Origin of the sequence: Grimontia celer, assembly GCF_900055185.1 — a bacterium.
GTDB classification, from domain to species: domain Bacteria; phylum Pseudomonadota; class Gammaproteobacteria; order Enterobacterales; family Vibrionaceae; genus Enterovibrio; species Enterovibrio celer.
Genome location: NZ_FIZX01000004.1, coordinates 172738 through 254441, shown reverse-complemented (window position 1 = coordinate 254441; position 81704 = coordinate 172738). Strand labels below are relative to the sequence as shown.

Annotated in this window: 76 protein-coding genes, 5 tRNA genes and 2 rRNA genes (1 of these 83 running past the window's edge); 57 read left to right on the top strand and 26 right to left on the bottom strand. The window is 50.5% G+C overall.

Going from position 1 to position 81704, the window contains the following annotated elements; genetic code table 11:
* The 3 genes from GCE9029_RS21305 to GCE9029_RS21295 all read left to right on the top strand — a co-directional run.
* Positions 1–92: ribosomal RNA gene (locus GCE9029_RS21305) — 23S ribosomal RNA — on the top strand; the annotation flags it as partial.
* A 95-nt stretch (positions 93–187) separates the two neighbouring features.
* Positions 188–303, top strand: a 5S ribosomal RNA gene (gene rrf / locus GCE9029_RS21300).
* Between the two features lie 156 nt (positions 304–459).
* Positions 460–798, top strand: a complete 339-nt coding sequence (locus GCE9029_RS21295) for a 50S ribosome-binding protein YggL (RefSeq protein ID WP_062666712.1) — start codon at positions 460–462, stop codon at positions 796–798.
* A gap of 42 nt (positions 799–840) precedes the next feature.
* Here GCE9029_RS21295 and GCE9029_RS21290 read toward each other — a convergent pair whose 3' ends face one another.
* Both GCE9029_RS21290 and epmB read right to left on the bottom strand, forming a co-directional pair.
* Positions 841–1335, bottom strand: a complete 495-nt coding sequence (locus tag GCE9029_RS21290; RefSeq protein WP_062666710.1) for a GNAT family N-acetyltransferase — start codon at positions 1333–1335, stop codon at positions 841–843.
* A gap of 95 nt (positions 1336–1430) precedes the next feature.
* The gene (gene epmB, locus GCE9029_RS21285; RefSeq protein ID WP_062666708.1) at positions 1431–2453 is read right to left on the bottom strand and encodes an EF-P beta-lysylation protein EpmB; all 1023 of its coding nucleotides are present in this window, start codon (positions 2451–2453) and stop codon (positions 1431–1433) included.
* A gap of 34 nt (positions 2454–2487) precedes the next feature.
* Between epmB and efp the strand changes: the two genes are divergently transcribed.
* Both efp and GCE9029_RS21275 read left to right on the top strand, forming a co-directional pair.
* Positions 2488–3054, top strand: a complete 567-nt coding sequence (efp, locus tag GCE9029_RS21280) for an elongation factor P (RefSeq protein WP_002535616.1) — start codon at positions 2488–2490, stop codon at positions 3052–3054.
* Positions 3055–3321: 267 nt separating this feature from the next.
* On the top strand, positions 3322–4731 hold the full coding sequence (locus tag GCE9029_RS21275; protein WP_002535615.1) for an SPFH domain-containing protein: 1410 nt from the start codon (positions 3322–3324) through the stop codon (positions 4729–4731).
* A 71-nt stretch (positions 4732–4802) separates the two neighbouring features.
* On the opposite strand, the gene frdD is transcribed toward GCE9029_RS21275, so the two are convergent.
* From frdD to frdA, 4 genes are read right to left on the bottom strand one after another with little or no spacing between them, the layout of a single operon-like run.
* Positions 4803–5165 (bottom strand): fumarate reductase subunit FrdD, encoded by a 363-nt coding sequence (gene frdD, locus GCE9029_RS21270; protein WP_062666706.1) that lies wholly within the window; start codon positions 5163–5165, stop codon positions 4803–4805.
* A gap of 24 nt (positions 5166–5189) precedes the next feature.
* Complete coding sequence (gene frdC / locus GCE9029_RS21265; protein ID WP_046303027.1) at positions 5190–5573, bottom strand: fumarate reductase subunit FrdC; 384 nt, start codon at positions 5571–5573, stop codon at positions 5190–5192.
* Between the two features lie 2 nt (positions 5574–5575).
* Positions 5576–6331: a succinate dehydrogenase/fumarate reductase iron-sulfur subunit gene (locus GCE9029_RS21260; protein ID WP_046303028.1), complete on the bottom strand. Its 756-nt coding sequence runs from the start codon at positions 6329–6331 to the stop codon at positions 5576–5578.
* Positions 6331–8142 (bottom strand): fumarate reductase (quinol) flavoprotein subunit, encoded by a 1812-nt coding sequence (frdA, locus tag GCE9029_RS21255; protein WP_062666704.1) that lies wholly within the window; start codon positions 8140–8142, stop codon positions 6331–6333. The genes GCE9029_RS21260 and frdA overlap by 1 nt, the downstream gene beginning before the upstream one ends.
* 461 nt (positions 8143–8603) lie before the next feature.
* Here frdA and epmA point away from each other — a divergent pair, with 461 nt between their 5' ends.
* A complete protein-coding gene (epmA, locus tag GCE9029_RS21250) occupies positions 8604–9575 on the top strand; it encodes an elongation factor P--(R)-beta-lysine ligase (protein WP_062666703.1) in 972 nt (323 codons plus the stop codon).
* Between the two features lie 55 nt (positions 9576–9630).
* On the opposite strand, the gene GCE9029_RS21245 is transcribed toward epmA, so the two are convergent.
* The 4 genes from GCE9029_RS21245 to rsgA all read right to left on the bottom strand — a co-directional run bounded on the left by GCE9029_RS21245 (position 9631) and on the right by rsgA (position 14314).
* Positions 9631–10521 (bottom strand): DMT family transporter, encoded by an 891-nt coding sequence (locus GCE9029_RS21245; protein WP_062666701.1) that lies wholly within the window; start codon positions 10519–10521, stop codon positions 9631–9633.
* 101 nt (positions 10522–10622) lie between these two features.
* On the bottom strand, positions 10623–12038 hold the full coding sequence (locus GCE9029_RS21240) for an SLC13 family permease (protein ID WP_062666699.1): 1416 nt from the start codon (positions 12036–12038) through the stop codon (positions 10623–10625).
* Positions 12039–12236: 198 nt separating this feature from the next.
* Entirely contained in the window at positions 12237–13148 is a 912-nt protein-coding gene (gene asd / locus GCE9029_RS21235) for an archaetidylserine decarboxylase (protein WP_062666697.1), read from the bottom strand.
* A gap of 113 nt (positions 13149–13261) precedes the next feature.
* Positions 13262–14314 (bottom strand): small ribosomal subunit biogenesis GTPase RsgA, encoded by a 1053-nt coding sequence (rsgA, locus tag GCE9029_RS21230; RefSeq protein WP_062666695.1) that lies wholly within the window; start codon positions 14312–14314, stop codon positions 13262–13264.
* 78 nt (positions 14315–14392) lie between these two features.
* Between rsgA and orn the strand changes: the two genes are divergently transcribed.
* The 6 genes from orn to GCE9029_RS21200 all read left to right on the top strand — a co-directional run bounded on the left by orn (position 14393) and on the right by GCE9029_RS21200 (position 15676).
* Positions 14393–14938, top strand: a complete 546-nt coding sequence (gene orn, locus GCE9029_RS21225; RefSeq protein WP_002535604.1) for an oligoribonuclease — start codon at positions 14393–14395, stop codon at positions 14936–14938.
* A 113-nt stretch (positions 14939–15051) separates the two neighbouring features.
* Positions 15052–15127: transfer RNA gene (locus GCE9029_RS21220), tRNA-Gly, on the top strand.
* 38 nt (positions 15128–15165) lie between these two features.
* Positions 15166–15241: transfer RNA gene (locus GCE9029_RS21215), tRNA-Gly, on the top strand.
* Positions 15242–15280: 39 nt separating this feature from the next.
* Positions 15281–15356, top strand: a tRNA-Gly gene (locus GCE9029_RS21210).
* Positions 15357–15440: 84 nt separating this feature from the next.
* Positions 15441–15516, top strand: a tRNA-Gly gene (locus GCE9029_RS21205).
* A gap of 84 nt (positions 15517–15600) precedes the next feature.
* Positions 15601–15676, top strand: a tRNA-Gly gene (locus GCE9029_RS21200).
* Positions 15677–16346: 670 nt separating this feature from the next.
* On the opposite strand, the gene queG is transcribed toward GCE9029_RS21200, so the two are convergent.
* Positions 16347–17474: a tRNA epoxyqueuosine(34) reductase QueG gene (gene queG / locus GCE9029_RS21195; RefSeq protein WP_157487848.1), complete on the bottom strand. Its 1128-nt coding sequence runs from the start codon at positions 17472–17474 to the stop codon at positions 16347–16349.
* Positions 17475–17524: 50 nt separating this feature from the next.
* Between queG and GCE9029_RS21190 the strand changes: the two genes are divergently transcribed.
* The 12 genes from GCE9029_RS21190 (at position 17525) to motX (ending at position 30494) form a co-directional block, all read left to right on the top strand.
* Positions 17525–19018 (top strand): bifunctional ADP-dependent NAD(P)H-hydrate dehydratase/NAD(P)H-hydrate epimerase, encoded by a 1494-nt coding sequence (locus tag GCE9029_RS21190; protein WP_062666693.1) that lies wholly within the window; start codon positions 17525–17527, stop codon positions 19016–19018.
* 35 nt (positions 19019–19053) lie between these two features.
* Positions 19054–19521 (top strand): tRNA (adenosine(37)-N6)-threonylcarbamoyltransferase complex ATPase subunit type 1 TsaE, encoded by a 468-nt coding sequence (gene tsaE / locus GCE9029_RS21185; RefSeq protein WP_062666691.1) that lies wholly within the window; start codon positions 19054–19056, stop codon positions 19519–19521.
* Between the two features lie 4 nt (positions 19522–19525).
* Positions 19526–21238 (top strand): N-acetylmuramoyl-L-alanine amidase, encoded by a 1713-nt coding sequence (locus tag GCE9029_RS21180; RefSeq protein ID WP_062666688.1) that lies wholly within the window; start codon positions 19526–19528, stop codon positions 21236–21238.
* A gap of 2 nt (positions 21239–21240) precedes the next feature.
* Positions 21241–23241: a DNA mismatch repair endonuclease MutL gene (gene mutL / locus GCE9029_RS21175; protein WP_062666687.1), complete on the top strand. Its 2001-nt coding sequence runs from the start codon at positions 21241–21243 to the stop codon at positions 23239–23241.
* Positions 23234–24160, top strand: a complete 927-nt coding sequence (gene miaA, locus GCE9029_RS21170; protein WP_062666685.1) for a tRNA (adenosine(37)-N6)-dimethylallyltransferase MiaA — start codon at positions 23234–23236, stop codon at positions 24158–24160. The genes mutL and miaA overlap by 8 nt, the downstream gene beginning before the upstream one ends.
* Before the next feature lie 95 nt (positions 24161–24255).
* Positions 24256–24525, top strand: a complete 270-nt coding sequence (gene hfq / locus GCE9029_RS21165) for an RNA chaperone Hfq (RefSeq protein WP_062666682.1) — start codon at positions 24256–24258, stop codon at positions 24523–24525.
* 26 nt (positions 24526–24551) lie between these two features.
* Positions 24552–25841 carry a ribosome rescue GTPase HflX gene (hflX, locus tag GCE9029_RS21160; RefSeq protein ID WP_062666679.1) on the top strand — a complete coding sequence of 430 codons (1290 nt, stop codon included), beginning with the start codon at positions 24552–24554 and terminating at the stop codon, positions 25839–25841.
* Between the two features lie 53 nt (positions 25842–25894).
* Positions 25895–27049 carry an FtsH protease activity modulator HflK gene (gene hflK, locus GCE9029_RS21155; protein WP_062666677.1) on the top strand — a complete coding sequence of 385 codons (1155 nt, stop codon included), beginning with the start codon at positions 25895–25897 and terminating at the stop codon, positions 27047–27049.
* A 2-nt stretch (positions 27050–27051) separates the two neighbouring features.
* Positions 27052–27939, top strand: a complete 888-nt coding sequence (gene hflC / locus GCE9029_RS21150; RefSeq protein WP_062666675.1) for a protease modulator HflC — start codon at positions 27052–27054, stop codon at positions 27937–27939.
* Positions 27940–28019: 80 nt separating this feature from the next.
* A complete protein-coding gene (locus tag GCE9029_RS21145; RefSeq protein ID WP_062666673.1) occupies positions 28020–28214 on the top strand; it encodes a DUF2065 domain-containing protein in 195 nt (64 codons plus the stop codon).
* Positions 28215–28336: 122 nt separating this feature from the next.
* Complete coding sequence (locus GCE9029_RS21140; protein WP_062666671.1) at positions 28337–29653, top strand: adenylosuccinate synthase; 1317 nt, start codon at positions 28337–28339, stop codon at positions 29651–29653.
* A gap of 220 nt (positions 29654–29873) precedes the next feature.
* Complete coding sequence (gene motX / locus GCE9029_RS21135) at positions 29874–30494, top strand: flagellar protein MotX (protein ID WP_062666668.1); 621 nt, start codon at positions 29874–29876, stop codon at positions 30492–30494.
* Between the two features lie 59 nt (positions 30495–30553).
* Here the strand turns inward: motX and hmpA are convergent, their stop codons facing one another.
* Complete coding sequence (gene hmpA, locus GCE9029_RS21130; protein WP_062666666.1) at positions 30554–31741, bottom strand: NO-inducible flavohemoprotein; 1188 nt, start codon at positions 31739–31741, stop codon at positions 30554–30556.
* A gap of 206 nt (positions 31742–31947) precedes the next feature.
* On the opposite strand from hmpA, the gene nsrR reads away from it, so the two are divergent.
* The 7 genes from nsrR to rplI all read left to right on the top strand — a co-directional run bounded on the left by nsrR (position 31948) and on the right by rplI (position 37376).
* Positions 31948–32382, top strand: a complete 435-nt coding sequence (nsrR, locus tag GCE9029_RS21125) for a nitric oxide-sensing transcriptional repressor NsrR (protein ID WP_062666664.1) — start codon at positions 31948–31950, stop codon at positions 32380–32382.
* Positions 32383–32495: 113 nt separating this feature from the next.
* Complete coding sequence (gene rnr, locus GCE9029_RS21120; RefSeq protein ID WP_062666661.1) at positions 32496–35012, top strand: ribonuclease R; 2517 nt, start codon at positions 32496–32498, stop codon at positions 35010–35012.
* A gap of 3 nt (positions 35013–35015) precedes the next feature.
* Positions 35016–35753: a 23S rRNA (guanosine(2251)-2'-O)-methyltransferase RlmB gene (rlmB, locus tag GCE9029_RS21115; protein ID WP_062666659.1), complete on the top strand. Its 738-nt coding sequence runs from the start codon at positions 35016–35018 to the stop codon at positions 35751–35753.
* Positions 35754–35950: 197 nt separating this feature from the next.
* Positions 35951–36337, top strand: coding sequence for a 30S ribosomal protein S6 (rpsF, locus tag GCE9029_RS21110; protein ID WP_062666658.1), 387 nt, complete (start codon positions 35951–35953; stop codon positions 36335–36337).
* Positions 36338–36343: 6 nt separating this feature from the next.
* Entirely contained in the window at positions 36344–36649 is a 306-nt protein-coding gene (gene priB / locus GCE9029_RS26125) for a primosomal replication protein N (RefSeq protein WP_082804409.1), read from the top strand.
* 16 nt (positions 36650–36665) lie between these two features.
* On the top strand, positions 36666–36893 hold the full coding sequence (rpsR, locus tag GCE9029_RS21105) for a 30S ribosomal protein S18 (protein ID WP_002539422.1): 228 nt from the start codon (positions 36666–36668) through the stop codon (positions 36891–36893).
* A gap of 33 nt (positions 36894–36926) precedes the next feature.
* Positions 36927–37376: a 50S ribosomal protein L9 gene (rplI, locus tag GCE9029_RS21100; RefSeq protein WP_062666656.1), complete on the top strand. Its 450-nt coding sequence runs from the start codon at positions 36927–36929 to the stop codon at positions 37374–37376.
* 179 nt (positions 37377–37555) lie between these two features.
* On the opposite strand, the gene GCE9029_RS21095 is transcribed toward rplI, so the two are convergent.
* A complete protein-coding gene (locus tag GCE9029_RS21095) occupies positions 37556–38299 on the bottom strand; it encodes a DUF481 domain-containing protein (RefSeq protein WP_062666653.1) in 744 nt (247 codons plus the stop codon).
* A gap of 176 nt (positions 38300–38475) precedes the next feature.
* Between GCE9029_RS21095 and GCE9029_RS21090 the strand changes: the two genes are divergently transcribed.
* The 3 genes from GCE9029_RS21090 (at position 38476) to GCE9029_RS21080 (ending at position 42296) form a co-directional block, all read left to right on the top strand.
* Complete coding sequence (locus GCE9029_RS21090) at positions 38476–39885, top strand: replicative DNA helicase (RefSeq protein WP_062666651.1); 1410 nt, start codon at positions 38476–38478, stop codon at positions 39883–39885.
* A gap of 31 nt (positions 39886–39916) precedes the next feature.
* A complete protein-coding gene (gene alr / locus GCE9029_RS21085; RefSeq protein ID WP_062666649.1) occupies positions 39917–40993 on the top strand; it encodes an alanine racemase in 1077 nt (358 codons plus the stop codon).
* Between the two features lie 85 nt (positions 40994–41078).
* On the top strand, positions 41079–42296 hold the full coding sequence (locus GCE9029_RS21080) for a BamA/TamA family outer membrane protein (protein ID WP_306455703.1): 1218 nt from the start codon (positions 41079–41081) through the stop codon (positions 42294–42296).
* Positions 42297–42340: 44 nt separating this feature from the next.
* On the opposite strand, the gene GCE9029_RS21075 is transcribed toward GCE9029_RS21080, so the two are convergent.
* The 3 genes from GCE9029_RS21075 to GCE9029_RS21065 form a co-directional block, all read right to left on the bottom strand.
* Complete coding sequence (locus GCE9029_RS21075; RefSeq protein ID WP_062666644.1) at positions 42341–44068, bottom strand: YncE family protein; 1728 nt, start codon at positions 44066–44068, stop codon at positions 42341–42343.
* A 492-nt stretch (positions 44069–44560) separates the two neighbouring features.
* Complete coding sequence (locus tag GCE9029_RS21070) at positions 44561–46324, bottom strand: GGDEF domain-containing protein (protein WP_062666642.1); 1764 nt, start codon at positions 46322–46324, stop codon at positions 44561–44563.
* A gap of 114 nt (positions 46325–46438) precedes the next feature.
* Positions 46439–46864, bottom strand: a complete 426-nt coding sequence (locus GCE9029_RS21065) for a secondary thiamine-phosphate synthase enzyme YjbQ (RefSeq protein ID WP_062666640.1) — start codon at positions 46862–46864, stop codon at positions 46439–46441.
* Between the two features lie 356 nt (positions 46865–47220).
* Here GCE9029_RS21065 and pgi point away from each other — a divergent pair, with 356 nt between their 5' ends.
* Entirely contained in the window at positions 47221–48873 is a 1653-nt protein-coding gene (gene pgi / locus GCE9029_RS21060; protein ID WP_062666638.1) for a glucose-6-phosphate isomerase, read from the top strand.
* A 74-nt stretch (positions 48874–48947) separates the two neighbouring features.
* On the opposite strand, the gene GCE9029_RS21055 is transcribed toward pgi, so the two are convergent.
* The 3 genes from GCE9029_RS21055 to GCE9029_RS21045 form a co-directional block, all read right to left on the bottom strand.
* Positions 48948–49409 carry a chemotaxis protein CheX gene (locus GCE9029_RS21055; protein WP_002539436.1) on the bottom strand — a complete coding sequence of 154 codons (462 nt, stop codon included), beginning with the start codon at positions 49407–49409 and terminating at the stop codon, positions 48948–48950.
* A 17-nt stretch (positions 49410–49426) separates the two neighbouring features.
* Positions 49427–49885 (bottom strand): zinc uptake transcriptional repressor Zur, encoded by a 459-nt coding sequence (gene zur / locus GCE9029_RS21050; protein ID WP_062666636.1) that lies wholly within the window; start codon positions 49883–49885, stop codon positions 49427–49429.
* 168 nt (positions 49886–50053) lie between these two features.
* The gene (locus GCE9029_RS21045; protein ID WP_062666634.1) at positions 50054–50617 is read right to left on the bottom strand and encodes a MarR family winged helix-turn-helix transcriptional regulator; all 564 of its coding nucleotides are present in this window, start codon (positions 50615–50617) and stop codon (positions 50054–50056) included.
* A gap of 116 nt (positions 50618–50733) precedes the next feature.
* Between GCE9029_RS21045 and GCE9029_RS21040 the strand changes: the two genes are divergently transcribed.
* The 5 genes from GCE9029_RS21040 (at position 50734) to GCE9029_RS21020 (ending at position 54214) form a co-directional block, all read left to right on the top strand.
* Entirely contained in the window at positions 50734–51468 is a 735-nt protein-coding gene (locus tag GCE9029_RS21040) for a hypothetical protein (RefSeq protein ID WP_062666632.1), read from the top strand.
* Positions 51469–51482: 14 nt separating this feature from the next.
* Complete coding sequence (locus GCE9029_RS21035; RefSeq protein ID WP_062666630.1) at positions 51483–51743, top strand: DUF2024 family protein; 261 nt, start codon at positions 51483–51485, stop codon at positions 51741–51743.
* A 198-nt stretch (positions 51744–51941) separates the two neighbouring features.
* Positions 51942–52982 (top strand): tRNA dihydrouridine(20/20a) synthase DusA, encoded by a 1041-nt coding sequence (dusA, locus tag GCE9029_RS21030; RefSeq protein WP_062666628.1) that lies wholly within the window; start codon positions 51942–51944, stop codon positions 52980–52982.
* Between the two features lie 181 nt (positions 52983–53163).
* On the top strand, positions 53164–53430 hold the full coding sequence (gene pspG, locus GCE9029_RS21025; RefSeq protein ID WP_002539445.1) for an envelope stress response protein PspG: 267 nt from the start codon (positions 53164–53166) through the stop codon (positions 53428–53430).
* A gap of 142 nt (positions 53431–53572) precedes the next feature.
* Positions 53573–54214, top strand: coding sequence for a TIGR04219 family outer membrane beta-barrel protein (locus GCE9029_RS21020; protein ID WP_062666626.1), 642 nt, complete (start codon positions 53573–53575; stop codon positions 54212–54214).
* A 79-nt stretch (positions 54215–54293) separates the two neighbouring features.
* On the opposite strand, the gene GCE9029_RS21015 is transcribed toward GCE9029_RS21020, so the two are convergent.
* Genes GCE9029_RS21015 through GCE9029_RS21000 form a run of 4 tightly spaced genes read right to left on the bottom strand, consistent with a single transcriptional unit; the run spans position 54294 to position 58022 of the window.
* Entirely contained in the window at positions 54294–55076 is a 783-nt protein-coding gene (locus tag GCE9029_RS21015; RefSeq protein WP_062666624.1) for an ABC transporter permease, read from the bottom strand.
* A complete protein-coding gene (locus tag GCE9029_RS21010; protein WP_062666622.1) occupies positions 55073–55795 on the bottom strand; it encodes an ATP-binding cassette domain-containing protein in 723 nt (240 codons plus the stop codon). Before GCE9029_RS21010 ends, GCE9029_RS21015 begins: the two co-directional genes overlap by 4 nt.
* 20 nt (positions 55796–55815) lie before the next feature.
* Positions 55816–56793: a YVTN family beta-propeller repeat protein gene (locus GCE9029_RS21005; protein WP_062666620.1), complete on the bottom strand. Its 978-nt coding sequence runs from the start codon at positions 56791–56793 to the stop codon at positions 55816–55818.
* Between the two features lie 41 nt (positions 56794–56834).
* Entirely contained in the window at positions 56835–58022 is a 1188-nt protein-coding gene (locus GCE9029_RS21000; RefSeq protein ID WP_082804408.1) for an ABC transporter substrate-binding protein, read from the bottom strand.
* Positions 58023–58214: 192 nt separating this feature from the next.
* Here GCE9029_RS21000 and pedF point away from each other — a divergent pair, with 192 nt between their 5' ends.
* The 11 genes from pedF (at position 58215) to GCE9029_RS20950 (ending at position 71128) form a co-directional block, all read left to right on the top strand.
* Positions 58215–58667: a cytochrome c-550 PedF gene (gene pedF / locus GCE9029_RS20995; protein ID WP_062666618.1), complete on the top strand. Its 453-nt coding sequence runs from the start codon at positions 58215–58217 to the stop codon at positions 58665–58667.
* Positions 58668–58683: 16 nt separating this feature from the next.
* Entirely contained in the window at positions 58684–59631 is a 948-nt protein-coding gene (locus GCE9029_RS20990) for a substrate-binding periplasmic protein (protein WP_062666617.1), read from the top strand.
* 125 nt (positions 59632–59756) lie between these two features.
* A complete protein-coding gene (locus GCE9029_RS20985) occupies positions 59757–61514 on the top strand; it encodes a PQQ-dependent methanol/ethanol family dehydrogenase (RefSeq protein ID WP_062666614.1) in 1758 nt (585 codons plus the stop codon).
* Positions 61515–61821: 307 nt separating this feature from the next.
* Complete coding sequence (gene exaC / locus GCE9029_RS20980; protein ID WP_062666612.1) at positions 61822–63330, top strand: acetaldehyde dehydrogenase ExaC; 1509 nt, start codon at positions 61822–61824, stop codon at positions 63328–63330.
* A gap of 215 nt (positions 63331–63545) precedes the next feature.
* Complete coding sequence (locus tag GCE9029_RS20975; protein WP_062666610.1) at positions 63546–65687, top strand: NosR/NirI family protein; 2142 nt, start codon at positions 63546–63548, stop codon at positions 65685–65687.
* 119 nt (positions 65688–65806) lie between these two features.
* Positions 65807–65878, top strand: coding sequence for a pyrroloquinoline quinone precursor peptide PqqA (gene pqqA, locus GCE9029_RS27030; protein WP_081796241.1), 72 nt, complete (start codon positions 65807–65809; stop codon positions 65876–65878).
* Between the two features lie 93 nt (positions 65879–65971).
* Positions 65972–66889, top strand: coding sequence for a pyrroloquinoline quinone biosynthesis protein PqqB (gene pqqB, locus GCE9029_RS20970; protein WP_062666607.1), 918 nt, complete (start codon positions 65972–65974; stop codon positions 66887–66889).
* A gap of 14 nt (positions 66890–66903) precedes the next feature.
* Positions 66904–67662 (top strand): pyrroloquinoline-quinone synthase PqqC, encoded by a 759-nt coding sequence (pqqC, locus tag GCE9029_RS20965; RefSeq protein WP_062666605.1) that lies wholly within the window; start codon positions 66904–66906, stop codon positions 67660–67662.
* 34 nt (positions 67663–67696) lie between these two features.
* Positions 67697–67963, top strand: coding sequence for a pyrroloquinoline quinone biosynthesis peptide chaperone PqqD (pqqD, locus tag GCE9029_RS20960; RefSeq protein WP_062666603.1), 267 nt, complete (start codon positions 67697–67699; stop codon positions 67961–67963).
* Complete coding sequence (gene pqqE, locus GCE9029_RS20955; protein WP_062666601.1) at positions 67935–69065, top strand: pyrroloquinoline quinone biosynthesis protein PqqE; 1131 nt, start codon at positions 67935–67937, stop codon at positions 69063–69065. Before pqqD ends, pqqE begins: the two co-directional genes overlap by 29 nt.
* A 32-nt stretch (positions 69066–69097) precedes the next feature.
* Positions 69098–71128: an insulinase family protein gene (locus tag GCE9029_RS20950; protein WP_062666599.1), complete on the top strand. Its 2031-nt coding sequence runs from the start codon at positions 69098–69100 to the stop codon at positions 71126–71128.
* 11 nt (positions 71129–71139) lie between these two features.
* Here the strand turns inward: GCE9029_RS20950 and GCE9029_RS20945 are convergent, their stop codons facing one another.
* Positions 71140–71808, bottom strand: a complete 669-nt coding sequence (locus GCE9029_RS20945; RefSeq protein WP_002539469.1) for a response regulator — start codon at positions 71806–71808, stop codon at positions 71140–71142.
* Between the two features lie 313 nt (positions 71809–72121).
* Here GCE9029_RS20945 and nosP point away from each other — a divergent pair, with 313 nt between their 5' ends.
* The 6 genes from nosP to GCE9029_RS20915 all read left to right on the top strand — a co-directional run bounded on the left by nosP (position 72122) and on the right by GCE9029_RS20915 (position 80847).
* The gene (gene nosP / locus GCE9029_RS20940) at positions 72122–73324 is read left to right on the top strand and encodes a nitric oxide-sensing protein NosP (RefSeq protein ID WP_062666597.1); all 1203 of its coding nucleotides are present in this window, start codon (positions 72122–72124) and stop codon (positions 73322–73324) included.
* Between the two features lie 3 nt (positions 73325–73327).
* Positions 73328–75958: a hybrid sensor histidine kinase/response regulator gene (locus GCE9029_RS20935; RefSeq protein WP_062666595.1), complete on the top strand. Its 2631-nt coding sequence runs from the start codon at positions 73328–73330 to the stop codon at positions 75956–75958.
* A gap of 117 nt (positions 75959–76075) precedes the next feature.
* On the top strand, positions 76076–76306 hold the full coding sequence (locus GCE9029_RS20930; RefSeq protein ID WP_062666592.1) for a hypothetical protein: 231 nt from the start codon (positions 76076–76078) through the stop codon (positions 76304–76306).
* 248 nt (positions 76307–76554) lie between these two features.
* Entirely contained in the window at positions 76555–78378 is a 1824-nt protein-coding gene (locus tag GCE9029_RS20925) for an assimilatory sulfite reductase (NADPH) flavoprotein subunit (protein WP_062666590.1), read from the top strand.
* On the top strand, positions 78378–80096 hold the full coding sequence (gene cysI / locus GCE9029_RS20920; protein ID WP_046305652.1) for an assimilatory sulfite reductase (NADPH) hemoprotein subunit: 1719 nt from the start codon (positions 78378–78380) through the stop codon (positions 80094–80096). Before GCE9029_RS20925 ends, cysI begins: the two co-directional genes overlap by 1 nt.
* Positions 80089–80847, top strand: a complete 759-nt coding sequence (locus GCE9029_RS20915) for a phosphoadenylyl-sulfate reductase (protein WP_062666588.1) — start codon at positions 80089–80091, stop codon at positions 80845–80847. Before cysI ends, GCE9029_RS20915 begins: the two co-directional genes overlap by 8 nt.
* A gap of 65 nt (positions 80848–80912) precedes the next feature.
* Here GCE9029_RS20915 and GCE9029_RS26590 read toward each other — a convergent pair whose 3' ends face one another.
* Positions 80913–81071, bottom strand: coding sequence for a hypothetical protein (locus tag GCE9029_RS26590; protein ID WP_197475411.1), 159 nt, complete (start codon positions 81069–81071; stop codon positions 80913–80915).
* Positions 81072–81098: 27 nt separating this feature from the next.
* Positions 81099–81704, bottom strand: partial view of a LysR family transcriptional regulator gene (locus GCE9029_RS20910; protein WP_062666737.1) — the 3' portion only. It continues 297 nt past the right edge of the window; the window shows 606 of its 903 coding nt (coding positions 298–903); its start codon lies beyond the right edge, outside the window; the stop codon is at positions 81099–81101.

Below are 81704 nucleotides of genomic sequence, written 5' to 3'. Positions count from 1 at the left end.
GTTGTTGGAGACTACGACGTAGATAGGTCAGGTGTGTAAGCGCTGCGAGGCGTTGAGCTAACTGATACTAATTGCCCGTGAGGCTTAACCATACAACACCCAAGGGGTTTTGACGGACTCGAATAGAGCCTTGAATGTGTAAGAACGAGAACAAACAAAGTCACTTTCCAAGATTTTAACGAATTTGCTTGGCGACCATAGCGTTATGGACCCACCTGATTCCATGCCGAACTCAGTAGTGAAACGTAACAGCGCCGATGGTAGTGTGGGGTCTCCCCATGTGAGAGTAGGACATCGCCAGGCTTCCAATTTAGAAAAGCCCTGACCTGACGGTCAGGGCTTTTTTGCATCTGCACTTTTTCATATTTACCACAGCTCTCGTTTTTAATCCCCGTTACCGCTAACTTCTCGACTTGCTTCTACACTGTCAGCACTTGTTATCTGACAGGAACCTAAGCCATGTCATCACAACGTTCTAAGCGATTGAGAAAGAAACTGTATCTGGATGAATTTGCGGTTTTTGGCTTTGTGATCGGTCTGAAACTAAATACGGAAAGTGATGAAGAGTTAGATGCTTTTATTGAGTCTTTGGCCGACTTTGCTGAATCCCGACACCTGCTAGTTGGCGGCGGAGGTATGAGTGATATCGAGCTGGTTATAGGTTCCGCTCTCAGGTATGGCTCTGCGACAGAGCAGGATAGGAAATCAATTCAGGAATGGATTGAAGAGCGGAATGAAGTTGAATTGCTGGATTTGGGACCGCTTGTCGATCTCCATCAATTGGAGTTTGTAGATTAATTAAAAAAAGATCCGGATGGCCGGATCTATTGTCTTCTTGAATTATTGAGTGTTCAGGCGTGCCATAAAAAGCGCATCGACGTATTTTCCATTTCGAAAGGCGTAATCAACTGCGACACCTTCCTGCCTAAAACCAAACTTTTGATACAAGGCAATTGCGGCTTCATTGTCACTATAAACGGTTAACTCGATTCGGCGCAGGTTCAGCCAGTTGTCCGCTAAGTCTATCATTGCAGTAAGCAATGCGCTGGCGACACCTTTTCCTATGTGGTCATCATGCACTGCCATGCCAAATTGTCCGACATGACGTCTTCGCCCTTTATGGTTGGCTTCAAAGCCTAATTGACCGACTATCTCACCATCCTCTTCTGCGACCAGGCAGTAAATGTCATCCGGTATATTATTGAGTCGCTTTTCCCACATCGTGAGCGATGGTAGTGGCATTTGCAGTGTGCCAGCTTGTGCTTTAGGGCAGGCATAGAGTTGCTGAATAGCAGGAATATCGCGAGGTTCTACAGGACGAACAGTTACAGGCATAGTCACTCCTTAGGTAATGCCAGAGGGACTTTTCATCATTGCTTGCAACTGATTGCTAGGCAAGCAGTTTTTTAGTTGGTAATTGCTTACTTCTATCACTCAAGGTGAAGGTCTAGTGGTGTTTTACTATCGCGTCCACCGATCTCACGGGTCAGGCGTGGGACCATAAAGCCAGAGACCTCTTTGATAAGACCAGACATCAGCTTTTTGGCTTCTTCATCGTCAATCAGAAAATGCGCAGCTCCTTTTACCTTATCCAGTACATGCAGGTAATACGGCAAGATGCCTGCATCAAATAAGCTGTTGCTCAGGTTTTTCAGTGCATCGACAGAATCATTCACACCGCGGAGAAGCACACCTTGGTTTAAGAGAGTAACACCTGCTTGTTTTAGTTTTTCCATCGATGCACGGAGCTCGTCGTCAATCTCGTTCGCATGGTTGATATGCGTAACCAGCACCACACTAAGCCTTGATGACTCAAGCATGTGAGTAAGTGCTAACGTCACTCGGGATGGAATAACGACAGGTAAACGTGTGTGGATACGGAGACGCTTGATATGCGGTACAGACTCTATGGCTTCAATCAGCCATTGCAGTTCGTGATCTTTTGCCATCAGTGGGTCGCCACCTGAAAGGATGACTTCATCCACTTCGGGATGCTGCTGTAAGTAAGTGATCGCTTCGCGCCAGACGTCTTTCCCGCCTTTGTTGTCTTCATACGGGAAATGGCGACGGAAACAATAGCGGCAATTAATCGCGCAGCCACCCTTTACAATCATCAGTACACGGTTTTTGTATTTGTGCAGCAGGCCTGGAACCGTATTGTCCTGCTCTTCAAGTGGATCTGTGGTGAAGCCACTGACTTCTTCGAACTCTTCAATCACTGGCAACACTTGACGCAGCAGAGGGTCGTGTGGGTTACCTTTTTCCATGCGATTGATGAAGCTCTGTGGCACGCGCTGGGAAAATAGTTCACGCGCGCTGAAGCCAGACGTCCATGCGGAAGGCTCTATATCAAGCTGTTGCAGAAGCTTTTGAGGATCTGAGACAGCATTTGCCATTTCTTTGAGCCAGTTTTGCTCAACAGAAGGCGCATTTCGGGTTATTATGTCCGGCATTTATGACAACTTCGAAGATGTTAAGAGGATAGACATGGCGTCTTTTAGCACCAATGAATTCCGCGGCGGAATGAAAATTATGCTCGATAACGAGCCTTGTGTCATTATCGAAAACGAGTTCGTTAAGCCAGGTAAAGGCCAAGCGTTCAACCGCGTGAAAATCCGCAAATTGCTTTCTGGCAAAGTGCTGGAGAAGACTTTCAAGTCTGGCGACTCTGTTGAAGCTGCTGACGTTATCGATATGGAACTGGACTACCTTTACACCGACGGTGAGTTCTGGCATTTCATGAACGCAGAATCATTTGAGCAAATCGCGGCTGATGAGAAAGCAGTAAGCGAAAACATCAAATGGCTGAAAGAGAACGATCGTTGTACTCTGACTCTGTGGAACGGCAACCCAATCGCAGTGACTCCACCAAACTTTGTTGAGCTGGAAGTGACTGAAACTGACCCAGGCCTGAAAGGCGATACTCAGGGTACCGGTGGTAAGCCAGCAACTCTGATCACTGGCGCAGTTGTGCGTGTACCTCTGTTCATCCAAATCGGCGAAGTGATCAAAGTTGACACTCGTTCAGGTGAATACGTAAGCCGTGTGAAGTAATTCATTACTTCTCTCGCTGAAAAGCGTCCTTCGGGGCGCTTTTTGCGTATCAGAGCTCCATAAATTCCAATTTATCTTCGCAAACACTCTTCTATCATTTTCTGTTTTTATATTTCGTTAAAACCGAATAAATAAAGTCAATGTTTCGAATATTCCTGTTATAAATTTTTTGTTACATTTATTCCCGCTGGTGATGAGTAGTTATTCACTTTGGCCTAAGAGCCATACCGCTTTATTCATCAAGCAGCAAATAAGAAGGAAAAGAAAATGGACACTAAGAATCTAGGACAGGGTTTAAAAATGGAAGAAAGACGTCAGTTGGCTAGAACAGGTCTCAAAGCAGCGATTATTGGTATACCGCTGCTCGGGTTGGGGCTGACAATTAACAGCTCAGTATTGATGACAGATGCTGGCTACACCTATGTTCATCAGAACAATATGACAGGTGAGTTGGATGTATTTACTGAGCCGGGTATTCACTTTCGGATGCCGTTTCTTTCGAAGATTACACAGTACGATCAAGTGATCACTGTGTCATTCGGTAACAATGCAGGTGAAGATTTCTACCAGCGCTTGGATCCGGTGCAGGTGCGATTTGCCGATACCTATATAGGTCAAATTCCGGTGACCTACCGCTTCAAGCTAAGTAATGATCCGGAAGCTGTGAAGAAAATGCACCGAGAATTTCGTAACAACAGCAACCTGATTGATGCTTTGTTAGTCAAAAACGCTCGAAACGTCACGGTGATCACAGCAACCCAGTACACGGGAGAGGAATTCTTCCAAGGCGGACTGAACCAATTCAAATCTAAGCTTGGCGATCAGCTTCGTGAGGGGATCTATTTGACCGAACGTCGTCAGGTTGAGGTGGAAGAGTTGGACTTAGCACCGGTAGGTTTGGATCAGTCTGATGCCAACAAGCTGCAACGCACCCAACAGTTGGTCTGGAAAACCGTGCCTGTGCGAGATGCAAGTGGCCAGCCAATCCGACAGGATAACCCGCTGCAGCAATATGGTATCCATGTCACTCAGGTCACCATTGGCGACCCACAACCGGAGAAGCAGTTAGACCAATTGTTAGCTGATAAGAAACGACTGGTCGCGGATCGTATCCGTGCGATTCAGGAGCAGGAAACCTCAAAGGCGCAAGCGGAAACCGAGCAGCTTCGTAAAGAAATCCAACGTACCCGTGAAGTACAGGATGCACAGCGTACGAAAGAGCTGGCGGTGATTGCCCAACAAAAAGAGGTAGCGGTTGCGCAGCAAATTGCCAAGCGTGAGATTGTTGAGGTAGAAAAAACCAAGCAATTGGCGGAAGTGGAGAAATCCAAAGAGCTGGCGATTGCCGAAGCCAACCTTGCGATTCAACAAGCTAACGCGAAGGCTGCGGAGTTCGAAGCTCTAGCGATTCTGGCTAAAGGTGAAGCGGAGGCGGCCATATTGAAAGCCAAGTATGATGCGTATGGTGCAAACCGCGACGTCTATCTGGCAGAACTTAACCGTGATATTTCTACGTCGCTTTATCACAACCTGAAAGACTTCAAAGTTGAAGTACCAAAGCACTACTTTGGTGGTGGTGATGGCGGCAAGATGACCACTAATCTTGATGTGATCACCGGGCTTGGTGCATTGGGAATGATGGAAAAAACCGAAGCCATGCAGAAAGTTCAGCAGTAAAGGCCTATCTCAACAGAGCCTGGGTAAACAAAAAGGGAGCAAGTGCTCCCTTTTTCTCGTTTTACTGGCTGTTAAATCATGAAAATGAAGATAACAGACAGGGCGCTGATCAGAAATGCCGTGGCGTAACAGGCGACTTTGCCTGCGGTGCCAGTGTGGAATTTCAGATCGTGCATACCATGGTGTAGGCGGTGCATTGCATGCCACATTGGCAGAGACAGAGTACCGACGGTGAACAGTGCACCGATGAAGCTTGTGACAAAACCTGTCACGCGCTCATAGCTCAATGCTTCTGCATCCAGCATGCCCATTGGTGCCATGATGCCCAGAACCAGAATGGTTACAGGGGTGATCATTGCAAACCATGAGCCACCTGCACCAAACAGACCCCACCATACCGGTTCGTCAGAACGTTTTGGATTCAAATCGACCACGTTAAATCTCCTCAGATGTCGGGGTTAAACCAGAAACAGAATGACAGCAGAAATCACCGCAACAGCAGCCCACTGTGTCAGGACGATCACTTTCTTATCCAGCAGTTTGCCACCGATGCGGATAGGCATCACTTGCGGCATCATGCTGAAGAAAGTCTGTGCGTGGAACAGGCTACCCGCGAGTGCCACGATGTTGATCGCGATAACCACAGGGTTTGCCATGAATGACAACCAACCATTCCATGCCGCTTCGCCAACGACCAGACTGCCTAAACCGAAAGTCAGGCACAGGGTGAAGAAAATCAGCGGAAGCACAGTGGCTTCACGCACCATGTACATGCGGTAGAAAGGATGGTCTTTCCACCAGGTACGCTTCATTTCACGAACGTAAGGTTTACGGTTAGACATCCTTAAGCCTCCACTTTCTTAGAGCCATCTGGCTTGAGCATTGCGATCACGAAGTCTTGTGACGATGCGATCTTGCCTTGGTTTACCGCGCCTGCCGGGTCAACGTTCTTCGGACATACCTCAGAACAGTAGCCCACGAAGGTACAACCCCAAGCGCCGTTTTCACCATTAATCAGCTTCATACGCTCAGCAGCACCGTTATCACGGCTGTCGAGGTTGTAGCGGTGTGCGAGCGTCAGCGCGGCTGGGCCAATGAACTCAGGGTTCAGACCAAACTGCGGACATGCCGCGTAACACAGACCACAGTTGATGCAGCCAGCGAACTGTTTGTAGCGCGCCATTTGCTCAGGCGTCTGGTTGTTCGGGCCATCTTCCGGTGTGCGGTCATTACCAATGATGTAAGGCTTGATGGCTTCAAGACGCTCGATGAACGGCGTCATGTCGACAATCAAATCTTTCTCGATAGGGAAATTCGCAAGTGGCTCGATGGTTACACCATCCGGGTAATCACGAAGGAAGGCTTTACATGCCAGTTTTGGTACTTTGTTGACCATGATGCCGCACGAACCACAGATCGCCATGCGGCAAGACCAGCGGTAAGACAGATCTTTGTCCAGGTGATCTTTGATGTAACCCAACGCGTCCAGTACAGACATGGTTTCATCAAATGGCACATCGAAGGTTTGCAGACGTGGTTCGTCATCTTTCGATGGGTCGTAGCGAAGAATGCTGACTTTCTGAATGCGGTTTGCTGACATTATGCCTGCTCCTTCTCTGCTTTTTCAGCCTTCTTCGCTGCTGCTTCAGCTTCTTCTGCAGCAGCGCCGTAAAGACGTGCTTTTGGCTGAGACTTGGTGATTTTCACGTCACTGTATTTAATGGTTGGTGCACCTTCTGGGTTATAGAACGCCAGCGAGTGCTTCAGGAATTTCTGGTCATCACGCTCGGTGCAGCCGTCATCTAAACGTTGGTGCGCACCGCGGGATTCACGGCGAAGCACGGCGGAGTGCGCCATGGCTTCAGCAACTTCCAGACCGTAGCCCACTTCAATCGCATACAGCAGGTCGGTGTTGAATACCTTGCCCTTGTCTTTGATGCTGATGCGCTTGTAGCGTTCTTTCAGCTCAGCCAGCTTGTTGATGGTCTCTTGCATCAGATCTTCGCGGCGGTAGATACCACAACCCGCTTCCATGGTATGACCCATTTCAGTACGGATTTCCGCCCAGTTCTCATCGCCTTCTTGAGACATCAGCACATCGATGCGAGCTTTCACTGCTTCCATCTGATTTGCGATTTCAGCTTCGTTCCAGCCTTTGAATTCAGCGGCACGGTCAGCGGCACCTTCACCGGCTACGCGGCCAAAGACCACCAATTCTGCCAGTGAGTTTGAGCCCAAACGGTTCGCGCCGTGCAGGCCGACAGAAGAACACTCACCCACCGCAAACAGACCTTTAATGCTGGTTTCAGTGCGGGAATCAGTTTCGATACCACCCATGGTGTAATGCACAGTAGGACGGATTGGGATTGGCTCTTTCGCTGGGTCAACGTTCACATACGCTTTTGCCAGCTCACAGATAAACGGCAGACGTTCCTTGAGGTACTCTTCACCCAAGTGGCGAAGGTCAAGGTGAACCACGTCACCCAGTGGGTGCTTGATGGTGTTGCCTTTTTGCTGCTCGTGCCAGAAAGCTTGCGACACTTTGTCACGCGGGCCCAGCTCCATGTATTTGTTCTTTGGCTGGCCAACCGGAGTTTCCGGACCCATGCCGTAATCTTGCAGGTAACGGTAGCCGTTCTTATTGACGATGATACCGCCTTCACCGCGGCAGCCTTCTGTCATCAGAATGCCGGTGCCTGGCAGACCGGTTGGGTGATATTGAACGAACTCCATGTCGCGCAGTGCCACACCGTGACGGAAAGCCATCGCCATGCCGTCGCCAGTCACGATACCGCCGTTGGTGTTGCAGTTGTAAACACGACCCGCACCACCTGTTGCCAGTACGACAGATTTCGCTTTAATGCAGACCAGTTCGCCTTCCGCCATGTGAATGGCGATAAGGCCTTGTACTTCATTGTCGACAACCAGCAGGTCAACGACGAAATACTCGTCGAGACGTTTGATTTGTGGGTATTTGATCGATGTCTGGAACAGGGTGTGCAGCATGTGGAAGCCGGTTTTATCAGCGGCAAACCAAGTGCGCTCAACCTTCATACCACCGAAGCGACGTACGTTTACGTCACCGTTTTCCTTGCGGCTCCATGGGCAACCCCATTGCTCCAACTGAACCATTTCGCGAGTCGCGTTTTCTACGAAATATTCAACAACGTCCTGTTCACATAGCCAGTCACCACCGCCAACGGTATCGTTGAAGTGGTTGTCGAGACTATCCTCATCCTTGATGACAGCGGCGGAGCCACCTTCTGCGGCCACCGTGTGGGAACGCATTGGGTAAACCTTGGAAACCAAAGCAATTTCCAGCTCTGGGTTTGCTTCTGCAGCAGCAATTGCAGTACGAAGACCTGCACCGCCCGCGCCAATAACAGCGATATCTGTGGTAATGGTTTTCACAGCTATCCTCCGGAGGATTGTTAAAAATGTAAAGATGCTAACCGTGCATCTAACTCAAAAACTTTCCCCATCTTATTAAAGTTAAATCCCGTAAATTTTGACCTGAAAGGGTATTTGTTCCGAGTTTCTGCCTTCTAAAAAGCCAGAGCAGTAGATTTGTGATCCAGGTCGTTAGACAGGAAGAAATCACCTTGTTAAACAGAGGTTGCGCGTCGTTTTCTCTTGTTTCTGACACGTAAAATCTGTCATCGATACATGCAATTTAACTCTCTCTTTTAAAAAGGAAAAACGGTGAAAATGAGAATGGTTATCGAAAGGAGTTGTGCGCTTTTATTGCGCTAATTCAGTCGCTTGAATGAAAGGGCAGAAAAGGCATTTATGATGCTGATAAAAACACGGGTTTCTATCATGCCTCGCGAAAGCTAAAATGCCGCCAGTCATAATGAGATTGAGTGATAGCAATGACCCTTGAATGGCGTCCCACCGCAGAAATTGAAACCCTGAAAGCCAGAGCCAAACTGGTGAACGATATTCGCGGCTTTTTTGTCGAGCGTGATGTGCTGGAAGTTGACACGCCAGCCATGAGTCAGGCGACGGTGACGGATATTCATCTGCATACCTTCAAGACGGAATTTGTCGGTCCCGGCTTTGCCGAGGGTATCCCGCTTTACATGATGACCAGCCCTGAGTTCCACATGAAACGCCTGCTGGCGGCGGGGAGTGGCGCTATCTACCAAATCAACAAAGCGTTTCGTAACGAAGAAGCGGGGCGAAATCACAACCCTGAATTCACCATGCTGGAATGGTACCGTCCAGGCTTTGACCATCATGCATTGATGGATGAAATGGATGCCTTGCTGCAACTGATTCTGGGCGTTGGCGGTGCAGAGCGAATGACTTATCAGGAAGCGTTCATCAAGGTGCTCGGTGTCTGCCCGCTAGAAGGCTCGATGGACGAGTTAAAGGCCGCAGCTGCACCACTCGGATTGTCTGATATCGCCGATCCGGAAGAAGACCGCGATACCTTACTGCAACTCTTATTCAGCGTTGGTGTTGAAGAGCGGATTGGCCAAACCGTTCCGGCTTTCGTTTACAACTTCCCGGCATCACAGGCGGCATTGGCGCGAGTGTGTGAAGAAGATAGCCGTGTGGCGGCGCGCTTTGAGGTCTACTTTAAAGGTATTGAGCTTGCGAACGGTTTCTATGAACTGGACAACGCCGACGAGCAATTGGCCCGTTTTGAAGAAGATAACCGCAAGCGCGAAAAGATGGGGCTGCAAGCCCAGCCGATTGATCACCATTTGATTGAAGCGATTCGTCATGGCTTGCCGGATTGCGCAGGTGTTGCGTTGGGTATCGATCGTCTGATCATGCTGGCTTTAGGCAAAACCCACATCGATGAGGTGATTGCTTTCCCGGTCGGGCGAGCTTAATCCCTCCCCAATAAAAAAACGCCGCATGATGCGGCGTTTTTTTATTGGGAAACCATCAGCCACTGGTAACAATAAGACCTGCGCCAATAACAGCGAGCGCCGCACCTAACCAAGCGCTTGGTGCGGGGCGTACGCGGGTAAACAGCCAAATCAACGGCAGGATCATTACCGGTGTCGTGGAAGATAGGAGCGCGACCATGCCTACTTCTCCCCATTTCAGCGCGTACATAATCAGGGTCATACCGACTGCCATTGCCAAAAAGCCGTTCACGACAACCATACCGAAGATACGCCAGTTGATCGGGTTAACAGGTTGCGCGACACGTATCTGGAGGAAAATCAGTGTGCCGTGGGCAAGGAAAGCCGCGATCATCCGGATAGCGGAAGCGGCAATCGGATCGACACCTTGGGTTAAAACAGGCTTGGCAATGACCCCACCCAGCGACTGGCAAAGTGCTGCAGTTAAACCTAATCCCACTGCCACCCAGATGTTGCCTTTGGTTTCTTCCCATTGGTGCGCATTACCGCTTTGGCGGAAAAAGACCGCAATCATCACTCCGGAGAACACCAGAATGGCACCGAGCAGGCGGATCCCTTCAAGCGTTTCTCCAAACAGCCAGATGCCAAGTAGGGCAGAAAAGACCGCATGACAGGAATACAAAAGGCCAGAGCGTCGGGGTCCTATTCGGTTCATACAGCCAAACAGGGCGGTATCGCCAATAAAGATCCCTATAAGGCCAGACAGCGCCATCGGCCAGAGAATATCGGATGAGACGGTTGCCCAGCCACCTGTAAACAAGGCCAGTGTTGTCAGCATCACTGACACACATGCCATCCGCCAGCGACTATAAGCAAAACTGCCTAAGTGACGCGCAGGCGTGACCGAAATCAGGCTGGAAATACCCCATAGGAAGGCAGCGCCGAGCGCGAGCCATTCGTAACCCAAGATGACACCTTTAACTTAAAGAACCGGAAAGGAGCGCGAGTTTATCCGCTGAAGCATGACGGGAAAAGTGCTCAGTGCACTTTCCCCGCAAATAGATGGAATCAGTTTAGGACAAGCAGTGTGGCGTAGACAATCGCAAGGCCAACCAGACCCACGATAATGCCGACTTTTGCCATATCTTTGCTTTCAATCAGACCTGTGGAGTAAGCCAGACTGTTTGGTGGTGTTGATACAGGAAGTATCATGCCAAGAGATGCTGAGAAGGCAACGACGACAAGAAGTCCCCGAATGCCGCCGACAGAAACAAGGCTGTCCATCGACATCGCAACCGCTGCGGCAATCGGCATCAGTAGGTTGGCAGTGGCTGTGTTGGACATGAAATTGGCCATCAACCAGCAAATCATAGAGAGCGTCAACACCACGGCGAGTGGCGATAAGGCATCGTAATCCACGGCATGAGCCAGCGCAGCGGCCAGCCCGGTTTTGTCGAGCGCCAAACCAATCGCAATACCACCGGCAACCAGCCAAAGCACATCCCAGTTGATAAGCTTCAGCTCTTCCTTGCCCATGATGCCGGTCAGGGTGAATACCGCGAGCGGAATGATCGACACTACATAGGTGTTCATGCCATGCAGGTTGGTGGTCATCCAAAGCAGGATAGTAGCGGCAAACGTGGCATACACCGTGTAAGCACGCCAGCTTTTTTGAAACGCACCGTTGAGCTTGAGCTTCATTTCTTCCTGTTCAGTCGGGAAGAGTTTTTGGAGCAGCCACCAGGAAAAAGCCAGTTGTACTGCCACAAAAGGCAGACCCATGGTCATCCATTCCAGAAAGCTGATGGCGTTTTCTCCGGTGAGGTATTGCAGCGCAATGGCATTCGGTGGCGTGCCAATCGGTGTGGCGATACCGCCTGTATTAGCAGCAATGGGAATGCACAGTACCAGCGCTTTTACGCCGTTATCACCGCGTGGCACGGACGCCACAATGGGGGCAAGCAGTGCCAGCATCATAACCGTGGTGGCGGTGTTGGACATAAACATGGAAAACACCGCAGTAATCAACATTAAGCCCAGCATGATAAAGCTCGGCTTGGTGCCGAAAGGCTTAAGCAGAACACGGGCGAGGTTGTTGTCGAGATCGTACTTGGAAGCGGCAATCGCCAGCGCAAAACCACCCATAAACAGAATGATAATGGGGGACGAGAAGGCGCTTAAGATGTCGGTATATTTGATGAGTTCACCCAGATCATGACCGGGCACCGCTTCACGGAATAAAGAGAGTCCTTTGTCAGAGATCATAATGAGCTCAAGGGCGATGATCAGGATCGAGGTGGCAAATACCGGCACGGGCTCAAGCACCCAAAGCAGGGCCGCTAGCAGGAAGATCGCCAGCAGGCGATGCTGTATCACAGTCAGGTCATCCAATGGGATCCAATCTATGGGCATCATCAACACACCCAAAGGGACACCAAACGCCACAACAAACTTCAAAATATCAGCGCGGGAAAGGCTTGGCATACGGCAGACTTCCATTCTCAGAAAACAGAAATAAGCGGCCAGTATTTGCTTGTTATTTCATTGTGTTGAGCCGCTCGGTACGAGCTACAGGATACGGAGTGGCAGAGAAAATACTCTGTGTTTGGATAAACTTTGGGCACAAAAAAAGGGCATTGCTGCCCTTTTCGTTACAGATCACAGTTTGTGTGATCAGTCTGCTTATTCGGCGGTTTGCGCTTCGTCGCTTTCTGTCTCGGCTGATGCTTCAACACCGTTCTGGCGCGCGTATACCTCACCCATGCGGGTTGGTTTACCAGGAATGATAGCGTCATCAAAGGTGATCGCGCCTTTCGGGAACAAGTTGATCACGGTTGAACCCAGCTTGAAGCGACCCATCTCTTCGCCTTTTTTCAGCGTGATAGCTTGCTCGCCTTCTGCTGGGTAATCCCAGCGGCGGATGCTTTGGCCAGTAGGTGGTGTGACCGTGCCTGACCAAACCGTTTCAATGCTGCCGACAATGGTCGCGCCAACCAGAATGTGCGCCATTGGACCGAAAGCAGTATCGAAAATACACACTACGCGCTCGTTACGTGCGAACAGATTAGGTACGTTTTCTGCGGTCAGCGGGTTGACGGAAAACAGGTCGCCCGGTACGTAAATCATCTGGCGCAGTGTGCCGTCACATGGCATGTGAACACGGTGGTAATCACGAGGTGACAGATATAGTGTGGCGAAGTCACCATCAGTAAACTCTTCCGCCAACTTAGCGTCGCCGCCCAGCAGTTCACAGGCATCAAAGGTGTGGCCTTTCGCCTGAATCAGACGGCCTTTTTCAATTGGGCCAGCTTGGCTCACACATGCATCGGCAGGGTGGGCAATCACGTTTGCTTCGTCATTCAGAGGGCGTGCGCCGTCTTTTAATTCACGGACGAAGAAGTCATTAAAGGTTGGGTAGCTTTTCGGATCTGGGTTCTTAGCTTCGTTCATTTCCACCTTGTACTGGCGGATAAACCACTTGATCACAGCCGTTGTCAGAAAGCCGGCTTTAGCTGCTGCCAGCTTGCCAACAAGGCGGGTCAGCAGGTGTTTTGGCATGCAGTACTGCAGGCCAATTTTTAAATCGTTAGACACGGTTATTTTCCTAACTCGTATGCGCCCGAGAACGGGCCTGGAATTTAAAAAGCGGCCTAGTTTACAAAATTAACAGGCCGCTAACCAGTTGATGTGTAGTTGAGCCAACTGGATCAGTTTTCTTTATTGCGTGAAAACTGACGATTTGCCTTCATCTCAGACATGCTGTCGATGATTTTGTGGTAGCTCTCGAAGCGCTCAACACTGATCTTGCCGTCTTCTACTGCTTCTCGCAGCAGACAGCCTGGATCGTCTTTGTGTTTGCAGTCTCGGAACTTACAGCCTCCGAGGAATTCGCGGAATTCTTTGAAGCCTTGAGTCACCTGCTCAGGCTCTAAGTGCCAAAGACCAAATTCACGCACTCCAGGGCTATCAATCAGATCGCCACCATCAGGGAAGTGATACAAACGCGCTGTCGTGGTGGTGTGTTGGCCAAGACCTGAGTTTTCAGAAACTTCACCGATATCGGCATTCACTTCAGGAAGCAGGGCATTCACCAAACTGGATTTACCTACGCCAGATTGACCCACGAAAATGCTTGTGCCATCGGCCAAACTCGCTTTCAGCTCGCCGACGCCTTCACCGCTTTTCTGGCTGACCATCAATACTTCGTAGCCAATTTCGGCGTACAAAGCGAGGATATTCTTAACCATTTCAAGGCCTTCAGCGTCCAACAAATCAATCTTGTTGATCACAATAAGGGGCTTGAAGCCAACCTGTTCGGTAGCGATCAGGTAACGGTCTATAATGTTCGTAGACAATTCGGGTAATATCGCGGAAACGATCACCACCTGATCAATATTGGCCGCGACCGGTTTGACGCCGTCATAGTAATCAGGACGGGTAAGCACTGAGTGGCGTTCATGAGCAGCTTCCACAACGCCGGCAATGCCTTGCAGTGTTTCCACGCCTGGACGCCAGACGACTTTGTCTCCGGTCACCAAGCTTTCGATAGAGCGGCGAAGGTTGCAACGGTGGATGATGCCAGTTTGAGTATCTTCGATGTCAGCGTGCTGACCGAAACGGGTGATCACCACCCCTTCACGGGCAGACTCAAGCAGAGATTCGTCCCACTGGACCTCTTCTTGTTGGCGATCGATGCGTTTTTTTTGATTTGTCCGTACTCGGCGTAACTGGCCTTTTGTGAGCTTTTTCTTTTTTGCCACGAGAATGTCGCTAGTTTAGTTGGCTTTCATGTCAGGCTAAGTATGATACATGGTTTACTTGTAAAATAGGCAATTTGGATGTCTTTCAGCGATAAGAATTTAATCTGGATTGATCTCGAAATGACAGGGCTCGACCCAGAAGTACATAAAGTCATTGAGATCGCTACCGTTGTAACAGATGCTGAACTTAATGTGTTAGCTGAAGGGCCTGTGCTCGCCATTCACCAGTCTGATGAAGAACTGGCGAAAATGGACGAGTGGTGTACCAATACTCACACTGGCAGCGGGCTGGTGGATCGTGTAAAAGCAAGCACCGTGAGTGAAACTGACGCGATCAAACAAACGATCGCTTTCCTGCAAGACTGGGTGCCTGCCGGTGTGTCGCCGATTTGTGGCAACAGTGTTGGCCAGGATCGCCGTTTCCTCTATAAGCATATGCCTGAACTGGAACGTTTTTTCCATTATCGTACCGTCGACGTCAGCACGATCAAAGAGTTGGTTCGTCGCTGGGAACCTGAAGTTCTGTCAGGAATCAAAAAACAAGGGACTCATTTGGCACTGGATGACATTCGGGAGTCAATTGAGGAACTTCGTTACTACCGGAGCAAGATCTTTACGATCTGACGGCAAAATAACCAATGCGAAGAAAAATCAAAAATTCTGGATTCAGAGTATTGCATCCGCGATTTTTCTTCGTATAATTCGCAGCCCTGACAGAGACAAATGTCTTTGATAAAGCGACACTAGCTCAGCTGGTAGAGCGCAACCTTGCCAAGGTTGAGGTCACGAGTTCGAACCTCGTGTGTCGCTCCAAAAATTTGAATGATCCGATTGATCGTCGGATGATCTATGCGACACTAGCTCAGCTGGTAGAGCGCAACCTTGCCAAGGTTGAGGTCACGAGTTCGAACCTCGTGTGTCGCTCCAAAATTTGAAATGATTCCGATTGATTGTCGGATGATCTATGCGACACTAGCTCAGCTGGTAGAGCGCAACCTTGCCAAGGTTGAGGTCACGAGTTCGAACCTCGTGTGTCGCTCCAAATTTTGATTTCCTTCGGGAAGCGCAGAATAGGCTAAGCCCTAAGCTGCTAAAAAAAAATAATCCAACACTGTTGGAACAAAAAGCGACACTAGCTCAGCTGGTAGAGCGCAACCTTGCCAAGGTTGAGGTCACGAGTTCGAACCTCGTGTGTCGCTCCAAATTTTCTTTCGATAAGAAAGCTCGAATGGCAAATTTAGCCGTTTGATTCAAATTTACCGAAACATTTCGGACGCTCTTTGAATGCGACACTAGCTCAGCTGGTAGAGCGCAACCTTGCCAAGGTTGAGGTCACGAGTTCGAACCTCGTGTGTCGCTCCAAACTTCCATTTGGAAGTGCGCTACAGCAGGTATCAAAGCCAAGGTTGAGGTCACGTCTTTTACCTTGAGAGCAGGAACCTCATGTATCGCTCCAAATTTCTTACGGAACATCATCTGTAAGCACCAACACTCAGCATTGAATGCACCAGTTATTTTAGGGTGTAGCGGGTCGTTGTCTTTAATGCTGTGAAGCATTATCTCCGGGCAAGGTCTAGCCCAAATACAATCTGAATGAGTTTTTGCAGCGAATGTGTCTGCATCAAGCTTTGAGCACCTTTTTATCGTGTTTCTTAACAGAGTTATCCACAAAGCCTAGCTTGTGGGTAAAGCCGTTGATGAATATCAGAAGATGTGACGTTACTCAGAGTTATTTGTGCGGATGTTGATCGGTGGAAAACTGATCCCTGTGAATTGTTTTCATTGTAACCTTATGTTTTAAATGAAATTAAAATGTATGGATCCAATGTTTTCAAACGATTATCCCCAACTTCATCACCTTTCGTGACTTTCATCTGAGATTATTCACAGAGTGTGTTTAACTTTATCAGCATGCACTGTTTTATAGCGTACTGAAAAGGTTTTCCACATTTCGCAGAAGAAGTGAATCTGTGTCTTGTTTTTGCATTAATTTTGAGCAGATAGGTGACTTTCCACTACCGCACGATTGCGCTTAGGCATCCCTTGGTAAACCTTTCTGAACGATTCTGACTAACCTCTTGGTTGAGGAAGACAGAACATCAACGGCATGTTCATTCCGGCGTTTAATCTGTTGTTCAAGCGCCCAATCAAGGTGCTGATCAAGCATAGCAGAGAATCCTTTGGCCGATTCCAAAAGTTCAATAATCTCTGGATCATAAGGGGCATTTCCCATGGCCACAGAGAGGTTACGGCGCCATTTTTCGTGGCCTATACGGCGAATGGCCGAACCCTCAGTTTCTTTCAAAAATGTGGATTCATCCCAGCTGAACAACGTTTTCAGAGGTTGCTGGACCAAGCTTTCTCGCCCATAAAAATCAGACTCGTTGGTTAACTCAGCTTCGCGGTTGTATGGACAAACCAACTGGCAGTCATCACAGCCATAGATTCGGTTCCCCATCGCCTCGCGAAACTCTTCTGGGATTTCACCATCAAGCTCAATCGTGAGGTAAGAAATACAACGTCTGGCATCGACAATGGTGTCGCCAACAATGGCATCAGTGGGACAAGAGGTGATACATGCTACGCACTTGCCACACTGGCTTACTGTCGGCTCATCCACTGGTAAGGGCAGATCAATCAGCAGTTCGCCCAGAAAAAACCAAGAACCGACGTCTTCACTGAGCAGCAGCGAATGCTTGCCTGTCCAGCCAAGACCGGCCTTCTCTGCCAGTGGACGTTCCAGAACCGGGGCGGAATCGACAAAAGGTCGATAGCCGAATTTCCCTACTTCTTCCTCGATTCGCTGTCCTAATTTTTTCAGGCGGTTGCGGATGAGTTTGTGGTAGTCACGGCCAAGCGCATAACGACTGATATAGGCAAGAGAGGGAGTTTCCAATGTTTTGGCGAACCCGGCATCTGGCGGAAGGTAATTCATTCTGGCACTGATCACGCGGACTGTGCCTTCAACCAGTTCCTGAGGACGGGCGCGCATCATGCCATGGCGTGTCATCCAGTCCATTTCCCCGTGATAGCCGTTATCGAGCCAGCGTTGCAACTGTGCTTCATGCTGACTGAGATCAACATCGGTGATCCCAATATGCTGAAATCCTAGTTCATGTCCCCATTGCCTGATATTTTCAGCAAGTTGGGTAAAATTGATCGACGATAAAGATCGGGACTCAGGCATAAGATCAGCAAGGAAAAACAAAGATGAGCGCAAGTCTACCACACTCACTTTACCGATCGGATCAGGTCAGAGACGGAGAGCGCAAGATCGCAGCGGATCTTGGTGTGGAAATGTACAACCTGATGGAACTTGCGGGTTTGTCTGTTTTTGACACGATGAAAGAGCGTTGGCCTGATGCAGAATCGATCCTTGTGTGTTGTGGCAGCGGCAATAATAGCGGTGATGGTTATGTGATCGCCAGGCTCGCTCTGGAAGCCAAGATGTCAGTGACACTGGTATCGGTGGCAGACCCTTCTACTGTCGTTGGTGATGCGTTAAAAGCGCAGCAGAAGTTTGTGGCTGCTGGTGGTTTGATATTGCAAGGCATTCTGCCAAGCGACAATTATGACGTGGTTGTTGATGCGCTCTTTGGTACCGGGCTCAGCCGCGATTTATCAGGTGCATACTTGCTAGCGGTGAATACCATTAATGCCTTGGACTGCCCTAAGATCGCCGTGGATCTTCCGAGCGGTTTGGATGCGGATACCGGACACGTCTGGGGTGAGGCCGTCATTGCAGATTGTACGGTTAGCTTTGTAGGGTTGAAGCAAGGCCTCTTTACCGGCAAGGCGCGCGATCATTGTGGTGACATTCTCTATGACGGTTTGGGTATTGGAGAGGAGTTTGCTGCGCATATCCCTGCTTCGTCTACACTGCTGACGCTTTCTCTCGCAGCAGAACTGGAACCCAAGCGGAAGGGCTGCGTGCATAAAGGTCATGCCGGGCGTGTGATGTGTGTGGGTGGTCAAAAAGGGATGGGCGGTGCCATTGTTCTGAGTGGTCAGGCGACATTGCGAAGCGGAGCTGGATTAGTTGCAGTCTTGAGTGATGAGAGTCATGTTCCTGCTTTGTTGGCACGCCAACCAGAACTGATGACGCGCTGGTGGCACGAGAGCGAAACCATTGAAACGCTCAGAGGGGTTCTGGCTTGGGCTGATGTCATTGCCATTGGCCCTGGTCTTGGTAGAAGTGCTTGGGCCGAAAAGCTATTTGATACCGCTATTGCAAGCGGACGACCAATGGTCGTTGATGCTGATGCACTTAACCTGCTGGCGGACGCTCCCAAACACAACGATCACTGGGTTTTGACGCCGCATCCTGGAGAAGCCGCAAATTTATTGAGAACCAGCGTAATAGAAATTGAACGGGATCGTTTTTCTGCCGTCAAAGAACTACATAAACGCTATGGCGGTGTAGTGGTGCTTAAAGGCGCAGGCACAATCGTTTATGATGGCTGCACTTTAAGCATCATTGATGCAGGCAACCCCGGAATGGCCAGTGGCGGCATGGGAGATGTCCTGACAGGCGTAATTGCTGGATGTATGGCGCAAATGCTCTCGCCTTCAGCATCAGCCAACTTTGGTACTTATTTACACAGTTACGCGGCAGACATTGCTGCGCAAGAGGGAGAGCGAGGGCTGGTGGCCAGTGACTTGCTTCCTTTTCTCGGAAAAAACATAAAACAAATGCAACGGTAGACAGAGCAAGTACCGTTGAAAAAGCAGTGAGAAACATGACACAGACTTTTATGACTGAGCTTGCCGATGAGCAGGCAACAGTTGCCTTTGGTGCGGCTGTGGCAGCATCGTGTGCGCAGCAAACAACAATTTATCTTCACGGTGATCTGGGGGCAGGGAAAACCACTTTTTCCCGCGGTTTTATCCAGTCTTTAGGCCATTCTGGCAATGTGAAAAGCCCGACTTATACCTTGGTTGAACCTTACCAACTGCATAGCTGGCAAGTTTATCATTTCGATCTTTATCGACTCGCTGATCCGGAAGAGCTCGAATTTATGGGGATCAGGGATTACTTCACACCTGATGCACTTTGCTTGGTGGAATGGCCAGAAAAAGGTGAAGGTTTGTTGCCGCAACCGGATCTTGATATCACACTGAAATACAAAGACGAACAACGTTCAGTGCAGGTAACAGCCAACACGCCTGTTGGTGAAGCGCTGCTGGCAAAACTGGAGTGGAAATAACGATATGCTTTGGCGGGGCGTGTTACTGGGTTTGATCTGTTGGCTGGGAGCTTTTTCTTCTGCGCTGGCAAATTCACTGGAAAATGTGCGGGTCTGGCCTGCGCCGGATGAAACGCGCGTAGTGATGGATTTGGCGGGTGAGCCTTCTTATAGTTATTTCACCCTAACCAAGCCAGATCGTCTGGTCGTGGATCTAAAAGACACCTCTTTGGGAATGACGCTGCCGAAAAACGTCAGCGACAGTAAGATTCTCTCCAAAATCCGTAAGAGTAACCCGCCAAGCAAGGGTACCTATCGTCTGGTTTTCGAACTCAAAGACAAAAGTGTGCCGCGCCTGTTTCCGCTGGCACCGGGTGGCGAATATGGTCACCGACTGGTCATTGATATTCCTCACGGCAATAAAAAAGTTGCCGCTAAGCCGAGTAAACCAACCAAGCCTGCTACTGCGACAGAAACTCAAACCGCACTGCCATTTGGTACCGACGACATTATTATCGCTATCGACCCAGGTCATGGCGGTAACGATCCGGGTGCGGTGGGGCCACGGCGTAAATATGAAAAGCATGTGACTCTGGCTATTTCCCGACAGGTTGCTGCCAAGATCAACGCTGTACCTGGCATGAAGGCGGTACTGACACGTAATGGTGACTATTTCGTTGATCTCAACAAGCGCTCGGATATAGCCCGCCGTAAAGGGGCGCATCTGTTAGTTTCAATTCACGCTGATGGATTCCACAAACCGCAGCCTCGCGGTGCGTCTGTCTGGGTGTTATCCCGTCGCCGTGCTAACAGTGAAATCGGTCGTTGGATAGAAAAACACGAAGAGCAGTCCAATTTATTGGGTGGTGGCGCACTACTGAACGACAATGAAGACGAGTACCTGAGCCGTGCAGTATTGGATTTGCAGTTCAGTAACTCACAAAAAGAAGGTTATGACGTTGCGATTCGCGTACTGAAGGAAATGGGTAAGGTGACTAAGCTTCACAAATCCAGCCCTGAGCATGCGAGTCTTGCAGTACTGAAATCACCTGATATCCCATCACTTTTGGTTGAAGCTGGCTTTATCACCAATCCTCAGGAAGAAAAACTGCTGCATACTGCCAGCCACCAAAAGAAAATTGCCAATGCCGTTTATAAGGGTGTGCTGACCTATTTCGAAGAATTCCCGCCAGATGGCACCTTGATGGCTGCGCGTAAGAATGGCGTCAAACACAAAGTGACGTCTGGTCAGTCTTTGTCAGTGATTGCGAGTAAATACGGCAGTTCGGTGTCAGCGATAAAAGCGGCAAATGGCCTGAAGTCTAACAGTCTGAGAGTGGGTCAGGTATTGACTGTTCCTGATGTTAATGTTGGTGCGCTCGCATCAGCGACCAAGCCCTCAGGAAGCAGCTCTAAGCCTGTGATCTCATCAGGTAAAACCGTGACTCACACCGTTAAGCGTGGTGAATTTCTCGGTAAAATCGCGCAGGAATATGATGTTAGTGTTGCCAGCATTCGCAGTGCCAATAAACTTCGGTCTGATGAATTGGCTATCGGGCAGAAATTGAAAATTGTGGGCGTAAAGCCCAAGGATAAGCAGCACAAAGTGAAACGCGGAGAGTATCTGGGTAAAATCGCCAGCAATTATGGGGTGACGGTAGACAGTATCCGTCGCGCCAATAAATTGCGTTCTGACGAGTTGGCTGTTGGCCAGACCTTGATTATCCCCGGGAGCTAAGCATGGCAATTCAAATCTTACCTGCGCGTCTGGCGAACCAGATTGCAGCAGGCGAAGTGGTTGAAAGGCCTGCTTCTGTCGTTAAAGAGCTTGTCGAAAACAGCATTGACGCGGGGGCGACCCGCATTGATGTTGATATCGAGAAAGGCGGCAGCAAGCTTATCCGTATTCGTGATAACGGCTCAGGCATTGCCAAAGAAGAACTCGAATTGGCACTCAGCCGTCACGCTACCTCCAAAATTTCTTGCCTTGATGACCTTGAAGCCATCATCAGTCTTGGGTTTCGTGGCGAGGCGCTTGCGAGTATCAGCTCGGTATCCCGACTCACGCTGACATCGAGAACCATTACCCAATCGGAAGCTTGGTCCGCCTATGCAGAAGGACGGGATATGGCAGTGCAGGTTAAACCTGCTGCTCATCCCGTAGGGACAACGGTTGAAGTGGTGGATTTATTCTTCAATACACCAGCTCGTCGCAAGTTTCTCCGCACTGACAAAACTGAATTTGGCCATATTGATGAGCTGCTGAAACGCATTGCGCTGAGCCGTTTTGATGTGGCTATCACGCTTCGTCACAACGGCACTATCGTGCGCCAGTATCGAGCGGCATCGAATGATGCCCAGCGTGAAAAACGACTAGCAGCTATTTGCGGTTCTCAGTTTGTAAAAAGCGCCGTGGAAGTGAGCTTGGAACATCAAGGTTTAACCCTTCAGGGCTGGATTTGTACGCCGGAAGGTGCGCGGGCGCAGAACGATATTCAACACTGTTTTGTGAACCAGCGGATGATGAAAGACAAACTCATCAATCATGCGATTCGGCAGGGCTATGAAGCATCATTGCGTCCCGATCAATTCGCCGCTTACGTTCTATATATCGATATCGATCCGCATCAAGTGGATGTGAATGTTCACCCTGCCAAGCATGAAGTGCGTTTCCATCAGGCCCGCCTGGTACATGACTTTATCTATCAGGCCGTGGCAGATGCCTTAGTTCAAGTTGCGGCAGAGCAAGCTCCCGTGCTTGAGTTTGAACAGTCGCCAGTGAGTGATCTCAGCAGTGGGCAAAATGCTACCCAGCCTGAAGCTTTGCCTGATATCCCAGCAGGTGAAACAGGCAATTCAGTGGAAAGCCAAAGCTCGGGCTCTGCTTATTCCAACTACCCAGGTCAGGCAGAATATGCAGAGTGGCGGCCTCAGTCTGCAGGGCAGAGTCAACGTGCTTCGGGTTTTAGTCAGTCGTCTTCGGGAGCTTCGTCTGGCAGTGGTTCGCGCCGTGAGCAATATGGAGAAACTGCGCCGTCGAAGCGAGAGCAAAAAGTGTATCAAGCGCTCATGACAACCCCTGTGGTACCTGCGGCGGATTCGCAAGTGGCCGAGGCCGCTCCGGTGTTTACCCCACAAACGATGACACAAACACCGGTTTCCGTTGGGCATGCAGGAAGTGGCTTGGGTAAGGCGTTGGCCGTGGTGTCGTCCAAGTACTTGTTGCTTCAACGCGCCGATGGTATTGCCCTGCTGGATTTGGATGCCGCTTCTTACCTCGCCATGCTTGGACAATTCCAAGCTGCGGCAGAGGGCAAAGGCATGAAAGCGCAACCGCTTTTGATTCCTCAGGCGCTACCTGCATCGGGTGAAGAGTTGGCATTACTTGCGAAACATGAAAGTCTGCTTCAGCAATTTGGTATGCTTCTTCGCCAAAAGTCGTCGACTCAGTTGATGGTGATGGCCGTTTGTCAGCCGATGCGTAATCATAATTTGCAGCAGTTCGTTCCCGCGTTAATGGCATTTATTGCCAGCGAGTCCGATACAGTGGCTGCTGAATCACTGGCAAAGTGGCTCGCAGGTCAGGCGACGCAAAAAACAGACGTCTACGGTTTGTCACAAGCCGTTACACTGATCTCTGATTTAGAAAACTGCTGGCAGGAGAGGCTGGCAGTGCATTATTCAACGTTGTTGCGTCCGGTTGACGTGACAGCGGCAATAGAAGCTTTTAAACATGACTAAGCCATTGCCGAAGGCAATTTTTTTAATGGGGCCGACTGCATCAGGTAAAACTGATCTGGCAATTGGCCTGAGAAAACAGTTTCCTGTTGAGATCATCAGTGTTGACAGCGCTTTGATCTACAAGGAAATGGATATTGGCACGGCCAAGCCAACTGCAGAAGAGTTGGCACTGGCTCCGCATCGATTGATCGACATCCTAGATCCATCAGAAGCTTATTCGGCTGCGGACTTTCGTGCAGATGCCTTGCGCGAAATGGAAGATATTGTCGCAAAAGGGAGAATTCCCCTTTTGGTTGGTGGTACCATGCTTTACTTCAAAGCATTATTGGAAGGCTTGTCTCCTTTGCCATCGGCGGATCCAGTGATCCGCGCTAAAATTGAACAGGAAGCGAAGGAGCACGGCTGGCAGGCACTGCATGACGAGTTGTGCAAAGTAGATCCTGTCGCAGGTGCGAGGATCCACCCGAATGATCCTCAACGATTGTCGAGAGCGCTGGAAGTTTTTCGTATTTCGGGTAAAACTCTCACTGAGTTGACCGAAACCAAAGGTGAACCGTTGCCATATGAGGTTCACCAATTTGCTATAGCCCCTAAGGAAAGGGGAGAGCTGCATCGACGTATCGAGCTGCGTTTCCAGAAAATGATGGGAGCCGGTTTCGAAGCGGAAGTACGCAAACTTTATGATCGTGGCGATCTGAATCCTGATATGCCTTCGATCCGTTGCGTTGGGTACCGACAGATGTGGGATTATTTGGCGGGTAGCTGTTCGCTTGACGATGCAGTTTATCGCGGTGTGTGCGCAACCCGTCAGTTAGCCAAACGTCAGATCACTTGGCTTCGTAGCTGGGATGATTTGACATGGCTTGATAGCGACGATGCCGGGCTATCGTTACAAACAGTCACAAAGTGTCTGACCTGATCCGGGAAGAGACAGGTATACTTTGGGTTGTTGTATGCGGCGTTGTTGATTTTATTGTTGCTAATACAACTACAAACCAATAAGGAAAATTAAAAATGGCTAAGGGGCAATCTCTACAAGACCCATTTCTGAACGCACTGCGTCGTGAACGTGTACCTGTTTCTATCTACTTGGTAAACGGTATCAAGCTTCAGGGCCAGATCGAATCTTTTGACCAGTTCGTGATCCTGCTGAAAAACACTGTAAACCAAATGGTTTACAAGCACGCGATTTCTACCGTGGTCCCAGCTCGCCCAGTGAACCACCATCACAACAACTCTGAGCGTTCACCAAACGAACGTCCGCAAGAGAAGACTGAGGAGTAATAATCCTTTGGTAAGGAGTTGATCGCTTGTTTGACCGTTATGAAGCCGGTGAACAGGCTGTTTTAGTTCATATCAACTTCACCCAGGAAGGCGAATGGGAAGATCTCAGCGAATTTGAAATGCTGGTATCGTCAGCGGGGGTTAGCAGGCTACAAACCATTACGGGTAGTCGCCAGTCCCCGCATTCCAAATACTTCGTAGGTGAAGGTAAAGCCCTAGAGATTGCAGACGCTGTCCGGATGACCGGGGCTGACATTGTTATCTTCAACCATGCGCTCTCTCCAGCGCAGGAACGAAACCTCGAGCGTCTGGTCAAATGTCGTGTGCTTGATCGCACTGGTTTGATCCTGGACATCTTTGCACAGCGAGCCCGCACTCACGAAGGTAAGTTGCAGGTAGAGCTGGCGCAGCTTCGCCACCTTTCCACCCGCCTCGTAAGAGGTTGGACGCACTTGGAGCGTCAGAAAGGGGGGATCGGTCTGCGTGGCCCGGGTGAAACCCAGCTCGAGACGGACCGCCGATTGCTGCGTGATCGTGTTAAGGCGATTCTGCGTAGACTTGAGAAAGTGTCTAAACAGCGCGAACAGGGCCGACGAGCCCGAAGCCGTGCTGAAGTACCAACCGTTTCGCTGGTGGGATACACCAACGCCGGCAAATCCACTCTCTTCAACCGCATCACTGAAGCGGGGGTTTACGCAGCGGATCAGCTTTTCGCAACGCTGGATCCGACATTGCGCAAAATCGAGGTGGAAGATGTTGGTGACGTGATTCTTGCCGATACTGTTGGGTTTATCCGTCATCTACCCCATGACCTGGTAGCTGCGTTTAAAGCCACGTTGCAGGAAACACAGGAAGCAGCTTTGCTTCTGCACGTTATCGACGCCAGTGATGATCGCTTCCGAGAGAACATCGAAGCGGTTGATGTGGTACTAGAAGAAATCGATGCTCATGAAATCCCAACATTGTTGGTGATGAACAAAATCGACAACATGGAAGAGGCCTCGCCACGAATTGAGCGTGATGAAGACGGTTTACCCCGTGTTGTCTATGTATCTGCACTGGCAGATCAGGGCATAGATCTTCTTTTTGAGGCACTGACCGAGAGGCTGGCGGGGACTATGGTAAGCTATCGCTTACGTATTCCACCTGCGGCTATCGGCAGAATGCATAGTAAATTCTGTCAGTTGCGCTGTATTACGCATGAAGAATACGAGCAGGACGGACATTTGCTAGTCGACGTGCGGTTACCTCAAACAGACTGGTTGAGGTTGAAAAAAAGGGAAGGCAGTGAGTTAGGCGACTTTATCGTCCACTGACAGCCTGTTACAGTATAAAAACTATCGTCATATCATACTGATGGAGTGCTCTAATGGCGTGGAATGAGCCAGGAAATAATGGCGGTCAGGACAAAGATCCGTGGGGTAACCGCGGTGGTCGTGACCAAGGGCCGCCTGACCTCGATGAGGTGTTTGGCAAATTAAGCCGCAAACTGAGTGGCTTGTTTGGCGGCAAGGGGCCGTCTTTAGGTGGCAGCGGTGCTGCTGGTTTGGGCGTTATTGCCGTTGTGGGTGCAGTGATCTGGGGTGTCTCAGGGTTTTACACTATCGGTGAAGCGGAGCGTGGTGTTGTGCTGCGTTTCGGTGAGTACGACCGCATCGTGCAGCCAGGTCTGAACTGGAAGCCAACGTTTATCGATGAAGTGACGCCGGTAAACGTACAGGCAATCCGTTCTTTGCGTGGCTCAGGCGACATGCTGACCAAGGACGAAAACGTAGTGCGCGTTGAAATGGACGTGCAATACCGTGTTTCTGATCCGGAAAAATATCTGTTCTCGGTAACTAATGCGGATGACAGTCTGCGACAGGCTACTGATTCTGCGCTACGCGCGGTTATCGGTGATGCTGTGATGGACCAAATCTTGACCTCTGGTCGTCAGGAAATCCGTGAGCGCACCGAAGTTGAAATCAACCGCATCGTGGACCGTTACAATATGGGCCTTTTGGTGGTTGACGTGAACTTCGACACTGCCCGTCCACCGGAGCAGGTTAAAGACGCATTCGATGACGCCATTGCTGCGCGCGAGGATGAAGAGCGTTTCATCCGAGAAGCAGAGGCATACCGCAACGACATTTTGCCAAAGGCAACCGGTCGTGCAGAGCGTCTGAAGAAAGAAGCGTTGGGTTACAAAGAGAAAACGGTTAACGAAGCGCAGGGTGACGTAGCGCAGTTCGAGAAGCTGTTGCCTGAATATCAGGCTGCACCTGAAGTCACGCGTAGTCGTCTGTATCTCCAGACGATGGAGAGCGTCTTCGGTAACACCAGCAAAGTGTTGATTGATTCGCAGGAAGGCGGCAACAACCTGCTTTACCTGCCATTGGACAAGCTGATGAACCAAACTCCTCAGCAACGTTCGACCACGGTTAATAACAATGCTTCAGATTACGGCATTGAGCTTGAAAGCTCTACGCAATCTTCAGCGCCAAGCAATAACCGTTCGTCGACTTCGCGTCAGGGGAGATATTAATTATGCGTAAGTTATTAATTCCTCTAATCATCGTATCGATTGTTGTTGGCTTAATGTCAGTGTTTGTTGTCGACGAAGGTGAGCGCGGTATCGTGATCCGTTTCGGCCGCGTATTGAAAACTGATGATGACATGGCGAAGATCTATCAACCAGGTCTGCAATTCAAAGTGCCACTGTTTGACCGCGTGAAACTGCTTGATGCGCGTATCCAGACCATGGATGACCAGTCAGACCGCTTTGTAACGTCTGAGAAAAAAGACGTGATCATCGATTCCTACGTGAAGTGGAAAATCAAAGATTTCGGTCAGTACTACCTTTCAACGGGTGGTGGTAACCGTCTGACTGCTGAAGCCCTTTTACAACGTAAAGTGGCTGATGGTCTGCGTGCAGAAATCGGTTCGAAAACCATTAAGGAAATCGTGTCCGAGAAGCGTGAGCAGGTGATGGCAGACGTACTGACTGAGCTTCAGGAAAGTGCCAACGACATCGGCATTGAAGTGATTGACCTTCGTATCAAGAAGATCAACCTGCCTGATGAAATCAGTGAGTCAATCTACGCACGTATGCGAGCTGAGCGTGAAACTGTTGCGCGTCGTCACCGTTCACAAGGCCGAGAGAAGGCGGAAGTCATTCGCGCGCAGGCCGAGCTGGAAGTGGCTACCGTTTTGGCAGAAGCCGAGCGTACTGCACGTGTAACACGTGGTGAAGCTGACGCAGAAGTTGCAAGGATCTATGCGAACACCTTCAATAAAGAGCCAGAGTTTTATAACTTCCTGCGCTCGCTGCAAGCTTACGAGAAGAGCTTCAACAATAAGGGTGACATCATGGTTGTTGACCCTAATAGCGAGTTCTTCCAGTACATGAAAGAGCCGACGTTGAAGGCAAATTAATCACGTTGCCTGATAGCAAAACAGAAAAGACAAGGCTTGGCGCCTTGTCTTTTTTTTGTCCAAACAGAAGAGAGTGAAAAATGGGGTCTGAGTTGTGGCTTGCAATGGGCTTAGTGCTGGTGGTTGAAGGGCTGGGGCCAATGTTGGTGCCGAAAAAATGGCGTCAAATGGTGAGTGAAATGAGTCTGTTACCTGATGCTACGCTACGCCGTATTGGTGGGTGTTTAGTCGTCGCGGGAGCGGTGATCGCATATATGATGTGGCCGTCCAAGTAAATCGAAAGAGCAAAAAACTGTGACACCCAAATGACCATAAGCAGGACGGCGCTCAAAAAATGACTGCATCCTTCAAACGATGGTGCTAGAATCCCGTTTTAATCATCAACTGACTGGAAAAGATGAGTAATAACGTAGTCGTTCTCGGCACCCAATGGGGTGACGAAGGTAAGGGTAAAATCGTTGATCTGTTGACTGAAGACGCTCAGTACGTCGTTCGCTACCAAGGCGGCCACAACGCAGGTCACACTCTTGTCATTGACGGTGAAAAAACCGTTCTTCACTTGATTCCTTCTGGCATTCTTCGCAACAACGTAAAATGCATCATCGGTAACGGTGTTGTTCTGTCTCCAGACGCCCTGATGAAAGAGATGAGCGGTCTGGAAGAACGTGGCATTCCAGTACGTGAGCGTCTTTTCCTGTCAGAAGCTTGTCCGCTAATTCTTCCTTATCACATCGCTCTTGATATGGCGCGTGAGAAAGCACGTGGTGCAAAAGCTATCGGTACGACCGGTCGTGGCATCGGTCCTGCTTACGAAGACAAAGTTGCACGTCGCGGTCTGCGCGTAGGCGACCTGTTCGATAAAGAAGCGTTTGCCGAGAAGCTTAAGGAAGTGATGGAACTGCACAACTTCCAGTTGGAGCACTTCTACAAAGCGGAACCAGTAAGCTACGAAGAAACTCTGGCGAAAGTGATGGAGCAAGCTGACATCCTGACCAGCATGGTTATCGACGTCACCCAAGAGCTGGATGACGCACGTCAGCGTGGCGACAAGATCATGTTCGAAGGCGCGCAAGGTACGCTGCTGGATATCGACCACGGTACTTACCCTTACGTTACCTCTTCTAACACAACTGCTGGTGGTGTTGCTGCAGGCTCTGGCTTTGGTCCACGTCACCTGGGTTACATCCTGGGTATCGCAAAAGCATACTGCACCCGCGTAGGTTCTGGTCCTTTCCCGACTGAACTTTATGACGGTCAAGAGAAACAAGATCCAATTGGTAAGCACTTGGGTACTGTTGGCCACGAGTTTGGCGCGACTACCGGTCGTCTGCGCCGCACTGGTTGGTTCGATGCAGTGGCAATGCGCCGTGCAATCCAGATCAACTCTATCTCTGGCTTCTGTCTGACTAAGATGGACGTGCTGGACGGACTGGAAGAGATCAAAATCTGTACTGGTTACCAGAAAGCAGACGGCACTATCCTGAATGTTTCTCCTATGGCGGCTGACGAGTATGAGAACATCACTCCAATTTACGAAACCGTTCCTGGATGGAGCGAGAAGACTTTCGGTGCTAAGTCTATCGAAGAGCTGCCACAAGCAGCACTAGATTACATCAAACGCATCGAAGAGCTGACCGGTGTACCTGTAGACATCATCTCTACTGGCCCAGACCGCAACGAGACCATTATCAAGGTTCACCCTTTCGCGTCTTAATCGGGTACCGGTGAGAGAAAAACCAGCCTTCAGGGCTGGTTTTTTTTTGCCCAACCCGCCCTATACTATTGATATTGGTTGGTGGAATCTTTTCGCCGGAAAAAGGGTAAAGTTCGGCAAACCCTTGCCGATATAAGTTAGGCAAGACACACCGTATCCAATGCCAGAGAGACGGATGATTCGCCTGTTTGGCAGAACAGAACCTGTATAGTGGGAAGGCATGAAACTGCGTACCTTATTTATATCCATGATGTTAGCCAGCCCTTTCGCCAAAGCGGAAGTGGGCCCGGCTCTTCCTGTGTATGAAGAGTCGCAATTGCTCCGTCTGTTTGAGTCGAATACTCACCTTAAAAAAGTGAAAGAAGACGACTGCCAGCTCCTTCAAGATATCGAAGCCCGTGCCATTCGCGTTGAATCCCCAGCTTACCAGTTCCTTTATGGTGATATGCTGGCATGGGGTGTGTGTGTCGACAGAGATGTCGAAACTGGCGTTTATTACATGCAGGTCGCGGCACAGCAGGGTTTGCCAGCGGCGCTAGAGCAACTTGGTCGCTATTACTCCAAAGGCACCTTGGTGCAGCAGGACAAAGAGCGGGCGATTCCATATTTGCGTGAAGCTGCATCTCTCGGGAACACGCGGGCGAGGCTTCAATTAGCCGAGCTTCTGGTTGCTGATTACGGAAGTCCGCTGGATTACGAAGATGCGTATCGCTGGTTGTACCACACCATCACGGCTGACTCGTCCACGCACAATCGCATCGCCATGCTTAGACGCGCTTTGGAAGACAAGATGCCACGCAATGTCATTGCCCGCGCGAAACGGCGTGATACTTATTGGTAATGCTCAGAACGAATTAAAAATGCCCGCATATAGCGGGCATTTTGCGTTCTGTATGAGTCTTAAATCACTTTATGTGGGCCAAAGCATTCATAGAAAATACGATCTTTGCTAATGCCAGCATCGACAAGCTGTGTGGCTACAGACTGCATAAAACCAACCGGACCACAGAGATAGAAGTCGCGGCTTGCATCCTCTGCTAGCCCTTCAACTTTACTGATGTCTATCATGCCTTGATGGTCAAATTGTTCGCCCGGTAAATCCGCATTTGAAGGCTCACGGAACCACACGTCACGCTTGGCACTATGATGCTGGCTCAGCAAGGTATCAATGTGGCCTCCAAAAGCGTGGTGTTCGCCATTTTCAGCTGCATGGAGCCAGTGAATCTCGGCATCATGCTTACTGCTGAGAGATTCCAGCATCGATAACATAGGCGTCAGCCCAACACCGCCTGAAATTAGAGCGACAGGCGTATCGTTGTCTGAATGGAAGCAAAAGTCGCCGGTTGGTGGCGCGAGCTCAACGGTATCGCCCACGTTAAGGTGGTCATGCAGATAATTCGAAACCGTCCCCTGTACTTCTCGTTTCACTGAGATACGGTAAAGCTCGCCATTTGGCGCGGCAGACAGGCTATATTGACGAATTTCCTGATTGGAAAATTGCTCGGGAGACAGATAAATACCGATGTATTGTCCGGGCATATAGTCCGCGACTGGCTGACCATCGACAGGGGCAAAAATGAAACTGGTGATCACTTCACTTTCAGGCGTTTTGCTGACTAGCTTGAAAGTACGCGTTCCACGCCAGCCACCGTTAGAGCCAGCATTCTGTTGGTAGATTTCCTCTTCACGATTAATGAATACCTGTGCAAGTACACCATAGGCTTCTGCCCATGCGTCTAACACTTCCTGACCTGGAGAGAAAAGCTCATCGATCGTTGCCAACAGGTTTTCACCGACGATGGCATACATTTCCGGGGTGATATTAAAGCTCGCATGCTTTTGCGCGATCTTTTCTACTACTGGCAGCAGTGCTGGCAAGTTATCAATGTTGGCGGCATAGCCATAGACCGCATTGAAAAGTGCTTCGCGTTGAGCTCCCGTAAACTGGTTACTCATGTTGAAAATATCTTTGAGCTCCGGATGTCGGCTGAACATGCGCTCGTAAAAATGCGCTGTCAGTTTAGGGCCGGTTTCAGCAAGCAAAGGGGCTGTGGACTTTACAATTTCAATGGTTTTCTCGTTGAGCATGAAGTTTACCTTCTTATGTTTTTAAAGATTCATCTTAAATGCATGTTTAAAGTTGTATCTAAAATGAATGTTTAAATCAACAAAAAATGGATTAAAAGGTATGATGATTTAAAACTGAGCAGTTTGGTTACTGAGAAGTAAAGAAAAATCAGAGAGTGCGCGCTTTTTACTTTCAAAGTACACTGTGTGCAAGGAGAGTTGATAACGTGCAATTAACCAGTTTTACCGACTATGGCCTTCGGGCACTGATATATCTGGCTACCCTCCCAGAAGGAGAGTTGACGAGCATTACTGTGGTCACCGAAAAATATGGGGTGTCCCGTAACCATATGGTGAAAATTGTTCACCGTATGAGTCAGATAGGACTTGTGGAAGCTGTTCGGGGAAAGAACGGCGGGATCCGGTTAGGTAAACCTGCAAAGAGCATTGTTGTCGGCGAAGTGATCCGTGCTCTCGAACCTTTACAACTTGTTAATTGTGAGCAGCCAAATTGCCACATTACGTCAGCTTGTCGTCTGAAAGGTGCCCTTGCTAAAGCCTTGGAAGCTTTTCTTAACGAGATGGACAATTACACACTTCATGATTTGGTGTCAGGTAATAATGACCTGCAGCACCTTCTTATCCCAGCGCGCCCGCTCTGATTCTCATCGTTTGAGACGAACTGCCAGTTTTTGTCGGTATTTCTTGCGGGTGCCCAATTTCTTTTATTCAAAGCGATATACTGAGTAACACATGTCGCTAATGGGAATTTTATATGTCTCAGGACAAACACCTACACAGCAACGACCCTTATTTGGGTCGTGAAGCAGAAAAATACGACAATCCTGTGCCGAGCCGAGAGCACCTCCTCGAGGTGATTAAAGGTTTTACCACTCCGGTAAGCCGCGACCAGCTTTTCGAAGTACTGGGTTTGCGCAGCGACGAAGAATACGAAGGCTTGCGCCGCCGACTCCGTGCCATGGAGCGTGATGGCCAGCTCATTTTTACCCGCCGTCAGTGCTATGCACTGCCTGAGCGCCTGGACCTCGTCAAAGGCACCGTGATTGGTCACCGCGACGGTTTCGGTTTCTTGCGCCCCGAAGGCAAAGGCAACCGTGAAGACTGGCTGCTGCCACATCACCAGATGAAGCAGGTGATGCATGGTGATTTCATTCTTGCTCAGCCAGCAGGAACGGATAAACGCGGCCGTAAAGAAGCCCGCGTGGTTCGTGTGCTGGAAGAGCGAAAAGGCCAGATTGTTGGCCGCTATTTTGTCGAAAACGGCATGGGCTTTGTGGTGCCGGATGACTCGCGTCTCAGCCAAGACATCGTGATCCCGCAAGAAGAGCGTAAAGGCGCACGTATGGGTAACGTTGTGGTGGTGGAAATCTTCCAGCGTCCAACCCGTCAGCACAACCCGGTTGGCCGTGTGGTTGAAGTGCTGGGCGAAAACATGGCGCCAGGCATGGAAATCGAAATTGCCGTGCGTACACACAACATTCCGCACGAGTGGCCGCAAGACGTCGAAAAACAAATCAAGAGCTTCACCGAGCAAGTACCGGAAGACGCGAAAAAAGGTCGTGTTGACCTGCGTGACTTGCCGCTGGTCACCATTGACGGTGAAGATGCCCGTGACTTCGATGACGCCGTATTCTGTGAGAAGAAAAAATCTGGCGGATGGCGCCTTTGGGTCGCGATTGCGGACGTGAGCTACTACGTACGTCCAGACTCGGCGTTGGACAAAGAAGCAGTGAACCGCGGTAACTCAGTGTACTTCCCGTCGCAGGTAATACCAATGTTGCCGGAGGTGCTTTCCAATGGCCTTTGCTCACTGAACCCACAGGTAGACCGCTTGTGTATGGTGTGTGAAATGACCATTTCAGAAGCGGGTAAGCTTTCTGGCTTCAGACACTACGAAGCGGTGATGAACTCACATGCGCGCCTGACTTACACCAAAGTCGCCGCGATGCTTGATGGTGATGAAGAACTTCGCGAGCGCTACGCGCCGCTGGTTCCGCACCTTGAAGAACTGAATCGCATGTACAAAGCGCTGAAGGCATCACGTGAGCAGCGCGGTGCGATTGAGTTCGAAACTGTTGAGACCAAATTCATCTTCAATGCCATGCGTAAGATTGAGCGCATTGTGCCGGTTGAGCGTAACGACGCCCACAAGATCATCGAAGAATGTATGATTCTGGCCAACATTGCATCAGCGCGTTTTGTTGAGAAAGCCAAAGAGCCAGCACTGTACCGTGTGCACGAAGCGCCGGGCGAGGAGCGTCTCACAGGTTTTAAAGACTTCTTGAGCGAAATGGGTCTGGCACTTGAAGGTGGCTTAGAGCCGTCTCCAACCGATTACGCCAAACTGGCGCATTTGATTGCTGGCCGTCCAGATCAGGAACTTATCCAAACCATGCTGCTGCGGTCCATGAAGCAGGCGGTATATCAGGCTGATAACTCTGGTCACTTTGGTCTGGCACTCAAGCAGTATGCGCACTTTACTTCACCAATCCGCCGTTATCCGGATTTGCTGCTTCACCGTGCGATCAAATATCTGATTGCCAAAGAAGAAGGTCGAAACAAAGACCGTTGGACACCAACCGGCGGTTATCACTACTCCTTTGATGATATGGACGTGATGGGCGAGCAGTGCTCGATGACAGAACGCCGTGCGGATGACGCAACCCGTGATGTATCTGACTGGCTCAAATGCGAATACATGCAGGATCACGTTGGCGAAGTCATGGAAGGCACTATTGCCAATGTCACTGGTTTCGGTTTCTTTGTACGCTTGAAAGAGCTGCACATTGATGGATTGGTGCATATCTCGAACCTTGACAACGACTATTACAACTACGACATGGTGGGTCAAAAACTGGTGGGTGAGAGCTCTGGTCGTATTTTCCGACTTGGCGATCAGGTCACGGTCAAAGTATTATCCGTCAACCTTGATGAAAGGATGATCGATTTCGAGCTGGACGGAACAACCCGTAAAGCGCGTGGAGCAGGTAAAACTGCCCGCAATAAAGCCAAGAAAGGCCGCGCCGAGTCAGGGAAAAATCCTGAAGCCCGTCAAGAGCGTATGTCTGTTCGCCAACAGTTGAAGCGTGGCGCAATTCCAAAAGGTGAGGGTGATAAAGCCCCGTCCGGAAAGCGTGGCGATAAAGCTTCGGCAGGAAAGCGCGGCGGCAAAAGCGAAAACCCGGCGAAGAAGAAAACCAAGGCAGAGAAGGTGCGCAAGAAAAAGGCGCAGAAAGGCAAACCAGCCAGAGCAGGCAAGAATAAGAAGTAATCCATGAGCAATGAAATGATTTACGGCATCCACGCCGTTAAAGCCGTACTGGAGTCTGATCCGTCCCGCTTCATCGAAGTCTTCGTGCTGAAAGGCCGTCAGGATGATCGTGTATTGCCTGTATTGAATGAGTTGACCCGCCTAGGTATCACTCTGCAGGAAATGGGCCGTAAAGCACTGGATGACAAAGCGAAAGGTGCCTCTCATCAGGGCTTGATTGCCCGCGTGAAGCCAGGTCGCCAGTACAATGAAAACGACCTCGACATCATTCTGGATGGCAAAGAGAGCCCTCTGCTATTGGTGTTGGACGGGGTGACTGACCCACATAACCTGGGTGCGTGTCTGCGTAACGCGGATGCTGCAGGCGTGTGCGCGGTGATTGTGCCGAAAGACAAATCTGCTCAACTGAACGCGACGGCTCGTAAAGTGGCTGTTGGCGCTGCAGAAGTGGTGCCCTTGGTTCGTGTGACCAACCTAGCCCGTACCATGCGTGCGTTGCAGGAAAAAGGTGTGTGGTTTGTCGGCACTGCCGGTGAAGCAACCCATGACGTGTATGACGCGAAACTGACTGGACCTCTGGCGATTGTGATGGGCGCAGAAGGTGACGGTATGCGCCGCCTGACCCGCGAGACTTGTGACGATCTTATCAGTATTCCAATGGCGGGCAGCGTGTCGAGCCTGAACGTGTCGGTCGCGACTGGTATCTGCCTGTTTGAAGCTGTGCGCCAGCGCCGCGGATAACTGCAAGAAAACAGACCGTTTTCACACAAAGCAACGCCCGGTGATTTATTTCTCCGGGCGTTGTGCTTTTTGTTGCTATTAGCGGCGCAATTCTGTACTATCCTGCCTCCAAATTCCCGGTCTTTTACTTTCGTTCCTTGCTTCCGCTGGACGACCGGGCCAAGCGTGGAAGCTGAATAATCCGTAAGGAGCAACCAATGCGTCATTACGAAATCGTATTCATGGTGCACCCTGATCAAAGCGAGCAAGTTGCTGGCATGATCGAGCGTTACACTGGTTCTATCAAAGAGTCAGGTGGTCAGATCCACCGTCTGGAAGACTGGGGCCGTCGTCAACTGGCTTACCCAATCAACAAACTGCACAAAGCACACTACGTTCTGATGAACGTTGAAGCTGAGCAATCAGTTGTTGATGAGCTGGAAACTGCGTTCCGCTTCAACGACGCTGTGATCCGTAACATGGTCATGCGTACCAAAGGCGCTATCACTGAGCCATCTATCATGATGAAGGCTAAAGAAGAGCGCGCACCACGTCGCGAAGAGCGTGCAGAAGCACAATCTGAAGGCGAAGCAGCAGCTGAGTAATTTGACTTGAAGACCAATCGAATTGAGCTTGCAGGTGTTATCACCCAGGGGCCGATTCGAAAACAGAGTCCTGCCGGAATACCTCATTGTCACTTTGTGCTTGAGCATCGTTCGGAACAACAGGAAGCTGGATTGCCAAGGCAAGCCTACTGCCGATTACAAGTAGTAGCGAGCGGGCAAGGGTCTCAATACAAAACACAGCATTTAGCTTTAGGCAGTAACATTAAGGTGAGTGGGTTTCTCGCTTACCAGACCAGCCGAAACGGCGCAGGTAAATTAGTGTTACATGCCGATGATATTATAGATATTTAGATCAGGAGATAGCCCCATGGCACGTTTCTTCCGTCGTCGTAAATTCTGCCGTTTCACTGCAGAAGGCGTACAAGAGATCGATTACAAAGACGTAGCGACTCTGAAAAACTACATCACCGAAGCTGGTAAAATTGTACCTAGCCGTATCACTGGTACCCGTGCTAAGTACCAGCGTCAGCTGGCACGCGCTATCAAGCGTTCACGTTACCTGGCTCTGCTGCCATACACTGACAAGCATCAGTAATCGGCACTGTCCAAGTTAATAGAGGAATAGATAATGCAAGTTATTCTGCTTGATAAAATCGCTAACCTGGGTGGTCTGGGTGATCAGGTAACTGTTAAGTCTGGTTACGCACGTAACTTCCTTATCCCACAAGGTAAGGCAGTAATGGCAACTAAATCTAACGTTGAGCACTTCGAAGCTCGTCGTGCAGATCTGGAAGCTAAAGTTGCTGAAGCTCTGGCAGCTGCACAAGCGCGCGCTGAGCAAGTTGAAGCACTGGAAGCGGTAGAAATCGCTTCTAAAGCTGGTGACGAAGGTAAACTGTTCGGTTCTATCGGTACTCGTGACATCGCTGACGCTGTAACTGCAGCTGGCGTTGCTGTAGCGAAGAGCGAAGTTCGCCTGCCAGAAGGTGCACTGCGTAACACTGGTGAGTACGAAATCAGCCTGCAACTGCACTCTGAAGTATTCGCTACTGTTAAGCTGAACGTTGTTGCTGAGTAATTCAGACACATCGTCGCTTTGAAAAAACCGACCTTAGGGTCGGTTTTTTTGTGCCTGGAGTTTGGGAAAGCGATGCTAGGAAAAGTGAAAGCGGATCTACTTCGCGGAAAAAGCAGATCCTAGGAAAGGGCAAAGAGCTTGTCTCTAGATACCATCCAAAATCTTGCAGTACCCAGTATCTAAAACTTATAAAGCATATTCACGGTGAAGATTGAATCCAGGTTCTCAAGACCCGGTGGGACTTCACTGATGTATTTCTGGGTGGTGGAAAGCTTGATCGCCAGATCGTCGATGAGGCTGGTGGACACCGATGCCCGCGCTTCAAAACTGGTGTTGCTTGGTCCACTGATAGCCGTAATTCGACCTTCAAATAGGGCGGTCTTGGTCATTTGCCAGGACAGCTCAGCCTGACCACGCAAAATCGCCTCTTCCACGTCATAAGGTAAGATGAGGTCATCGTCATCCAGTTCATCCAGATTTGGGGATTGGTAACGGTAACCGGGGCCAATTTCCAGCAAGAGTGATAAATCTTCCTGCCAAATCGCTTGATAGCCCAATCCAGTCGCAACGGTAAGATCCTTATAATACGGGCCGTATTTATCATCAAGAAAGCTTACGTTTCCCCACACGTAGCGCTTGGGGTCAAACTTGTAGTTAGCCTGACTTTCGAACTCGCTTTTGCGCTTGTCTTCCTCGCCATCTTTTTCAACCAGCAGGAACTTTGCTTCTGAGGTGTGTCGGTAAGGACCTTCGGTGTAGTTAACCCCGAGGCGGCTATTGATGGTCATTGAGTCGGAGTTGCCGGATAGCGCTTGGAACCCAAGCTCGACTTCTGATTGCCATGGTTCAGGTACACTGGCGCTTGCACAAAGAGGGAGTGCCACCAGACAAAACAGAGACGGTTTCAGTAGCGACGACGCCATTTAGGTTACCATTACAACATGAGGAGCCACATTCTATATGAATCCTCCTGCATTTCGTCAGCAACACGTTAAATTGGCAGGTAAAAAAGTCGTGGTCGCTCCAAAGCGGCTAGCGATAGTTATTCGCCAGACGTTCTGGGTATAATGTCGGTCGAATCGACAAGGTAATAAGTGATATGGCAGAGCAACGCAGCAAGCAATTTAATTCCAACAAACCCAAAGACCGTCAGGTTGATGCCCTGAAAGTGCCACCGCACTCTTTGGAAGCCGAGCAGTCAGTGCTGGGCGGTCTGATGCTGGACAATGAGCGTTGGGACAGCGTGGCGGAAAAAGTGGTTGCTGCAGACTTTTACAGCCGTCCTCACCGGCTGATCTTTGAAAGCACCAAGCAATTGTTGGATGCTGGTCTGCCCCTTGACCTGATCACTCTCTCTGAGAACCTTGAAAAACACAGCCAGCTAGAAGATGTGGGCGGTTTTGCTTACCTTGCAGAACTTGCGAAAAACACCCCAAGTGCGGCGAACATCGTGGCCTATGCGGATATCGTCCGCGAACGTGCCATGGTGCGTAATCTTATCAGCGTCGCAAACGAAATCGCTGATGCAGGTTATGACCCAGAAGGTCGTACTTCTGAAGACTTACTCGATATGGCGGAAAGCAAGGTTTTCGCCATTGCCGAATCGCGTACCACGGAAAACGAAGGTCCACAGAACATCGACAATGTTCTGTCGAAAACCCTTGAGCGTATCGAAATCCTGTTCAAATCACCGCAAGATGGTGTGACTGGTGTATCGACCGGCTTCGCTGACCTCAACAAGAAAACTGCAGGTCTGCAAGGCTCTGACCTTATTATCGTGGCGGCGCGTCCATCCATGGGTAAAACCACCTTTGCGATGAACCTGTGTGAAAACGCCGCGATGGATCAGGAAAAGCCGGTACTGATTTTCTCGCTCGAGATGCCCGCCGAACAGCTGATGATGCGTATGCTCGCGTCACTTTCCCGCGTTGATCAGACTAAAATTCGTACTGGTCAGTTGGATGATGAAGACTGGGCTCGTATTTCATCGACCATGGGTATTCTGATGCAGAAGAAGAACATGTATATCGATGACAGCTCAGGCCTGACACCGACGGAAGTACGTTCGCGTGCGCGCCGTGTAGCGCGTGAACACGGTGGCCTGTCGATGATCATGGTCGACTACCTTCAGCTGATGCGTGTTCCTGGCCTTCAGGACAACCGTACCCTTGAGATTGCCGAGATCAGCCGCTCGCTCAAAGCGCTGGCAAAAGAATTGAACGTGCCTGTTGTCGCCCTGTCGCAGCTTAACCGCTCGCTGGAACAACGTGCAGACAAACGCCCTGTTAACTCCGACTTGCGTGAATCGGGCGCAATCGAGCAGGATGCGGACCTTATCATGTTTATTTACCGTGATGAGGTGTACAACCCGGAAAGTCCGCTCAAAGGCATTGCAGAAATTATCCTCGGTAAACAGCGTAACGGTCCTATCGGTAGCGTGCGCCTGACCTTCCAGGGTCAGTTCTCACGCTTTGATAACTATGCTGGCCCAGCGTTTGACGAAGAATAAATGGCTTGTTGAGAATTAACCGCGAGGTGTTATGAAAGCGGCGACAGCAATCATCAAAACGGCTGCCCTAAACCACAATATCGACATTATCCGCGCCATGGCGCCGAACAGTCGAACTTGGGCGGCGATTAAAGCTAATGGATACGGACATGGCCTTCTGCCCGTGGCAAAGGCACTTTCTTCTCAGGCCGATGGCCTCGGCGTTGCCCGCCTTGAAGAGGCGGTGAGCCTTCGCGCTGGCGGGATTGTAAAACCTATCCTGCTGCTCGAAGGTTTTTATTCCTCGGCGGATTTGCCAACGCTCGAAGCACAGAATCTGCAAACGGCGGTTCATTGTATTGAGCAACTGGAAGCGCTGGAAAAAGCCAACCTGGAACATCCACTCCATGTTTGGCTGAAAATCGATACCGGCATGCATCGTTTGGGTGTGCGTCCGGAATATGTTGCCGAGTTTATTGAGCGGCTGAATGCTTGTCCAAACGTCGCTAAACCGCTCAACTTTATGAGCCATTTCGGCTGTGCGGATGAACCGGAAAAGCCAGTCACGGAGCAGCAAATTGCGCTGTTTGAAGAACTGACCGCTGGCCAGCCAGGTTACAGATCCTTGGCGGCATCTTCCGGTAGTTTAATTTGGCCAACCAGCCATTTTGATTATGTTCGCCCTGGAATCAGCCTCTACGGTATTTCGCCGATGGTGGAGCGCTGTGGAAAGGATTTCGGTCTCAAGCCAGCCATGACAATGACTTCCAGCCTTATCGCTGTGCGTGAAGCTAAAAAAGGCGAGACGGTGGGTTACGGCGGACGCTGGATGACAGATCGTGATACCAAAATCGGTGTGGTAGCCATTGGCTACGGCGATGGTTATCCCCGCGTTGCGCCTGATGGCACACCAGTGATGATCAACGGCAGACGTGTACCCTTGTCGGGACGAGTATCAATGGACATGATCACCATTGATTTGGGCCCAGATGCTACTGACCGCGTGGGTGATGAAGTGATTCTGTGGGGAGATGATCTCCCGGTGGAAGAAATTGCCCGTCATGTAGGCACCATTGGTTATGAGCTTGTCACCAATCTCACATCCCGTGTTGACCTGATTTATACCTAGGGTCAATAGACCCAAACGTAAGTTGTAAAACGTTTTGAATTTGAATTTTTCTAAAGCCGTAACCCAAGTTACGGCTTTCTTATCTTTGCCTGTTTTGCTTTTTCCTGATGGCGTTCTGGCATCAAGTCAGCCTGAGCCTGACTCGTGGGATATTGAAGTGGTACCGTTTGTCTTCTCAACGGAAACCATGGGCTTCTCCGCGGGTATGGCTGGGCTTTGGAAAGGTGCGGGTCAGCCTCAGGCATCCTTATTTGCGGCCGGGCTTGGTACTTCAAAAGATAGCTGGATGGGGTTTGTAGCCGCCAACAACTACATGCTCTCTGCTGACAGCCGCTGGCTGCTAAGTGGGCAATTCTATGAAGGTGATTTCAAGCAGTTTGACTACTATCTGGGTGCCGCGGCGTCCAACAATTCTTCGTATGAAGACCGTCTGACTGCAGATAGTCGCGATGCCCAGCATCATCTTTCCTTTCGCTACATCCTACCTTTCGGTGAGGCGGTAAATAGCCCCATTCGTGCAGCGCTTTCCCCCAAGCGTGAAGTGAACGGCAATGTACCATGGAACAGCGGCGTTTCTTCCATCGACTTTCGCCCTTTCTATCAGGCGAGAACGTTGAAAGGAGAGGGCGTGAATGCGCCAAGCGAATTCTCGGATGCGACTGAAGTGTGGGGACTCGAAACCCATTTTAAGTGGGATAACCGCGACAGCAACAATAACCCCACAGAAGGCAGTCTTAGCGAGTTCATTGTCATGCTTGACCCAGGAACCGATGACAGGGCAAGTTGGTGGAAGTGGGAGCTTAGCCAAAGCTGGTATTGGGATATCGGGGAGTGGGAAGAGGTTGCGAATGAGCAGGTGCTGGCGTTTAACCTCTACACATCTGATACACCAAGCTGGAATGACAGGACGGAGATAGGCGGTGATTCAGTCTATCGTAGACCACCGGAATTCGCTGCAGCCCGCTTAGGTGGTTTGTATCGCCTGAGAAGCTTTCAATCTGGCCGATATGCAGACCGTTCAGCACTCAGTTATAGCCTTGAATACCGCGTCATACCAGAATGGCAACCGCTTGGTAAATTGCCAGTTTTCAATTGGTATGATGTGCCATGGTGGCAATGGGTACTGTTCAGTGACGTTGGCCGGGTTGCAGATGAGTATGATTTAGGTGAGCTTCACACCGACATGAAGTGGAGCGCTGGTGCTGCAGTGCGTTTTCAGGTGGAAGGCATTGTCGTGCGTTCAGAGCTGGCGATGGGTTCGGAAGAAAGCATCTTTCGTGTGATGATTAACCAGCCGTTCTAACAATGAAAAAGAGCAGCCGAATGGCTGCTCTTTTTGGTAGTGACTTACCAGGTGACTTTACCAATCCCGATAGAGATATCATCACCGCCATCTGGGCGATCGGAAGTGATATTCCAAGTCAGTCGGAACTTCGCCTGCGTTGATGTTGGTGTAAAGTTGAAGGTGTAAGGCACCGTTGTTGGTCTTGAGTAGACTCTTGACTGGTAGTTACCTACCACAACCCAACCGTTGCCATAATCCATTTCAACCTTGAATCGCGACAAACCACCAATGTCCTGCGTTGACAGAATCTTGTAGTTCAGGGTACTTGCTTCACCGATTGCCAGACCGTCAAGGGTACCTTGATAAACAGAAGTATGGGTGGAGTTATGGTAATCACCAATCCAGGTTTCGTTGGCATTTTCGGAACACCATGTCAGCGAGTTGGTTGGTGTTACCCAGTTTCCGTTGCTACACAATCTTGGTAAAACTTCTGCAGGATCATCGTCAGTCACGGTCACAGTGGCAGAGGTTAAATCGCTCTTGTCCGTGCTCACCCAAGCATCAAGGCTGAAGGTTTCATCAGCTTCATGCACGGCATCTTCGACGGTTGGTACTTCAATACGCACGGAAGTCACGCCTTGTGGCAGCGTGATGTCGGTGCCTGTTGAAGAAAGGGTTGCTGTGCCAGTGGTGAAATCTGAGAACAGCAGCGATACGGTATTTTGATAATCACTGCTCACCACTGCGCTGCCGTCTTTCAAAGCAACACGCAGCTTGGTGTTCGCATCAGTGGTTGCTTTGTCCAGGTTTACAACAAAGTATGCAGAGTCACCTTCGGCAACGCTGTTTGATGTCAGGGAAACGCCAGTCACTTGCGGGATCAAGTCGCTCTTGAATTCGGTTTTCTCGTAACAGGTATGGTCTTCAGACGTCACGGTTGCCATGGCGCTGATACGGCTTGGGAACAGGCCCACACGCTTCTTCTCGCCGGTAGAAGGCTTGATGCGGTAAAGGTGATTACTGTTCACGTTGCCCGACACATTCTGATTCTTGGCTGCAACCAGCATTTGACCATTCTGATCCAGCGTCGCCGCAGCGACAAAATCGATGAAGTGGAAGGCTTTCAGGGTTTGTGCACCCGTCGTGGTATCAATGACAAAGGTACGGCCATTGGTGACAAACAGCAGTTCACCATCCTGGAACACAAAGTCACCCCAACTCGCGAAACCGCCAAACTTCAAATTATCCTCAAAGTCCGCAATGTGGGTGGTTTCACCTGTGTTTGGGTTCACTTTAAAAATGGTGCGCGCGTCTGAAGCAAACAGTTCACCGGAATCCGGATCAAACGCCATGCGCAGAATTTGCTTGTTCACTGCTGGGCCAGCGACATGTTCACCCGTCGTAGGATCCATATAAGCTAACTGATAGCTTTCCACTCTGTTGGCGTGAAGGTCCAGGCTTTCCAGCTCATCTTCAGAGAAAGTCCCCTCAGGCACATCGACATAGTAGGACGTCGGTTGTGGAGCATTGGTGTAGTAGAGGCGATCTGTCACGCGGTCATAAGACATGCTTGAAGCACTGAAGAGGGCACGTGAATGGAAAATCGAACGCTCACTTGCATCGGCATAGTATTGATTCGACATTTCTTTGGCTTCTTTCACATCAAGCAGCATGCCGACATGTCCACGTCCTGCATTCATGGAATAGACGTTACCGGGACAGTTTGCAAAAGCCTGCGCTGAAGTAAATGCTCCTGCAACGATTGCTGTAGCGAGAAGTGTTTTTTTCATTATCGTCGTGTCCATAGTCCAGTGAATGTTTGCAAATCTACGTTCCTGATTGGCTGCATCAGGCTGATCAATTGATTTGGTTGTTCTCGCTTATGAAACAGTAGCGATAATAGGAGTGTATTGAAAAGTTCCAACGAATTGTTGCTGAAAGGCGATATGCGTATTTTTTTAATAAATTATTAGGAAATAAATATGTTGGATTTAAATGTTCAATTAGGAATTAACTGTAAAAAAAATTAGCAAAAATAATCTGTGTGGCAAAAAAGTATTAATTATTTCTTAATTGGCAAATCTTCTTGAATGAAGATTTGATGTCTATTTTTGTCATCATAGCTGTTTAATAAACTGGTTGGTTAAATGTTGGTGAGATTCTTTCTCGGAATCATGAAACAGAAAAGGTGAACATGAAGTTCACCTCGCAATACGTAGAAATGTCGCAAATGCTGCCCAAGCCAAAACTCATTGAACCCTGAATTCTTGGGCGGTTTATGTCTATCGACTACAGCAGTTTTTACTTTTCTGTTTTGCTCGATACATGGCCTCATCTGCATGCCGGATAAGGGAAGTGGTGTCTTCGGCATCGTCGGGGCATACTGCAATTCCAAGACTCAATGTCACAGGGATAGTCGAACTTACCAGCTTCAGCCCTGTTTCGATGGAGACGACGAGCTTTTCAGCTATTTCCATTGCTTCTTCTGCTTCACGAAGATTGGTGAACAACAGTACAAATTCATCACCACCAATTCGGGCAACAAAGTCATCTTCACGCAACGCCTCCTGAAAAATGCGAGCGGCGGCTTTAAGCACTTCATCACCGATGTGGTGACCCAAGGTATCATTGACGGTTTTAAAGTTATCGAGGTCAGCAAACATAACCGCAAATGGAAAATGCTCTTTGCTGTAGCTTTTTGTCATGGCCTGAAGGCGATCTGTAATGAGCTGCCGAGTTGGAAGCCCTGTTAACATGTCGTGGTGTGCCATATAAGTCAGCTCTTTTTGTAGCTTATCTTTTTCAATGGCATTGCTTTTAAATATCTCAAGCGCTTTGGCCATGTGGCCGACTTCATCTTTCCGCTCAGATACAGAAATGTTGATGTCCAATTCATTGTTAGCAATGCGGTTCATCATTGATGACATGGCAGCGATCGGCTTTGCAATGTCTGAAGCAAGAAAATACCCGACGATAAAAATAACGACCGTTCCAGCCAGCACAGAAAAGGCTAACGCACTGACAAAAACACGAAGAGGGCTCAATATTTCGTCTCGCTCTATTTCAGCAATAATTGCCCAATGGAGTGACATAAAGTCAAAAGGAGCAAAGGCACTGAGTACTTCCATCCCTCTGTAATCTTGTTCAAACTGAACGCCAGAAACACCGCTTAGTGCTTTCACAGCAGATTCCGTATGAACAGAAGCTTCCAGAATATTTTCTCCATCAAGAAATCGGGAATTGCTTCGCATTAGCTCATCAGGGCCAATCAGAATGGTCTCACCGGTTTCCCCCATACCGGCGCTGATTTGCATGACACTGTTGATATATTTAATTGGCATTTCGAAGATGAGGACGCCTATGTATTCCTCTCCATTTTTGTGTATGGGTGTAGCGAAAAAGGCTTCAGGTTGATTGAAGCTGGGCTCATACCTTTCGAAATCAGTGAGGTAGGCATTACCCACTGAAGGGTTCTTATTGACCATGGTAAATGCCCGGGCTAAGTGAGTGTCTTTCCATTTGCCATGGAGAAGATTGGTGGCAAAGTCATCTTCTTTTTTGACGGTATAAAGGATATTGCCCGTTTTATCGACGAGGAAAATATCAAAGTATCCATGCTCAGCGGCTAGATTACGGAAGAAAGGGTGATATTCTTTATGGGCTTGGCTATATGCAGAACCATCTTCGGCATTCAGCAAAGCTTCTTTCTGGCCGACATCGAATGGGTTATCAGTAATATAAAGCGATTGAAGGGTGGATTGCTGATGACTACCTAAATCTGCCCATGCCTCAGAGATTTCAATCACCGCATCTCTCGTCTGAGGTGAACGGGCGTGAATAAACAGATCGCGTTTTACCGTATCAAAGTACTGGAGTAGTGATTCCTTTCTTGAGTCGAGCAATGCAACAAGTTTTGACTCCGCAGAGAGAATGAGCTGTTCCGCAGCGAACTTATAACTCATCATTCCTGTGCTAATTGAAGATAAAAGTGCGAAGGAAATGATAACCAGCGGCAGTTTTCTTGTGATTTTGACGTTTTCTAACATTTGACCTCCCCAAGCCCTTTGAAAAGTATAGGAAGTGAGTCGTCAAACGAGAGGTTGTTTATGCGGTGTTATTCATATTTTGACAAGCTAGCAGTGCAGCTCGCCTGAACGGCGTTAGTTTTGCCCGCCTTGTATTGTCACAATTATTCTTCGTGCGCCACCGTGGTCTCGATGCTCGCCAAGGTAAATACCCTGCCAGGTTCCTAATGCCAATCTGCCATTGCTGACTGGAATCATCACGCTCGCACCCAACAAGGAAGCTTTGATGTGGGCAGGCATATCGTCGTCACCTTCATAGGTGTGCTGATAGTAAGGTGCGCGCTCTGGCACGAACTGGTTAAAGTGCGCTTCCATGTCGCTTCTCACCGTTGGATCAGCGTTTTCATTGAGTGTCAGACTGGCCGAAGTGTGTTGAATAAACAGGTTCACCAAGCCGACATCGAGACTGCGAATTTCCGGTAATTGCTTTACCACTTCGTCGGTGATCAGATGGAAGCCTCTTGCGCGGGGACGTAGGCTAATTGTTTTTTGTGTCCACATTTAAAACAACCTGCTTTAAAAATTTTGGGTAGAGTGCGTGACGCTGCGAGTTCAAGTTGGTTAATCGGTCGTCACTGACCTAGCGCAACATTGCAGCAATTTTTTCGTGGCAAACTGTCACGCCCTTGGTGCCTGTAATCTAGCGGCGATATTTGAATGCGGCTAAAAGTATACAGGACTTGGAGTTGATGTCGGTGACATCTTGTACTCAGGTACCCTGAAACCTACACCTTCAGGAAGTTTGGGTATACCATTATGCGATTCTGGAGGCTGCCCCGAAACAAGGCGGTCTACCTCTGTAACGTGGGAAGGCAGTGCCCGCGATAACAGACTCTGTCTACAAAGGAACAATGATTATGTTGAAGTCCATCAATCCGACGCAAACCGCAGCGTGGAAAGCGCTGACGGCTCACTTTGAAGATGCGCAGGATTTGACCCTCACCTCGCTTTTCGCCAACGACCCGAACCGTTTCGATAAGTTCTCTGTGCAATTCGGCAATGACATCCTGCTGGACTATTCAAAGAACCTGATCAGCGAGCAAACGCTGGACAAACTGTTCGCATTGGCTGATGAAACGGAAGTAAAAGGCGCTATCGAAGCGATGTTCCGTGGTGACAAGATCAACCACACTGAAGGCCGCTCAGTGCTGCACGTTGCCCTGCGTAACCGCAGCAACACGCCAGTGATGGTCGATGGCGAAGACGTGATGCCTGCAGTTAACGCTGTGCTGGAGAAAATGAAAGGTTTCTCCGAGCGTCTTATCAGTGGTGAGTGGAAAGGTTACACCGGCAAAGAAATCACTGACATCGTGAACATCGGTATCGGCGGCTCTGATCTGGGTCCTTACATGGTGAGCGAAGCGCTGGCTGCTTACAAAACACGTTTGAACCTGCACTTCGTTTCTAACGTTGACGGTACACACGTTGCGGAGACCCTGAAAGATCTGAATCCAGAAACAACCCTGTTCCTGATTGCATCAAAAACTTTCACGACGCAAGAAACCATGACCAATGCTCTGTCTGCGCGTGATTGGTTCCTGGCGTCAGCAGAGGATCAGGCGCACGTAGCGAAACACTTCGCTGCGCTGTCTACCAACGCACAAGCCGTTGCTGAGTTTGGCATTGATACCGACAACATGTTCGAGTTCTGGGACTGGGTGGGTGGCCGTTACTCACTCTGGTCTGCGATCGGTCTGTCAATCTGTCTGGCGATTGGCTACGACAACTTTATTGAGTTGCTGGCTGGCGCGCATGACATGGATAAACACTTCCAAAGCTCGCCGTTCACTGAAAATCTGCCTGTGCTGCTGGCACTGATTGGTCTGTGGTACAACAACTTCCACGGCGCGGAATCAGAAGCGATTCTGCCTTATGACCAATATCTGCACCGCTTCGCGGCGTACTTCCAACAAGGCAACATGGAATCAAACGGTAAGTACGTGGACCGTGACGGCAAGCCTGTTGATTACCAGACTGGCCCAATCATCTGGGGCGAGCCGGGTACCAATGGTCAGCACGCGTTCTATCAGCTGATCCACCAAGGCACCAAGCTGATCCCATGTGATTTCATTGCACCTGCAATCAGCCACAACCCGCTGAGCGATCACCATCCTAAACTGATGGCGAACTTCTTCGCGCAAACGGAAGCACTGGCATTCGGGAAAACCCGTGAGCAGGTAGAAGCAGAATTCACAGCAGCGGGTAAATCGGCTGAGGAAGTAGCGGATCTGGTACCGTTCAAAGTCTTTGAAGGTAACCGCCCAACCAACTCAATCCTGGTGAAGCAAATCACCCCTCGTAGCTTGGGGGCGCTCATCGCGATGTATGAGCACAAAATCTTCGTACAGGGCGTGATTTGGAACATCTACAGTTTCGATCAGTGGGGCGTAGAGCTGGGTAAACAGCTGGCGAACCAAATCCTGCCAGAATTGGCGGATCAGGATGAAGTGACCAGCCACGACAGCTCAACCAATGGTTTGATCAATGCGTTCAAACAGTGGCGCGCATAATCGCTGAAGTTTGAGTGTCAGAAACAAAAACGCCGCATCAATGATGCGGCGTTTTTTATAACGGGATTTTCGGCTTAGTCGAAGCAAATTTCGATATAGGCACGACCAAACTCGGAATCGAATGGCATGATGATGATCTGACCTTCACTCTTATGGGTGATGGTATGTTCACGGCCAGACACCACAATCGGGGTCGCCATATCAAAATCGAAGCCTTTTTCCGCCAGCAGGCGTTTGGCTCCACCTGTCACCATGTTGGTGATTTCGCCCACCATATCGGTGACATCCGCATCAATAGAAGTGGGTCTTTCGCCCAGCATGCGGCTCATGATTTCCAGCGCCAGTTCTTCTTCAAAGGTGACAGAGAAAGAGCCTTTGGTCTTTGGACCGACCATGCCAATAAGACCGGATACATCGCCCTTGGCGACTTCAGATTTCTTTAGCTGAGGTTTTTTGGGCGTAATTTCCAGCTGCGCCATGGTGGTCAGCACATTCACCAACGAAGACAAAAAAGGGTTTACAAATTCAGCGCGCATAATAGTTCTTTACCGTCCTACTGCATTTTCTGTGTTGCTACCTGGCAGGTGTGACAGGTTCCATGTGTTTCAACCACGTGATGACTCACCGCAAAGTTAACCTGATTGGCTTTTTGCTGAAGGGCTGTCGACAGTGTATCAGTGTGACACTCTTCGACTGTGCCACATGAGTCACAAATCAATAGCTGTGAACAATGTTGCTCATGTCCGGGCAAGCAGCAAGCAATAAAGCTATTTGTTGACTCCACTTTGTGCACAAAGCCCTGAGAAAGCAAAAAATCGAGCGCGCGGTACACCGTGGGTGGTTTGGCTTGCGGCTCTGTTTCCCGCAATACATCCAGCAAATCATAGGCGCTAATCGCCCTTTTGCTCTGGACGATAATCTCATATACCCGCTCGCGCTGTGCTGTCAGTCGAACGCCGCGCTGCTCACAAAGTGACTGAGCTCGGGCAATTAGTTGTGAAAGATTGGCCATAAGACCTCAAAAATCAGGCTGAGGGCAATATTCTATCACAGCAAACAATTCACGCACCCGCCAAGCCGTGACCGCTGTTTGCCTTTGAATAATTGTAGATGATACTCAATCATCGAATGGCGGCGACAACCAGTGTGTGATCGCGCTTTCTAGTAAAGTGGTTGAGTGTTAGTCGAGCGTGTGTTCCCGACAAATCAGCTCTCCTCCTGCCGCATCCAGCGTTTCCTTGGTTAACTCGCAGAAGAACTGACCATCAGCAATGGGTTGATGGAATTTGCAGGTTTTACAAAGCCCGAAGCTGGCGCTATTGGTGGCTTTTTGCATGCTACGTAACAGGGTCTCGAGCTGCTCCTTCAGTGCATGTTGGCCTTCGCCCAACTGCTCCAATCCATTTTTCAGCACGGTGGGAGGAATCGCGCTTTTCGCAACCTCTTCGCCCTTTTCCGTTAACACCAGATGGGTGACACGGCGATCAACCGGATCTTTCTCTTTGGTTAGGAAACCTTTTGAAGCCAGAAGGGTGATGGACTGAGAGGTTGTGCCTTTGGTGACCCCCAGAAACTCAGTGACAGCAGCAGGTGTGTCGCTGAATTTATTGCAGCGGGAGAGGTAATACAGCACTTCCAGGTGCACAGGGTGCAGGCCATGCTCCACGCCAACCAAGCGCACTTCGTTGCGATAGAGGGTCGTGATGCGTTCGAGAATGTCACTCAAAGGGTCAATATGGCTCATTGGTCTTCTCTGCTGAAAAGGTTTTTTGTCGAAACTATGTTGACAATGTTAGCAGGATCCTTATCTTGAATAAAGTTTCGACACGAAACCAAAATTCAAAATACAAGGAGTTCATGATGAGAAAGACATCTCTTGCTTTAGCCCTTTTTGGGGTTATCGCCTCGGCACAAGCACATACCAGCGCCCACGAAGGGCATATCGTTAGCGCTAAGAACGACGCGATTTCCCTTACATTCGATATTGTTCACGCCAAAGTAGTAAAAAATGGTGGCTCACTGACCTTCCAAACAGAAGTGGCAGCTGGCATAGGTGCGGAAAAGCCGACAGCGGTTGGCAAGCTCGCGGGTTCTGCGGTTTATAGCTATGTTTGGCCAACCTCGCTCAATTCCGCAGACATTGGTTTTGACGAAGGCAAAGGCATTGTGGCGCTCGCGGTCACAGCCCACCCTGATTTTGACGATACCCCGCGCTATGATGAAAACAAAGATGGCAACAAAGCTAACGACGGTAATGAATGGCACTCGCATTGGGTGGTGCTGACGGAAGACAAAGCTTGTCCGGCGGGGCTGAAAGTCCGCGACATTCCAGAAGGAGCCACACCCAAAGTACCTGTGACCTGGCCGGAGCTTCCGATTTATATCGACAGTCCGGGCTATGAGCCACGCTTTACCAGCACAGAACTAACGGTGGAAGTGCCAGTTAAAGACATTGGTTTCAAAGACGACTTTAACTTCGATGCCGTAACGTCAGTGCTTAAAGTGAATGCCAGCGTGCACAATCCGCTGCTTTGCGTGACTGCCGTTGATGATATTGCATCTGGCGATCTCTCGCTGCCCGGTTTCACCAGGTAAGAAGGAGAGTGCAAATGGCGATTCATGTTTACGACACCTACGCGACCTCATCTTCCGGGAAAATTCTGCATTTTGATGTGTTGCTTCGGGAGAAAAGCGACGAGTTAGCGGTGAAATATGCCAAAGCCTGGCTGGCTGAGATTGGCGAGGCGGACGCCACGGTAAAATCTGGCAACTGTGCTTTTTGCCACACCACCGCTGACTTGCCTCAGTTTGATAGCGAGATCGATGCAAAAGGGTATGCGATATATAAGCTGGAAGGATGCCCCGTGTGACGATGGGTAAATCTTCAGAAAATGAAGGGCATAGCCGCGGGCTATGCCCTTTGTGTTTCTGGTGTCAGAATGGATGTGAAAGCACTGCACCTTCACGACTTGGGCAAACGCACGAGTTAGGGTAGAATCCGCACACTTTTTTATCAGGTACTGTATAAGATGGTACCTTCGCGTGACCAAGTGCAATGAGGTTTATCCATGCTGAACGAAACAACTGACATCCAAAACTCATCATCAGGCGTTGTGTCTGAGGGTGTGTCCTACCCGTCAGCGCGCTTCAGTGTGGCCCCGATGCTGGATTGGACTGACCGCCACTGCCGCTATTTCCACCGCATTCTGTCTAAGAACGCTTTGCTGTACACCGAGATGGTCACCACGGGTGCAATCATTCACGGTAAAGGTGACTTTCTGGCATTTAACGAGGAAGAGCATCCTGTCGCGCTGCAATTGGGTGGTTCAAACCCTGCTGATCTGGCGACTTGTGCCAAACTGGCGGTTGAACGCGGCTACGATGAAATTAACCTTAACGTGGGTTGCCCGTCTGATCGCGTTCAAAATGGTCGTTTCGGTGCTTGTCTGATGGGCGAAGCGGAACTGGTAGCGCAGTGTGTATCGGCAATGAAAGAAGTGGTCGATATTCCAGTGACCGTAAAAACCCGTATCGGTATCGACGATCAGGATAGCTATGAGTTTCTGGTCGACTTCGTGCGCACGGTGAGCGAGAAAGGTGGTTGCGATAACTTCACGATTCACGCCCGTAAAGCGTGGCTTTCTGGCCTTAGCCCGAAAGAGAACCGTGAAATTCCGCCACTGGATTACCCACGCGTTTACCAACTGAAGAAAGACTTTCCGCACCTGACCATGGCGATCAACGGTGGTATTAAATCGCTGGAAGAAGCAGAAGAGCATCTGAAGTATCTGGATGGCGTCATGATTGGCCGTGAGGCATACCAAAGCCCCTACATGCTGGCAGAAGTGGATAACCGCCTGTTTGGCAGCGATGCACCAATCATCAAACGCAGTGACGCCGTGAAAGCCATGTTCCCTTACATTGAAGCGGAGCTGAGTAAGGGCACTTACCTGAATCATATTAGCCGTCACATGCTGGGCCTGTTCCAAAACATGCCGGGTGCACGTCAATGGCGTCGATACATCAGTGAAAACGCGCACAAACCGGGTTCAGGCGTTGAAGTGCTGGAAGCTGCACTGGCGAAAATTCCTGCGCATCTGCATGTGTAAATTAGTCTGGTTAAATTTGACGCAATAGTCGGTAAAATTCACCAAGAATAAACGAAGCGCCGCAGCTAAATTGCGGCGCTTTTTCTTTATCTGTCTGTTTTAAAAGGGGTTGGTAAAGTTGGCCTACTTCGTGCAATACCTAATACAAACAAGAAAGAGTCACTGACCTTAGGAGGGTATGATGATCGAGTTTCTGTTTATTGTTGGTTTTACCATTGCACTGTTGGCAACGGGTATCAGCTTTTTAGGCATTGTCGCTGCGATGGCGGTGGGATTCATCGTGATGGCACTGGCAGGTATGATTGGTCTGGTATTCAAAATGCTGCCATGGATTTTGCTGGCTGCGGTGATTGTTTGGTTGCTCAAGGGCCGTGATAAAACAGCAACCCAAGCGCGTGATTACTGCTATAAACGCTCACGCCGCTACCATCGAGCGCGCCGTTACTAAACGGCGCTTTGATTCAATGGGCTTCTTGATAAGAGTAATGATTCCGCATAAAAATCCGGCAGTTTGTGCGGAATCTTTGTCTTGGTTTTGCTATAGTGCTCGCAAACCATAAACTCAAAGAATGTAAGGCGGAGCCCTTTCAATGAAAAAACTAAACCTATCTCTAGCTGCACTGGCAGTGGCTGGTGCATTCGCAATGCCTGCGCAGGCTGCAGTGCTTTTAGGGGCTAAAGTTGGTGCAGATGCATGGTATGCAGATGCGAAAGTCAACGACGTTCGCGCCGACGACGCGAGTGTTCAGCCATCTTACTACGCCGCTTTCGAACACTTCATTCCACTGGTGCCAAACGCGAAAATCCGTTACACCGGCGTGGAGTCTGCTAAGTATGATGTGGACTTCACCCAGTACGATCTGATTGCGTACTACGAAATTCTGGACAACGACCTGATCTCTTTCGATATCGGTCTGAATCTGCAGAAGTTCGATGGTCGATTCACTGGTCGTAGCTTCGATGAGTGGCAACCGGCGGTATACTCTGACGTGCGTCTGGGCATCCCAGCGACACCAGTTTCTCTGTTCGGTACCTTTAGCTTTGGTAGCTACGACGACACCAGCACTGTTGATGCAGAAGCCGGCGTACTGTTCACTCTGGGTCTGGTTGCGGCTGACCTGAACTTCAAAGCGGGTTACCGCGTTCAGGACTACGACTTCAACTACTTCGGAGCGAACGACGGTAAGTTCTACAACGACGGTTTCTTCGGTGGTGTAGAGTTCAACTTCTAAGCCCTGAATACGGTGAAATAAAACCGCGCAAAGGCGCGGTTTTTTTGTGTCTGTAGTTTCAAGAAAATTGCGGATTCGCTTACGGTTTTCCTTGTTCTTTCACGGGCTGGAAACCAACGACGGCGAGAATCACAAATGCCAGTGTGCAGCCGGACACCACTAGCAGGGCAGTGACATTCAACTGCTGATACAGCGCGAACCGGATAAGTTCGACGCCAAAAGTGAAGGGGTTAAAGCGACAAATCTCATACAGCCAGATGCTCGCTTCCTGCATTTTCCAAAGTGGATACAGCGCAGAAGAAAGAAAAAACATCGGGAAGATGACAAAGTTCATCACCCCGGCGAAATTCTCCAGTTGTTTGATGCGCGAGGCGATGACAATGCCCAAGGCACTCAGCATCAAGGCGACAAGAAAAAGGGCGGGGATCACCAGCACATAACCCATGGGCTCCAGTGGCCTATCATACAATGCAGCAATCACCAAAAAGGCTCCGACCTGAAGCACACTCACCAAAGCACTGGCTATTTGTTTGGAAAGCAGCAAAAAAGGGCGCGGCAGTGGACTGGTCAATAGGACCTTGATGCTGCCCATTTCCCGGTCATAGACAATCGACAGTGAGCTTTGCATGCCATTGAACAGCAAAATCATGGCGCAAAGGCCGGGCAGGATATATTCCTCGTAATTGATGTATGTAGCGTAGGGCTCCATGATGGCAATACCAAGTGCCGCCCTGAAACCTGCCGCAAATACGACGAGCCACAATAGCGGCCTGACCAGGCTGGCGGCAAACCTTGCCCGCTGGGAGAAAAAACGCAACCATTCCCGATAACAAATCCCGACAAACGCATACCAATAGCTCATCGGCCGTCCCCTTCGTTATCTGCGGTTAGGGTGGCGAAGACTTTCGCAAGTGTCGGGTGCTGGTGCAAGGCTCTAAGTTCACTGGCTTTGTTGTGTGCTCGCAAGGTGCCGCGATGTAGGATCAATACATCATCATGGTCGCCCACTTCCTCAATCAGATGGGTTGCCCAGAGCACACATAATGGCTGTTGCTCGCAAAGGCTTCTTACTGCCTCAGACAGTGAAGCCCTTGCTTTGGGGTCTAGCCCGCTGGTGGGTTCATCCAACAGCAAAATAGAAGGTGAATGCATTAACGAACGGACTAGCTCGGTGCGACGCCGATGCCCGCCATTTAAGGTGCGGACTTTATCGTTCAGACGATCGGTAAGGGAAAAATGCGCCAGCAGAGGCGCCGCTTTTTCGAGGCTCTGTTTTTTGCTGTAGCCGTGCAACGCGCCGTAATAACTAAGGTTTTGCCCTACGGTTAAATCGAGATCGAGTGTGTTTTGCTGGAATACCATTCCGAGTTTCGCCATGGTCTGGCGGGATGGCACTTCTCCCAGCAAAGAGATTTCGCCCTGTTGGATAGGCGTTAAACGGGTTAGCAAGGAAAATAGGGTGCTTTTCCCAGCACCGTTAGGGCCAAGAAGCATATGAAGGCCGCGCCCCAGCGCAAGGGAGAGATCGCTCAGGGCGCAGCGCGAACCATAGTGGTGAGACAGTCCGGAGACTTCAATCATGTCAGGCAGTTATCTCATTCTTAATCGGCTTGGCGCACGGCGACACCCCAAGGATATCGGCCGACTTTCACGGTTTTCACCACTTTGCGGTTGGGAACGTCAATGATCGACACATCGCCGCTTACTCCATTGGTGGCCAGTAGTCTGTCCTGCTCGCCATTAAAGGCCATTTGCCACACACGGCGACCCACCAGAAGATAGTCTTCCACTTCCAACGTATCAGTATTAACCACGGCTACATGGTTTGCTGGGCCTAACGCGACAAATGCGGTTTTACCATCCGCCGTGATTTTCACGCCGACTGGTTGCACTTTGTCTTTGTGGACGCCTTTGGGCGCAAAACCGATTTTCTTGATGATTTCTTTGGTGTCGGTATCGATCACCGCTACCGTACCGCCAATTTCTGCGCTTACCCAAAGCTGCTCACCGCTTGGTGTAAATTCAGCGTAACGCGGGCGGGCATCAACCAAAGTGTTATGCACCATCTGGTTAGATTCGGTATCAATCCAGTGCGCCATGTTGGAGGTTTCAGAGGTGATGATGGCGATTTTTCCATCTGGGCTCACGGCTACGCCTTCTGGCTCAACACCCACTTCCACCTGCGCGACCACGCTGGAGCTTGGGATATCGACCACTGTCATCAGGGCGTCGTCTTCGTTAGCGATGTATAGGCGGTTGCCATCAGGATGGAGCGCAAAAAGCTCTGGGTCTTCGCCCGACGGCAAGTCGCCGATGATGCTGTTGGTGGCGAGGTCGAGGATTTGCACCGTGTCGGATTCGCTGGCGCAGATATAGAGTTTGGTGCCGTCTTTGCTGAGTTCGATGCCGCGTGGGCGATCGCCCACTTCAATAGTGTCAATCACTTCCATGGAGTCCATGTCGATCACACTGACGGTATCATCTTTCTCGTTTGCCACGTAAGCCAGCTCTTTAGCAAAAGCTGGGGTGGCCAACAGCGCCGAGAAGATCACGGCGAGAATCGATTTCGAATAATTCATGGTGATGTCCTTATTGTTAGTTGTTGCTCGATAACACAAAGTTAAAACTGGCGACATTGGCTCTGTGCTTCATCGATACCGAGCGAATCAAGCTCGTTTCGGGGATGAAGGAAACCCTCAAATGGGGCGCTGGCCACCAGTGCTTGCGAGTCAAACAAAGGCACTGTTTGACGGAGTTGACCGTTCCATGGTCGGTAGGTCAGCTTCCGACCCTTATAGGCCGCAAGCTGGAATTTTTCGCTCATCATGAAAGGCAAAACAGTTTTCACATCACCTTTGTTGAGCACGGTCACCGCTTCATTGATAGAGCGAACGGCCACCCATCCTGCGTAGTCTTTGGCGGTCATTGGGCGGTCGAACTTCTTGGTGAAACGGTTTTGAAGCTGAATCGCACCCCATTGCTCAATCACATAGTGCCAGCCATCGGCACGCAGGCCGTGTGTGCCGATCACCGGTCGGGGAAGCCAGGTGTTGTAGGGTAGGTGTTGACCAAACAGGTTGCCTTCATCAATCACCAATACCAAGTCGTAGTCATCTGCCTGGGTGAAAAGCGGAAGTTCTGCAGAAGCGGTGCGGCGAAGGTCAGTGTCAAAATTCCAGACTCTCTCTTCGACGACTTTGAGGTTGTACTTCTTGAATACGTTTTTCACCGCGGAAAGATAGGCTTTGTCAGCGTCTGATACACCGGAGACCAAGAAGGCGTCATTAAGGCGGCGAACACGCATCCATTGTGCAAGGGCGTCAGCGCGCATGGTATAGCTAAGCGCAGTTTGCAGAGTGTTCGACAAGCAGACATCGCGTCTCAATGCATCGTCCTGATTGCCGATGTTAAACAGCAGCGCATCCTCTGGCAGTGCTTTACGGATCGCTTGCAAAGAAGATGTGTCGAGATCGGCAAGAAAATATCTCACCCCTTCGTCATACCAGGTTTTCGTGGTGGTAATGAGCGCAGTGGTATCGTCGTTGGTTTCTGCGCGAAATGCGTACTTTTGCCCCAGAAATTTCCCTGTGCCGTTGGCATCACTCACGGCGAGTTCCGCCCCTGCTTCTCCATTGTTCTCTGGCTCAGCAAGGTAGTCAGGCACGGCAGTAGTGGTTTCAACCGGTGATCTCAACAGCCCTATCTCCACCTCAACTGATGCGTGGGCAGAGAAAGAAAGCCAGCTAAGTATTACCAGTAAAATGCTGGTGTAAAACTTTGTTTTAAATTGTCTTATTGCTTTATCCATCGCAAATACTGCTCCGTGGTCGCATACGTTTTTTACTGTATGCAGCGCTGGCATATTTGCCAAAAACAAGAACGAGACTTTTTAAAAAATCCTCCCAAAGAATGAGGAATATCCCCGCTTTTGTACCATGTCCTCAAACTCTCGCCGCTCCTACACTTTTTCCAACGCTGACCAATTAAGGAGTCGAGAGACATGGAAAAGGTTGAACGTAATATTTGTATTCTGACTGCCGTGGCACTGGTTTCTGTGCTGAGTACCCAACTGGCATTTGCCCACGGTGATGTCACCCCGCAATCCATTGATACCTCAAGCATCCCCACCCTCGGAGAGGATTGGTCCGAAACCAACCCTTACCGTGAACTCGATGGTGATGTGAAGGTGGAAATCGAACGTCTTGGGGCGTCAGCCTACAACCAGAACTGCGCACGTTGCCATGGCCTTGAAGGCATTTCAGGCGGTATCGCGCCAGACCTTCGTATGCTCGAGCCAGATTACGACGGTGATGAATGGTATGTGTACCGGGTGCAGAATGGCGCGGTACGTAACGGCGCGGTTTACATGCCGAAAATGACTGAGCATCTCAACCAGGAAGCATTGTGGGCGATTCGCACCTGGTTGGAATCTGTGGCGCCTGATAACGGTTAACAAGGAGGGCGCCGGGATGAAGTTGATAACTGCGATTCGGACTTTCTGCTTGCTGCTATGCATGGCGCTGACTATGCCATCCCACGCGCTTTCCTATGACGATATTCAAGCCCGTGGCGTGATTGCCATTGCGGTCTACAACGATTTCCCGCCGTACTCGTTCAAGGATGAGAATGGAAATGCGGCGGGCATTGATGTGGAGCTTGCCAAAGCCCTCGCGAAGGGGCTGGATGTGGCACTCGACCTTCGCTGGATGACTCCGGACGAAACGGTCGAAGACGATATGCGCAATTACCTTTGGAAAGGGATGAACCTCACCAGTGAGGACGGCCAGCGCGTGAAAGCAGACGTCATGTTGCGAGTGCCGTACGACCGCGAATTTGCGATGAAACGTGATGATATTGGTCATCCCGCTCATGAACTGGTGCACATGTTCGCCCCTTACCAGCAAGAGCGATGGTTGATGGCTTACGATGCTGCCAAACTCGACAGACCAAAAACTGCCGCCCGTTTTATGTATCACCCGGTGGGCGTTGAAGTGGACACGGTCCCCCAATTCTTTGTGACCACCGCCTATGGTGGACGTTTCCGCGAAAAAAGCCGCACTTACCCTTCAACACCTGAAGCCTTTCAGGCGCTCAACGATGGCGAAGTTTCTATCGTGATGGGCACCGCTTCGCAGCTGGAATGGCTGCATCACAACAACAAAAATCCGCAAGCCAACGAGCACCTCACTGAGCTCGCGTTCCCACTACTGGGGCGCAGCGAATGGGAACTCGGTATTGCGGTGCACTCGAACTACCGTCAATTGGCCTACGCACTGGAAGACATTGTGATGGCTCATATCAACAACGGTGACTTTGTGCGCTGGGGTGAAAAGTTTGGGGTGGATTTCCAACTCCCTGAACGTTTCCGTCCTGAGCCAGAAGTTACCAATGAAGAGGCTATCGCACAGACACCGTAATTCCAAACAGCCTGTTATCTCTCGCGAACCGAACTCTCCCTCATGGCGATGCGGGGGCAGGACAGGCATGACTAAAACGACTGAGCTTGTTTACCTAAGCATTCAGCCAACAATGAGGTATCCCTATGACAATTAGGTCATTTAAACGTTGCGGACTCTATGCCGCACTCTCGCTCGCAATGACGGCTTCGCCCGTTTACGCGGGTGTCACGGACAAAGACATCCTCGCCGATCAGGAGACCATAGAGGACGTGGTGACTTATGGTCTTGGGCTTCGTGGTCAGCGCTACAGCCCGATGGACACCATCAACCGTGAGACCGTCAAAGAAATCCGTCCTGTGTGGGCCTTCTCACTTGGAGGGGAAAAACAGCGTGGTCAGGAAAGCCAGCCAATGGTGAAAGACGGCGTTATGTACATCACAGGTTCCTATTCCCGCGTGTTCGCGATTGATGCGAAAACCGGTGAGGAGCTGTGGCAATACGACGCTCGCCTGCCAGACGGCATCATGCCCTGTTGTGACGTAATTAACCGTGGTGTGGCGCTTTACGACGATTTGGTTATCTTCGGTACGTTGGATGCCAAGCTTGTGGCGCTGGATGCGAAAACCGGTAAAACCCGCTGGAAAAAAACCGTTGATAATTATCAGGATGGCTATTCCATTACTGCTGCACCCATTGTGGTAAAAGGCAAAGTAATCACCGGTGTATCAGGTGGTGAGTTTGGTATCGTTGGTAAGGTTAGAGCTTATGACGCAAAAACCGGTAAGTTGGTCTGGGAACGTCCAACGGTCGAGGGCCACATGGGCTACGTCTGGAAAGACGGTAAGAAAACTGAAAACGGGATCTCGGGCGGTACACCAGGGAAAACCTGGCCAGCAGACCTTTGGAAAAGCGGCGGTGCAGCGCCTTGGTTAGGCGGTACTTATGATGCCGACACTGACCTTTTATTCTTCGGCACCGGTAACCCTGCACCTTGGAACTCTCACATGCGTCCGGGCGATAACCTCTTCTCTTCTTCACGTCTCGCGATCGATCCGGATGACGGCAAAATTGTCTGGCATTTCCAGACCACGCCGCACGACGGCTGGGACTTCGACGGTGTAAACGAGCTGATCGCTTTTGATTACACCGAAAATGGCAAGAAAGTGAAAGCGGCTGCAACCGCTGACCGTAACGGTTTCTTCTATGTGCTTGATCGTACCAATGGTGATTTCATCCGTGGCTTCCCGTTCGTGAATGAAATCAGCTGGGCGACGGGGCTTGATGACAAAGGCCGTCCGCTTTACGTCAAAGACAACCGTCCAGGAGATCCTTCAGGTGATAAGCAAGGCAAAACGGTGGAGGCAGTGCCTTCCTTCCTCGGCGGGAAAAACTGGATGCCAATGGCATACAGTCCGGATACCGGCCTGTTCTACGTGCCTGCTAATGAATGGAAAATGGATATCTGGAATGAGCCTGTCGCCTACAAAAAAGGTGCGGCTTACCTCGGTGCGGGCTTTACCATCAGAACACTCAATGATGAGTACATTGGCGCACTGCGTGCTTACGATCCGAAGACCGGCGAGCGCGTTTGGGAATACAAAAACTATGCGCCACTGTGGGGCGGTGTCATGACCACGGCAGGCGGTCTGGTGTTCACGGGTAACCCAGAAGGCTATCTGATGGCGTTCGATGACAAGACCGGTGAGCTGCTTTACAAGTTCAATACCGGTTCTGGCATTGTGGGTAGCCCTGTGACCTGGGAAATGGACGGTGAACAGTATGTGTCCGTGCTTTCCGGCTGGGGTGGCGCAGTACCGCTTTGGGGTGGGGACGTGGCTAAACGCGTTAAAGACTTCAACCAAGGTGGCATGGTGTGGACCTTTAAATTGCCGAAAAGCTAGTGCAGTTATCTCTCTGATAGTTAAAGAAACAAGGCTGGGCTTCGCCCAGCCTTGCCGCGTTTTGGTGCATAACAATCCGGCGGGGTATTGAATTTGTGACGGCCTCTTTTCCGGAAAGCCTCTGATACTGAAGTGAAAGCAACATTATCCTCCTCTGCGTCTCCCTCCAAAGTATGAGATTTTGCCAACCAAGGGGCGATGGAGAGATTTGGTGGTCATTCCATACTGTTACTACAACAACGCCTGACTCCGTTTCTTCGGCTCGTCAGGGAGGACACAGGGAATTTCGCCAAAACAGGGGTGGATAATGATTTACGCAAAACCAAATACCGACGGAGCCGTCGTAAACTTTAAGGCGCGTTATGCAAACTACATCGGTGGTGATTGGATTCCGCCAGTCAAGGGCCAGTACTTTACGGACACCTCGCCTTGTACAGGTGATCCCATCGCTGAAATCCCGCGCTCAACCTCAGAAGACATCGAGCTCGCGCTGGATGCCGCCCATTCGGCAAAAGCTACTTGGGGCGCAACTTCGGTCACTGAACGTGCCAACATCCTGCTTAAAATCGCTGACCGCATCGAAGCCAACCTCGAATATCTGGCCGTGGCAGAAACCTGGGAGAACGGCAAAGCAGTGCGTGAAACCCTTGCCGCTGACATTCCGCTTTGTGTCGACCATTTCCGCTACTTCGCCGGCGCGATTAGGGCGCAAGAGGGCTCTGCGGCTGAAATTGACTCCAATACCGTGGCCTACCATATCCATGAGCCACTTGGTGTAGTCGGTCAAATCATCCCATGGAACTTCCCACTGCTGATGGCGGCGTGGAAACTCGCACCGGCACTGGCTGCAGGTAACTGTATTGTTCTGAAACCCGCAGAGCAAACCCCAACCACCATTTTGCTGCTGATGGAAATCATCGGCGATCTGCTGCCACCGGGCGTGCTGAATGTCGTCAACGGTATGGGCCCAGAAGCCGGTCAGGCACTGGCTACCTCAGACCGCATTGCGAAAATTGCCTTCACCGGTTCAACCGCGATTGGTAACCATGTACTTCGCTGCGCCGCTGACAACCTGATCCCATCCACGGTTGAGCTGGGCGGTAAGTCGCCAAACATCTACTTCGAAGACGTGATGCAGCAGGAAGACGAGTTCATCAGTAAAGCCGTAGAAGGTTGTGTGCTGGCGTTCTTCAACCAAGGTGAAGTGTGTACTTGTCCTTCACGCCTGCTGGTTCAGGAAAGCATCTACGAAGACTTCATTGCCAAAGTGATTGAGCGTGCGAAAGCCATCAAACACGGTAACCCATTGGATACAGAAACTCAGGTCGGTGCGCAGGCTTCGAACGAGCAGTTTGAGAAAATCAAAGGTTACTTCGACATTGGCCGAGCGGAAGGTGCAGAAGTGCTTATTGGCGGTGATGCTGCAGACTTTGGTGGTGGTTACTACATCCAGCCAACCATTCTGAAAGGTGAAAACCACATGCGCGTGTTCCAGGAAGAGATCTTCGGTCCGGTTGTGAGCGTGGTGACCTTCAAAGATGAAGCGGAAGCGCTGGCGATTGCCAACGACACAGAATACGGCCTGGGTGCTGGTCTGTGGACCCGCGACATCAACCGCGCGTACCGCGTTGGCCGTGCAATTGAAGCCGGTCGTGTCTGGACTAACTGTTATCACCTGTACCCGGCTCACGCTGCGTTCGGTGGCTACAAGAAATCCGGTATTGGCCGTGAAACCCATAAGATGATGCTCGATCATTATCAGCAAACCAAGAACTTGCTGGTGAGCTACGACATCAACCCATTGGGTTTCTTCTAAGCAAGTCTGAGAGCGTGTGGCTGCGAGGTGAGAGCCGACAACAGTAACACGCACTTTGTCTAAGTCCGTTTGTTCGATATCCGCTTGTTCGAAGGCAGTTAATCCTCCCGGTGCTGCCTGAGGCGAGAGCTTTTGCGGGGCATATGCCCCGCTTTTTTCTTTCAAAGGACGGTTGTTCTCACGCGCTTTCTGGCGCTTGAGCCTAGAGGTGTATCATGCGTTGGCGTAGTGCCCTGATACTGTGGCTGCTTCTCATGTTATTGCCCTTCCTCTCGATGGCTTCCGTTTGGCTGGAAGTGAGCGAGGAAGCGGCGTCATTGTTCCCCAGCGCAACCCGGATGAAAGCCTCGGAAGACGCGCTACCCGTTACCGAAATTTATCAACTCGACCAACCCATCGGCTATGTGTTTGAAACCGATAACCTGACCAACTTTCCCGGCTTCTCTGGCGATACCATTAACCTGCGCGTAGGGCTTGATACAGAAGGGCGCATTGTGGGGCTGCTATTGCTCGGTCACCACGAACCGATATTCCTGCATGGCCTCGGCGAAAAGCCGCTGCTTGATTTTATTGGCCAATACCAGGGGCTATCTCTAAAACAACAGGTGCTGGTGGGCAGCGACCAACAACGTATCGCGAGTGATGACATTGCCTACTTTGATGGTGTCACCAAGGCCACAGTGTCAGTGATGGTGGTGCATGACACCATCATCGCAGCGGCAAGGAAAGTGGCACAGTCGCGGCTCTCCGGGTTTGGCACAGCGACTCAGGCGATTTTGAATACGGAAAGCTATCGCCCGAAAACCCTCGCCGATCTTCGACGCGAAGGCCTGCTGTTCAAATGGCAAATGGGGAATGAAGAGGCTGAAACTGCCCTCAACACCTCGCCGGACGGAATTTCCGAAGCGAGAGAAGATAACGCAGGCGAAGATGTGCCATTTCTGGATTTAACCTTTGCGGTGTTAAATCCTCCGCTGATTGGAAAAAATCTTCTGGGGGAGGAGGAATACGCCCGCATTATGGCAACACTGGAGCCGGGTGAAGTGGCGGTGCTGGTGGGCTCCCGCGGTGGCTATCAACATGTGGCGGAAGACTTTGTGGCGGGTACGATTCCCCAGCGCCTGACCTTGAAGCAGGAAGCTAGCCCGCTCGCCCTTCGGGATGCTGATTTGTTCCACGCACAACCTCCTGCATTTTCCGTTGCGCTTAAGCCATTCGAACGTACCCATATATTTACCTTTTCAGACCAAAGTGGCTTCGACCCTTCGCTTCCTATCACCGTTGGAATCAATGTTCAGGTGAAAAAGAATTTTCTGGAATCGGAAACAATCGCCGTTTCCACCGATTATTCACTCCCCAAGTCGGTGCAAACCCCGGTTGAGCCGCCGGAGAAACCGTTGCCGCTGTGGCAACGAATATGGCTGGATAGAACAATAGAAATCAGTGTATTAGCGACTTACTTAATACTGTTGACGGGGGCGTTCGTCTTCCAGCACCGTCTGGCGAAATTCGGACGATATCTCACTACGGTGAGATTGTTATCTCTTTGTTTTGTCATTCTTTTTATTGGCTTTTACGCGCAAGGGCAATTGTCTGTCGTCAACATCTACACGTTGGTGTTATCGTTGTGGCAAGGATTTGATATTACAGTCTTTTTACTCGATCCCATGCTATTTATTCTTTGGATCTATGTCTGTTTCAGTCTCTATTTGTGGGGAAGAGGACTTTTTTGTGGTTGGTTATGTCCGTTTGGCGCAATGCAGGAGCTAGTGGCAACGGCTGCTGAGAAGCTTCGTGTCCGGCAATGGAAAGTAGATGAGTTGCTACATAGTCGATTGATTTATCTTAAATACTTTGTGCTTTTGCTTTTGGTGGGTACCGCGTTTTATAGCCTTTCTTTGGCGGAAACCATGGCCGAGATTGAACCTTTCAAAACTGCCGTCACCCTGATGTTTGAGCGCAGCGTCCCCTTTGTGATTTACGCCGTTTTACTGCTCCTTATCAGTGCCAAAATTCATAAAGCGTATTGTCGGTATTTGTGTCCATTAGGTGCGGGTTTAGCGGTGCTTGGAAGGCTCAGGATCTTCAGTTGGCTGACCCGAAGAAATGAGTGCGGAAGACCCTGTCGGCTTTGTGAAAAACACTGCGGAATCAATGCAATTAAGAAAAGTGGGGCAATTGACTACAACGAATGTGTGCAGTGTTTTGCCTGCTTGGCAATCATCAATGACAACACCCGTTGTGTCGCGGATAAATATGGCAAACGCAGACGTAAAACGAGGGCGTCGGGCGAGGCGATTCCGGTTGCCATCTGTGACCCTACTGATAACAACCAACAAGGCCCATCAGAGATATGAAATCAGTGTCTTAGATGAGAGAAATCATCATAAAGTAGGATTGGTAGATCGCCGTCTTGTGCTTAGGCTAAATCAGGAGGCAAGTTGTGCCTCGAAGTATCGGTACAAGGAGCGACAGTATGTGGAAGAAACCAAGCTACACAGAACTCAGACTCGGTTTTGAAGTAACCCTTTACATCAGTAACCGCTAAGTAGCTGACAAACGGGATGCACCTTCACAGAGGTGCATCCCGTTTTTAATTCTCCATAAACAGGAATGGAGCCACAGAAGACGAGGTGAATGGATGCAAATTGTCGTGTTAGGCTCAGCTGCCGGAGGCGGCTTCCCGCAGTGGAACTGTCACTGCCGCATGTGTCAGTCGGTGCGAAACGGTACCAGTCGTGCCGAGCCACGCACTCAATCTTCCATTGCTGTGAGCGATGACGGCGAGCATTGGGTGGTGATTAATGCTTCCCCCGATATCCGTCAGCAAATCAACGCCTCTCCTCAACTGGCGAAAGCCGAAGGTGCGAGAGGTTCTGCCATTAGCGCAGTGGTGGTCACAGATGCACAGATTGACCACACGACCGGGTTACTCATTCTTCGCGAAGGATTACCGCTCGAGCTTTATTGCACGCCGGAAGTGGCAGAAGAGCTCAGCAGCAGCTATCCGATTTTGTCGATGATGAAGCATTGGGAAGGGGGCTACCAAACCTGTACCGTCGATATCCATTCGCAGGAAGGTTGGCGGATTCCTTCTGTGCCGAATCTCGAATTCCATCCGATTTCCCTGTCATCCAATGCGCCACCGTTTTCGCCTTACCGCAACCGCCCGCGCCCCGGAGACAACATTGGTCTCAAGATTGTCGATACCCGCACTGGTGCCACTCTCTTTTACGCGCCGGGTCTGGGCGCGCCGGAAGATGCTGTGCTGGCTGCCATGCGCGATGCCGATTGTGTGATGATGGACGGTACGCTCTGGACCGACGATGAAATGATCCGCGAAGGACTTGGCACCTCGCTGGGGTCGGAGATGGGCCATCTTTCGGTCTCTGGCGACGACGGCATGTTGGCGCTGATGGAGGATTTCACCAAGCCGCGCAAGGTGCTCATTCATATCAATAATACCAACCCCATTCTGGACCCTGACTCGCCACAGCATCAGGCGGTGCTGGATGCCGGAGTGGAAATTGCCTTCGACGGCATGACGATTGAGATTTGATCCAGGGAGGCGCCATGGCACAGCCAATGACACGTGATGAATTCCAGCAGGCACTGCTCGCCAAAGGGCAGTTCTACCACATTCACCATCCCTTCCATCAAGCCATGTACGCGGGCAAGTGCACTAAAGCGCAAATCCGCGCCTGGGTAGCAAACCGCTTCTATTACCAGACCTCTATTCCGGTGAAGGATGCCGCCATTATGGCGAACTGCCGCGACCCGGAAATCCGTCGCGAGTGGGTGCAGCGCATCCTCGACCATGATGGTCACAAGAGTCTGGATTGCAAATGGGGGGGCATTGAAGCCTGGTTGCGTTTGGCTGAATCCGTTGGGCTGAATAGACAAGAAGTGCTAGATGAAAAATGGGTGCTGCCGGGCGTGCGTTTCGCTGTGGACGCCTATGTGAATTTTGCCCGCCGGGCAACCTGGCAGGAAGCAGCCTGCTCATCACTGACAGAGCTCTTCGCACCGGAAATTCACCAGTCCCGCCTGGATTCGTGGCCGAATCACTACACTTGGATTGACCCTGAAGGGCTCACCTATTTCCGCCAGCGTCTCAGTCAGGCCCGCCGTGATGTGGAGCACGGCTTGTCCATCACGCTCGATCATTTCCAGACGGCTGAGCAACAGGCGCAGGCGCTGAATATTCTGCAATTTAAACTCGATATCCTTTGGTCGCTGCTCGATGCCATCAGCATGGCATACGAATTTGAGCGTCCACCTTATGTTGGTATTACCGACAAACCTGTCTGGCATCATGCGCTGGACAGATAACAATTAAAACAAAGAGATAACACAGGGAGGCGACATGAACAGCGATACTGTCTATCAGCGCAACCGCATGTTCCGCATGCAGTTTGAAAAAGCGCAGGACTGCCACGTACTACTCTATCCAGAAGGGATGGTGAAACTGAGTGAAAGCGCCGCTGAGATTCTGATGCAGTTTGACGCACCAAGCTCGGTAGATGCCGTAATCTCACGTCTGGAAGAAAAGTTTCCCGGCGTCGATTTGGCAGATGATGTGAACGAGTTCGTGGAGGTCGCCCGTGACAAGAAATGGCTCGAAGCCTGTTAATCCGCCGCTCTGGCTGTTAGCGGAGCTGACCTATCGCTGCCCGCTTCATTGCGCTTATTGCGCCAACCCGCTCAATCTCGGTGATCCCGATGACGAGCTGTCCACCGACGACTGGTTCCGCGTGCTGGAAGAAGGTCGGGAACTGGGCGCAGTTCAGCTTGGCTTTTCCGGTGGCGAGCCTTTGATGCGCAAAGATCTGGAACAATTGGTCGCCCACGCCAAAGGGCTGGGCTACTACACCAACCTGATCACCTCCGCGGTCGGACTCAATGAGAAGCGTATTCTGGCGCTGAAGGAAGCAGGGCTCGATCATATCCAAATCAGTTTTCAGTCGGCCGACCCGGATTTAAGCGATGCGATAGCCGGAAAGCGTCACGCGTTCGAGCACAAAAAAGCCATGTTCAAAGCCGTCAAAGATAACGGTTTTCCCATGGTGATGAATGTGGTGATCACCCGCCAGAACATTGAATCGATTGAAGCGATTATGGCGCTCGCGATTGAACTGGAAGCGGATTTCGTTGAGCTGGCCACCTCGCAATATTATGGTTGGGCGCTGCATAACCGAGATGCACTGCTGCCATCCCAACCCCAGATAGAAGAAGCCGAAGCCAAGGTGAACGCGCTTCGCGACAGTCAAAACGGCGTGGGGCCTAAGTTTATCTTTGTCACGCCGGATTATCATGAATCCCGCCCAAAACCATGTATGAGCGGCTGGGGAAACATTTTCCTCAACATTGCACCGGATGGAAAAGCCCTGCCTTGCCACAGTGCAGCGATGTTGGATTTGCCCCATCCAAACGTGAAGGAACACTCACTTTCCTACATCTGGAAAGAATCAGAGAGCTTTAATCACTTCCGCGGATTTGACTGGATGCGGGAACCTTGCCGAAGCTGTAATGAGAAGGAAAAAGACTTTGGTGGTTGTCGTTGTCAGGCCATGTTGCTGACTGGCGATCCGGCGAGCGCTGATCCGGTGTGCAGCAAATCCCCGCATCATCACGTGATTGAGGAGGCGGTGGCGAAAGCCAATCAGGGGTGTCACAGCGCAGCCTTGGCGAGAACCGTGAAGAACAGCCAGATGATTCTGTCCGTCAAACCCTAAGGTTTGATGAACACAATGAGTGAGGAGCTGCAATGGCGAAACCGCACCCTGCTGCGCCGGATTGGCTGCTTTTGCCGCCAGATGAACAGCAACTGGAAACAGGCTGGGTTGGGTATCGTCATGTCAGCGGCGCCATGCACTGGCATCATGCCGCGTCAGATGAGGACAGGTTAAGCGCAGCGATTGTGTTTCGAACGCCTGCAGATGATGACAGTGGAATCACTCATGCGCTTGAACACATGGTACTTCGCGGCTCTGCACGCTACCCCGAGCCTGATACCTTTCTGACCTTGCGCGCCGAGCTGGCTCTGCTCGAATTTAACGCCACCACCCAAAAGGAAAGCACTCGTTTTCACCTTACTGGATACGACCCCCATTCGGTGCTGCGGGGCATCGGGTTCATGGCGGACTCTGTGCTGGCACCGCAACTGGCCGACGATGATTTTGACGATGAAATCGTCCGTGAAGAGGGGAATGGTCACGATGGCGCGCTATATCGTGAGCTTGGCGAATACATGCGCCACGAGCGGTTCCAACAATCGACTGAACAGGCGGCGATGAGCGAACCCCGTGCGCCACTTTATGGTGGTATGCCCGAAACAGTGCCGCTGCTGGATATCAATGACCTTCGCCGTTATCACAACCATTACTACCGGCCCGAATCCATGGTAATCCTTACATCCGGCAGTTGGCCCATGGTGGCGCTTTGGCGACAGATTTCCAAATCTCTCAGCAACGTTGGCAAGCCGCTGCCGACAGAGGTACCAGAGCTGTCGCTGCAGGCTGATGTGGCATCAGAGAATCACATATCCGTTGAAACCCTTTCCTATTCTCCACATTGGGCGGCGGCGCTTTACCCCACGCTTTGTTCACTGAGAAACCAGCAAATATTGAAGGCGAAGGGAGCGACACTTTTACCGCTTATTACCGATTTTCAGCCGGTACCCGCGTTGCGTTTCAGATTGGATGAGAATGCGGATACCGAGTCATTGCACCGCCATGTTGAGGAGGTAGCAAGGCGTATGCCTTCAAGGCGCGTGAACTGGCAGTCTGGCTATTTTTCACTGCAACAAGGGCGGGACATGGTCCGGCGATGGGGAGATGGACTGCAACGGCTCTACCATGATTTTTCAGTGACACCATTTGCCCCGCCCTATCTTAAAGGCGATGTCAGTGAGCCTCTGCTTGAAGAGGCGCAGCTTTCCATTGCCAATACCGAATGGCTTTCCCCTTGTAAACCGTTGACGCGAATGGCGATCCTCTGTCGCTGCAACGCGCGTGATGAAGAAACCAAAGCAGCATTGGAACGCTGGCTAATCCTCTGTCAACAGCGAACCTTGCGCTGGGCATGGATGCAGGGAAAACCTGTGCTGGGCAGTATGGGCGAGTGGCATTGCGCCAATACGTTACTACTTGGATACACAGTGGACTTGCCCCTCGAGCAGGTCGATGCGCTTCGTCATTTCTGGCACAACCATCTGAGCGCTGATGAGATCAATGCACTGGACGGTGAATGGCAGCATACCCAAAACGGTATTGAGTTTTATGTCGCGCACAGCACACCTGTCTTCCGTACCGGCAGCATCATGGCCAGTCACAAAGACGAAGAGGGCGCGATGCATGTGACGCTTTCGTTCCCACACACGGTAGACGCGGGCGATATTGCAACTTTTGGCCAGGCAGTGATGGCGAGCGAAATGGTGAAAAAACGCCGTCTCGGTGGGCGTTGCTACAGCTTTGGGGTGTCGATTGATTTGATGACTTACGAGCTGGCTTTTGACACGGTAGCGGACAGTGACCCAAGTGTTAGCTTTGTTGCTTTGCTCAACGCGATTGAAGGGCTGACAAAGCCAATGGAATTTGCTGAGTTGGAAAAGCGCTGTCAGGGCGGTTTAGGTTTGGTTTCAGCTCGTTACCGGAAGTCTCACGCAAGATTCCACACCTCGCTGTTGGAATCTATTGGCCAGTCAACAGCGGTGGATTTTAGCGCGGTAACACCCACCACTTTGGCTGACATTGCCACTGATGTGCTAACTGCGCTTAAACATCCCACCGTCCACTGAGGCCTTGAGTATCAGCGCTTTAGATAGCGGTCAAAGTCGATATTGGTCACTCCGACAACGGCCTGGATTCGGTTGTGTACACCAAGCTTTTTCAATATCGCCGAGACGTGCGATTTTACTGTGGTTTCGGAGATATTCAGATCGTAGGCAATCTGTTTGTTCGCTGCGCCTTGCGCCATGGACTTCAATACCAGTAATTGGCGACGTGTGAGGGTATGGAGCATTTCTGGGGAGAATTGCGGTTCTTCTTTGCGTCGGTGTGAGCCTTCACTCTCTCCTTCCGCACGGATGATATCGGCAGGCAGATACACATGCCCATCCAGAATTTGTTCGAACGCTTCCCTCATTTTTTCACGCGGCGCACTTTTGGCGATAAACCCGACTGCGCCATAGGCGATGGTTTGCAGAATGATTTGCTTGTTGGTTTCTGCAGAGATAATGGCAACAGGAATCGTGGGGTGTTGGTTTCGAAGCTCTAACAAGCCTTTCAACCCAGCCATGCCAGGCATGTTCAGATCGAGAAGGATAAGGTCAAGATCGGGATTTTCCTCAGCCACATCCAGTGTACGTTCAATGTCTTCAGACTGCAGGATTTCACATTCTTCGAAACGTCCGCGTATCACCGCAATTAAGGCATCGCGAAACAGCGGGTGGTCGTCTGCAACGAGAAATTTGTACATGATTCAATCCTTTTTTAATACTGCAAACACCGTCGTCCCAACGGGTGTCACATCAAAAATGACCCTTTAAGAAGTCACTAAAATAGCCGCTTTGTCCCTAAGGTTTTGCGTGCTATTCAGTGTAGTGACCCTGATTCCATTTGTGGTGGTTGAGGTGTCACAATCTTGAAACTTTTGATATGCAAAGTTTGCAATTTTGTAAATATCCTTCCTAAGTATGACGTTACTCCGACCTGCGAGCGATTAAACTTAAGTCATATGCCCTACGATCAATGGGCATGCTAAGTTGTCTTAAAAGTGAGCAGGAGAGCACATGCCAGCACTTCAACCTTCCGCACAACATCGTGCGATATTCAGCGCGGCGACATATCAGCTGGACGCCACTAAAGCGGCGCGTGAGCTGGCGATGCAGCTTGATGATGAAGATATCGGCTTTGTGCTTTTCTTCTGCTCCGCCGCATATGATTTGGATGCACTTGGTCGTGAGATGAATCAAGCATTTTCCCATTGCGAAGTGATGGGGTGCACCACGGCGGGCGAATTGATGCCTTCTGGCTATGCCAAAAGCAGCATCAGTGCGCTGGGCTTTTCGCGACGTGACTTCAAGGTCAGCGGCCGGAGGGTTTCACTTGATGGCTTCGATCTTCAGTCTGCACAGCTTTGTGTCAGTGATTTGATGGATGCCTGCCAGCAGGATCTTAAAGCGCCCATCAACACCAATACTTTCGTCTTAACCCTGATTGATGGCCTCTCACCGAATGAAGAGCGCTTTCTGGTGACACTGGATACGGCTCTCGGCCGGTTACCGCATTTCGGTGGTTCAGCTGGTGATGACGTCAATCTCGCCAATACTCATGTTTACAGCGAAGGTGCGTTTCACAGTGAATCTGCCATCGTGGTCATGTTCAACACCCATTGCCCGTTCGAAGTCTTCACCACTCACCATATTGAAAGCCTTGATAGCAAGCTGGTGGTGACTGACGCTGATTGCACAGCGCGTCGGGTACACGAGTTCAACGCCGAACCTGCAGCGGAAGTGTATGCAAGGGAAGCGGGTATTTCGCTCGAAGATCTGCGTCCTGAAATCTATGCCCTTCATCCCCTTGCGGTGCTAATTGGTGATCAGTACTACGTCCGCTCTATTCAGAAAGTAAACGACGATTTGAGCCTCGATTTTTACTGCGCAGTAGACGATGGGATTGTAGTGACCGCTATGCGTCCTGGCGATTTATTTGCCGATATGGATGCCAAACTCTCTGCGATTCAGTCCCGCATTGGTGAGCCTGAGCTCACGTTGGCTTGTGATTGTTTCCTCCGTCGCCTTGAGATTGAACAGAAGATGATGCGTGACAAAGCCAAAATGATGTTCCGACGATTCAACTTCGTCGGCTTCAACACCTATGGCGAACAGCTCAATGGCATACACATGAACCAGACGCTGACAGGGGTGATGATAGGAAAACCGCCCGCTCATCCGCCCAAAGTGCCGCTGGCAGTCGAACGCAAGGCTGGGTGATCAGTGGCTGAAAAGGATTTGTCGTTAGAACAGCAGCTTGCCGCGCTCAAGGAAGAAAATGCGCGTCAGAAAAAGATGATTGATTCCTTGGTGAAGAGGGTTGAGCAAGGAGGCAGCGGTCAAGTCGACGCTTGGGGGGCATTTCAGCACTCCGTGGTGCTCGCCGATCAGGTGCGTGAGAAAACCGAAGAGCTCAATCACGCGCTCCATTCCATTGAGTCCACCAACCGCCAGTTAACACAGGCCAACCAACATGCTGAGCAGGCGCATCAGCGCTTTATCGACGCTATAGAGTCTATCTCAGACGGTTTTGCACTTTATGACCCTAACCGTGAGCTGGTGTATTCGAACAGCCGCTTTCAACGCTATTGGCAGGACAATGCGATTTCCCTCAATGCGCCATCTCTGACGCCAGAAAAAATCCAGCAACTCGCCAAAGATCGCGGTCTCATCGTGCGTGAAGTTCCTGGCAATCGGAATGGACATACCCTGAAATTGCAAAATGGCCGCTGGCTACAAATCAAGGAACGCCGGACCAGTGATGGTGGCGTGGTGATGCTGTATTCAGACATTACCCAACTGAAATTGGCGGAGACTGCGCGCTTCGAAGCAGCAATGGCAGAGAAAAGCCGCATCCTGCAGAACATGGTCGATAACCTGTCGCAGGGGGTGCTCATGGTCAGTGAAAGTGGGGAAGTGCAGGTATTCAACCAGCGTTTCCTTGACATGAGTGGCTTTGAACAATCCCGATTGATTGGGGCGCAGATTGAACCTCTGACTGAAGAATCCCCGGTGACCCTTTGGCGTATTGGCCGAGGGGGAATTCGTCCGCCGGAAGGGATTCGGGTGCAAACCCTGCCCGATGGCCGCGTGATTGAGGTACGCAGCCACGCGATGGAAGATCAGGGTTACGTCAACACCTACACCGACATCACCCAGCGATATCTCGACGCTAAGGAATTACGTGAAACCGAACAGTGGCTAAGGCTGATCACTGATAACGTGCCTGCACTGATTGCTTATGTGGGTGATGACCTTCACTACCAATTCACCAACCGCGCCTATGATGAATGGTATGGCTTTCCGCGGGGTGAGCTGATTGGAAAACATATCTCGGTATCCCGCCGATCATCAACGTTTGAAGCGTTACGCCCTTATGTCGAGCGTGCGCTTGATGGCGAGTCTGTGGTGTTTGAAATCGAAGAGTTTAATGCATCTGGTGACGCGCGCTATGTGGTGAAAAGCTATGTGCCGAATCAGGCTTCGAACGGAAACATTACCGGACTGTTTGTGCTCAACTGGGACATCACCGAACGCAAACAAAACGCCGAAGAGCTTGAGCAGGCCTATCAAACCATGGAGCTCCGAGTTCAGGAGCGAACGGCGCAACTCCAAACACTGAATGATCAGCTTCAGGATGAAGTGGAAGAGCGTCGCGTTATCCAGGAGCGTCTGCTGGAAACCAAGAAAGAAGCCGAACGTGCAAACCTCTCCAAAACCAAGTTCCTTGCCGCGATCAGTCACGATTTGCTGCAACCGCTGAATGCTGCGCAGCTCTATCTCGGTTCTTTGCTGAGTCACCGTATGTCGCCATCCGCGAGAAAACTGGTGAGCTCATTGGCGCACTCGCTGGAAGATGTGGAATCTCTCATCACCACGCTGGTGGATATTTCCAAGCTGGATGCGGGTGTGGTGCGGGCTGATAAGCAATCTTTTCCGGTGAGCGATCTACTCGATAACATTGCGGATGATTTCAGTCATGCAGCGGAAGGTACCAGCGTCGAAGTAAGATATGTACACAGCTCGTCCTACATTTATACCGACTCGCAATTGCTGGCGCGGATTGTCCGCAACCTGATGACCAATGCTCTTCGTTATACACCGAGCGGGAAGATTTTGCTGGGCAGCCGCCGCTGTAAAGAGGGGCTTCGTATCGAAGTGCTGGACACTGGTGTTGGTATTCCTGAAGACAAAAAGAATGAGATTTTTCAGGAGTTCAAACGCTTAACCGCTAAGCAGGATGAAAGTCATACCCAGCTTGGTTTAGGGCTGGCAATTGTCGACAAGATTGCCAGCGTGCTGGGGCATACGGTAACGGTGGATTCTATGCCGGGTGAAGGCTCGCGATTTTCTGTGTTGGTGCCTTACGGCAGACCGGAGACACAGAGTGCTCGTAACGTCGAATCCTTGGTTTCAGATAACAGCGTAGTGCTTCAAGGCGCGCGGGTCTGGGTCATTGATAACGACCCGAATATCTGCCGCGCGATGGAAGAATTACTGCAACGTTGGGGCTGTGAAGTGACCTGTGCAGGATCTCTGGAAGAGCTCCAAATCAGCTGCGACACAGTGCAGAGCCCAGTGGAACTGTTGATTGCCGATTATCACCTCGATAATGGTATGACTGGATTGTCGCTGGCAAAATCCATCAACCAGCAACGTATGCAGAAAGTACCCACTGTGATTGTCACTGCCAACCGCAGTGAAGAGCTTCAGCATCAGGCGCGAGATTGCGGCTATTTGGTGATGCACAAACCGGTCTCGCCAATGCGTCTGAAAATGACCATGGTGCACCTCCTCACGGGCGATCAGGCAGACCCCACTCCTGCGAGAGTGGGAGCGTCTCACAATCGATAGATCCCGCTGTGGCACATCGTACGGCGCGGGTCTATGCTTTTCCTAACGAAAAGTGTGGTTATTGTTACGTTTGTTTCGACGTAACGCATTGATTTGGCAAAGCAGCAGGAAAGTGCGATGACAAAATCAGAACTTCGTAATCTCTATTCCCAGCAAATGTTAGTAGAAGCCGTGGTAGAACCATCACTGTCCAGCGACGGTTGGATTGTCGAATTCCGTCATGCACGCGGCGGACTGGTTCCCTTAACGGATGGTAACGGTATTGAGCAGTGCTTCGGCGATGTCGATATGGCGACCGAGAACGCATTGGAGGTGGGCTTCCATCAAGTGCGAATCGTCGACGCTTGAACACTGACGACTAGGCTTCTTTCCCGCAAAAATCTTTTGCCGAACCTCTCTTGAGCCTTGTCCGGCACGCCGCTGGGTTTCTCCTGTCCTGTTAATCCCCATAGATCTCAATTGCTCAGCGATTCTTACCTGTTTCCATAGGACCATGTGATCTAACGCAAGGTTATAAAACATGCATTTCTATTCTTTCTAGTTATTACGGCGAATAGCTAATCTATGCTCACGCAATAATAAAGGAATGTCGTGACATGTTACTCAAGGAACTTTCTGCGCTGGCAAGTCCGCTTAATGACCAGCAGATCGGCCAACTGCAGCAGACTGTGGCAGAGTTGTCGCCACAACAGCTGGCTTGGATCAGCGGTTATTTCTGGGGTTTAAGCCAAACTCCGGCGGCAGCGGGTGCTAACCCTCAACCTCTTGCCCAAGCGGTTGCCACTGCGGCGAAACCTGCGGGTAAGCTGACTATCATTTATGCCTCTCAAACCGGCAACGCCAAAGGCGTAGCGGAAGCTTTGGAAGCAAAAGCTAAGGCGGATGGCGTAGAGGTTTCTCTGTATTCAGCAGATGATTACAAACCGCGTGATCTGGCGAAAGAAACGCACCTTATCATCGTGGCGTCGACCAATGGTGAAGGCGAGCCGCCAGATAATGCGATTTCTCTGCACGAATTCCTGCAATCAAAGAAAGCGCCGAAGCTCGACAAACTGCAATACGCGGTGTTGGGCTTGGGTGATTCAAGCTACGAATTCTTCTGCCAGACCGGTAAAGACTTCGACGCTTACCTGTCTAAGCTGGGCGCGAAAGCTATCGCACCGCGTGTTGACTGCGACGTGGATTACGAAGCAGAAGCAGAAAGCTGGAGCAGCGACGTTCTGGCGAAAGTGAAAGAAACCATTGGCGGTGGTGAGGATGAAGTGGTTGTGCCACTGCATGCAGCAACCACAGCGGGTGCTGCTTCTGCCTATAACAAGCAAAACCCTTATGCGGCAGAGCTGGTAGCAAACCAGAAAATCACTGGCCGTGATTCAGGCAAAGACGTTCGCCATATCGAAATCGATCTGGGTGAGTCAGGTCTGACTTACCAGCCGGGTGATGCGTTGGGTGTTTACTACACCAACAGTCCTGAACTTGCCGATGAAATCCTCGCGAAAGTGGGCCTGACGGGCGATGAAACGGTTGAAGTAGCGGGTGAATCCCTTCCACTGCGCCAAGCGCTGATCGAGAAGTTCGAAATCACCGCAGCGAATCCACAGCAAGTGGCTGCGATTGCTGAGCTTTCTGGCAGCAAAAAACTGCAGAAGCTGGCAGAAGACAAAGACAAACTGCGCCAATATGCGAACAACACGCAAGTGGTTGACGTGCTAAGCGAGAAGAAAACCAAGCTGACCGCTGAGCAACTGGCTGGCCTGCTTCGTAAACTGACGCCACGTTTGTACTCGATTGCTTCAAGCCAAGAAGAAGTGGGCGAAGAAGTGCACTTGACCGTGGGTCTGGTGGAATTCCAAAACGGTGACAATACCCGTTTTGGTGGTGCATCAGGCTTCCTGTCGCAACGTGCTGAAGACGCAGAGTCAGTGAAAGTGTTCATCGAGCACAATAACAATTTCAAACTGCCAGCCGACGATAATGCGCCTGTCATCATGGTTGGTCCGGGTACTGGTATTGCGCCTTTCCGTGCCTTCATGCAAGAGCGTGATGCCCGCGGTGCAGAAGGTAAGAACTGGTTGTTCTTTGGTGACCGTACCTTCACACAAGACTTCCTGTATCAAGTCGAGTGGCAGAAATTCCTGAAAGACGGTTTGCTTAGCAAAATCGACCTCGCCTTTAGCCGTGATCAAGCTGAGAAAGTGTATGTTCAGCATAAGATTGTCGAGCAAGGCAAAGAAGTATGGCAATGGCTGCAAGACGGCGCTTACCTCTACATCTGTGGTGACGCGACCTACATGGCCAAAGACGTTCATGAAGCATTGATTACGGTTGCCCAGGAGCAGGGCGGTAAGAGCCGAGAAGACGCAGAAAACTATTTGAACGAACTGCGTAAGGCGAAGCGCTATCAAAAGGATGTATATTAATGAGTGACAAGCAAGTCGTGTTAGGCCAAGAGCTAGGCCCATTGTCAGATAACGAACGTCTGAAGCGCGAAAGTGATTTTCTTCGCGGCACCATCGAGCAGGATCTGTCTGATCCAGTGACAGGTGGTTTTACCGCAGACAACTTCCAGCTGATCCGATTCCACGGCATGTATCAGCAGGACGACCGCGATATCCGCGCAGAGCGTCAAAAACAGAAGCTGGAGCCACTGCACAATGTGATGCTGCGTGCCCGTATGCCAGGCGGTATTATTACGCCGAAACAGTGGCTGGCGATCGATGAGTTCGCGACCGAACACACCATGTACGGCAGTATCCGTCTGACTACGCGCCAGACGTTCCAGTTCCACGGTGTGTTGAAGCCAAACATCAAGTTGATGCACCAGACGCTGAACAAAATCGGTATCGATTCCATTGCAACAGCGGGTGACGTGAACCGTAACGTGCTGTGTACCACGAACCCTGTGGAATCTGAGCTGCATCAGGAAGCCTACGAGTGGGCAGCCAAGATCAGTGAACACCTGCTACCAAAAACCCGCGCTTACGCGGAAATCTGGCTGGACGGTGAGAAGGTAGAAGGCCATCAGGACGAAGAGCCGATTCTGGGCTCAAACTATCTGCCACGTAAATTTAAAACTACTGTCGTGATCCCACCGCAAAATGATGTGGATGTGCATGCAAACGACCTGAACTTTGTGGCGATTGCAGATAATGGCAAGCTGGTTGGTTTTAACGTATTGGTCGGTGGTGGCCTTGCGATGACCCACGGTGACACCAGCACTTACCCACGTAAAGCCGACGATCTGGGCTTTATCCCGCTGGATAAAACACTGGATGTCGCAGCAGCGGTTGTGACCACTCAGCGTGACTGGGGTAACCGTTCTAACCGTAAGAACGCGAAGACTAAGTACACATTGGATCGCGTGGGCACTGACGTGTTCAAGGCGGAAGTGGAAAAGCGCGCAGACGTGAAGTTCGAAGCAAGCCGTCCGTACGAGTTTACTGACCGTGGCGATCGTCTGGGTTGGGTTGAAGGCATCGACGGTAAGCACCACCTAGCGCTGTTTATCGAAAACGGTCGTTTACTGGATTACCCAGGCAAGCCGCTGAAAACCGGTGTGGCTGAGATTGCGAAAATCCACAAAGGCGATTTCCGCATGACTGCGAACCAGAACCTGATCATTGCGGGTGTGTCGAAGTCTAACAAAGCGAAAATCGAGAAGATTGCACGTGAGCATGGCCTGATGGATGACGGCGTAAGCGAGCAGCGTAAGAACTCGATGGCGTGTGTGGCTTTCCCAACCTGTCCGTTAGCGATGGCTGAAGCAGAACGCTTCCTGCCGGGCTTTGTGACCGAGATTGAAGGCGTGCTGGAGAAGCACGGCGTAGGTGATGATCACATTATCTTCCGTGTCACTGGCTGTCCGAATGGTTGCGGCCGCGCCATGCTGGCTGAAATTGGTCTGGTGGGTAAAGCGCCGGGTCGATACAACCTGCACCTGGGTGGCAACCGCGAAGGTACCCGCGTGCCTAAAATGTACAAAGAGAATATTACCGACGCACAGATCCTTGAAGAGATCGACGCACTGGTTGGCCGTTGGGCAACCGAGCGTAACGACGGCGAAGGCTTCGGTGATTTTGTTATCCGCGCTGGCATTATTGCGGAAGTGAAAGTCTCTAAGAGGGATTTCTATGCCTAAATTTCAACTGTCCGATCTGCTTGGCCGTACCAAGGCTGAGCAAATCTTAGAACTGGCGCCAATCAATGCTGAGCTTGAAAGCATGTCAGCGCAGGAGCGGGTTCGCTGGGCGTTGGAAAACCTGCAGGGCGAGTTCGCCCTGTCATCAAGCTTTGGTATTCAGGCGGCGGTGATGTTGCACCTGGTGACGAAGGAAAAGCCGGACACCCCGGTGATTCTGACAGACACAGGCTACCTGTTTCCGGAAACCTATCAGTTTATTGATGAACTGACAGAGCGCCTGAAACTCGACCTTCGCGTCTACCGCGCAGAGCAGAGCTCAGCATGGCAGGAAGCGCAGTACGGTAAGCTTTGGGAGCAAGGTGTCGAAGGCATCGAGCGCTACAATCGCCTGAACAAGGTGGAGCCAATGCGCCGCGCGCTGGACGAGCTGAACGTTGGCACCTGGTTCTCTGGCCTTCGCCGCGACCAGTCCAGTTCACGTCAGACACTGCCTATTCTGGGTATCCAGAACGGTGTGTTTAAGTTCCTGCCAGTCATCGACTGGACAAACAAAGACGTGCACTACTACCTGAAAGAACATGACCTGCCGTACCACCCGCTGTGGGACCAAGGCTATGTGTCTGTCGGTGATGTGCATACCACCCGTAAGCTGGAAGATGGCATGTCAGAAGAAGAAACCCGCTTCTTCGGCCTAAAGCGCGAATGTGGTCTGCATGAAGACGACGTGAGCGACGGCGCGGGCATTTAACGCCCAAACAGAACGAAAAAAGCGATGCTATCTAGCATCGCTTTTTTATTGCCACTCGTGACGAGTCAGTAATTTTCGAACGTACGCTCAACGTCTTTAAAGCACTGCTCTCTGTCCGCATTGTTTCGGATTTGGTAGCATTCATCTTCCGCCATTTCACGGCCAACTTCGGCGGTACACCCAGCAATGAGCAACAAGCTGGTGGCGATCAACATGGCTTTCATTTCTACTCTCCCAATTCCATTTTTTGCTTAGACTGCCGAATCTTTGATTAATTCGCAAAGCGCGTTTCTCAGCCACAAATTTGCCGGACTGTGCTGATTGCGTTTGTGCCAAATGAGCTGGTGAACAATGTTCTCACTGGTAAAAGGCGGCTGAAGGACTTTCAGGTTGTGGAGTTTGGCATATTTTTCGGCGAGTAAATGGCTGGTCATGCCAACACATTCGCTGCCTCCCACCAGAGCCATCATGGAGGAGATAGACTCGCACTCTGCGCTGATGATGCGTTCGCTGAGGTTTTCTTTAGTGAAATAGTCAGCCGCAAACAGGTTTGAGCGTCGGATTCTGAGTGTGATGTGTTTTTCCGCGTAATACTGCGTTTTTGAAATCTGTTCACCAATTCGGGGATGATTCTTTGCACAAATAAGGCGGAGTGTCTCATCAAAAAGCGGCTGCGTCTGAAAGGCTTGTCCATTGACTTTACCTACATCTATCGCGAGATCAGCCTTTTGCATGCTGAGCATTTCCAGCAATCGACTTTCTGTTCTTGGAACAGGATTGAATTGAATGCGGCACTTTTCGAATAAAGGGCTCTGCTCGACTTTTGCATGCAGCAATTGCAGCGCGACTTCGTTAGC

What these genes read in the sequence shown, in the direction of transcription:
- GCE9029_RS21295 (WP_062666712.1), top strand. Translation starts at nt 460, where the DNA reads ATGTCATCACAACGTTCTAAGCGATTGAGAAAGAAACTGTATCTGGAT.
- GCE9029_RS21290 (WP_062666710.1), bottom strand. Translation starts at nt 1,335, where the DNA reads ATGCCTGTAACTGTTCGTCCTGTAGAACCTCGCGATATTCCTGCTATT.
- epmB (WP_062666708.1), bottom strand. Translation starts at nt 2,453, where the DNA reads ATGCCGGACATAATAACCCGAAATGCGCCTTCTGTTGAGCAAAACTGG.
- efp (WP_002535616.1), top strand. Translation starts at nt 2,488, where the DNA reads ATGGCGTCTTTTAGCACCAATGAATTCCGCGGCGGAATGAAAATTATG.
- GCE9029_RS21275 (WP_002535615.1), top strand. Translation starts at nt 3,322, where the DNA reads ATGGACACTAAGAATCTAGGACAGGGTTTAAAAATGGAAGAAAGACGT.
- frdC (WP_046303027.1), bottom strand. Translation starts at nt 5,573, where the DNA reads ATGTCTAACCGTAAACCTTACGTTCGTGAAATGAAGCGTACCTGGTGG.
- GCE9029_RS21260 (WP_046303028.1), bottom strand. Translation starts at nt 6,331, where the DNA reads ATGTCAGCAAACCGCATTCAGAAAGTCAGCATTCTTCGCTACGACCCA.
- epmA (WP_062666703.1), top strand. Translation starts at nt 8,604, where the DNA reads ATGACCCTTGAATGGCGTCCCACCGCAGAAATTGAAACCCTGAAAGCC.
- GCE9029_RS21240 (WP_062666699.1), bottom strand. Translation starts at nt 12,038, where the DNA reads ATGCCAAGCCTTTCCCGCGCTGATATTTTGAAGTTTGTTGTGGCGTTT.
- orn (WP_002535604.1), top strand. Translation starts at nt 14,393, where the DNA reads ATGTCTTTCAGCGATAAGAATTTAATCTGGATTGATCTCGAAATGACA.
- GCE9029_RS21190 (WP_062666693.1), top strand. Translation starts at nt 17,525, where the DNA reads ATGAGCGCAAGTCTACCACACTCACTTTACCGATCGGATCAGGTCAGA.
- tsaE (WP_062666691.1), top strand. Translation starts at nt 19,054, where the DNA reads ATGACACAGACTTTTATGACTGAGCTTGCCGATGAGCAGGCAACAGTT.
- GCE9029_RS21180 (WP_062666688.1), top strand. Translation starts at nt 19,526, where the DNA reads ATGCTTTGGCGGGGCGTGTTACTGGGTTTGATCTGTTGGCTGGGAGCT.
- mutL (WP_062666687.1), top strand. Translation starts at nt 21,241, where the DNA reads ATGGCAATTCAAATCTTACCTGCGCGTCTGGCGAACCAGATTGCAGCA.
- miaA (WP_062666685.1), top strand. Translation starts at nt 23,234, where the DNA reads ATGACTAAGCCATTGCCGAAGGCAATTTTTTTAATGGGGCCGACTGCA.
- hfq (WP_062666682.1), top strand. Translation starts at nt 24,256, where the DNA reads ATGGCTAAGGGGCAATCTCTACAAGACCCATTTCTGAACGCACTGCGT.
- hflK (WP_062666677.1), top strand. Translation starts at nt 25,895, where the DNA reads ATGGCGTGGAATGAGCCAGGAAATAATGGCGGTCAGGACAAAGATCCG.
- hflC (WP_062666675.1), top strand. Translation starts at nt 27,052, where the DNA reads ATGCGTAAGTTATTAATTCCTCTAATCATCGTATCGATTGTTGTTGGC.
- GCE9029_RS21145 (WP_062666673.1), top strand. Translation starts at nt 28,020, where the DNA reads ATGGGGTCTGAGTTGTGGCTTGCAATGGGCTTAGTGCTGGTGGTTGAA.
- GCE9029_RS21140 (WP_062666671.1), top strand. Translation starts at nt 28,337, where the DNA reads ATGAGTAATAACGTAGTCGTTCTCGGCACCCAATGGGGTGACGAAGGT.
- motX (WP_062666668.1), top strand. Translation starts at nt 29,874, where the DNA reads ATGAAACTGCGTACCTTATTTATATCCATGATGTTAGCCAGCCCTTTC.
- hmpA (WP_062666666.1), bottom strand. Translation starts at nt 31,741, where the DNA reads ATGCTCAACGAGAAAACCATTGAAATTGTAAAGTCCACAGCCCCTTTG.
- rnr (WP_062666661.1), top strand. Translation starts at nt 32,496, where the DNA reads ATGTCTCAGGACAAACACCTACACAGCAACGACCCTTATTTGGGTCGT.
- rlmB (WP_062666659.1), top strand. Translation starts at nt 35,016, where the DNA reads ATGAGCAATGAAATGATTTACGGCATCCACGCCGTTAAAGCCGTACTG.
- rpsF (WP_062666658.1), top strand. Translation starts at nt 35,951, where the DNA reads ATGCGTCATTACGAAATCGTATTCATGGTGCACCCTGATCAAAGCGAG.
- rpsR (WP_002539422.1), top strand. Translation starts at nt 36,666, where the DNA reads ATGGCACGTTTCTTCCGTCGTCGTAAATTCTGCCGTTTCACTGCAGAA.
- rplI (WP_062666656.1), top strand. Translation starts at nt 36,927, where the DNA reads ATGCAAGTTATTCTGCTTGATAAAATCGCTAACCTGGGTGGTCTGGGT.
- GCE9029_RS21095 (WP_062666653.1), bottom strand. Translation starts at nt 38,299, where the DNA reads ATGGCGTCGTCGCTACTGAAACCGTCTCTGTTTTGTCTGGTGGCACTC.
- GCE9029_RS21090 (WP_062666651.1), top strand. Translation starts at nt 38,476, where the DNA reads ATGGCAGAGCAACGCAGCAAGCAATTTAATTCCAACAAACCCAAAGAC.
- alr (WP_062666649.1), top strand. Translation starts at nt 39,917, where the DNA reads ATGAAAGCGGCGACAGCAATCATCAAAACGGCTGCCCTAAACCACAAT.
- GCE9029_RS21075 (WP_062666644.1), bottom strand. Translation starts at nt 44,068, where the DNA reads ATGAAAAAAACACTTCTCGCTACAGCAATCGTTGCAGGAGCATTTACT.
- GCE9029_RS21070 (WP_062666642.1), bottom strand. Translation starts at nt 46,324, where the DNA reads ATGTTAGAAAACGTCAAAATCACAAGAAAACTGCCGCTGGTTATCATT.
- GCE9029_RS21065 (WP_062666640.1), bottom strand. Translation starts at nt 46,864, where the DNA reads ATGTGGACACAAAAAACAATTAGCCTACGTCCCCGCGCAAGAGGCTTC.
- pgi (WP_062666638.1), top strand. Translation starts at nt 47,221, where the DNA reads ATGTTGAAGTCCATCAATCCGACGCAAACCGCAGCGTGGAAAGCGCTG.
- GCE9029_RS21055 (WP_002539436.1), bottom strand. Translation starts at nt 49,409, where the DNA reads ATGCGCGCTGAATTTGTAAACCCTTTTTTGTCTTCGTTGGTGAATGTG.
- zur (WP_062666636.1), bottom strand. Translation starts at nt 49,885, where the DNA reads ATGGCCAATCTTTCACAACTAATTGCCCGAGCTCAGTCACTTTGTGAG.
- GCE9029_RS21045 (WP_062666634.1), bottom strand. Translation starts at nt 50,617, where the DNA reads ATGAGCCATATTGACCCTTTGAGTGACATTCTCGAACGCATCACGACC.
- GCE9029_RS21040 (WP_062666632.1), top strand. Translation starts at nt 50,734, where the DNA reads ATGAGAAAGACATCTCTTGCTTTAGCCCTTTTTGGGGTTATCGCCTCG.
- GCE9029_RS21035 (WP_062666630.1), top strand. Translation starts at nt 51,483, where the DNA reads ATGGCGATTCATGTTTACGACACCTACGCGACCTCATCTTCCGGGAAA.
- dusA (WP_062666628.1), top strand. Translation starts at nt 51,942, where the DNA reads ATGCTGAACGAAACAACTGACATCCAAAACTCATCATCAGGCGTTGTG.
- pspG (WP_002539445.1), top strand. Translation starts at nt 53,164, where the DNA reads ATGATCGAGTTTCTGTTTATTGTTGGTTTTACCATTGCACTGTTGGCA.
- GCE9029_RS21020 (WP_062666626.1), top strand. Translation starts at nt 53,573, where the DNA reads ATGAAAAAACTAAACCTATCTCTAGCTGCACTGGCAGTGGCTGGTGCA.
- GCE9029_RS21015 (WP_062666624.1), bottom strand. Translation starts at nt 55,076, where the DNA reads ATGAGCTATTGGTATGCGTTTGTCGGGATTTGTTATCGGGAATGGTTG.
- GCE9029_RS21010 (WP_062666622.1), bottom strand. Translation starts at nt 55,795, where the DNA reads ATGATTGAAGTCTCCGGACTGTCTCACCACTATGGTTCGCGCTGCGCC.
- GCE9029_RS21005 (WP_062666620.1), bottom strand. Translation starts at nt 56,793, where the DNA reads ATGAATTATTCGAAATCGATTCTCGCCGTGATCTTCTCGGCGCTGTTG.
- GCE9029_RS21000 (WP_082804408.1), bottom strand. Translation starts at nt 58,022, where the DNA reads ATGGATAAAGCAATAAGACAATTTAAAACAAAGTTTTACACCAGCATT.
- pedF (WP_062666618.1), top strand. Translation starts at nt 58,215, where the DNA reads ATGGAAAAGGTTGAACGTAATATTTGTATTCTGACTGCCGTGGCACTG.
- GCE9029_RS20990 (WP_062666617.1), top strand. Translation starts at nt 58,684, where the DNA reads ATGAAGTTGATAACTGCGATTCGGACTTTCTGCTTGCTGCTATGCATG.
- GCE9029_RS20985 (WP_062666614.1), top strand. Translation starts at nt 59,757, where the DNA reads ATGACAATTAGGTCATTTAAACGTTGCGGACTCTATGCCGCACTCTCG.
- exaC (WP_062666612.1), top strand. Translation starts at nt 61,822, where the DNA reads ATGATTTACGCAAAACCAAATACCGACGGAGCCGTCGTAAACTTTAAG.
- GCE9029_RS20975 (WP_062666610.1), top strand. Translation starts at nt 63,546, where the DNA reads ATGCGTTGGCGTAGTGCCCTGATACTGTGGCTGCTTCTCATGTTATTG.
- pqqB (WP_062666607.1), top strand. Translation starts at nt 65,972, where the DNA reads ATGCAAATTGTCGTGTTAGGCTCAGCTGCCGGAGGCGGCTTCCCGCAG.
- pqqC (WP_062666605.1), top strand. Translation starts at nt 66,904, where the DNA reads ATGGCACAGCCAATGACACGTGATGAATTCCAGCAGGCACTGCTCGCC.
- pqqD (WP_062666603.1), top strand. Translation starts at nt 67,697, where the DNA reads ATGAACAGCGATACTGTCTATCAGCGCAACCGCATGTTCCGCATGCAG.
- GCE9029_RS20950 (WP_062666599.1), top strand. Translation starts at nt 69,098, where the DNA reads ATGGCGAAACCGCACCCTGCTGCGCCGGATTGGCTGCTTTTGCCGCCA.
- GCE9029_RS20945 (WP_002539469.1), bottom strand. Translation starts at nt 71,808, where the DNA reads ATGTACAAATTTCTCGTTGCAGACGACCACCCGCTGTTTCGCGATGCC.
- nosP (WP_062666597.1), top strand. Translation starts at nt 72,122, where the DNA reads ATGCCAGCACTTCAACCTTCCGCACAACATCGTGCGATATTCAGCGCG.
- GCE9029_RS20930 (WP_062666592.1), top strand. Translation starts at nt 76,076, where the DNA reads ATGACAAAATCAGAACTTCGTAATCTCTATTCCCAGCAAATGTTAGTA.
- GCE9029_RS20925 (WP_062666590.1), top strand. Translation starts at nt 76,555, where the DNA reads ATGTTACTCAAGGAACTTTCTGCGCTGGCAAGTCCGCTTAATGACCAG.
- cysI (WP_046305652.1), top strand. Translation starts at nt 78,378, where the DNA reads ATGAGTGACAAGCAAGTCGTGTTAGGCCAAGAGCTAGGCCCATTGTCA.
- GCE9029_RS20915 (WP_062666588.1), top strand. Translation starts at nt 80,089, where the DNA reads ATGCCTAAATTTCAACTGTCCGATCTGCTTGGCCGTACCAAGGCTGAG.
- GCE9029_RS26590 (WP_197475411.1), bottom strand. Translation starts at nt 81,071, where the DNA reads ATGAAAGCCATGTTGATCGCCACCAGCTTGTTGCTCATTGCTGGGTGT.